Source organism: Bradyrhizobium sp. JYMT SZCCT0180 (assembly GCF_018130165.1).
Classification (GTDB): domain Bacteria; phylum Pseudomonadota; class Alphaproteobacteria; order Rhizobiales; family Xanthobacteraceae; genus Bradyrhizobium.
In genome coordinates this window covers 1-112,603 of the sequence record NZ_JAFCLZ010000011.1, presented here as the reverse complement: position 1 = coordinate 112,603, position 112,603 = coordinate 1, and the positions used below count along the sequence as shown (strand labels likewise).

Genomic DNA, 112,603 nt, shown 5'->3' with positions numbered 1-112,603 from the left:
TGTCCCGGAAATACGGCTCGACCGGGCCATGAACCTTGATCGTCAAGGGATTGCCGAAGCGGTCCTTGGCATTTCCCGCGGTGACGCGGATCCAGCCCTCGCTGATGCAGTATTCCTCGACGTTGGTCTTCTCGGCGCCCTTGAAGCGGATGCCGACGTCGCGCGACAGCAGTTCTTCGTTGTAGTAGGGGCTGCTCGGATTGGTCGACAGGCGGTCGGGGAACGCGTCGGTTTCGGTTTTCTCGTTCATAGCAGTGCCTCGATTTCTCTTCTCAGTGCTTCGGGTGTCACGGTCGGTGCATGGCGCCCCACCACCTTGCCCGAACGATCGATCACGAATTTGGTGAAATTCCATTTGATCGACGAGCCCAGCAGGCCCGATCGTTCGTTCTTCAGGTATTCATACAGCGGGTGCGCCTTGCTGCCGTTGACGTCGATCTTGGCGAACATCGGAAACGTCACGTGAAATCTGGTTTCGCAGAACGCCTCGATTTGTTTGGCGTCGCCCGGCTCCTGCGCGCCGAACTGGTTGCAGGGAAAACCGAGCACCGCAAAACCGCGCGGCGAAAGTTCGCGATGCATGGTTTCCAGGCCCTTGTATTGCGGCGTGAATCCGCAGGCGCTGGCGGTGTTGACGATCAGCAGCACCTGGCCCTCGAACCGCTTGAGCGGGACCTCTTCGCCGGCCAGCGACTGTGCCGTGAAATCATAAATAGCTGACATCGAATTCCTTCGGTCTCTTGTTTGACGCGTTTTCTTTACGCGAACCGGTGTCCACTTCGCTTGAAAACGCTCTGTTAGCTTGCCGGATCGATCGCCGCCGACGGCGTTCCACCCGCCTCGATCGCCTCGCCCGCGGCAAGGCAGAGATCCTCGCGGTAACGGCCGGAGACCAGCTGAACGCCGACCGGAATCCGCCCGACCAGTCCTGTCGAGACCGTTAGCCCGGGCAGCCCCATGAAGGGAATGGCAATCTGCGGCAATTGGGCGTGCCACACCCTCGCAAAAGACGCCTCGTCCTTGCGGTCGAGGTGGTCGGGGAACGGCAATTCGCCGGATACCGGCATCAGCAGCACCGGGTATCGTTCGAAGAATTCCAGCCATTCGCGGGTCAGCGTCGCGCGCCGGGTCAGCGCCTTCGAGAACGAAGCGGCATCGAACGGAAACACTTTTGTCCGGTTGCCGCGCAGGCAGGCCAGCGCGCCAGGATCGCCCTCGCGCTCGGCGGTCTCCAGCTGCGCCTCATAGCTGTCGCCGAGCCAGAGCTTGGTCTGCAGATTGGCGGGCTCGCGCAGCGGCGGCGTATTGGTGATCTCTTCGACGATCCAGCCCGCGCGCTCCAGCCGCTTGCCGGCATCGGCAACGGCGGCTTTCACCTCCGGTACGGGATCGAGGCCATCAGGATTGAGGCACATCGCGACGCGCTTTGGTGCCGGCGGGCCCTCCAGCGGCGCCGGCACCCACCAGGGATCGCGATAATCCCGGGCCGACATCGCCGCCAGGGCAATCCGGATATCGCCGATGGTCCGGGCCAAGGGTCCGGATACCGCGCTGATCTGGGGACCAATCGTGCGCTCGGGGAGCGCGGCGTTGAACGCCGGAATCCGGCCTATCGTCGGCCGCAGGCCATGGACGCCGCAGGCATAGGCCGGGTAGCGGATCGAGCCCGCGATATCGGTGCCGTGCGCGATATGCCCGATGCCGGCCGCGACCGCAGCACCCGCGCCGCCCGAGGAGCCGCCTGGCGTGATACCGGGATCGCGGGGATTTTTGGTATCGCCATGCACGAGATTGGTGGTGAACCAGCGATAGGAAAAGGCCGGGCAATTGGTCCGCCCCAAAATGACGGCGCCGGCCTTGTAGAGGTTATCGATCACGGGGCTGTTGTCCGCCGCAATGGCCTCGCGCTGCAGCTTCAGGCCGTTGGTGGTGGCAAAGCCCTTCTGGTCGATATTGACCTTCACGGTAATGGGTACGCCGCCGAGGGGGCCGACATCTTCGCCCCGCCCGATCGCGGCATCGATTGCCGCAGCCTGTGCCAGCACTTCGGCCGGCTTGTGGTCGACCACGGCATTGATCTGGGGATTGACCGCGTCCAGCCGCGCCAATGCTGATGTGGCCGCCTCCGTTGCCGAGACCTTTTTTGCCTTGATCAGCGAGGCCAGCTCCGCGGCCGACAGGCGCCAGATTTCTTGCATGGGAAACTCCGTTTGACCGCCTTGTAGCGCCGCGCGAACGGCAACGCCAGCCGGGGCCGTGAACGGGGGTTTAGCGCAAATGGGCAATGAAATGAGCGAGATCGGCGATCTGTTCTGGTGTGATCGGGCCCATCACGTCGGCCATGCTGCCGTCATAGCCGTGGCGGCTATTGTCCTTGTATTCGCCAAGCGTCTTGGCCAGATAATCCTCGCGCTGGTTGGCGATCCGCGGCACGTTTTCCTTGCCGGAATAATCCGGGTTGTGACAGCTGTTGCAGTGATGCTGCTGCCCCAGCGCCTGGCCGCGCTGCATCCGTGCGGGATCGCCGGCCTCAGCTGGTGGTGCGGGTTTGGGGATCGTCGCGATGAAATCGGAGAAGGTGCGCAGATCGTCGTCGGTCAGCGCCTTCGCCATCTCGTTCATCGGCTCGAAGCTGCGCAGCTTCTCGCGAAACATGAAGAGCTGGATCAGCGTGTAAGGCGCCTGCTGCGCGCCGAGCGAGGGCGTGTTTTCGGTCTCGGACTGTCCGCGCTCGCCGTGACAGGCCAGACACGGCGCGATGCGATCCTGAAAGGTTTCTGCATTTGCGGTTGAGGCGATCACGGTGAACGCCAGCGCTGTTACTATTTTACGCATCAGGCTTCCAGGAATTTTCGTCGTCATTCCGGGGCGATGCGCAGCATCGAACCCCGAATCTCGAGATTCCGGGTCTGGTGCTTACGCACCATCCCGGAATGACCAAGGAACGTGGTCGTCGCGTTTGCTACTCACGACGAACGCCAATCACTTAGCGCCAGCCACCTTCTGCTTGCCGTAGGTGATACGATAGACGGCGCCGTTGTAGTCGTCGGAGACCAGCAGCGAGCCGTCCTTCAGCTGCAGCACATCGACCGGGCGACCGATATACTTGTTGTCCTCGACGAACCCGGTGAGGAACGGCTCGACGGATTTGACAGTGCCGTCCTTGTTTAGCCGGGCGATGAGGACGTCACCGCCAACCTTCTTGGTCTTGTTCCACGAACCATGGCGGGCGATGAAGATCGCGTTCTTGTAGGACTTCGGGAACATGTTGCCGGTGTAGAACCGCATGCCCAGCGCTGCGGAATGCGGGCCCAGCAGGCCGACCGGCGCGGTGTAGTCGCTGCAGGATTTTCCCCAGCCGAATTCGGGATCGACCATGTTGCCCTGCAGGCAGTAGGGGGCGCCGAAATGCTCGCCGACCTTGGTGATGCGGTTGAGTTCATCCTCGGGCAGGTCCTCCGACATCCAGTCGCGGCCGTTGTCGGTGAAATAGAGCTGCTTGTTCTCCGGATTCCAGTCGAAGCCGACGGTGTTGCGCACGCCCCTGGCGATCACTTCGGCGCCGGAGCCGTCGAGATTGATGCGCTTGATCAGGCCGTGGGCGTCGCTATGCAGCACGTTGTTGCCGGGCTGCCCGACCGGAATGTACAGCTTGTTGTCGGGGCCGATGCCGATGAACTTCCAGCCGTGGGCTTCATCCTTGGGCAGATCGGAATAGATCACGGTCGGCTTCGGCGCGCTGTCCAGATTGTCCTCGATCTTGTCGATCCTGGAGATCTTCGACAGTTCGGCGATGTAGAGCGTGCCGTCCTTGAACGCGAGGCCGTTCGGACGATAGAGGCCGGAGGCGATCACCTTCACCGAACGCTTGCCGTCCTTGTTGACGACCGCGTAGACCTTGTCGATCAGGCGGGTGCCGGCAAACACCGTGCCCTTGTCGCCTTCGATCAGCGAGCGCGCATTGGCCATCCCGGCAGCGTAGACTTCGATGTTGAAGCCGGCCGGCACCTTCAGCTTGGCGGTCGGCAATTTGTCGGGCGCGGCGGGGATCGGCGGCGGTGCGATCGGGGCGAGCTTGGCGGCGGCTTCGTTATCGGCAGGCCGGCCGATCAAGGGCGAGCCCGGTGGAAGTGGGGCTGCGGCTGCCGGCGCCGCACCTGCCGCAGGCGGCGTGGCGGGCTGCTGCGCTGCAGCGGTCAACGTCAATGCACCGAAAAAAGCACCGGCCAGCAACAGGCTGCGCGGCGCCGACGAATAGCTCATCATGGCATTCTCCCTGGCGGAAGCCTTATCCTCGCGCGGCAAACATCATCCGCCGGTGGCCCCCCGGGCGGCACTCTCTTATATTTGTCCGTACATTTGCAATCGGAAAACTTGGGTGGCGATCAGTCACTCACCGTCATTCCGGGGCGATGCGCAGCATCGAACCTCAGATGTGCACTTGCACATCGGGGAATCTCGAGATTCCCCGGTGCGCAATTGCGCACCTGAGGTTCGCGCTATCGCGCGCCCCGGAATGACGGAGGCTGAATCAATGCCGGGTAATGGAGCGATCCGGCGCGTCGAGAATGGCCTCCGTGAACGGAAACTCGAGCACGATCTCGCCCTCGTCGTCGGTGACCTCGATGGTCGCGTTCAGCAGCGCGCCGTCTGTGCCTTCGGTCTTGAGCAGTTCCCGGATCATGGCGCGCGCCATTTCCCAAGCGCGGTCGGGATCCCGCAGCACTTCGCCATCGGGATCGGAAATCAGCTCATCGCCGATACGGGTGTTGAAAAAATAGCGTGGCATCAGCGGTAACCTACTCCATGGATGCCCCGCAGCCGGAGGCCAGCCCATTTTTCACAAGTTCTTTATCTGAAGCCGGCAGCGCTCCGTTAAACGGAAAATCAGCATTCGCGGCGTTGCGATCAACCCGGAAACGCTTGATCCCACGCCGTTTTGACCGCGGGCCTCCGCACAAAAACGTGAATTATCTCGCGATGCAACATGAAAACAGGGAGGACATACGGCAAAAAGATTTCACTGGCGAACTTTCTGATCCGCAGTACCTTGTCTCCGAGGGCGGAGTTCGTCCGGTATCAAAAGGAGCGCCTAATGGCCTGGAAAGCACCAAAAATCGTCGAAGTGCCGGTCGGCATGGAAATCAACATGTATGCGTGCGCCGCCCGGAAGTAACCGGCAGCGATCGCCAAGGCTTAACGAGGTGGATCTTTGGGCCTGACACGTTCCCGAACGCGGAACTGTGTCTTTGGCCCGGATCCACCTCGTGGCGTTTCGACCCCACCGTTTGTGCTCAAGTTTTGAATTTGCCGGGAGACGGATCATGCTTCGCGTCGTCGTCCTGGGCGCCGCGGCGGGCGGCGGCGTTCCGCAGTGGAACTGCGGATGTCCGGTGTGCCGGACGGCTCGCAACGAACATCCCGAACTCCAGAGCACGCAGGCCTCGATCGCGGTCAGCGCCGACGGCGAGCACTGGTTCCTGATCAACGCCTCGCCCGATCTGCGCCAGCAATTGACCGCGACGCCGCAGCTTCATCCCAAGGCAGGCCAGCTCCGTCACAGTCCGATTGCGGGCGTCATCCTGACCAATGGCGAGATCGACGCGGTCGCAGGCCTGTTGTCGATGCGCGAGGGATCGCCCTTCACCCTCTATGCGCATGAGCGGGTGCTCTCGATCCTCAAATCCAACAGCATCTTTAATGTGCTGAGCGAAAAGAACGTGAAACGCCAGCCGATCGCGGTCGACCAGGCGTTCGAACCTGACTTGCCCGACGGTTCGCCCTCCGGCATCGAAATCCTCCCCTTCGAGGTTCCCGGCAAGGGCGCCTGGTATCTCGAAGGTAAGGCGCATCCAGCCGGCGGCAGTGGCGTGGGCGATACGCTCGGGCTTCGCATCCTGGACAAGACAAGCGGCAAATATCTCTATTTCCTTGCCGCCTGCGCGCGAGTGACCGACGATCTGAAATCGCGGCTGAAAGGCGCCGCACTGGTGTTCTTTGACGGCACGGTGTGGCGCGACGACGAACTGGTTGCCGCGGGCCTCGGCAACAAGACCGGGCAAAGCATGGGACACATCTCGATGTCAGGCGAGAACGGCGCGATCACAAGCCTTGAAGGACTCGACATCGGGCGCAAGATGTTTTTGCATATCAACAACTCCAACCCCGCCTTGCTGCACGGCTCGGACGAGCGCAAAACCGCCGAGCAGGCCGGCTGGCACATCCCCGCCGATGGAATGGAGATCACGCTGTGAGCGTCGTGCCCGTCACCAGAATGACCGCGCTATCGATCGGCAAAGGCATTTCGCTCAATAACGCCGAGGAACTGGAGGCGACGCTGCGCCACATCGGCGCGACCCGCTATCACAACCTGCATCCGTTCCACCGGCTGCTGCATGGCGGCAAGCTCAACAAGGGCCAGGTGCAGGCCTGGGCGCTGAACCGTTATTTTTACCAGAGCACGATCCCGCTCAAGGACGCGATGGTGATCTCGCGGTTCCGCGACCGCGCGACCCGCGTCGAATGGCGGCACCGGATCGAGGACCACGACGGCGATTTGGGCAGCGAAGGCGGCATCGAGCGCTGGCTCAAGCTGACCGAGGGCCTCGGGCTCGACAGCGCCTATGTGGAATCGACCGAAGGCATCCTTCCCGCCACGCGCTTTGCGGTGGAGGCCTACGTGCATTTCTGCCGCGACAAGACGCCGCTCGAGGCGATCGCCTCCTCGCTGACGGAACTGTTCGCGCCGAACCTGCATGAAGAGCGCATCTCGGGCATGCTGCAGCACTATGATTTCGTCAATCCCGACATCATGAGCTATTTCAGCCGCCGCCTGCAGCAGGCGCCGCGCGATGCCGGATTCGCGCTCGACTACGTCAAGGCGCACGCCAGGACGCCGGCGGAACGCGAGGCGGTCTGCAACGCCCTGATCTTCAAGACCAATGTGCTATGGGTTCAGCTCGATGCGCTGTATCATGCCTATATCGAGGGCCACATACCGCCCGGCGCGTTCGTGCCCCAAGAGGGCTGAAGCCGAAACCAATAACCAGGAACTAATGATCGATGGCTTTGAGCCGCAACATCAGTGTCAGCGAGGCGAGCCGGCCGAAATTGCCGCGGCACGCCAAACTGAAATTCGATGAGACGCGGCAGGTCTGGGTGATCCTGGCGCCCGAGCGCGTGCTGGCGCCGGACGAGATCGCGGTCGAAGTGCTGCAGCTTTGCGACGGTGTTCGCAGCGTCTCTGACATGATCGATCAGCTGACCGCGAAATACGCGGCGCCCCGCGAGGCAATTGCAACCGATGTCATCGCGATGCTGCAGGACCTCGCCGACAAAGGCTTTCTGACCGAAGCGCGCGAGAAGACGTCATGAGCGACATTCTCACCGACGGCAAAGCGCTCACCGACGGCAAAGCGGCAACCGCGCCCCATGACGGACTCGCGGTGCTGGAGCAGCGGCGCTCGACGGCGGAGACGTTCGGCATTCCGCTCGCGGTGCTGGCCGAGCTGACGCACCGCTGCCCGCTGCAATGCCCCTATTGCTCCAATCCGCTCGAACTCGACCGCGGCGGCACTGAGCTGACCACCGAGGAATGGAAGAAGGTTTTGACCGAGCTCGCCGAAATCGGCGTGCTGCAGATCCATTTCTCCGGCGGCGAGCCGACGGCGCGCAAGGACCTGGTCGAACTGGTCCAGCACGCCAGCGACGTCGGGCTCTACAGCAATCTCATCACCTCGGCGGTGCTGCTGACGCGTGAGAAACTGTCCGCCCTGGCCGATGCCGGGCTGTGCCATGTGCAGATCAGTTTTCAGGGCAACGAGCCCATGGTGGCCGACCGGGTCGCGGGCCTGAAGAAGGCGCATGAGAAGAAGCTCGATGTCGCGAAGTGGACGCGCGAACTCGACCTGCCTCTGACGGTCAACGCCGTCATGCACCGCCAGAACCTGCATCAGTTGTCCGACATCATCCAGATGGCGGTCGATCTCGACGCCGACCGGCTCGAGGTCGCCAATGTGCAGTATTACGGCTGGGCGCTGAAGAACCGCGCCGCCTTGATGCCGACCGTGGCGCAGATCGAGGAGACCAGCCGCATCGTCGAGGAAGCCGAAGTGCGGCTGAAGGGCATTCTCGCGATCGACTACGTCGTGCCGGATTATTACGCGCTGCGGCCGAAGAAATGCATGGGCGGCTGGGGCCGGCAATTCTTCAACATCTCGCCTGCCGGCAAGATCCTGCCGTGTCATGCCGCCGAGAGCATCACCGGGCTCGAATTCCTTTCGGTGCGATCCAATCACTCGATCGCCTGGATCTGGCAGAATTCCGAAGCCTTCAACCGCTATCGCGGCACCGGCTGGATGCCTGAACCGTGCCAGAGCTGCGAGTTCAAGGAGATCGATTTCGGCGGTTGCCGCTGCCAGGCCTTTGCGCTGACCGGCGATGCCGGCAATACCGATCCGGCCTGCACGCTGTCGCCAATGCATGAGCAGATCTTCAAGCAGGCCGAGCAGGAAGCTGCTGCGCACCAGGACCGTTTCCTGTATCGCAATTTCGCCGGCGGCACGCTGGAGACGGAAGGCGAGCATGGCGCCTGACGCCGACGCCGGAAAATCCGTCAAACGCGCCGATCCGTTTGCACCGCTGACCTCGGAGCAGCTCGATGTCGGCGATGGCCACGATATCTATGTCGAGAGCGTTGGCCGCATCGGCGGCATTGCGGCGGTCTATCTGCATGGCGGGCCCGGCAGCGGTTGCCAGCCCGATCACCGCCGGCTGTTCGACCCTGAAAGATTCCATGCCGTGCTGTTCGACCAGCGCGGTGCCGGCCGCAGCCGCCCCAAGGGCCGGCGTGAAGACAATACCCTGCCGCATCTGATTGCGGACATGGAGAAGATCCGCGAGAAATTCGGCTTCGAGCGCTGGATGATCGTCGGCGGCTCCTGGGGCGCGACGCTGGCGCTGGCGTACGCGCAAGCGCATCCCGACCGTGTCACCGGCATCGTGCTGCGCGCCACTTTCCTCGGTACCCGCAAGGAGATCGAGGATGGATTCCTCGACGTGCTGCCGCGCTTCTATCCGGCGCTGCATGCGGATTTCCTCGACGTGTTGCCGCCAGCGGAACGCACGCAACCGATCGACGCATATTTCCGACGCATCCTTAATCCCGATACCGCCGTGCATGGCCCGGCCGCACGGGCATGGGGCGAGACCGAACGCATCCTCTCCGAGCACACACCTAGCCGCGCCCGGCTCGATCCGGTCAACTCGTCGCGCGCCCTGCCCGCCACGCCGTTCATGGAAGCGCATTATTTCGCCAATGACTGCTTCATGCGGCCGAACCAGCTCATCGAAGAGGCCGGCAGGCTTGCTGACATTCCCGGTATCATCGTGCAGGGCCGTTATGATTTGCTGTGCCCGCCGGCGACCTCGCATGCGCTTGCCGCGGTGTGGCGCGAAGCCGAAATTCGCCTGGTCGAAGGCGCCGGCCACACGCTGTACGATCCCGGCGTCCGCGACGCCGTGATGAAAGCGGTCGCTGACATGGCTTCCAGGATTACCAAATGAGGAGCCATCCCCTCATCCTGAAGAGCCCGTCTTCGCCCGGTGGGCTTCGCCGGGCACGCTTTGCTCTTTTGGTGAGTGGCTGCGCCACGCGTAGCCCGCAGGGCAAAGCGTGGTTCGAGACGCCGCTTCGCGGCTCCTCACCATGAGGGTCTGATAGTGGAGGAGTAAGAAAAATGCCGATAGCCGGAAAAGGCATGCTGCTGACGTCGATGAACATCGACCCCGCCGACGAGGCCGAATTCAACCGCTGGTATGACCGCGAACATCTCGAAGAGCGCGTCGCGATGCCGGGTTTCCTCGAAGCGCGGCGCTATGTCGCGCACGACGGCGACCCGAAATATCTCAGCCTCTATTCCACCGAAACCATCGAGGTGCTGGACAGCCCGTTCTACCGCACCGCGCTCGCCAACCAGACCGCCTGGTCGAAGGCCAATATTGCCCGCTTCAAGAACATGATCCGCGGCGTTTCGCGTATCACCATCAGCCGCGGCACCGGTCGTGGCGCCGTGCTCGGCATCATCCGGCTGCGGCCGCCCGCCAGCGGCGAGGATAAATTGCGTGCCGCACTGCGGGATCAACTCGATCCCGCCGAACTCGACGGTATCATCTCCATGCACCTGCTGGAGAACAATCCGACGCTGTCGAAACCGATCACTGATGACCCCGCAGCGCCCAATCCCGGCGCGGGCGACTGGTTCGTGCTGATCGACGCCACCGATGTCGGCGCAGTCCCGGCGGCCGCGGCGCGCTTCAAGGACAACGCCGCGATCAAGCCGCTGGTGGTGACGAGCGGCGTTTACCGGCTGACGTGGGATCTCGCGAAGAGCGATCTGCCCAACACGTAACATTGGCGACAAAGCGGTGTACTCATGCTGCACCGCCACATAATGCAGCGAACATTAACGTTTACGCGTGCCTGCATTGAAAGCTGGCAATCGCGCAAATTTGCCTTTGTGACTCGTCTGGAATGGCTCTAAGCTCCGATAAGATAAGCCTATGATCCAATTCAAAAACCACAAGAACGCCTACTGAGCGTTCAGGCAACAAGGCCGCGTTTGGATTACTGACGCGGAAAGGTAGGAATGAAACCGACTGACATCTCGGCGCCGGACTACTTTCACAAAGTGGTTGATTGCCAATGGGCCTGTCCCGCTCACACGCCAGTTCCCGAATACATCCGTTTGATTGCCGAGGGGCGTTATAGCGACGCCTACATGATCAACTGGAAATCGAACGTGTTTCCCGGAATTCTGGGACGCACCTGCGATCGCCCATGCGAGCCGGCCTGCCGTCGCGGCCGCGTCGAGGAAACACCGGTTGCGATCTGCCGGCTGAAGCGCGTCGCCGCCGACTTCAAGGACGACGTCAAGCACCGCATGCCGAAGGTATCGGCAAAGAACGGCAAGCGCATCGCGCTGGTCGGCGGCGGTCCCGCTTCGCTTGCGGTGGCGCGCGATCTTGCGCCGCTCGGCTATCACTGCACGGTGTTCGATGCCGATCCCAAGGCAGGCGGCATGATGCGCAGCCAGATTCCAAAGTTCCGGCTGCCGGATTCGGTGATCGACGAAGAAACCGATTACATCCTAAACCTCGGCATCGAGTTCAAGGGCGGTCATCGCATCGACAGCCTGAAGCAGCTGATGGCTGAAAATTATGATGCGATTTTCGTCGGTTCCGGCGCGCCGCGCGGCCGCGAACTCGACATCCCCGGCCGCAAGGAGGCCGCCGCCAACATCCATATCGGCATCGAATGGCTGGCTTCGGTTTCGTTCGGCCATGTCGAGAAGATCGGTCGCCGCGTGATCGTGCTCGGCGGCGGCAACACCGCGATGGATTGCTGTCGCACCGCGCGGCGCCTCGGCGGCGAAGACGTCAAGGTGATCGTGCGTTCCGGCTTCGAGGAAATGAAGGCGAGCCCCTGGGAAAAGGAAGATGCCATTCACGAGGACATTCCGATCCTCAATTTCATGGTGCCGGTGGGATTCAAGCATGTAGCCGGCAAGCTCATCGGCGTCACCTTCCAGAAGGTGAAGGCTGAATATGACGCCAAGGGCCGGCGCAATCTGGTGCCCGCGGGCGAGCCGGACCAGACCATTCCCTGCGACGACGTGCTGGTGGCGGTCGGACAGGAAAACGCCTTCCCCTGGATCGAGCGCGACTGCGGGATCGAGTTTGACAAGTGGAACATGCCGCAGGTCGATGCCAAGACTTTCGCTTCGACCAACCCGAAGGTGTTCTTCGGCGGCGACGCGGCGTTCGGCCCCAAGAACATCATCTGGGCGGTGGCGCACGGCCATGACGCCGCGCTGTCGATCCACAAGATGCTCTCCGGCGAGGATATCACCGAGCGCCCGCTTCCCGAGGTGCACGTCTCCTCGCAGAAGATGGGCATCCACGAGTGGAGCTACGACAACGACATCTCCGGCGACAAGCGCTACAAGGTGCCGCACCGCGACAAGGTGATCGCGCTGAAAGACATCCGCGCCGAGGTCGAACTCGGCTACGACGTCAAGCTCGCGCTCGGCGAGGCGCAGCGTTGCCTGAACTGCGACGTGCAAACGATTTTCAGCGCGCCCGCCTGCATCGAATGCGACGCCTGCGTCGACATCTGCCCGATGGATTGCATCACCTTCACTGACAACGGTGAGGAAGAGGACCTGCGGACCCGGCTGAAAGCACCCTCACCGCGTCATGACCAGGCGCTCTATCTCGCCGACGGGCTCAAGACCGGGCGCGTCATGGTGAAGGACGAAGACGTCTGCCTGCATTGCGGACTCTGCGCCGAGCGTTGTCCCACCGGAGCCTGGGACATGCAGAAGTACCTCATCGATATGACTCACGCGGGATCAACATGTCAGTCCAAAGCCCGATCAGCAGCGTAAACGACTTCGTCGTCCGTTTCGCCAACGTCAATGGCTCGGGTTCGGCCAGCGCCAACGAGATGTTCGCGCGCTCGATCCTGCGCCACGGCGTGCCGGTGAGTCCGCGCAACATCTTTCCCTCCAACATCCAGGGGCTCCCGACCTGGTACGAGGTGCGGGTGACCGAAGAAGGTCATCTCGGCGCCCGCGGCGGCGTCGACATGATGGTGGCGATGAACCCGCAGACCTGGGACAAGGACGTCGCCTCGATCGAGCCCGGCGGCTATCTGTTCTACGATTCCACCAAGCCGATGCCGACGTCGAAATTCCGCGCCGACATCAATGTCATCGGCGTGCCGCTGACCGCGATCACCAACTCGACCTATACCGATCCGCGCCAGCGCCAGCTGTTCAAGAACATCATCTATCTCGGCGCGATGTGCGCCTTGCTCGACATGGACCCGAAGATCGTCGAGCAATTGATATCAGAACAGTACAAGGGCAAGGAGAAGCTTCTCTCCTCGAACGTCCACGCGCTGCATCTCGGCCGCGACTGGGCGCTGCAAAACCTGAAATGCCCGATCGGCTTGCAGGTGAAGAAGGCCGACAAGGTCGGCGACCGCATCTTCATGGAAGGCAACAGCGCGGCTGCGCTTGGCGCCGTCTATGGCGGCGCCACCGTCTGCGCATGGTATCCCATCACGCCGTCGTCGTCGGTGGCCGAGGCCTTCACCAGCCACTGCAAGAAGCTGCGGCACGACCCCGAGACCGGCAAGGCCAAATACGCCATCGTGCAGGGCGAGGACGAGCTTGCATCGATCGGCATGGTGATCGGCGCCTCCTGGAACGGCGCGCGCGCCTTCACCGCGACTTCCGGACCCGGCGTCTCGCTGATGACGGAGTTCATCGGGCTTTCCTATTTTGCCGAAATTCCCGGCGTGATCATGAACATCCAGCGCGCCGGCCCCTCGACCGGCATGCCGACGCGCACCCAGCAATGCGACATCATCGCCTGCGCCTATGCTTCGCACGGCGACACCAAGCATATCCTGCTGTTCCCGGAAGACCCGGCGGAAGCGTTCGAATTCGCGGCGCAATCGTTCGATCTCGCCGAGCGGCTGCAGACCATGATCTTCCTGATGCTCGACCTCGACATCGGCATGAACCATCGGCTCTGCCGTCCCCTGAAGTGGGACGACGCCAGGCAATATGACCGCGGCAAGGTGATGACCGCAGAGATGCTCGACGAGCCCGGCCGCGATTTCGGCCGCTATCTCGACGTCGACGGCGACGGCATTCCGTACCGCACCTATCCCGGCACGCATCCGACCAAAGGCTCGTTCTTCACCCGCGGCACCTCGCGCGACCGCTATGCGCGCTATTCGGAAGAAGGCGCCGTCTACGCCGACAACATGCAGCGGCTGGTGCGCAAGTTCGAGACCGCGCAGGACATGGTGCCGCGGCCGCTGCAGGCCAACGCCACCAAGCCGACCAAATACGGCGTGATCTATTTCGGCTCGACCGCGCCGGCGATGGACGAGGCGATCGGCCTGCTCGAGGCGCGCGGGCACCAGCTCGACCGCATGCGGATCCGCGCCTTCCCGTTCCACTCCAGCGTCGCCAGCTTCATTGCCGACCACGACTTCGTGTACGTGGTCGAGCAGAACCGCGACGCCCAGCTGCGCCAGTTGATCGTCAACGAGAACGGCATCGATCCGGTGCGACTGGTGCCGATCCTGCATTATGACGGCACCCCGATCACAGCGCGCTTCATCGCCAGCGCCATCGGCGACCATCAGGACCATCTGAAAGTGACTCCTCTCCGCAAGGCCGTGTCATGATCCGTCTTCTGACCTCTTCGTCATGCCCGGCCTTGTGCCGGGCATCCACGTCTTCCTTCTTCTCGGCCAAGACGTGGATGGCCGGGACAAGCCCGGCCATGACGAGCCGGGAGCCGCAGGTGTTGTCATGACCTACATTGCAAAACCGAAATTCCACCATCCCGGCCTGCCGAAGAACGATCTCGGCTACACCCACCGGGACTACGAGGGCAAGATTTCGACGCTGTGCGCCGGCTGCGGTCACGACTCGATCACCGCCTCGATCATCGAGGCCTGCTTTGAGCTGTCGATCGAGCCGCATCGCGTCGCCAAGATCTCCGGCATCGGCTGCTCGTCGAAGACGCCGGATTACTTCCTCGGCAATTCGCACGGCTTCAACTCGGTGCACGGCCGCATGCCGTCGGTCCTGACCGGCGCCAACCTAGCCAACCGCGACCTGATCTATCTCGGCGTCTCCGGCGACGGCGACAGCGCCTCGATCGGCTTCGGCCAGTTCGCCCATTCGATCCGGCGCGGCGTCAACATGACCTATATCGTCGAGAACAACGGCGTTTACGGCCTGACCAAGGGCCAGTTCTCTGCCACCGCCGACCGCGGCTCGAAATCCAAGAAGGGTGTGATGAACACCGACAACGCCATCGATCTGGTGGCGATCGCGCTACAGCTCGGCGCCAGTTTCGTGGCGCGCAGCTTCTCCGGCGACAAGACCCAGCTGGTGCCGCTGATCGCGGCCGCCATCCGCCACAAGGGCGCGTCATTCATCGACGTCATCAGCCCCTGCATCGCCTTCAACAACCACGCCGGCTCGACCAAGAGTTTTGACTACGTCCGCGAACATAATGACGCGGTCAACCGCCTCGACGTGATCACCAGCCGCGACCCCATCACCGTCGATTATGCCCCGGGCTCGGTGCAGGTGGTGGAGCAGCACGACGGCACCAGGCTGGCGCTGCGCAAGATCGACGCCGATTACGACGCCAATGACCGGCTGGCGGCGATGACCTTCCTGCAGAAGCACGCCGCCAAGGGCCAGGTGGTGACCGGCTTGCTCTACGTCGATCCCGACGCCGAAGACATGCACACCCATCTCGACACCGTCGAGACGCCACTCAATACGCTGGAAGCCAAGGAGTTGTGCCCGGGCTCGTCAGCGCTGGACAAGATCAACGCCAGCCTGCGGTAGGCATGCCGCCGTCGGGCCGCAGCGTCGATGCATCCTGCGATATGAGCTTTAGCCTCGAACGCAGGCATCGGTTCGCGTGCCTGCTCGCGTCCAAGCGACCATCACGACCGCGCTTCTGACAACAAGCCCGACAGCGTTCGCTATCCACGGAATCCGACGGGCGTGCTATGGTTGCTCGACCACGCGTCGATACACATGCCGCCGTAAATTTTTATCATTCATAGTTGAGAAATATGATGTGGCATAAGCCTGCTGCGATCGTCGCAATTCTGGCGGCAACGATCTTTTGGACCTCCGGCAACGCAAACGCAGCCTCCAAGAGCAAGTCCAACCAAATCAAGTACGAGTACGTGCCGCCAAAGGATCCGGCGCACCAGCCGATCCTCGATCAAATGAAGCAGGGTCGTGCACTCGAGCATCTGCAGGAATTGCTTGGTCCGATCCGCCTTCCCTACCCGCTGACGCTCAAGGTCGCGGGTTGCGACGGCGTCCCAAACGCCTGGTACAACGATGAAGTCATCACCGTGTGTTACGAAATGCTGGCGGAAATTTTGAAGAGCGCGCCGAAGCAAGATCTTCCTATCGGGGTTTCCCGGGCGGATACGGTCCTTGGCTCAAGTCTGGCGGTGTTTTTGCACGAGACCGCGCATGCGGTTTTCAACATGCTGCAAATACCGGTGCTCGGCCGGGAGGAAGACGCCGCCGATCAGTTCGCCGCCTACGTGATGCTCAGACTGGGCAAGGATGAGGCCCGCAGAATGATCCTGGGCTCCGCCTATCATCATGCGATCCAGATGCCAGGACCGCAGGTCACCGTTCCGATCCGGGTACTTTCAGATGAGCATTCGACGCCGGCGCAGCGGACGTTCAACATCCTGTGTGTCGCCTATGGTGCGGACAAGAAACTGTTCGCCGACATCGTCGAACAGGAATTCCTCCCCAAGGACCGGGCCGAAGTCTGCGCGCGGGAGTATGATGATCTCAACTTTGCCATGACGAAGCTGATCGGTCCGCACATTGACAAGCGTCTGGCCGGGAGATTTCACGAAGTCTGGGCGCGAACCGTCAGTACCCGTCGCGCATTCCTTGCGCGCCAGTAGGATTTTCGACGTCTGAGCACCGCGGCCGGCAGGGAGTTGTGCCCCGGCTCGTCAGCGCTGGAAAAGATCAACGCCGGCTTGCGGCAGAGCGGGACGTATCAAGAATGGGTCTGCGGGGTGCAGCCGACCTTATTGTGCGCGTCTCAATGCGGTTGCACTGGTAGCAACAGAAAACCTTGATGAGTGGCTTGGCTCCGATAGCGGGCAGCTTGCCCAACAGCCGCATTTCGGCGTGGCACTTTTCGCATACTCGGATTTCCAGTGCTGGCTGGCCCATCCCGATATGATGTGTACGAAACCAGTCGGAACAATGGAGTTTTGCTCCGTAAGACTACGGCAAAAGAAAGCCGCCCTTTCCGAGAGGGCGGCGATTAAGGGAGTCTTAGGCTAGTCGTGCGGATGATCGGCCGCTTGTGAACGCTCAAGGAAGAGGTTCCGCTGTGCTCAAGGACGGCACTTATTCGGCCTGGTTCAAGACCCCGGTAAGCCAAGGCACCGGCATCGTCCATGTTGCAGACGGCAGGATCTGGGGGCGCGACGGCGTCATGACCTACGAAGGCTCATGCGAAGTCGACGGAGACCGATTCACCGCGGTCGTCATCACAAAAAAACACACCGGCGGGCTGCCAACCGTATTCGGCGATGATCAGGAGCTCGAGCTCAAGCTGCAGGGAACGTGCACCGGCAAGATAGCGACCTACACCGGAACGGCGGAACAGTTCCCAGGCCTGCTCCTGGAGGGAACGCTGATTTACAACGAGCAGGCGCGCCCCCCGGAGGCGAGCGAGCCCATACCAACGTTCGATCCGCACAAACTGCCGAAACTGCCGACGCGCGGGCGCTGATCGCTCGGGAGCGCAAGGAACGCCGGGAGTGTAGCTACGCCACCGCGGCCAGCCCGCGCGGGTTGGCGACGTATTCCTTCAGCACCTTGCCGGTCGAGTCGACCTCGACCAGCGAGACGTTGTAGGTCCAGAGGTCGGCGAGGTGCTGCAGCACGCGCTTGGCATCGGTGTCATTGAGCTGCGCGCCGTTCAGCACGGTGTGGCGCAACATCAAATGACGATCGCCGGCGAGATCGACATCGACGACTTCGATGTTGGCATCGATGAAGCCGACGTCGTATGACCGTGACAGGGCGCGGCGCACGCGCCGATAACCGCGCTCGTCGTGGATCGCATCGACCCTGATGCCGGCGGTCTCGGCCGGATCGTCATGCAAGTGGAACATGCGGAAGTGCCGCATCAGCCGCGGTGAGAGGAACTGGCTGATGAAGCTCTCGTCGCGGTAATTGGCCCAGACATCGCGGAGCACGCCCATCGTATCGCCCTTGCCGGCGATATCCGGAAACCATTCGCGATCCTCGTCCTCGGGATTGGTGACGATGCGCTCGATGTCCTGCATCATCGCAAAGCCGAGCGCGTAGGGGTTGAAGCCCGAGAAATATTTGCTGTCGAAGTCGGGCTGGAACACGACGTTGGTGTGCGACGACAGGAATTCGAGGAAATTGCCGTCGGAGAGCTGCCCCTGCAGGTGCAGCCGGTTCATGATGCGGTAATGAACGTAGGTCGCGGTGCCCTCGTTCATGACCTTGGTCTGGCTCTGCGGGTAAAAATACTGGGCGATGTGCCGCACGATGCGCAGCAGCTCGCGCTGCCAGGGCGCCAGGCGCGGCGCGGTCTTTTCCAGGAAGTACAGGATGTTTTCCTGCGGCAGGCCGAGCAGCGCGCGGCGGCGATCGGCGCTCAGCGTTGCCACGCTCTTGACCGGTCCGGTCGGAATGGTCCGCCACAAATCATTGAACGCGCTTTCTTCGTGCTGCCGGCGGTACTGGGCCCGTTTCTCCTCGACGCGCAGATCGGGTAGCTTCTTGCCGGGATAGCGGTTGATGCCATGTGACATCAGCGCGTGCGCCGCATCGAGCGTCTGCTCGACCGCCAACCGGCCGTGACGCTCCTCGCACTGCGCAACGTAGGTCTTGGCGAATTCGAGATAATCGAGAATGCCGTCGGCATCCGTCCATTGCTTGAACAGATAATTGTTCTTGAAGAAATGATTGTGGCCGAAGGCGGCGTGCGCGATCACCAGCGTTTGCATGGTCGCGGTGTTCTCCTCCATCAAATAGGAGATGCACGGCGACGAGTTGATGACGATCTCATAGGCCAGGCCCATCAGGCCCTTGCGGTAGGAAGCCTGCTGATAGGCGAAGTGCTTGCCGAACGACCAATGCTTGTAGAACAAGGGCATGCCGACCGAGCAATAGGCGTCCAGCATCTGCTCGGCCGTGATCACCTCGATCTGGTTCGGATAGACATTGAGCCCGAGTTCGGACTCCGCGATCTCCTCGCAGGCGTCGTGGATCCGCTGCAGCGTGGGGAAATCCCAATCAGCACCCTGAAACAGCCGTTCGCCTGTCATGGTGCCCTCTCTTGTCTTACGCGACGCTGGAAGAGATCGTGAAACACCGGGAAGATTTCGCTGCGCTCGCAGACCTTGCGCATCGACAATGGCGCACCGGCGAGGCGCAGGCGCTCATACAGCGTCCATAGCGACGAATCCGGCATCTCGAAGGTCAGACCGGCATCCTGGCCGACCTCGAGATAGGCAAAGAACTGGCTGACGGGGAGAATCTTCTCGGTCAGCAGCCGGCCCGCCACCTCGCCGTCGGACGTGGAATTGTCGCCATCGGAAGCCTGCGCGGCGTAGATATTCCAGTCCGCCGGGCGGAACCGCGAACGCACGATCTCGTGCATTTCCTGCAGCGCACTCGACACCAGCGTGCCGCCCGATGCCGGGCCATGGAAGAATGTGTCCTCGTCGACCTCTTCGGCGCGGTCGGTATGGCGGATGAAGACGATCTCGACATGGCGGTAGCGCCGCTTCAGGAAGACATAGAGCAGCGTGTAGAAGCGCTTGGCGAGGTCCTTCATGTGCTCGGTCATCGAGCCCGAGACGTCCATCAGGCAGAACATCACGGCCTGGGCAATCGGCTTCGGCGTGGTCTCGAACCGCCGGTATCGGATGTCGATCGGATCGATGAACGGGATCCGCTTGGCCTTGGCTTTCAGGGCTTCAATCTCGGCCAACAGTTCGGCGCGGCGCGCCTCGTGGCCGCAAATCAGCAGCTCGGCTTCGAGGGCCGCAATCTCTTCCGGCTTCGGCCGCCGCAATGCCACCCGCCGCGCCATCGCGCGGCTCACGGTACGGGGAATGGAAATATTCGCCGGCGAGCCTGATGTCGCATAACCCGCGCGGCGGATGCCTTCGCTCTCCACCTCGGCAAGCTTGCGCTTGGCGAGATCAGGTAGTTCGAGATCGTCCAGGAACAGGTCGACGAATTCCTCGCGGCTGAGAACGAAGCGGAACGCGTCTTCGCTGTCGCCCTCCCCCGCGCCACCGGCCCTGCCGCCCGAGCCGCCCGAGCGCGGCAGGATGTCGCCTTCGATGAACTTCTTGTTTCCAGGAAGTATCATGTCGCGGGTGCCGCCTTCACGGCGGAACCGCGGCTCGTCCATGCCATCGAGGGGGATGCTGACCTCGCCGCCTTCCAGGACATCCTTGATGTCCCGGTCGTGCGAGGTCTTCTTCACCGCCTGCTGAACCAGCGCCTTCGCCCGGCGCAGGAACCGCTGACGGTTCTCGAGACTCTTGCTGCCCGGATTCAGCCGCCTATCAACGATGTGAATAGCAACCACTTCGCATCCGCCTCAGCCGGCTTGCTTCACGCGCATGTACCATTCGACGAGCCGGCGGACCTGGCGTTCGGTGTAACCGCGGTCCACCATCCGCGCGACGAAATCGTCGTGCTTCTTCTCGGTTTCGCCGTCCTTTTTCGAGCCGAACGAAATGACGGGCAGCAGATCTTCCACTTGCGAGAATATCCGCTTTTCGATCACCTCGCGAACCTTTTCATAGCTGGTCCAGCCCGGATTCTTGCCGCCGTGCTGGGCTCGCGACCGCAGCGAGAACTTCACGACCTCGTTACGGAAGTCCTTCGGGTTGGCGATGCCCGCAGGCTTCTCGATCTTGGTCAGCTCCTGATTGAGCAATTCACGATCGAGCAATTGTCCGGTGTCGGGATCCTTGAAGTCCTGATCTTCGATCCAGGCGTCGGCGTAATCCACGTAGCGGTCGAACAGGTTCTGGCCATAATCCGAATAGGATTCGAGATAGGCCTTCTGAATCTCGTTTCCGATGAATTCGGCATATCGCGGCACAAGTTCGGCCTTGATGAATTCGAGGTAACGCTTCTCGGTCTCATCAGGGAGCTGCTCGCGACGGATCGACTGTTCCAGCGCATACATCAGGTGAACGGCGTCCGCGCCGACCTCCGACGTATCGTGATTGTAGGTTGCGGCGAGCACCTTGAACGCGAAGCGGGTCGAGACGCCATCCATACCTTCGTCGACGCCAGCGGCATCCTTGTATTCCTGGACGCTGCGGGCCTTGGGATCGGACTCTTTCAGGCTTTCGCCGTCATAAACCCGCATCTTTGCAAACACGGTGGAGTTTTCATGACGGCGCAGCCGCGACATCACCGAGAAGCGCGCCAGCGTCTCCAGCGTCGACGGCGCGCAGGGCGCGGCGGCGAGCTCGGAGCCCTGAATCAGCTTCTCGTAGATCTTCTGTTCTTCGGTGACGCGCAGGCAATACGGCACCTTGATGACGCAGATGCGGTCGATGAAGGCTTCGTTGTTCTTGTTGGTCTTGAAGCTCTGCCATTCGGATTCGTTGGAGTGCGCGAGAATGACGCCGGTAAAGGGGATCGCACCGATATTCTCGGTTCCGATATAGTTGCCCTCCTGCGTCGCCGTCAGCAGCGGATGCAGCATCTTGATCGGCGCCTTGAACATCTCGACGAATTCGAGGATGCCCTGGTTGGCGCGGTTCAAGCCGCCGGAATAGCTGTAGGCGTCGGGGTCGTTCTGGGCGAAGGTTTCCAGCTTGCGGATGTCGACCTTGCCGACCAGCGAGGAGATGTCCTGGTTGTTTTCATCACCCGGCTCGGTCTTGGCGACCGCGATCTGCCGCAGCCGCGACGGCTGGATCTTGGCGACACGGAATTGCGAGATGTCGCCGCCGAACGATTCGAGCCGCTTGTAGCACCACGGGCTCATCAGCCCGGTGAGCCGGCGGCGCGGAATGCCGTATTTTTCCTCGAGCATCGGCCCGAGTGTTTCCGGATCGAACAGGCTGAGCGGGCTTTCGAAGACGGGACTGAGTTCGTCGCCGGCCTTCAAGACATAAATGGGGTGAACTTCCATCAACGCCTTGAGGCGTTCGGCGAGCGATGACTTGCCGCCGCCGACCGGCCCGAGCAGATAGAGGATCTGCTTGCGCTCTTCGAGGCCTTGAGCGGCGTGCCGGAAGAACCCGACGATGCGCTCGATGGTTTCTTCCATGCCATAGAAGCCGGCAAAGGCCGGATAGGTGCGCATGGTGCGGTTCAAAAAAATACGGCCAAGGCGTTGATCCCTGGCCGTGTCGATCATCTGAGGTTCGCCGATTGCCGCTAGCAACCGTTCGGCCGCATTCGCATATTTAAGCGGATCGCTTCGACACGATTCCAGATAATCCGCCATCGACATGTCGCTCTGACTTCGAGCTTCGAAGGAGCGGGCGAAGGCGTTGAACAGAGAATCGTTGTACATAGATTCATCTCCTCATGGTTCAGCTATAACGTAGGATGCGCTGGCCAAGTTCCAAGCCCCGGCAAGCCTCCTGCGTATCCAATCGCGAATCACCAACAGCAGATGTGATATCTGACACGCGAGTGACTCCATCACGCAATGCAATAGTCATGCTAAACGACTCGGCAGCTCAAGAATGTGCTGGAATCCACCGAATCTGTAACCGGAGTGCAACATGCGGCATCCGGAGAAGTACTGGTTTTTCAGGTAGATGAACGAACCTGCAGAATTCGCGCGGTTGAAAACGCGCCGCCGCAATGCTTGTCGATTCATTAATGCGCGCCGCGCGCGGCGTCCGTTCAGCGCGTTGGACCATAACGGACGATCTGAGATCCAGATCACTCCAGGCTGCGTCATCCTCGGTAGATCATCTCTCTGTTCGATGTCGTTCGACGAATCCGAACGCGCGAATTCCGTTTCCAGGGCTTATGCCGCTCACCACGACGCGTGACGTTTGCGCTCGCGTCGGCATGAATGCCGTCAAGGCGGCGTGCATTGCGACTGTAATCGAGTCCCGAGCGCGGCGAACCGATACAAGAGGCTCGCGCGCTAGTACTTTTGGATTAGTCCGGCGCAACCAATTCGCCGGTCCTCCTGAGTGCGGCGCAAAACGAAACCCGCGCTGCCGCCAATCGGCACAGGTGTGCTCCAGGTCACGGTCCGAATTGGACACCGGCCGGGATTTATTGTGCAAGGCACAATGCGGGCAAATCATGGGGCGCGAATGGGCGCATCGCCCAATATTTAGGCAAGCGGCTGCCGGCAGCACGGTTTTCCTGGCAACGGCCTGAAATTGAACGCAGCCGCGGCCGCCTGCGACCAACAGATCGAAGCCGCACCATGGCGGCTCCTGGCGCCGCACCACCTCCGTGCGGACGGTCGGTGTGTCACGCATTTAGGGACGATCATGAAGCGCATCTTCCTGTGTACCCTCGCGCTGGCCGCGATGACCTCGCTTGCCAGCCCCGGCCTCGCCCAGGATGGCGTCGACAAGACCAGGGCTGCCGCCTTCGACAACAGGATATTCGCCGGCCCCCTCGGTCAAAAGACCTATGCCTGCTTCGTCCGCCGCTATGACGCCAACCACCTGGCGCAGCATCCCAAGCAGAAAGTCAGCGCGATGAAGCTGCTGGTCACGGCCGAAAATCCGCCGGAAGAGAAGATCACCAATTACTCCTTCCGCATCGGCGTCAAATATCGGCATCGGCCAGGCAATTTCGACTCCAGTGGTTATTGCAACCATGTCGTCACTGAAGACAAAGGCAACGAAATCCACTTCGGCTGCGGCGTCGATTGCGACGGCGGCGGCATCGATATCGCGATGAAGGACGACAAATCAGCCATCATCCAGCTGGAGCGGATCAGGATCCGGGACCGCAACAAGCCCGACGACGATTCCAGCAACGATCTGGTAGCCGGCGCCGACGACAAGATTTTCCGGGTCGATCGCGCCGATCTGCGCGAATGTGCCGAGCTGGTGACCGACCGCAAGGAACTCGCGGCGCTCAGGCATAAGTGACAGCTCAGAGGCAATCGAGTTGGAGGACGCCATGCATCGACGCAGCATCTTGTGGGCCGCGGCGTCCGCTTTCGGCGCGGCCTTTGCTGCCTCGCGCGCCGGCGCGGCGACCGAGGCGCCGCCGACGAAAAAACTGAAAGTGGTCTACCACCTCAACGACCTCGACAAGGTCAGCTTTGTCGTCGGCAACATCCAGAACCATCTCAACGGCGTCGGCGGACCCGACAACGTCACCATCGCTCTGGTCGTTCACGGCCAGGCGCTGCGTGCGTTCCACGCATCCGCGGCCAATCCCGATCTGACACGGCATATCGGCCAGTTCGCCAAGGCCGGAATTGAACTCGCCGTCTGCGGCAAAACCATGAAATCCCAGAAAGTCGGCCTCGCCGATCTCTTGCCGGGCTTCATTTCCGCCGACCAGGGCGGCGTGGTGCGCATCGCCGAGTTGCAATCGCAGGGCTATCTCTATCTGCGACCCTGATCGCAATTTGCGATCGTGATCGCGATTTGCGATCGTGGCGTCCGCTTTCCCGTCACAAAATTGTGCTGGATTTCGCCAATCCCCGGGTGCTCATCCCGGGGATCGAACGGATGCAGGCGGCGTTACCCCACCGGATACACCCATTCCGTCCGGCAGCCATTCCATCGACTTGCCATGCACTTGCCATCCACGTGTTGACATTCCCGCCTCGCACCCGAAAGCTGCCGGGGAACCCGAAAACCGACGACCGGACAGAACAGGCATCATGAATCCCGTCAAAGCACTCGAAAACCACGGTCAGGCCGTCTGGCTGGATTTCCTCGCCCGCGGCTTCGTCGCCAAAGGCGATCTGAAGAATTTGATCGACACCGACGGCGTCAAAGGCGTGACCTCGAACCCCGCGATCTTCGAGAAAGCCATCGGCAGTTCGGACGAATATGACGGCGCGATCGGCCAGGCGCTGAAGAAGGGCGACCGCCCGGTCGCCGACCTGTTCGAACATGTCGCCATTGAAGACATCCAGAACGCCGCTGACGTGTTGCGGCCGGTCTACGACCGGCTGAAGGGCGAAGACGGCTTCGTCAGCCTCGAGGTCTCGCCCTATCTGGCGATGGACACCAAAGGCACCATCGCCGAGGCCGAGCGGCTGTGGAAGGACGTCAAGCGCAAGAATTTGATGGTGAAGGTGCCGGCGACGCCGGAAGGCCTGCCTGCGATCGAACATCTGATCGGCGAAGGCATCAGCATCAACATCACGCTATTGTTCTCGCAAAAGGTCTATCGCCAGGTGGCGGAAGCCTATCTCGACGGGCTGGAGAAACTCGTCGCCGGCGGTGGCGATCCCTCGCGCGTCGCCAGTGTCGCCAGCTTCTTCGTCAGCCGGATCGATAGCGCCGTCGACAAGCAGCTCGACGACAAGATCGCAAGGGCTAATGACCCCAGCGAAAAGGAACGCTTGAGCGCGCTCAAGGGCAAGGTCGCGATCGCGAACGCCAAGATGGCCTATCAGGACTACAAGGGCCTGTTTTCGGGCGCACGCTGGGACAAGCTCAAGGCCAAAGGCGCAAAGCCGCAGCGGCTGCTGTGGGCTTCGACCGGCACCAAGAACAAGGACTACAGCGACGTTCTCTATGTCGAGGAACTGATTGGCCCCAACACCGTCAACACGGTGCCGCCGGCGACGCTGGACGCGTTCCGCGATCACGGCAAGGTGCGTGACAGCCTTGAAGAAAATGTCGAGGACGCCCGACGGGTACTGGAGGAATTGGAAAAGTCCGGCATCTCGCTCGACGCGATCACGGCCGAGCTGGTCACGGACGGTGTCAAGCTATTCGCCGACGCCGCCGACAAGCTCTACGGCGCCGTCGCGCACAAGCGCGCGGCTTCGCTTGGCGGCGGAATCGACAAGCAGCACCTCGTGCTCGGCGATGGCATCAAGAAGGCCGTGGAGAAGAGCACCGAGGACTGGCGGGCGTCAGCAAAAATCCGCCGGCTCTGGCACAAGGACAAATCGGTCTGGAGCAATGACGACGAGAATAAGTGGCTGGGCTGGTTGAACAGCCCGGCTGCCGCAGATGTCGCCGACTACGAGGATTTTGCCAGGCGCGTGAAGGGGCAGAACTTTTCGGACGCTGTCGTGCTCGGCATGGGCGGATCGAGCCTTGGTCCGGAAGTGCTGGCGGAAACCTTCCCGAAGAAATCCGGCTTCCCGAAACTGCACGTGCTCGACTCCACCGACCCCGCGCAGGTGCGCGCGATGGAGAAGAAGGTCGACCTGGCAAAAACCCTGTTCATCGTCTCCAGCAAATCCGGCGGCACCACCGAGCCGAACGTGATGAAGGATTATTTCTTCGATCGCGTTTCCAAGACCATCGGCGCTGACAAGGCGGGCCATCGCTTCATCGCGGTGACCGACCCCGGCTCGTCGCTGGAGAAGGTCGCGACCAAGCAGGGCTTTGCGCGCATCTTCTATGGCGATCCATCGATCGGCGGACGTTACTCGGTGCTGTCGCCGTTCGGACTGGTGCCGGCGGCGGCCGCCGGGATCGACGTCAAGAGCCTGATCAAGCACACGCTGGCGATGGTGCGCTCCTGCGGCGCCGACGTGCCGCCGCACGAAAACCCCGGCGTGCAGCTTGGGCTTGCGCTCGGGTTAGCCGGGCTCGAAGGCCGCGACAAGGTGACGATATCCTCGTCGAAGAAGATCGCCGATTTCGGCGCCTGGGCCGAACAATTGATCGCGGAGTCCACCGGCAAGGACGGCAAGGGCCTGATTCCGATCGACGGCGAACCGCTCGCCGATCCCGCCGTCTACGGTAGCGACCGCTTCTTCATCGATATCCGGACCGAGGGCGAAGACGATTCGGCGCATAACGACAAGCTTGCCGCCCTTGAAGCCGCCGGGCATCCGGTGGTGCGCATCGTCATGAAATCGATCGACCATATCGGCCAGGAGTTCTTCCGCTTCGAGATGGCGACCGCAGTGGCCGGCGCCATCCTCGGTATCAACCCGTTCAACCAGCCCGATGTCGAGGCGGCCAAGATCAAGACGCGCGAACTGACCGCGGCGTTCGAGAAAACCGGCGCACTGCCGGCCGAGCAGCCGGTGGTCGCCACCGCCGAAGCCGACATCTACACCGATGAAGCCAATGCGGACGCGCTGCGCAAGGCCGGCGCCAATGGCACGTTGGAATCCTGGATCAAGGCGCATCTGACGCGTCCCGGCAGCGGCGACTATTTTGCGCTGCTGGCCTATATCGCGCGCGACGGCGCATCGATCGACACGCTGCAGAAGATGCGGCTGGCGGTGCGTGACGTCAGGCATGTGGCGACCTGCGCCGAATTCGGACCGCGCTTCCTGCATTCGACCGGCCAGGCCTACAAGGGTGGGCCCGACAGCGGCGTGTTCCTGCAGATCACCGCCGACGATGCCAAGGACCTGGCCGTGCCCGGCCAGAAGGCCAGCTTCGGCGTCGTCAAGGCAGCGCAGGCGCGCGGCGATTTCGACGTGCTGACCGAACGCGGCCGGCGCGCATTGCGGGTTCATCTCAAGGGCGACCTCAAGCCGGCGCTTGCCGCGCTAGATGCCGCGATATCAGAAGCGCTCAATTAGAGAGGGCGCGCAATAAGGGAAGTATTGGCATGCAGCTTGGCATGATCGGCCTCGGCCGGATGGGCGGCAACATCGTGCGGCGGCTGATGAGGAACGGCCACACGTCGGTGGTCTACGACAAGGACGCCAAGGCCGTTGCCGCGCTGGCGGCCGAAGGCGCTGCCGGCGCCGACACGCTGGAAGCGTTCGTCGCGAAACTGGAGAAGCCGCGCACCGCCTGGGTGATGCTGCCGGCCGGCAAGATCACCGAGGTCACCATCGAGGCGCTCGCCAAACTGATGGAGCCCGGTGACGTCATCATCGACGGCGGCAACACGTTTTGGCAGGACGACGTCCGCCGCGGCAAGACGCTGAAAGAGCGAGGGCTGCATTATGTCGACGTCGGCACCAGCGGCGGCGTCTGGGGTATCGAGCGCGGCTATTGCATGATGATCGGCGGCGACAAGGCCGTGGTCGACCGGCTCGATCCGATCTTCAAGACGCTGGCGCCGGGGATCGGCGACATTCCGCGCACCGGCGGCCGCGACGGCCGCGATCCGCGCATCGAGCAAGGCTATATCCATGCCGGCCCCAGCGGCGCCGGGCATTTCGTCAAGATGATCCATAACGGCATCGAGTATGGGCTGATGCAGGCCTATGCCGAGGGTTTTGATATCCTGAAGAACGCCAACATCGAGGCGCTGCCGGCGGAGCATCGGTTTGATCTCGACATCGCCGATATCGCCGAGGTGTGGCGGCGCGGCAGCGTGATCCCTTCCTGGCTGCTCGATCTCACTTCGTCGGCGCTCGCCGAGAACCAGACGCTGGATAACTACTCCGGCCATGTCGAGGATTCCGGCGAAGGCCGCTGGACCGTCAATGCCGCGATCGACGAGGCGGTGCCGGCCGAGGTGCTGACGGCGGCGCTCTATGCACGCTTCCGTTCGCGCAAGGATCACACATTCGCGGAGAAGATCCTTTCCGCGATGCGCGCAGGCTTCGGCGGCCACAAGGAGCCACCGAAGAAGCCGGGCTCGAAGGCTTAACGCCCATGGCGGTCGGCAAACTGGCACAGACGAAACCCGATCCCTGCTCTTTCGTCATCTTCGGCGTCACCGGCGATCTCGCGCATCGGCTGGTGATCCCGGCCCTCTACAATCTGGCGGCAGCCGATCTGCTGCCGGAAAAATTCTGCGTCGTCGGCATTGCCCGCAAGGGCATGACGAGCGACGGCTTGCGCGACAGCCTGATGAAAGGGTTGCATCAATACGCCACCCGCCAGGTGGACGAGGCGATCGCGATGCGCCTGCTCGCATGCGTCACCTGCATCGAGGCTGATCCGCGGGATCCCGCCTCATTCGACGCCATGAGCGAGCAGCTCGACAAATTGGAAGCCGCGCGAAACACCCAAGGCAATCGCTTGTTCTATCTCGCGACGCCGCCGAGCGCTTTCCTGCCGATTAGCCGCGAACTCGGCCGCACCGGCCTGCTGGTCGAGAACGGCACATGGCGTCGCCTGGTGGTCGAAAAGCCGTTCGGCACCGATCTGGCATCGGCAAGAGAGCTCAACAGCGAACTCCTGAAGCTGGTCGAAGAGCATCAGATCTACCGGATCGATCATTATCTCGGCAAGGAAACCGTCCAGAACATCCTGGTGCTGCGTTTCGCCAACGGCATGTTCGAGCCGATCTGGAACCGCAATCATATCGACCACATCCAGATCACGGTCGATGAAAAGCTCGGCGTCGGCCATCGCGGCAGTTTTTACGACGCGACCGGCGCGTTGCGCGACATGGTGCCGAACCATCTGTTTCAACTGCTGTCGCTGGTCGCGATGGAGCCGCCATCGAAATTCGACGCGCATTCGGTGCGCTCGGAAAAGGCCGACGTGCTGGCCGCGATCCAGACCCAGAGCGAGCAGGAGGCGCTGCACAATTCGGTGCGCGGGCAATATCGCGCCGGCATGGTCGGCGACACCGAGATCGAGGACTATCGGCGGACCGCCGACGTCAAGCCTGCCAGCACCACGGAAACCTATGCCGCACTGAAACTGACCATCGACAATTGGCGCTGGGCCGGCGTTCCTTTTTACCTGCGCACCGGCAAGGCGCTCGGCATCAAGCGCACCGAGATCGCCATCAAGTTCAAGCAGGCGCCATTCGCGATGTTCCGCGACACGCCGGTGGACCGGCTCTCGCAGAATTACCTGATCATCTCGACCGAACCAACCGAAGGCATCGCGCTGCAGTTCAACACCAAGGTGCCGGGCCCCACCATCAATATCGACGGCGTCGAGATGAAGTTTCGCTACAAGGATTATTTCAAGGCCGAGCCATCGACCGGCTATGAGACCCTGATCTACGACTGTATGATCGGCGACAACATCCTGTTTCAGCGCGCCGACAGCGTCGAGGCCGGCTGGCGGGCGGTGCAGCCATTTCTCGACGCCTGGAAGAACGCCGGCGGCAAGGGGCTCAAGGTCTATGAGCCCGGCAGCGAGGGTCCGGAGGAAGCCAACGATCTGCTGGAGCGAGACGGCCGCAGCTGGCGCAAGCTCAGTTAGAGATGATGTCGAACGACAATCGCCATGTGACGTCAGTTGCCGATCCAGCCGCGATGGCCGAGGCCGCCGCCGGGCGCGTCATCGCGCGGATATCGGAAAACCCCGGCCGCGTCGCGATCTGCCTGACCGGCGGATCGAGCCCGAAACAGCTCTATCAATTGCTCGGCACTGACCCCTGGCGAAGCCGGATTCCGTGGCAACGCGTGCACTGGTTCATCGGCGACGAGCGCTTCGTGCCCGCGGATGATCCCCTCAACAACATGAACGTGGCACGGAAAACCTTTCTGGATCGATGCGCGCCGGCATCCAACATCCATCCAATCCCGACGAGTACGGCCGATCCCACCGATCCCGATCGCGGTGCGGCGCTTTACGAGGGCGAACTGAAAGCGTTCTATGGCGCAGATGATCTCGACCCTGGCCGGCCGCTGTTCGATCTCGTGCTGATGGGCGTCGGGCCCGACGGCCATACCGCGTCGCTGTTTCCCGGCGATCCCTTGCTCGACGAGGTCAGGCGCTGGGTGGTCGGCGTACACAAAGCCAATGTCGAACCGTTCGTCCCGCGCATCACGCTCACGCTGCCGACACTCGCTTGCTGCCGCGAAATGCTGTTCGAGGTCGCAGGATCAGACAAGCGCGCGATCTTGACGCGCGTGTTCGCAGGCGAGAACCTGCCGGCGACCCGCGCGCGATCCAGCGGCGAGACGGTCTGGCTGGTGGATCAGGCGGCATTGCCGGAGAATTTTCGTGCGTGATGCGACAAGCCCCTGCGCGCTGGTGGTGATGGGCGTCTCCGGCTCGGGCAAGAGCACCATCGCTGAAAGGCTGGCCGCGCGGCTGGGCTGGCGCTACGAGGATGCGGACAAATTTCACCCGCCGGCCAATGTCGCGAAGATGAGCGCCGGCCAGCCGCTGACGGATGAAGACCGCTGGCCCTGGCTGCAGGCGATTGCCGACGAGATCGACCGCCTCTCGGCGGCCGGACAACGCGCTGTCATCGCCTGTTCGGCGCTCAAGCGCAGCTATCGCGACATTCTCGTGCATGGACGCGATGATATCCGCATCGTCTTCCTGAACGGGACGCAGGACCTGATCGCCGACCGGTTAGCTGCCCGCAAGGGCCATTTCATGCCGCCGGGGCTGCTCGCCAGCCAGTTCAGGACGCTGGAGCCGCCGCAGCCAGGCGAACGTCCCATTACGGTGTCGATTGCCGCGCCGATCGAGACCATCGTCGACGACATTGTCCGTCAATTGAAAGTACCCTCATGAGCCGCATTGCGCTTGTCGTATCCGATGTCGATGGCACGCTGTTGACCAAGGACAAGATCCTCACCGACGATGCAAGAAGCGCCGTGCGGGCGCTGCACGCCGCCGGCATCGGTTTCACCATCGTCTCCAGCCGCCCGACCATCGGCATGGGCTTTCTGATCGAACCACTTGCGATCACGCTGCCGGTCGGCGCCTTCAACGGCAGTTCGATCGTCAATGCGAAGCTGCAGCCGATTGAACAGCATCTGATCGCGCCCGCGGTCGCACAGCGCAGTCTCGATGTGCTCAATGAGTTCGGCGTCGATATCTGGCTGTTCAGCAACGAGCGCTGGTACACCCGCAACCCCGACGGCGAATACGTTCCGCACGAGAAGCGGGCGATCAAGGCCGATCCGACGATCATTGAGGATTTCACGCCGCATCTATCCGAGGCCTGCAAGATCGTGGGCGCCAGCTCCGACGCGGCGCTGCTGGCGCGCTGCGAAGCGGCCATGCAGCAGGCGGTAGGCGCAGAGGCCACCGCGGTTCGCTCGCAAACCTATTACCTCGACGTCACCCCCGCGGGCTACGACAAGGGCACGTTCGTCGAGAACATCGCCAAGCGGCTCGGCATTGCGACCGACGCCGTCGCCACCATCGGCGACATGCAGAACGACCTGCCAATGTTTGCCAGAAGCGGCATGTCGTTCGCGATGGGCAACGCGGCCGATGACATCAAGCAGCGCGCGACCCATGTCACCGATACCAACCAACGGGACGGTTTTGCCCGCGCGATGGAGGCGATTCTAAAGATCGACTAGCCAACCGTTTCGTATCGTCGCTGTGAGAGTGCGAAATCAAGCACGTCTCAAGAATAAATCCATAAGTCGCCAAAGCTTTCGCTCGGCATATCCGCTTTATTGCATTGGTCGCCCCGGTTTTCGGGGTTGCCGATACCCCACACCATTTCCGCCAACGGGTGTGCATCGGCAGGCGCGAGCCGGTATCCATCCAGAGGTATGCAGGCACCCAGCCCCGCCCGCAGCCGTGCGATTGGGTGCCGGCTCGCGCGACGTCAATTCGGCGCGATAGCCTACTTCGACCGCTGCATCGCCGGCTTCTCGGTGGTCTGCTTCGCCGCGCTGAGGTTATGGGCGGTATTGATCAGCGCGATATGCGTCAACGCTTGCGGGAAATTGCCGGTCTGGCGGCCAGCGCCGGTGTCGAACTCTTCGGCCAGCAGGCCGACATCATTGGCAATCGCGACCACGCGCTCGAACAACGCCCGCGCCTTGTCGAGTTCTCCCGTCAGCACATAGGCATCGGCGAGCCAGAGGCTGCAGGCCAGGAATGCACCTTCCGCCGGCTGCTGCTCGACTTCACGGGGGTCATGCCGCAACACGAAGCCGTCCCGCATCAGGTATTTCTCGATGGCGGCCAGCGTTCCCCGCACGCGGGGATCCGTCGGTTCCAGGAACCCCACCGAGGGCAGCAACAGGATGCTGGCATCCAGCATTTTCGAACCGTAGGATTCGACGAACGCGTTCAGCTCGCGATCAAAACCCTTTTCGCAGACGTCGCGATGGATGGTGTCGCGCAGCGTCCGCCACTTTTCCAGCGGCGCCTTGAAGCCGAATTTTTCGACGCTTTTGATGCCACGGTCGAAGGCGACCCAGCACATCACCTTGGAGGAGACATAGTGCTTGCCGTCGCCGCGGCGCTCCCAGATGCCGTGATCCGGCTGATCCCATTGTTCGGCCAGATGCTCCAGCACCGTGCATTCGAGCGCCCAGCTTCCTTCATAGAGTTCGAGTTTGGCTATTCGCCATTGATGGAAGGCGTCGATCAGTTCGCCATAGACATCGAGTTGCAGCTGCGCATGCGCGGCATTGCCGACCCGGACCGGCTGTGCGCCCTCATAGCCCGGGAGCCAGCCGGCTTCCCATTCCAGGAGCCGCCGCTCCCCCATGATGCCGTACATGATTTGCATGTTGGCCGGCGAACCCGCCACCGCGCGCAACAGCCAATTGTGCCAGGCGAGGGCTTCCTCGGTATAGCCCGAGTTCATCAGCGCCAGCAGCGTAAAGGTGGCATCGCGCAGCCAGCAGAAGCGATAGTCCCAATTGCGTGCGCCGCCGAGTTTTTCCGGCAGCGAGGTGGTGGGCGCCGCGACGATGCCGCCGGTCGGCGCATAGGTCAGCGCTTTGAGCGTGATCAGCGAGCGCATCACGAGGTCGCGATGTTCGCCTTCGTAAGCACAGCGAGCGCTCCATTCGCTCCAGAACGCCTCGGTTTCCTGCAAAGCGACCGCGGGATCGATCGGCGCGGGCACCGCCAGATGCGAGGGCCCGTAGGTAAGGACAAAGGGCACGGTATCGCCCTCGCCTACCCAGAACTCCGCCACCGTGGTCAGGTCCTCGCCGCGGGTCGCGACCGGCGTTCGCAGCACGGTCATGTCAGGCCCGCAAATCGCGAGCAGTCCCGAGCCGTCTTCGCTTTTCCTGACCCAGGGAATGTCGGCGCCAAAACCAAAGCGGATCACCAATTGCATCCGCAATTTTACCCGGCCACTGACCCCGCGCACCAGCCGCACTACATCTGAGGCATTGCCGCGCGGCGGCATGAAATCGATCAGCTCGACCACGCCATTGGCGGTCTCAAACCGCGTTTCCAGGATCAGCGTATCGCCCCGATAGCGGCGTGACGTCTTGGTGATCTCTTCTGCGGGCGCAATCAGCCAGCGGCCATGCTTGTGGGTGCCGAGCAGCGCGGCAAAGCAGGCGTCGGAATCGAACGCTGGCCAGCACAGCCAGTCGATCGAGCCGTCACGACCGACCAGCGCCGCCGTCTCGCAATCGCCGATCAATCCGTAGTCTTCTATCCTGCACGACAAGGCTTGCCACCACCTGGATCGGGCCTATCCGCGCGACCGCTCGCGTGTCGCGGCCTTCAGCGCGGCAACGTCGATCGTGGACGCGATCTGCTCAAGCGGCACCGGCAGCCGGCGACGCCAGTTCGGGTGTTCGTCGACCGTGCCGGGAATATTGGGCTGGTCCACCAGACCCAAAAAATCCTCCAGCGCGATCGCGAGCAGCCGTGATGGCGTGCGCGCGAGGAAATTTGCCACGGAATAGAGGTCGTTATTGTCGATGCCGTTACCGCGCAGCAAATTGTCCAGCATCGCCAGCGCGTGCCAGCGCGCATCGTCGCTTTCGCCGGGGTCGATGCCGAGCGCGCGCTTGGTCTTGAGGTCGCCAAAAGAGCGCCAGCCGGCATAGGTCGAGAGATCGTGGGTGTTGAAGGTGACCAGCGCATTGGCGAGATAGTGATCGAGGCTCTTGAACGGACCGTGGTCCTCGCGCTCGAACATCATCACCAGATAGGACCAGATGCCCCATCCGGCAATCTGGTCGCGAAAACCTTCCGGCACGGTGCCCAGGTCTTCGCCGATCACGACGCAGCGCTGCGCGATGCTTTCCTGCGCGGTTGCGGCCAATAACGCCTCGAACGGCATCGGCACATAGACGCCGTCGGCGGCGCTGAAGCCCTGCGGCACCAGATAAAGCCGCTTCAAACCCAATACGTGGTCGAGCCGGATCGCGCCGGCGTGCCGCATCGAGGCGCGCAGCATTTCGCGATAGGGCGCGAAGGATTTCAGCTCCAGCCCGGTCGCGTTGAAGCCGGCAAGGCCCCAGCTCTGGCCCGCGGTGTTGAGCGGATCGGGCGGCGCGCCGACACCGAGATGCCGCGAGATCGCCACCTGTTCGTTCCACGCATCGAAACCGTCGGCTTGCACGCCGACGGCGACGTCGAGATAGAGCCCGACCCTCATGCCGAGCTCGAGCGCGCGGTCTTTTGCAGCCGCCAATTGCCGATCGGCCGTCCATTGCACGAATTCGACAAACGCGATTTCGGCGGCGTCCGGACCCTTGCGCAGTTCAGCGCATTTGGCGTCGTCCGGTTGCCGCCATTCGTCCGGCCATTCCCACCAGGGCTTTTTGAATTTGTGCCGGAGCGTCTCGAAGCAGGCGAAGTGCGACAGTAACGGCGCGCGCTCGGCACGAAATTTTTCAAACTCCTGCCTGCGCCCTTGTGTCGCATCGGCTTCGAACGCGGCGAATGCCGATCGCAGTGCGCGCCATTTCAATCCGGCGACAGCGACATAGTCGATCATCTCGCCTTCTCTGACCCGCGCCAGCCCATCCCTTGTCGCGGCGTCGATGCGGAATTCCGGGATGGTCTCGACATCGACATAGAGCGCGTTGAGAAACAGCCGGCTGTTCGGCGAATACGGACTGCAATCACCGGGACGATCGTCGAACAGGGCATGCAGCGGATTGAGGCCGACGCCATCGGCGCCCAGATGGTTCGCGAGCTCGATCAGGCCTTTGAGGTCGGTGAAGTCGCCGATCCCCCAGTTGCGCGCCGAGCGGACGCTATAGAGCTGGACCGCGAGCAACCAGCAGCGGTCGAAATCGCCGCCAAAAGCCCTTGGCGACGCCGACAGCAGCGGCACGTCTTCGGTGGTGGATTCGGCATCGGTCAGCTGCAGCCGATGGACGCCCAGCGGCAGATCCAGCGGCCAGGCAATGACGCGATCGACGGCCTCGCCTTCTGCGATAACCTTGTGATCGGCCACGATTTTCCATCGAACCGGGAGCCTTGCGGCAGCCGAAAGCTCGGTCCGCGCAGGCAGCCCGGACCGCACCACGACCGGGCCGCCGATGAACGGGCCCGGGGTCTGCGGCGGCAAGGCATCGAGGATAATTTTGAGGGCGGCCGTATCAGTCACACGGCGGTGACCCTGACCGTCCACGAATTCGGTCTGGATTCCCTGGCTAGCAGCTTGAGCGAAAAGGTCCATTCGGCACGCAGTTTGCACGCAAACGTCTCAGAGGCGTCGCGAAATTGTCCAAATACAGGAAGGGGATAGACGGTGTCTAACGCTCAGCCCCTCAATCGGTTCCAAGGGAACCAAAGTCGGCCGAGCGGCATTCTACATATCTCCGGAACGTCTCCTTTCTCGCAAGTGAAATGGGGGCGTCGTTTCCATGGCTATGGCATCACCGTGAACAAAAAAGTCCAAACCGGCGAAAGCTCCAAGGCCGGCGTCTCCTTCCGATTCGATGCTGCCGATCCGCTGCATGACGGCGGCAGCTTTGCGATCGATGCAAGCGAGGTGCCAGCCGTCGAGTCCAGCGACGATGAGCTCTGGTACAAGGATGCCATCATCTATCAGCTCCACGTCAAGGCCTTTGCCGACAGCAACAATGACGGCATCGGCGATTTCGCAGGACTGACGGAGAAGCTGGGTTACCTGCAGGACCTCGGCGTCACCACGCTATGGCTGTTGCCGTTCTACCCCTCACCCGGGCGTGACGACGGCTACGACATCGCCGACTATGGCGACATCAATCCCGATTTCGGGACGATGAAGGATTTCCGGCGCTTCATCCAGGAAGCCAAGCGGCGCGGCCTGCGCGTCATCACCGAGCTCGTCGTCAATCACACCTCCGACCAGCACGACTGGTTCAAGCGCGCCCGGCGCAGCGGCCCGGATTCGAGCGCGCGCAACTGGTATGTCTGGAGCGATACCGACCAGAAATACCAGGGCACGCGGATCATCTTCACCGATACCGAGAAGTCGAACTGGACCTGGGACCCGGAAGCCGGCCAGTTCTACTGGCATCGCTTCTTCGCGCACCAGCCGGATCTCAATTTCGACAATCCGCGCGTGGTCAGTGCGCTGGTAAAGGTGATGAAGCGCTGGCTCGATACCGGCGTCGATGGTTTCCGCCTCGATGCCATTCCCTATCTGTGCGAGCGCGACGGCACCAACAACGAGAACCTGCCCGAGACCCACGCGATCATCAAGCGGCTGCGCATCGAGCTCGACGCCTATGCCAAAGGCAAGGTGTTGCTGGCGGAGGCCAACCAATGGCCCGAGGACGTGCAGGAATATTTCGGCCGCAGCGATGAATGCCACATGGCCTATCATTTTCCGCTGATGCCGCGCATCTACATGGCGATCGCGCAGGAAGACCGCTTTCCGATCACCGACATCCTGCGGCAGACGCCTGACATTCCGAGCAATTGCCAGTGGGCGCTGTTCCTGCGCAACCATGACGAGCTGACGCTGGAAATGGTCACCGACGTCGAGCGCGATTATTTGTGGTCGACCTACGCCAACGACCCCCGCGCCCGCATCAATGTCGGTATCCGCCGGCGCCTGGCGCCGCTGATGGACAATGACCGGCGCAAGATCGAGCTGATGAACTCGCTGCTGCTGTCGTTCCCGGGCACGCCGATCATCTATTACGGCGACGAAATCGGCATGGGCGACAACATCTATCTCGGCGATCGCAACGGCGTGCGCACGCCGATGCAATGGACGCCGGACCGCAATGGTGGGTTCTCGCGCGCCGATCCGGCGCGGCTTTATGCGCCCACCATCATGGATCCCGTCTACGGCTATGAATCCGTCAATGTCGAGGCGCAGTCGCGCAGCCTGTCGTCGCTGCTGTCAGCCACCAAACGGCTGATCGCGGTCCGCAAATCGACGCTGGCTTTCGGCCGCGGCACCATGACGTTCATCCGCCCGGAAAACCGCTCGGTGCTGTGCTATGTGCGCCAGTACGAGGACGAGGCCATTCTCTGCGTCGCCAATCTGTCGCGCTCCGCACAGGCCACCGAACTAGATCTGTCGGCATGGAAGGACCGGATTCCCCTGGAGATGCTCGGCCGCACGCGCTTCCCCGCGATCGGCGAACTGCCCTACATGATCACGCTGGCACCCTACGGCTTTTACTGGTTCGAGCTGCAGGAGCGCGACAAGTCGGAGCCGGTGGTGCACCGGGCCGTCCCCGAATTCGAAACGCTGGTGGTGCCGCTGGGCGCGACCTGGGTCTCGCTGGCGCGCACCCGCGGCGTGTTCGAGCGCGACGTGCTGCCCGGGCATCTGGCGCGGACGCGCTGGTATCCGGAGCGATCGGCCAAGGCGATCCAGCCGACATTGATTTCGGCAATCCCGTTCTGCGACATCGGCGACAACCGGCCATGGCTCGCCTTCTTCAAGTCGACACAGCGCGGCGTTACCACGCGCTACGTGCTTCCGCTGCAGATCGAATGGGTGCGGTTCGATCGCGAGCGCTACAACCCGCGCGCCCTGGCGGCCGTGCGTCAGGGCGCCCGCGAAGGAACGCTGCTCGACGTCGCCAACGACCAGATCTTCATCGCGATCCTGCTGCGAAACCTCAAGGAGTCGCTGATCGTCGACGAAAGCGAGCAGGGATTGAAGCTGGAATTCCGGCCGACCAACCGTTTCTCCGACAAGGCGATCAAGCAGCCCGAACATATCCGCATCATCGAGACCGAACGGCTCGACAGCACCGCGCAGGTGGATGAGGAATATGTCGTGAAGATCTATCGCACGCTGCAGGCCGGCATCACTCCCGAGATCGAGATGGGACGCTTCCTGACCGACGTCGCGAACTTCGCCAACACGCCGGCACTGCTCGGCAGCGCCGAACTGATTGACGGTGACGAACGAAACGCTATCGGCGTCCTGCATGCTTTCGTCGCCAACCAGGGCGACGCCTGGGCCGTGACCGCGGCCTATCTCGACCGCTTCGTCGACGAGCAGCGCCTGCTGGCGGCAAGCGAGCGTGTCAGGGAAAGCGAGGATCAGGTCTCGTTTCTGCGCTACATGTCGCAGGCTGGCCGGCGCGTCGCCGAGATGCATGTCGCACTGGCCAGCAATAATGAGCGTCCCGACTTCGTGCCGGAGCCCATCAAGCACGAGGATGTCCAGCGTTGGTTCGGCGACACCCTGGCCCGCGTCGAGCGAGTCTTCGACACGCTGAAGCAGCGACGCGATACGCTGAAAGAGGCGGATCGTCCGTTGGTCGATCAGCTGTTGGCCCAGCAATCCGGCCTGCCCGATCGGCTGAAGGCGCTGTTGCCGCAAGAAAACGCCGGGCTCAATATCCGCCATCACGGCGACTTCCATCTTGGCCGGCTGCTGATCGTCAAGGACGACATCTTCATCGTCGATTTCGACGGCGACCCGCGGCGCTCCATCGCCGAGCGTCGGCGCAAGGCACCCGCGGCGCGCGACGTCGCCAGCATGGTCCGTTCGATCGATTATTCGACGACTGCAGCGCTTGAGCGGGCGCTCAAGGTAGCCCACGATGAAAACGGCAAGCTCGGGGCTGCGCTCGCCGAGTGGCGCAATCGGGCGACCGCCGCGTTCCTGGTCGCCTATCGCGAAGCCATGGTTAACAAGCGCCTTTGGCCAGCCGACCCTGAAGCCGCCGAGCAGATGCTCAACTTCTTCCTGCTGGAGAAGGCATGCTACGAGATCGAATATGAACTATCCTACCGGCCGGATTGGCTACGAACGGCCTTGACCGGAATGCTCCGTATTTTGCCGCAACAGTCGCTTGAGGCCTTATGACCAAGCTACCCGCCGAGGCCTATGCGATCATCCAGGGCAATCACACCGACCCATTCCATTATCTCGGCCTCCATACCGAGGGCGACCGCAAGATCGTGCGTGCGTTCCTGCCGGAAGCCTCCAATGTCGAGGCAATCGGTGAACATGGTGAACGGGCGCCGCTGGCGCGGATCCACGATGCCGGGCTATTTGCCGGTGCGCTGCCGAACGGCTCTACGCGCTATCAATTGCGCGCCCGGTTCGGCGACAAACTGGTCGAACTCGACGACCCCTACCGCTTTCCGCCCGTCCTGAGCGACTTCGACCTTTACCTGCTCGGCGAGGGCACCCATCAGCGCATCTACGACAAGCTCGGCGCCCATCCGATGACGCTCGAAGGCGTCGAGGGCGTGGCCTTTGTCGTGCTGGCGCCGAACGCCCGCGGCGTCAGCGTGGTCGGCGATTTCAATTACTGGAATCCGCGCCGGCACCCGATGCGGGTGCGCGGCGTCGGCTATTGGGAGCTGTTCATTCCTCGCGCCAACGTCGGCGACCACTACAAGTTCGACATCATCGAACCCAACGGACAGCATTTGCCGCTGAAGTCCGATCCGGTCGCCTTTGCCGCCGAAGTGCGTCCCAAGACTGCCTCGATCGTTTTCGACCAGGCGAACCTGCCGCGTCCGCGCCCGGCACCGACGGGAATGAATGCGTTGAACGCGCCGATGTCGATTTACGAGGTTCATCTCGGCTCATGGCGGCGCAAGGGCAGCAACGAGTGGCTGACTTACCGCGAGCTCGCCGAGCAGCTTCCGGCCTATGTCAGGGATCTCGGATTTACCCATGTCGAACTTCTTCCCATCAGCGAACATCCGTTCGACGGCTCGTGGGGCTATCAGCCGACCGGCCTGTTCGCACCCACCAGCCGGTTCGGCACGCCGGAGGATTTTGCCGCACTGGTCGATGCCTTCCATCGCGAGGGCATCGCCGTGCTGCTCGACTGGGTACCCGGGCACTTCCCCGACGATCCCCATGGCCTCGGCCATTTCGACGGCACCGCATTGTACGAACACGCCAACCCCTTGCAGGGCCGCCATCTCGACTGGGGCACGCTGATCTACAATTACGGCCGTACCGAAGTGGTGAATTTCCTGGTGTCGAACGCGCTGTTCTGGCTGGAGCGCTACGCCATCGACGGACTGCGCGTCGATGCGGTGGCCTCGATGCTCTATCTCGACTACTCGAGGCCCGCCGGCGAATGGATTCCAAACCAGCATGGCGGGCGGGAAAATCTCGAAGCCATCGGCTTCCTGCGCCGCTTCAACACCGAAGTGTTCGGACGCTTCCCGGACGCCACCACCGCGGCGGAAGAATCCACCGCCTGGCCGCAAGTCTCCCGCCCGGTCGAATATGGCGGGCTCGGCTTCGGCTACAAGTGGAACATGGGCTGGATGCACGACACGCTGAAATACATCGGCAAGGATCCGATCCACCGCAAATTCCATCACGGCGACATCCTGTTCGGCCTGCAATATGCGTTCTCGGAGAACTTCATCCTGCCGCTGTCGCATGACGAAGTCGTGCACGGCAAACGCTCGATCCTCGGACGGATGCCCGGCGACGACTGGCAGCGTTTTGCGAATTTGCGCGCCTATTACAGCTTCATGTTCGGGCATCCCGGCAAGAAGCTGATGTTCATGGGCTGCGAGTTCGGCCAGGAGCGCGAGTGGAATCACGATCACTCGCTGGATTGGCACCTGCTGCAACAACCAAGGCATGCCGGCATCCACAGCCTGGTCCGCGACCTCAACCACCTCTATCGCACGGTGCCGGCGCTGCACGAGCTGGATTGCAGCCAGCCGGGCTTCGAATGGGTGATCACCCATGATTCCGGCGGCAACGTCTTTGCCTGGGTCCGCAAGGGCCTTGATGCGCGAGCGCGCTGCCTCGTGGTCGTGAACTTCTCGCCCAACGTCTACTACGATTACCGGGTACGTGTGCCGTTTGCCGGCAAATGGAAAGAAGTGTTCAATTCGGACTCCGCGCATTATGGCGGCAGCAATGTCGGCAATATCGGCGAGGTCCGGACGCTGGAGGGAAACATCCCCGAACTCAAGCTGACGATTCCGCCGCTGGCCGCGATCTTTCTCGTACCGGAAAGCTGACGCATGCGCCTGACCGCGGGAACGCCCTCACGCCTTGGCGCAAGCTGGGACGGAAGAGGCACCAATTTTGCGCTGTTCTCGGCCAACGCAGAGAAGGTCGAACTCTGCCTGTTCGACGGTCAGGGCCGCCGCGAACTCGAGCGCATCGAACTGCCCGAGCGCACCGAGGATGTCTGGCACGGCTATCTCAACGACGTCTCGCCCGGACAGCTCTACGGCTATCGGGTCCACGGGCCCTACCATCCCGAGCACGGACACCGCTTCAACGCCAACAAGCTGCTGCTCGATCCCTATGCAAGGCGGCTGGCCGGCCGGCTGGTCTGGAGCGACGCGCATTTCGGTTATCGGGCCGGCAGCTCGCGCGAGGATCTCTCCTTTGACCGGCGCGACAACGCCCGCGGCATGCCCAAGGCGGTCGTCGTCGACGAGACCTTCAATTGGGGCCGCCGCGAGATGCGCCCCAATATTTCCTGGGAAGACACCATCATCTATGAGGCCCACGTCAAGGGCCTGACGCAGAAGCGCGACGACGTGCCGCCGGGCCTGCGCGGCACCTATGGCGGACTCGCCTCGCCTGCGATGATCGATCATCTCAAGCGCCTTGGCGTCACCACCATCGAATTGCTGCCGGTCCACGGGCTGATCGACGACCGCGTGCTGGTCGAAAAGAAGCTGGCGAACTACTGGGGCTACAACACACTGGCGTTCTTCGCGCCCGAAGGGCGCTACGCGCAGGACAATCCGCTCGATGCGTTCCGCACCACGGTGGCGCGGCTGCACGATGCCGGCATCGAGGTGATGCTCGACGTCGTCTACAATCACACTGCCGAAGGCAATCATCTCGGCCCGACGCTGTCGTTTCGCGGCATCGACAATGCGTCCTATTACTGGCTCAAGCCGGACAATCGGCGCTTCTATGACGACTTCACCGGCTGCGGCAGTTCGGTCAATCTAACCCATCCGCGCGTGCTGCAAATGGTGATGGATTCGCTGCGCTATTGGGTCGAGGTCTGCCACGTCGACGGCTTCCGTTTCGATCTCGCCACCACGCTGGCGCGCGGGCCGAACGGATTCGACCGCAACGCTGCGTTCCTCACCGCCGTGCGGCAGGATCCGGTGCTGGCAACCGTCAAACTGGTCGCCGAACCCTGGGATCTCGGTCTGGGCGGCTATCAGGTTGGCGCATTCCCGTCGCAATGGTCGGAATGGAACGACAGATATCGCAGCGCGATGCGGCGCTACTGGAGCGGCGAAGGCAGCCTGATCGGCGAAATATCGAGCCGCATGACCGCCTCCTCCGACCTGTTTCACCATGACAATCGCGCCCCGCGCGCTGGCATCAATCACATCACCGTTCATGACGGCTTCACGCTGGCGGATCTGTTCAGCTACAACGAGAAGCACAACGAGGCCAACGGCGAAGACAATCGCGACGGCTCCAGCCACAACGACAGCAACAATTGCGGGCATGAAGGCCCGACCGACGACGTTGCGATCATCGCGTTGCGCCGCCAGCTCCGCAAGAACCAGCTGGCGTGCCTGATGCTCGCGCAGGGCACGCCGCTGATGTTGGCCGGCGATGAAGTCGGCAACTCGCAAAGCGGCAACAATAACGCCTATTGCCAGGACAACGAGATCGGCTGGGTTGGCTGGGAAAACCTCGGCAAGGAAGGCGAGGACCTCACCGATTTCATCGGCCATTTGACCGGCTTGCGCCGGCGGTTCGGCCAGATCCGCTGCCAGCGCTGGCTCGACGGCCGTCGCGCCGACGGCTCCTACGGCGTGCTGTGGCTGACGCCGGCCGCCGAGGACATGAAGGAATCCGACTGGAAGTTTCCGGAAGGACGATTCCTCGCCTATGTGCTCGGACCGATGGAACAAGGACAAGCGCCGATCTTTATCGTTCTGAACGCCGCCCCCGAAGAGATCGCATTCAAATTGCCCAAGATGAGCAAATACAAGAGCTGGCAGCGGGTGCTGAATACCACCGAAATCGCACAAGCGACGGCGGACTTCGCCGCGGGCGCCGACCTGAAAGCACCGCCGCGCTCGGTGCTCGCCTTTGCGGGCTCAGCATGAATGACCGACAATTTGGCCCCAAGCTGACGAAAGACGGCGCGCGCTTTCGCCTGTGGGCGCCGGCGGCCAAGCGTGTCGATCTGCTGCTGCAACAACCCCATGCGATGCAGCGCGGCGACGATGGATGGTTTTCCACCAATATTCCGGGCGCGAAATCGGGCGCCCGCTACAAATTCCGCATCGACGACGAGATCGATGTCCCCGACCCTGCCGCCGATTTCCAGCCCGAAGACGTCTTCGGTCCGAGCGAGGTGATCGACCACGCCGCCTTTCCGTGGCGCGCCACGGAGTGGCGCGGGCGGCCCTGGCAGGAAGCCGTCATCATCGAGGCTCATGTCGGGACCTTCACGCAGGACGGCAGCTACCGCGCCATGATCGGGCGGCTCGATCATCTCGTGCAGACCGGCATCACCGCGCTGGAGTTGCTGCCGCTGGCGGATTTCGCCGGCAGCCGCAACTGGGGCTATGACGGCGTGCTGTGGTATGCGCCCGACAGCGCCTATGGCCGGCCTGAGGATCTCAAGGCGCTGATCGACGAGGCGCATCTGCGTGGCCTGATGGTGTTTCTCGACGTGGTCTATAACCATTTCGGCCCCGAGGGAAATTATCTCGGCCGTTACGCGCCGGGGTTCTTTACGGAGGCCCACACCCCGTGGGGCAGCGCGATCGATTACCGCGTGCCGCAAGTACGCGCCTTCGCGATCGAGAATGCACTGCATTGGCTGCGCGACTATCGCTTCGACGGATTGCGGCTGGATGCGGTGAACAGCATCGTCGAGCCGGGTGGGCTCTCGCTGCTGCACGATCTCAGCATGGCTGTAGGCCAGTTCGCCGCGGCAACCGGTCGGCACATTCACCTGGTGCTGGAAAACGGCGACAACCGCGCCAGCATCCTTGACGCCGCGCAGGACCCGCCGCGCGGCAAATATCGCGCGCAGTGGAACGACGATTATCATCACGCCTGGCGCGTGCTGATGACCCGCGAGAAGCAGGGGTATTATTGCGACTATCAGCGTTCGCCGCTGGGCGACATCGCCAGATCGCTATCCTCCGGGTTTGTCTACCAGGGTGAAATCTCGGAATTTCGCGGCGGCAGGCGCGGCGAACCGAGCGGCAAGCTCGCACCGACGGCTTTCATCAATTTCCTGCAGAACCACGACCAGGTCGGCAACCGCGCCTTTGGCGACCGGCTCGAAGCGGTGGCGGATCCCAGAGCGATCGAAGCGGCCCTCGCCGTCATGCTGTTGGCCCCTGCAATCCCTATGCTGTTCATGGGGGAGGAATGGGGCTCGAGAACACCCTTCCCCTTCTTCTGTGATTTCAAGGGCGGACTGGCGGACGCGGTCCGCAAGGGCCGCCGCAGCGAATACGCCTGGGCCTACGCCGAATATGGCGACGAGGTCCCCGACGCTTTGGCGCTATCCACCTTCCAATCGGCTGCCCTCGACTGGAATGAACGCGCCGAGCCGGCGGCACAACGGCGGCAGTCAACCGTGCAGCAGATGCTGGCGATCCGCCGGCGGGAGATCGTGCCCCGCCTCGCAGGCGCGGCGTTCGGCGATGCAACGGCTGGCAGCAATGGCCTCATGACCGCCAGCTGGCGCATGGGCGATGGCGCCACGCTTCGTCTGCTCGCCAATCTGTCGGACCTCGAGATCGCCAATACTTCGGGTGAATTCAAGGGAACCCTGATCTGGGGCAGCGAGTTGGGAGAGCGCGTCCCGCCATGGTCGGTGCACTGGCGCATCGGATAGGAAAATGCCCCCGGCGATCCCGATCGCGACCTACCGCCTGCAGCTTTCGGCGGGTTTCGATTTCGATGCGGCCGCTTCCGTCGTCCCGTATCTCGGGGCGCTCGGGATCACGCATCTCTACGCTTCGCCCTTCATGACGGCGCGCAAGGGCAGCACGCATGGTTACGACATCACCGATCACACAAGGTTCAATCCCGAGCTCGGCGGCGAAGCCGGCTTCGAGCGGTTGAGCGCGGCGCTGCGGAAATACGATCTCGGACTGATCCTCGACTTCGTGCCCAACCATGTCGGGGTGCACTTTGCGGACAATCCGTGGTGGCTCGACGTGCTGGAATGGGGCCAGGCCTCGCCGCACGCGGCATCCTTCGACATCGACTGGGAACTGCTGCCGTATCGCGCGCGCGGCGGCGTGCTGCTGCCGATCATCGGTTCATCCTACGGCCAGGCGCTGGAAGGCGGCGAGATCGAACTGCGCTATGATGCGAGCGAAGGCAGCTTCTCGGCATGGTATTTCGAGCATCGGCTGCCGATCGCGCCCGAGCGCTACAGCGAGATCCTGCGAACCGTGGTCAGGGAAGCAGGTGCCGAAGCTAGTCCAGCCGGCAAGGACATCCTCGCCCTCGCCGCGCGCTACCACGGGCTGCGCCGCCCCAACCGGAAGGAAGCCCCGGCGTTCAAGGCGGGGCTACGGGCGATCGCAGGAAGCACTGAGGCCATCGCGCACGGGATCGACGCCTATCGCGCCGGACCGGATCGTCCCGCCCAGACGCTGGCGCTGCATCACCTTCTCGAACGCCAGCATTACAAGCTCGGACATTGGCGGCTTGCCTCCAGCGACATCAACTACCGCCGCTTCTTCGACGTTAATTCGCTTGCGGGATTGCGCGTCGAGGACGCCGGCACCTTCGAGGCCATCCATCAACTCGTCAGACGTCTGATCGCGGAAGGAAAGCTGCAGGGCCTGCGGCTCGACCACATCGACGGCCTGCGCGATCCCGTCCAATATTTTCAACGCCTGCGCCGGCTGATCCGTGGGGCGCAGGGCGCCAAGCCATTCTATATGCTGATCGAGAAGATTCTCGGCGAAGACGAGAAGCTGCCTTCCTTCACCGGGGTTCACGGCACCACCGGCTACGAGTGGATGAACACGATCACGCAAGCGCTGGTCGACGGCAATGGGCTCGAACCGCTCAGCGAAATCTTCCGCCAGATCAGCAGCCAGTCGCCGAAACTCGAGCCGATCCTGAAGGAGGCCAAGCGCCGGGTGCTGGAAACCCTGTTGACCAGCGAATTCACGGTGCTGACGCGCCTCCTGGCGCGCATCGCCAGTGGGCACTACTCGACACGGGACTATTCCGCCGACAGCCTGCGGCAGGCGCTGGAACTCTATGTGCTGCATTTCCCGGTCTACCGGACCTATCTGACGTCGTCGGGTCCGAACGCCCATGACCGGGCGCTGATCTCGCAAACCATCGCGAGGGCGCGCGCGGATTGGTTCGCGGCCGACGACGGCATTTTCGAATTCCTGCGCGACACCCTGACCATGGACCTGCTCAAGCCCGGCCGGCCGCCGCACAGCGCGCCGCGCGTGCGGCGGTTTGCGCTGAAGGTGCAGCAATTCACCGGGCCGATGATGGCGAAATCGCTCGAGGACACCACGTTCTATCGCTACCACCGCCTGCTCGCACTCAACGAGGTCGGCGGCGACCCATCTGCCAGGGCGCTCTCTGTCGAAGATTTTCATCAGATCATGCAGACGCGGACCCGGGAATGGCCGCATGGCATGACCGCAACCGCAACACATGACACCAAGAGGGGCGAGGACGCCCGCGCCCGGATCATGGCGCTGTCCGAGATCCATGGCGAGTGGACCAGCGCCGTGGCGCGGTGGAAGGTTCTCAACGCGCCTCATCTGGTCATCGACGGCGAGATGCGCGCGCCGTCGGCGACGTTCGAATACATGCTCTATCAGGCCTTGCTCGGCGCCTGGCAGCCGGACGACGCGGCGTTCCTGGAACGGATGCAGGCCTATGCCCTGAAGGCGGCGCGCGAGGGCAAGGAGGAGACCAGCTGGCTCAATCCGCACGAGGCTTATGAAGCAGGACTGAAGACCTTCATCGCGCGCATTCTGGACCGCTCGATCTCCGCCGAGTTTCTGGACGCGCTTGATGCACTGGCGCGGCGCGTATCGCTATTGGGCGCCCTGAACTCACTGAGCCAGATCACGCTGAAGGCAACGATGCCGGGCGTACCCGATTTCTATCAGGGTACCGAGCTTTGGGATTTCTCGCTGGTCGATCCCGACAACCGGCGACCCGTCGATTTTGCCACGCGTGCCCACCTGCTCGCTTCACTGCAGGCACCGGACTGGGACCAGCTGGTGCAGTATTGGCCGAGCGGCAAGTTGAAACTGGCCTGGACGCGGCATCTCCTCAAGTTGCGCACCGAGCTCGCCGATGTCTTCACCAACGGCGATTATCAGCCATTGGATATCAGCGGACCTGATCGCGACCACTTCATCGCCTTTGCCCGCCGTCGTGGCCGCGAGGCCGCAATCGTCGTCGTCACGAAATCGTCCGCCGCGTTCTCCGAAAGTGGCCGGGCGTGGCCCCGTGCGGAAACCTACGATGCCACCCTCGATGTCAGCGGCTATTCGGCGGAAGGCTTTGCCGACGCCGATGCCTCACAATTGCGGTTGTCCGACCTGTTGGCGCACCTCCCCGTGGCGGTGCTGAAGGCGAGATATCACGGCGCGGCGCAGCGTGCGCCAAAGCGCAGGCGCTTGATGCCAACGCCCTAGTTCTTCTTGGTCAGCAACAGATTGCCGCGGCTGCGGATCGCGGCCTGCGCCACTTCGGCGAAGCGCTGCAGCAGCCACGGCAGCACGACCTCTACCTTCACATGATCGTCGGCGACATCGACATGGCCTGAGGCCGCCTGCCCGAGCGCGCGGACGCGAAAGATCATGCGGTTGTCTTCCCATCGCTCCTCATCGACGCTCAGCACCGGCACGCTGGACGTCGCGCGCGATAAACCTGTCTTGAGGCGACGCATCGCTTCTTCGCGGCCGAGGCTGTGCGGAATGGAAACGACGAGCGGTGCGGACATCGGAAAATCCTCAGGTCAGATATTCTAGATGTAATTCCGTTCCACACGAAAGGAAGAGGCAAGCTCGATATGTGCGCTGCAAAACACGGAACTTTCACGATTGCCATTTGTTTTTTCGGTTGAGGGCAAGGCAAACAGGCGCCCAATGCCGGGCTGAGGAGAGCTACATGTCACTCGGAACAATCATCCTGATCATTCTTATCATCGCCCTGCTCGGCGGCTTTAGCGGCATCGGCGGCGGACCGTTCTACGGCACCGGCTATTACGGTGGCGGCGGCCTCGGCCTGGTGATCGTGATCCTGCTGATATTGTTGTTGCTCGGGAAGCTGTAGAAAATTTGGAGATCGCAGGGTGGGCAAAGGCGCGTTTGCGCCGTGCCCACCTCTTTCTGATGCAAACTACACGCCGTCATCACCCGCCTGAGTGCGCAATTGCGCACGGGGGCGGGTGATCCAGTATTCCAGAGGCGCCGGCGATTGAGCCGAGAGGCCGCGGCGTACTGGATACTCCGCTTTCGCGGAGTATGACGACTGAGGTTGACGAGAACCATCACTGCCCCGCCAGCTTCTTCATCGCCGCCTTGATCGACGCCGCCGCCTCATCGTAGCCCTGCCAGGCCTTGGTTTTGGCCAGCAACGCCGGCACCGTGCGCACAGTGTATTTCTTTGGATCGAGATCGCCGCGCACCTGCGCCCAGGTCAGCGGCATTGAAACCGTGGCGCCTTCGCGCGCGCGCGGCGACAGCACGGCGACCGCCGTCGACATCCGGTCGTTGCGCAGATAGTCGAGGAAGATCTTTCCCTGGCGCTGCTTCTTCGACATGTTGAGCAGATAGCGCTCGGGATCGTCGTTCGCCATCCACTGGCAAACGCCCTGCGCGAACGCCTTCGCTTCCTTCCAGGTCACCTTGTCCTTAGGCCCGTGAAGCAGCGGCGTCACCACGTGCAGCCCCTTGCCGCCGGTGGTCTTGCAGAAGCTCTCGAGGCCCACGGCGGTGAGCCGCTGCCGCATCTCCTTGGCGGCCTCGATCACGTCGGCAAATTCGACCTCCGGCGCTGGATCGAGATCGAACACCAGCCGGCCGGGCACATCGGGTTTGTCCGGCGCGCAATTCCAGGGATGCAGTTCGAGCCCGCCGCTTTGGGCTACGGCAGCAAGGCCCTCGATGCGATCGATCTGCAAATATGGCTTGCGATCTCCCGAAACCTTGACGAGTTCGAGTAGCTCCGACTTGCCCGGCATGCCGTGACGCTGAAAGAACGTCTCTCCCTTGATGCCATCGGGCGCACGAACCACCGAGCACGGCCGCCCCTTGAGATGGCCGATCATCCATTCGCCAACCGCCTCGAAATACCGCGCAAGATCGAGCTTGGTCACGCCCTTGCCGTCCCCGCCGTCGGGCCACAGCGCCTTGTCGGGTTTTGAGATGACGACGCCCATCACCTCAGCGGATTTGCTGGCCGACGACTTGCCGGACCTGATCAAAGGTTTTGTCGCCTTGGTCATGACAGGCCTCTCCGCTTCAACCTCATTCGCCGGCTTGTCCTGCCGCAGCTCCTTGAACGCCGCCTGCCTGATATTGCCGCCGTCGGTCCACCCCGCGAACTCGATCTCGGCGACGAGTTCAGGCTTCAGCCAATGCACGTCGCGGGTCTTCTTCGGCGCGTCCTTGCCGCCAAACGGGCTCTTGTCTGAACTCGCCGCCTTTAGCGCCGGCATGATGCGCCGGACCGTGTCCTGCCCGAAGCCGGTGCCCACGAGGCCGACAAAGGCCAGATGACCGTCGCGATAGACGCCGGCCATCAGCGAGCGGAATTTGCCGTTGGTGGTCTTCCAGCCGCCCAGCACGACCTCGTGTCCGGCCCGGGTCTTGGATTTGGTCCAGCTTTCGGACCGCCCGGATCGATACGGCGCATCCAGCTTCTTGGAGATGATGCCTTCCAGCGCCAATTTGTTGGCGGCTTCCAGGACAGAATCGCCGCTTTCCTCGAAATGCGCGACGTACTGAATCAGGCGGCCCTTACGCTTCCTGGCTTCCAGAAGCTGCTTCAGGCGCGCCTTGCGCTCGCCCAGCGGCAGGCCGCGCAGATCCTCACCGCCGGCGAAAAGCAGGTCGAACGCGAAGAAGATCAGCGCGCCGGTTTTGCCGTCGGAGATCGCGGCCTGCAGCGTCGAGAAATGCGGCACGCCATGGTGATCGAGCGCAGCGATTTCGCCGTCGATCAGTACATCCGGCAGCGATGCCGCCTCCTTGGCGATGGCGCCGAACTTTTCCGTCCAGTCCAGTGCTTTACGGGTTTTCAGGACGGCGTCGCCATCCTCGACCCGCAACTGCATGCGGTAGCCGTCGAACTTGATCTCGTGGCACCAGCCGTCCGAATTTGGTGGGCTTTCGGCCGAGGCGCAAAGCTGCGGCGCGACGAAATCCGGCATCGCATCGACTTTCTTGGCCTTGGCCGTCTTAGCGTTGGCCGCCTTGGCCTTGGCCGCGGCGCGCGCCTTCGTTGGAGGCGTGGACCGCGCGATCGATGTCCTGATCGATGTTTTTCCCTGCGCCCGCGCTTCCGCCGCCTCGCCGCGGTTGGAATTCCACACCGCATCGGCTTTGGTCTTGCCGCCCTTCGCCAGCATGAACGGCTTTGGCGCCCTTCCCTTGCCGTTCGCGATCTGATCCATCGAGCGGCCCGACGCGACCGATTTGTCCTCGTCGAGGATGTCGTTGGCGTCGCCTTCCCTCACGAATTCGTCGCGATGCTTGATCAGCAGCCAGTTGGTGCGCTTGCCGCCATAGCGGTCGCCCTTCATCCGCACCAGCACCCAGCTGCCATGCAGCTTCTCGCCGTGCAGGTTGAATTTCAGGTCGCCCTTCTTGAATCCTCGCTCGGGGTCGTCGGAGTTCCAGTAGCCGCGATCCCAGAGCTGCACGGTGCCACCGCCGTACTGGTCATCGGGAATGGTGCCTTCGAAATCGCCGTAATCCAGCGGATGATCCTCGACCTCGACCGCGAGCCGCTTGTCGTGCGGATCGAGCGAAGGACCGCGCGTCACCGCCCACGATTTAAAAACGCCGTCGAACTCCAGCCGGAGATCGTAATGCAGCCGGGTTGCGTCATGCTTCTGGATCACAAACCGCCGCTGCTTCGACGGCGCCACCTTGACGTCGCCGGAGGGTTCGCTGGTCTTTTCGAAATCGCGTTTTTTCCGGTAGGTGGTCAGGTTTCGTAGCGACAAGGTCAAGCCTCACATCCGTCCGGCGCCCCGCGCGGCGGCAACGTTATCCAGAACCCATGGTAACCGTTGGAGTTCCGAAACCAAACCCCTGTCATTGCGAGCGAAGCGAAGCAATCCATAGCGGCCACAGCGGAAGGATGGATTGCTTCGTCGCTTTGCTCCTCGCAATGACGGATAAGACGCGGCTCCACAAACGGTGTCGTCCCCCGCGAAAGCGGGGGATCCAGTACGCCGCGGCTTCTCGATTCTATCATCGGCGTCTCTGGAATACTGGATCACCCGCATGCGCGGGTGATGACAGCGGAATATGACTTCGCATTCTCGCGACGCATTACGCCCGAGCTTTGCTGGAAACTTCCCGCCCTCTCATAGAGAGGGCGCAGGGAAGACCGGGTGCGCGCTGCACCCGCGGTCCCGTGTGCGATTTGCACTAAAAAAGCTGCACACGAGCATACAGGGCAGCGGAGAACACCCGGCCTTCCCTGCGCAATGGCTTTACGGCTTATGCCGTGATCTCCCCGGAGACGAGTTCTTGGTTGACTCCGTCGCTGCCGTTCCCGCTTGCGCTTCTCCGACAACTTGACACCTGCAACGGGTGCCAGGACCACACGGTTTTGCCGTACGCCTATCCACGCCATCGTCGAGGCGTAAACCAGCGTCCACCGCAACCCGTCCAACGTCCGTGACGACGGCCGACGCCCTCTGAGTGGGACGGGATGGGCAAAGTTATGCACCTGATTTTCGTTCTGGTAAACAGAAATATTTTTCATTTCGGGGCTTGACATGATTTCCGAATATCAGAAACGACTTGCCCCGGCTCTGCCAAGGCTACGCCGGGCGCGGCCGACGGGCCAATAAGCCGCATGTATTTGACTTGACGGAGCGCTGTTCGGCCCTTTCACGCCGGAGAACGACGCACTACGCTGTCGCCAGCGCAGCAAGCCTTGCCCGACCAATCAAGCAGGCACCTGCGCCAGGGAGGGAAAATGATGCCGCAGCTCACGCCTGTGAACCGCCGCAAATTGCTGGCCATGCTCGGCGGCTCGATTGCCGCGCCGTATCTCGTCCGGCGTGAAGCGTTCGCGCAGGAGGCCTGGCCGACACGGCAGGTGAAATACGTCAACGGTTTTCCGGCCGGCGGCGCCACCGATACGCTGTCGCGGATCATCTGCCAGAAGATGAGCGACCTGTCCGGACAGTCCTTCGTCGTCGAGAACAAGGCTGGCGCGGGCGGCGTGCTGGGGGCGGATGCGGTGGCGAAGTCGCCGCCGGACGGATACACGCTCGGCCTCGGCGGCATCGCCAGCAACGTGCTGGCGATCGGAAGCTACGCAAAGCTTCCCTATGATCCGCGCGCCGATTTCACCTTCGTCGGCGGCATGTGGCAGTTGCCCAATATCCTGGTGGCGAGGAAGGATCTGTTCTCCTCCGACATCAGGGAGTTGCTGGCCGCGTTCAAGAAGGAGCCGAAGAAGTACACTTACGCCTCGGCGGGGTTCGGCACCACGCTGCATCTGTCGGGCGAGATGATGAACAGCATGGCCGGCGTGGAGGTCAATCACATTCCCTATCGCGGCGCCGCGCCGGCGTTGACCGACCTGCTCGGCGGCCGCGTCGATCTGTTGTTCGACAATCTGCCCGGCTCGTTGCCGAGTGTGCGCGCGGGCCAGGTCAAGCCGGTCGCCGTCACTTCGCTCAAACGCATTCCCGAACTTCCTGACGTGCCTACCATGGCCGAAGTGCTGCCGGGATATGCGATGACGTCGTGGACCGCGCTGATCGGGCCAGCGAACATGAAGGCCGATCTGGTCGCGCAGGTAAGTGCGCTCACCGTAAAGGCGCTTGCCGATCGCGCCTTGCAGGAGCGCTACGCCGAGCTTGGCGCCACGCCCTGGCCGGCGTCGTCAGCCGAGATCAGCAAGTTCCGCGACGACGAGGAAAAGCGGCTGCTGCCGATCATGCAGGCGGCGGGGATCAAGCCGGGGTGAGGGGGCTAGTGGTCGGGGAGACCGCGTTGCCGCGCGGCTCGTCCGCGAACGGCACGCCGCGAGGACTGGGCGGTTGTTGCCAACAGCATCCTATGACACCATCCAGATACCGGGTTTTCATGATTTCTGGATGCCTATGCCGCCTCGGAAGTATACTTGGGAGAATCTGCCGGATGAGCAGTTGCTCAAGCAGCGTCTCAGCAGCCTGAGGGTCAAGGTCAAGGGCACCTGGCTCGAGGATTGTGTCGGCGCTCTGAACGAAGAACTGCAGGCGCGGGGCATCCGGCTGCGGCCGCACACATGGATATCGAGCGAATGGTTCAGTCCGGCAGATGTGCCCGGCATTGCCATCCCGTTCTATCTTGCCCATCCCCGGCTGATGAAACTCGAGAAAAAAATGATGCTCGAGGTCGAGGGAAGTACCTGGTCGGAGTGCATGGCCATCCTCCGTCACGAGGCAGGCCATGCCATGCAGCACGCTTACCAGTTGCAACGCCGCCGACGCTGGCAACAGTTGTTCGGCCCGTCCTCGAAACACTATCCGCTCTACTACCGGCCCAATCCCGCCAGCCGGCGTTACGTCCAGCATCTTCGGCGCTGGTACGCGCAGAGCCATCCGGACGAGGATTTCGCCGAAACCTTTGCGGTGTGGCTGCGACCGCGGTCGAAATGGCGGGCGCGCTATGCCGGTTGGCCGGCGCTGAAGAAGCTCGAATATGTCGACGAGCTGATGGGCGAGATTGCAGGCGAGCGGCCGCCGATTGCATCACGGGAGCGTATCGATCCGCTGTCCGGGCTCAGCCAAACGCTTGGCGAGCATTACCAGAAGAAGCAGGCGTTCTACGCTTTCGAGCCGCCGAAGACGTATGATCGCGACCTGTCCCGTCTGTTCTCCACCGATCAACGACATCGACGGGCGCAGCCGGCAGCGTCCTTCATCAGGCGGCACCGCGCGCAAGTCAGGCAGCTGGTCGCGCGATGGACGGGCGAGAACCAGCTTACGCTCGATGCCGTTCTCGACGACATGATCTCCCGCTGCCGCGAACTCGATCTCCGGGCGCCGGGCTCGGAGCGGAAGCTTGTGATCAACTTCACCATTCTGTTGACCGCCAAGACCATGCACGCGCTGTTCGGCCCGTCACGCCGCAAATGGATTGCGCTATGAGGCGCCTGCGCGTCCTGGTCCTGATGCATCCGGACTTCTTGCCGCCGGACTCGACTGATGGATACACCGCGCAGGAAATCAACCGATGGAAAACCGAATTCGACGTCGTGAGCACCTTGCGTGCGGCAGGCCACGATGTGCGCCCGCTCGGCGTGCAGGAGGAAATCAAGCCGGTCCGGGACGCGATCGAAAGCTTCAAGCCGCATGTGGTGTACACATTGCTGGAGGAGTTCCACTATACGTCAGGGTATGACCAGCACATCGCGAGCTTTCTCGAACTGATGAAAGTGCCGTATACCGGCTGCAACCCGCGCGGCCTGATCCTGGCGCGCGGCAAGGACCTGTCCAAGACACTGGTGCACCATCGCCGGATCGCGGTGCCGGCCTTCGCCGTGTTTCCGATGCGCCGCAAAGTCAAACGGCCAACGCGTCTTGCGCTGCCGCTGATCGTCAAGAGCCTGAACGAGGATGGTTCGTTCGGCATTTCGCAGGCATCCATCGTCGATACGGACGAGAAGCTCGCAGAGAGAGTCGCTTTCGTCCACGAGCGGCTCGGAACTGCCGCCATCGCCGAGCAGTACATCGAGGGACGTGAGCTCTATGTCGCCGTGCTCGGCAACAACCGGCTGCGAGTTCTGCCGGTCTGGGAATTGAAGTTCGGCAGCATGGGTGGCCAGGGGGCACGGCAGATTGCCACCGAAAAGGTCAAACACGATCCCAGTTACCAGGAACGCGTCGGAATTGTAGACGGGCCGGCCAAGGACCTTGCACCGGAAGTATCCGCCCGCATCCAGCGAACTGCGAAACGCATCTACCGTACACTGAAGCTCGACGGATACGCGCGCATCGACTTTCGGCTCGCTGCCGACGGCACTCCGTATTTCATCGAAGCGAATCCCAATCCCGAAATAGCGAAGAGCCAGGAGTTCGCTACAGCTGCCCGGCATGACGGGCTTGACTACCCCGACCTGCTGAATCGCATTCTGGCCCTCGGAATCAGCCGGGCAAAGGCGGGCGCATCCGTAGGCTGAAAGGCACTGCGAAGCGGTCGCAGTGCGCACTCGGAAGTTGATTTCTTGCGGGCTTCAACCGAAGACGGGAGATACAACGTCCCTGTGCAGGCAAGTTGGTCGTTGGGCGCCATCGAACAGCAGGCTCTGCCAGTGCCCGGTCAGCCAGCTCCGGGCACCGAGCGACTCCAGGTTTACTCATCCTGAAACCGGTGCCGACAAAAATTCTGCCCGGTTTTCTGCTCGATCGTTATGGCTATTCGATAAGTCGAAAAAAATCGGCTCGAATAAAGCGAAGCGTCAAATCGCAGGGATCCCACTAGATCGGATCAATCCTGTAAACAATCTCCGGAACAATACCGACTCCGCAAACGCAAGTAAGCTGGGTATCGCAGCGCAACATTGATCGTTACTCACGAGCACGCGGCCAGGCGCGGGAAGCCAAGTAAAGCCAGCCATACGACGACACAGCTTTCGGCAACCGGCGGTCAACTCGCTGCAATTTGCCGCTCGGCTGAAACGCCACGTAGGCGATGCAGAAGGGCAACGCCCCGGCGGAATGTCATCGGGCCGTCAAAATCTCCTTAGTATTTCCCGGACCAAACGTGTATTTCGGGAACCTTGTCGTAACGGAGCGGGCCATGGAATTATTTCGGGCTGAGATGGTGGCCGTTTTGGAGAGTGAGACGGACAAAAACTGCCCGTCTTGTGGTGACAGGTTGAAGCTGGTTCGAACCATGGTGAGCCCGCACACCGGCTGCATCGTCCACATGTTCGAGTGCCCGTGCGGAGAGCGCACGTGGGACGATTAGACGATTAAGAGTAGAGCCTGGATCGATTGGACTACGACGTTGTGGTGCGGCAGGCTTGAAGACGAAGATGGTGGGTCGCTTCCGCCTTTCGCTCGTTGAGCTACGGCGGACAGGCCGCTAACCCACCCTGTGAGGCTGCATCATCTGTCGGCCCTGACGTTCAGCCGACCAATTCGACCTTGCCGCTGTCCAGCCGATAAATACCACCGACAACCCTGATCTTGCCCTCGGCTGCGGCAGCGCTGAGGATTGGCGTCGCCGATTTGAGCCGGGCGACAACGTCGATGACATTCTGGCGGATGGCGTTCGCGAGCTTGTCGCCGGGCTTGTCCGCGCTGGCCTTGACGGCAGGCGCAAGCGCGTTGACCAGCGACGGCAAGTGGCCGGGCAGGGTGGTGTTGTCCTTGAGCGACTTGATCGTGGCATCGACGGCGCCGCAGCTGTCGTGGCCGAGCACCAGGATCAGCGGCGAGTTGAGCACGGCCACGCCATATTCCAGGCTCGCGACCGTGTCGTCATTGGCAAAATTGCCGGCAACGCGGCAGACGAACAGATCGCCCCGGCTGCTGTCGAAGGCATATTCCGGCGCGATGCGGGAATCCGCGCAGCTCAGGATGCTGGCAAACGGATTTTGGCCGCCGACCAAGGCTTCCCGCTCGCTCTTGAAGTCATGCCGGCGCGAGACGCCTTCGACATAACGCGCATTGCCTTTCATCAACCGATCGAGGGCCGCGGCCGGCGACATCTGGTTTTGCGGCTTCGGCGGCGGTTTTGCATCCTTGGCTTTTGCATCCCTGGCAAAGGCATGCGGTGCCAGCGCAAGACTTGCGGCGATCCCGCCCGTGACTTGAAGGAAGCGGCGGCGTGAGGTTTCCCGAACTTCAACGGCGTGGCTGGCATCGCAGATGCGGCACATGGCGGCTCTCCTTGGGGAGACAATAGCGTGCCGAAGTTTATGTCATTGCGCGCGCAGCGAAGCAATCCGCCTTCCGCCTTCGCTCTTCGAGCTTCGGCGTGACAGGTCCAGCGGACTGGTAAGCTCGCGCTGCCTACGCGCGCGACGAGGCCTGCCGCGATACGCTGTAGGCGTCCCAGCTGCCCCAGCTCACCTGCGCGAGGCTTCGCAGATCAGTCGCCAGCGGCCGCTTGGTTTGTCTTTCGTGCGCGGCGATGCATCGCTGGGATTCAGCGATCTTGCGTTTGAGCTGGGCCAGGGCTTTTTGTTGCGCATGGCCGGCCGCTCCGGTCATTTCGCCAACCCGGAAGCGAGCGATTTCCAGTGCCTTGACGGCCTCGCGGTTCTTCTTGAGCTGAACCCGGTGCCAGGCGATGTTGCTATTGCTTTCAGCGATCATGTTTGCAGCCGTGATCAATACGAGTGGGCAGGAGAGGGAGCGCCTGCGCGCGCCGGCCAGGTGACCGACCTGGTCAATCCCTTGGATCCTCTCCTGGACTTTCGAGGATGAGACGGCTTGGTTAACGAAGGGTTAACGGCGAAGTAACGATCCACCGGATCAGCGCCACCGCCAGTCTTACTGCTGCTCCGCCGTTGCCGGCTTCTGGTCGTCATCGGCCAGGCACCGGATGACAAAAGCGGTCCAGTCGCGCGGCAGCACCTTGGCGAGATGGGCCTTGCGCCGGCATTCCAGTTGCTCGGCTTTCTTGGCGTTCGCCTTCTCCTCGGTGAGGGAGGATTGCCTGATCCGGCGCAGCGTCACCGGCTCGCCGTCGGACTCGAATTGCAGCTCGTACTTCCGGCCGTCCCTGGCGGTCGCCGCACAGGAGATGCTGGAGACCTGCCTCGTCGCGATGATCCCCACCTGACGGCATGTGCCGGTCGATGATTCAACCAGCGGCACCGGCAGGCCGTCGACCTTCGGCCTGTCCTTGGAATTCAGCAGCATCCGGTCGACCTGCAGTTCATAGACGTTGTCCTGCTCGCGGCGGCCGGTTTCACCTGAAAATGAAACGATGTGGCTGTCGTCGCGGGGATCGTCGAGCACGATCGTGAAATGCGCGCGGCCTTGCTGGCCATGGAAATAGGCCACGGCCTTGCAGCCGAAATCGCTGCCGGCGATTTTTAGCTTCGTGCACTTGCCCGAGATGTGCGCGTACATGTCGATGTCGGGCTCCACGCGTTCCACCGCGCCCGCGGTGAGCGACGGCGTTGCCGCACAGAGAACGCCAACAAGGAACGGCCAGCAGAAGCGCATCGTCATGTCCGGTTCAGGAAAGTTGGCCCGGTCAGGCACAGAAGGAATATCAGTTCGAATCGCACTCTGGTGGGACTCTTTGTCGTTTCGATGGAACTTTTTGCCGGAAAAACACGGCAATCTGCCGCACTGCACCGGGAAATCATGGCCCTTTTAACCCGGCACTAACTGGGATTCCTAACCGGGCTTCCATTCATCGCTGGCCTAATACCCATAGCCTCCAGCGTTGTCGATCCGAGGGTTGAGGACTTGAAGACCGGAGCCAAAGCAAGTGCAGACGTCGCACAGGGCTATGCCGTGCGGCTGATGCAGCATTTGGTGGTCCCGACCTTCGTGCTCAATCCAAAACGGCGCGTCGTGATCTGGAACCGGGCCTGTGAGCGTTTGACCGGCGTCGTCGCGGCCGACGTCATCGGCACATCAGGCCATTGGCGCGCGTTCTATCAGCAGCAGCGTTATTGCCTGGCCGATCTGGTCGCGCTCGGACGGCCCGACAAATTGAGCCAGCTCTATCCCGAACACACGATCCCCGATGACGGCGTCGGCTTCTCCGCCGAAAACTGGTGCGTGATGCCGAAGCTCGGCAATCAATTGTATCTCGCCATCGACGCCGGCCCGATCCACGACGAGGACGGCAAGTTGATCGCCGTCGTCGAGACCCTGCGCGACATGACCGATCAGAAGCGTGCGGAGCTGGCGTTGCAGACGCTGGCGGCGAGCGACGGCCTGACCGGTCTTGCCAACCGCCGTTCGTTCGACCAGACGCTGGCGATGGAATGGGCGCGCGCGCAACGAACCAAGAAGCCGCTGTCGCTGCTGCTCTGCGACGTCGACCATTTCAAGCTCTACAATGATATGCACGGCCATCAAAAAGGCGACGAGTGTCTGCGCGCGGTGGCGGACGCGATCGGCAAGAACGCGTTTCGTCCGGCCGATCTTTCGGCGCGCTATGGCGGAGAGGAGTTCGCCATCATCATGCCCGAAACCGATTCCGCCGGCGCGCGAAAACTCGCCGAGCGTCTGCGCGACGCGCTGGCGCGGGTCCGGCTGCCGCACGGCGCGCCCGGCGTGCCGCCGTTCGTGACGCTGAGCATCGGCATCGCGACGCTGGTGCCGAGCGAGGATACGCGGGCGGATTGGCTGCTGGGGCAGGCCGACCAGGCGCTCTACGCCGCAAAATATTCCGGCCGCAACCGCGTGGTGTCGGCCGATAGAGTGCTGGCCGCATTCGCCGACGCGCAGGACCTGCGCGAGAGCGAGACGCCGCAGCCGGTCCGCAAGCGACGTGTGCGCAAGTCGGCCTGATACGCTTCCAGTTCGGTGGCTCTATCCTTCGAGACGCATCGCTGCGCGATGCTCCTCAGGATGAGGTCTTCCTTAGAGCAAGGTCTTAGACCCTCATGGTGAGGAGCGCGGCAACGCCGCGCGTCTCGAACCATGCGGCCCGCCATGTCGCCAAAACGACCGCGGCCCTCGTCAGGGGAGCTGACAAGGGCCGCGTTAGAACACATCGTCGCGCCTAGGTTCGCAACGAGGTGTGGGAGCTCGGGATTACGAATTAGAACGGCAGCAGCACGTCCATTACCTGCTGGCCATAGCGGGGTTGCTGCACGTCGGTGATCTGGCCGCGGCCGCCATAGGCGATGCGGGCCTGCGCGATCTTCGAGGAATCGATGGTGTTGTCGCTCTGGATGTCTTCCGGCCGCACGATGCCGGCGACGATCAACTCGCGGATTTCGAAGTTGACGCGGATCTCCTGCTTGCCCTCGACCACGAGGTTGCCGTTCGGCAGCACCTGCGTCACCACGGCGGCGACGTTGGTCTGCAACGCTTCCTGGCGGTTGACCGAACCTCTGCCGTCGGTGGAGGCGGTCGAGTCCGCGGTCAGGATCTTGCCCGGCAGGATCTTGTTGGCTTGGGTGATCGTCTGCGATCCGAGGAAGTCGGTAACGCCGGAGTCTTCCTTGCTGGAGCGGCTGCGCTGGGTCTGGTTGGCGATGTTGGCCTTGTCGGTGATGTTGACGGTCACCGTCATGATGTCGCCGACGCGCGCGGCGCGCTGGTCGCGGAAGAAGGCGCGGGAGCCGTTCCGCCACAGCGAGTTGGCGTTGTAGGAGGCCTGCTCGGGCTTGGGCATCGGCATCTGCACCGGCTTGTAGCCGGGCTGCGTCGTCGGATTCTCGATCTCGGTCAGCTTCGGCTTTTCACCGATCTGGGAGAGACGGTCGATCGAGGAACAACCGCTTGCGAACGCTGCCACGGCCAGTAGGGCGCCGGTGAGAATGAAGCGGTTGATACGGGTGACTGACATTTACATTACTCGGCTTTTGGAGCGACTGACGAACTGAGTTTGGCGACGGCGACGGGAGCGGCTTGTCCGGTGCTGCCGAGCGAAGAGGTGGTATCGGCGGCGGCAGGCGCGGGACGGGACGCGGCGACCGTGATCGAGACCTGGCCGCGGCCGGTCACGGTGCCGGACACCGTGCGCTTGGATTGCAAGTTCATGACGTTAACGACGTCGCCTTCGGTGCCGTTCTCGAGCGCCTTGCCGCGCACGGTGAGGTAAAGGCCGGGGGAATCGTAGATCAGCGTGACGTTCTGGTCGCGCTGCACGAGGTCCGGCTTGGCGAGATCGGCAACCCGGACGGCCTGGCCGGCGCGCAGCTGGCGGCGCGCCTGCATTCCGACCGCGCGGTCGCGCGTCGCGGCATCGGCGCCGACTTCGGCCTTGGGGCGGCGCTCGACCACGACGTCGGAGGCTTTCAAAACTTCGTTGCGCTCGATTGCGCGCGCCAGCACCGCGGCCTCGACGGTCTCGATCGCCGTGCCGGTGAAGCGCAGCTTGATCGGCGCCGTGCCGCTGTCGTTGGATATTTCGAAGGTGACGTCGAAGCGGCCGTTGCGCGGGTCGAAGCGCACGATGGCGGCCTGCAGGCCGCCGCTGTTGGAAGCATCCAGCCTGACATCGCCGGGATCGCGGTCGAAGGTCAAAGAGAGATTGGCTGCCTCGCCGAGGCCGTTCTTGCGCTCCAGCGCGCGCGCGATCTGCTGCTCGATGTCCTTGCCCTCGAGCGTGCGGGCCAGCCGCGTCACCGAAATTTCCTTCAGGTCCCGGGTGTCGACGCCGATCACGTGATGCGACCGCAGCGTATTGAGCACTTGCGCGACAGGAAGCGAACCGGTGGTGCCCAAATCCGGCGCGCGGTAGATCGCGATCTGCGCAGCGCTGCCGGCGTTGTCGATGAGGTCGCCGATCCGCACCAGGTCGCCCGTGACCGTCACGCTGGCGCGCAGCGCGGGTGCGGCGATGATGTCGCCGCGGGTCTGCGCGGCCGCCGTCGCCGCGGAGGCGGCGATGAACGCAGTGGCAAGGAGGAGCGCGCGGGCGATCATGACAATTCCTCAGCGGAACATGTTGGAGGTGGACTGCAGCATCTGGTCGGCGGCGCTGATCACCTTGGCGTTCATCTCGTAGGCGCGCTGGGCGGCGATCAGGTCGGAGATTTCGGTGACGACCTCGACGTTGGCCTGTTCGAGGTTGGACTGCTGCATGTCGCCGAAACCGTCGGTGTTGGCGATGCCGTCCTGCGGCGGGCCTGAGGCCGGCGTGTCCGTGAACAGATTGTCGCCGATCGGGTTGAGGCCGGCCTTGTTGATGAAGCGGGTCAGGCCGATCTGGCCGACGGTCGACGGCGTGGTCGAACCCGGCAGCAATACCGACACCTGGCCCTGCGCGTTGATGGTGAGGCCGGACGCGCTCTGCGGAATCGTGATGGTCGGCTGCACCGGATTGCCCTGCGAGGTCACGACGCGGCCCTGCGCGTCCATCTGGAACGAGCCGTCGCGGGTATAGGTGTAGGTGCCGTCAGGCATCTGGATCTTGAAGAAGCCTTCGCCGCGGACCGCGATGTCGAGCTCGTTGCCGGTCGGCAGCAGCGTGCCCTGGCTCATCAGGCGCGGCGTGCCGACGGTCTTGACGCCACCGCCGATGTCGACGCCGACGGGGAGGATGGTGCCCTGATCGGAGGCCTGCGCGCCGACCCGGCGCACGTGATCGTAGATCAGGTCCTGGAACGCGGCGCGCTGCTTCTTGTAGCCGGTGGTGCGCATGTTCGCGATGTTGTTGGAGATCACCTGAACGTTGAGTTCCTGTGCCGCCATGCCGGTCGAGGCTGTGTAGAGTGCGCGCATCGATCAAAACTTTCAGGTTATGCCGGAACTTCGGCGAGTTTCTCGATTGCGGATTTGTGCAGATCGCTCTGCTGCTGCAGCAGGGCCGAAATCTGTGTGTAGGCGCGCGTGATCTCGATCATGCGGCTCATCTCGGTCACCGAATTGACGTTCGATTTCTCGACGTAACCCTGGTTGACCCGCGAGGTGGTGTCTGGCTGGGGAGCGACGCCCTGGCCGGCGGAGTACAAATTGCCGCCATCCTTGACGAGCTTCTGCGCGTCCGCGAAGGAAACGATGCGCAGCTTGCCGCGTACTGAATCGATGCGGTTGGAGCCCTCAAGGACGGTAACATTGCCGTCGGGCGCGATGGTGATCTGCTTGTCGGTCTGCTGGAACACGATCGGGCCGGAGCCTCCCATCACGGGATAGCCGCTCTGGGTGACGAGTTGGCCCTGATTGTTGATCTGCAGATTGCCGTCGCGGGTGTAGCGCTCGCCGGCAGGGGTCTGCACGACCAGGAAACCCTTGCCGTCGATCGCGACGTCGAGCGGGTTCTTGGTCATTTCGCTGGCACCGGTCGCGAAATCCTTGAAGGTGCCGCGGTCCTGCACGAACGCGACCTGGCGGTCGGGGCGCTGGAAATTGTCTTCATGCGCGGGCGAGCGCAGAAATTGCTCGAACAACGACCGGTCGGCCTTGAAGCCGTTGGTGTTGACGTTGGCGACGTTGTTGGCGACGACATCCATCTGCCGTTCCAGCACCATCTGCCGCGATAGTCCGACGAGAAGCGTATTCTCCATCGGTGGTTCTCCCCTTCATCGACCCGCGTGCTGCTCTCCCAAGCTGCCCGCCGATCTCTCGAACCGCCCAGGCTCTCCCAAGCCCGTGGTCCGCCGATTACTCAGCGAAAGCCGTGCCAGTTTGGAAAACGACGGTTTTTAAAGGGGTTAGGCGTTTTGCCGGGGTGATTACGGACGGCAGAAAGGTCTTGTTGACCATGTTTGCCCGGCAACTTTTTCCTAGTTGAGGGTCAGTGGAAAGGTTCCGTTAACCATTATTACCCTACCGTTGCATTCAAGAGAGCGCGTGTGCGCTGGCGGCTTTTGTATCGCGTCTGGGGCCTCGTTGCGGCCCGGCTGGTGGCAACCGTGTTCGTTCCCAATTGGATCGGGCGGGGCAATGGCGGACAACGAGGCAGAGGGCGGCGCAGCCGAAGGCGCGGAAGCGGCCCCGGCAAAAAAGGGCAAGCTCAAGCTGATCATTGCAGCAGTCGGGTTCGTCGCCATCCTTGGCGCCGGCGCGGGCTGGTTCTTCCTGATGCGCGGCCACGGCGAGGAGAAGCACGCCGAGGCGCCGCCGCCGAAGCCGCCGTCCTTTGTCGAAGTGCCGGACATGATGGTCAATCTGGTCGGCGCCCCCGGCGAGCGCGTGCAATATCTCAAGGTCAAGGTCGTGCTCGAGGTCAAGGAAGAGAAGCAGCTCGAGGCGATCAAGCCGACGCTGCCGCGCGTCACCGATCTGTTCCAGACCTATCTGCGCGAACTGCGCCCCAGCGACATCAACGGCTCGGCCGGATTGTTTCGCCTCAAGGAGGAGCTGACCAAGCGCGTCAATATCGCGCTGGCGCCGCAGCAGGTGAGCGCGGTGCTGTTCAAGGAAATCCTGGTCCAGTGACAGAGCAGATCTCATAATCATGGCCAACGGTAAAGACCTCGACCAGGACGCAATTGCCGCCCAATGGGAGGCCTCGCTCGATTCCGAGGATCCGGCGGCGGCGGCGGAAGAAGCTGCGGCCAATGAACTCTCGGAGAGTATGGCCCTGCAATGGGCCGCGATGGTCGAGGACGGCAGCCGCGATTTCGGCAACAAGGCCGGCGGCGAGCGGGTCCTGTCGCAGGAAGAAATCGACAATCTGCTCGGCTTCACCGTCGGCGACGTCAATCTCGACGACAATTCCGGCATCCGCGCCATCATCGATTCCGCGATGGTGTCCTACGAGCGTCTGCCGATGCTCGAAATCGTGTTCGACCGCCTCGTGCGGCTGATGACCACGAGCCTGCGCAACTTCACCTCCGACAACGTCGAAGTCTCGCTCGACCGCATCACCTCGGTGCGGTTCGGCGACTACATGAATTCGATTCCGCTGCCCGCCGTGCTCAGCGTGTTCAAGGCCGAGGAGTGGGAAAACTTCGGCCTCGCGACTGTCGATTCAAGCCTGATCTATTCGATCATCGACGTGCTGCTCGGCGGCCGCCGCGGCCAGACTTCATTGCGCATCGAAGGCCGCCCCTACACGACGATCGAAACCAATCTGGTCAAGCGGCTGGTCGAGGTCGTGCTGGCCGACGCCGAGCAGGCGTTCCGGCCGCTGTCGCCGGTGACCTTCTCGATCGACCGGCTGGAAACCAATCCGCGCTTCGCCGCGATCTCGCGGCCTGCCAACGCCGCGATCCTGGTGCGGCTACGCATCGACATGGAAGACCGCGGCGGCAATATCGAACTGCTGCTGCCCTATGCGACCATCGAGCCGATCCGGCCGGTGCTGTTGCAGATGTTCATGGGCGAAAAGTTCGGCCGCGACCCGATCTGGGAAGGCCACTTCGCGACTGAAGTGGCGCAAGCCGAGATCGCCGTCGACGCCGTGCTGTATGAAGCCAACGTGCCGCTCAAGCAGCTGATGAAGCTGAAGGTCGGCGACACGCTGCCGCTGGAAATGAAAAAGGACGCGCTGGTGTCGGTCCGCTGCGGCAACGTCGTGCTGACCGAAGGCCGCATGGGCCGGGTCGGCGACCGCGTCGCCATCCGCGTCACCAAGCAGTTGCGCAAACCCAATACCACCTTCGCGATGTTCGAGAAGGCCGACGAGCAAACCAAGTTGATGGAGGCACAATGAGTCATTCCCTCGGAATCGTAATCGAGAGTCTGGTGGCGGTGCTGCTGCTGGTGACGATCGGCTACTGCGTCCTGCTCAACTCTCGCCTGAAGCGGCTGAAGGCGGACGAGCATTCGCTCAAGGCCACGATCGGCGAACTGATCACGGCCACCGAAATCGCCGAGCGCGCGATCGGCGGCCTCAAGCACACCGTTCGCGACGTCAACGAGCACCTCGGCAGCCAGCTGAACGCGGCCTCCCAGATGTCGACGCAGCTGAAGGGCATGCTGGCCGAGGGCGACGGCATCATCCGCCGCCTCTCCAAGATCGCCATTGCAGCACGGCCGCTGACGTCGGAGCCCGAAGCCCCCGCCGCTCCCAAGGTTTCGACCGCGAGAGCCGTCGCCGCCGCTGCGGAAGCATTCTCGGAACGCCGAAGGGCTAGTGGCCTCGCTGCATGAAATCGTTTCGCGACATACGTGTCATTCCGGTGGTGCTGGTCGCCGTCTTCGGCCTTGCGGTGCTGAAGGTGGCCGGCCTCGTCATCGACGGGGGATACGTATTCGACTATCAGCCGCAGCCGACCAAAAAGTCGTGGGCGCAGGATACGTTCAACTTTCCGGGCGGCGGCTCCAAGGTCGCCTCCAAAATCGCCTCCAAGGCTGAACCCGACGACATCACGGGGTCGGTGCCCAAGCCCAAGGAGGAGGCGCCGAAGCCGGCAGCTCCCGCTGCCGCTGATCCACCGCCGCAACAAAGCGGCACGGTGATCTTTCCCGAACCCAACCAGCAGTCGGTATCGCCGTCGGAACGCGCCATTCTCGAGCGGCTGCAGGCGCGGCGGCAGGAACTGGAGCAGCGCGCGCGCGAGATCGAGATCCGCGAGAGCCTGCTGAAATCGGCCGAGAAGCGCATCGAGGGGCGGGTCGAGGAGGCGAAGGCCACCGAGGCGCGGATCACGACCGCGACGGGGCAAAAGGCCGAAACCGATGCCGCGCGCTTCAAGGGCATCATCACGATGTATGAGGGCATGAAGCCAAAGGACGCCGCCAAGGTGTTCGACCGGCTCGAAATGTCCGTTCTCTACGAGATCGCCTCCCAGATCGCGCCGCGCAAGATGTCCGACATTCTCGGCCTGATGCAGCCGGAGGCGGCCGAGCGGCTGACCGTGGAACTGGCGCGTCGCGCCGGCTCCGACAAATCCGCCTCGACGGCCGAATTGCCGAAAATTGAAGGCAAGATGCTGTCGCAAAAGCCCAATTGACGGGGATATTTAACAATACCTTAAGCCGGCCAATTCAAGATTCAGCCGCGAAGGCGAGGGCGCCTCGTTGCTGCAATCGTTGAGGCCAAGAGACATCCTGGATGGGGCAAAGGGCTGCCGCTGGAATTGGGTCGCAAGGCCGCGCATTGGCGCGGATGGCCCGGCGCTGCCTTGATGTCACCCTTAACCGATCTCTTGGTCTCCGCTCGCCACTTGCTATCCTGCTGTTGCTGTCCGGCCTGACGGCGGCCTCGCCTTGCCGGGCGCAGGACCTCGTCAAGGGCGACGCGACGTTCACGGCGTCCGGCGGCTACGCGCGGCTTGTGCTGAAGCTTGCTGAGGACGTCGAGTCCGACGTCATCACCGCCGGCTCCATCATCGTGATCCGCTTCAAGCGTCCGGTGGACATTCCCGTCGACAAGCTGAGCGACGCCGTGCCCGATTATGTCGGCTCGGCGCGGCGCGACCCTGATGGTTCGGCGATCCGGTTGTCGCTGGCGCGGCGGGCGACGATCAACACCATGACGGCCGGCGAGCGGATCTTCGTCGACTTCCTCCCCGACAGCTGGACCGGCCCGCCGCCCACGCTGCCGGCCGACGTCATTCGCGAACTGGCTGCGCGGGCCCGCGCCGCCGAACGCGCGCTGCGCGCCCAGCTTGCGGTTGCCGCGACCAAGAAGAAGCCGCCGGTGCGCGTCCGCGCCTCGGTGCAGCCGACCTTTGTGCGCTTCGTCTTTGAAATGCCCAACGGGGTCAACGTTTCTTCGGTGCTGAACGAGCAGAAGCTGACGCTGCAGTTCAACGGCGTGCTGGCGTTCGATCTGGCCGATGCCAAGGTGGCGGCGCCGCCGAATATCGCCTCGATCACGCAGCGGACCGATGGCGATTCCTCCGCGGTCGATATCGTGTTGATCGGCGAAGTCGACGTGCATTCCTTCCGCGAAGAGAAGAACTACGTCATCGACGTCGCCTTCCAGCAGGTCGACAAGCCGGCGGCGGAGCAGGCGCAAGCCCCGGTCGCCGCGCCCCCGGCTGTCGTGCATGGCCCGACGGCGAGGTCGGGAATAGTGGCGCAGATCGCCGCTGCCCAAGCGGGCGCTCAGAGCAAGCCGCTCAGCGACTCGATCCCGCCGCAGCACCCCCCGCAGCTGCCGCCGGTGACGTCGGAGGCGATCGCCGAGCAGGCCAAAATCGAGATCAAGCCCGGCGAACCGCAGCAGGCGCCGCCCGCAATTGAAAAAGCGACGCCAGCTCCAGAGACAGCGCAGCGCGCGTCTGAGACAGCGCCGCGCGCTTCCGAGAAGATTGTGCCGGTCGTCGAGCAGCCCGCGCTCGTCGCGGAGAAGCCGGCGCCGCAGGCTGCCGTGCCCGCACCGGTGGTGGAAAAGTTGCCTTCTGTGCCGCAGAAGCCGGAGCTTGCGGCTGAGAAGATGACGCCGGTGGAGACGCCGAAAGCAGTAGCGCCTTCGGAAGCAAAGCCCGCCGCCGCGATCGAGACGCCAAAACCTGCAGCGCCGAAGAAGGCCGCTGCAGCCGTTGAGGCGCCGAAGAAAGCCGAACCAGCGGTGGCTTCCGTCGAGGCGAGGCGCGACAGCGACGGCCTGCGCGTGATGTTTTCTTTTGCCGCGCCGACGCCGGCGGCCATGTTCCGCCGCGCCGACACGGTGTGGCTGGTGTTCGACCAGACCGGGCCGATCGATGTCGAGCAGATCCGCGCCAAGGGCGGCGCAATCATCGGCGACGTCAGCCGGCTGCCGCTGGAAAAAGGCCAGGCCATCCGCATTCGTCTCAACCGGCCGCAGATGCCGTCGCTTGAAAGCGACGGCCGCGCCAACGGCATGGTCTGGACGCTGACATTTGCCGATCGTGTGCAGGCGCCACCATTGCCGCTGCAGGTGTTGCGCAACATCACCGATCCGGCGCTGGCCAACGTCACCGTGCCGCTGGCGAACCCCGGTCTCATGCATCGGCTGGTCGACCCCGACGCCGGCGACACGCTGCTGGTGGTCACCGCGCCGCCGCCGACCCGCGGCTTCATCAAGCGGCAGGACTTCGTCGAGCTGTCGCTGCTGGAATCCGTCCACGGCGTCGTCGTTCATCCAAATTCAGACGACATCACCGCCGAGGTCGGATCCGACAAGGTGATGCTCGGCCGACCGGGCGGGCTGACGCTTTCGTCGGCCGACGTCTCTGCCGAACGCGCCACCGCGGCGGTGCGGCCGTTGTTTGACGCCAAGGAATGGCGCAAGAACCGCGAGGAGAATTTTCTGGGTCGGCTCGATGCGCTGATCAAGGCGGTCGCCGCGGCCGGCGATGACGGGCTGGCGCAAGCCCGGCTCGACCTTGCCAATTTCTACATGGCGCGGGGGATGTTTCAGGAAGCGAGGGGAGTGACCAACCTCATTCTCTCCGAATCCAAGGCTGGAAGCGAAGACGCTGCCGTCGTCATGGTCAATGCGGTCGCCAGCATCCTGATCGGCCATCCCGAGCGGGGACTGAAGGGCCTGGCCAGTTCGGTGATCGGCAATGGCTATGATTCCCAATTGTGGAAGGCGCTCGCCTTTTCACGCCAGGGCAAGTGGGCTGACGCGCGCGAGAAGTTCAAGAACGCGGAGTTCTCGATCGCGGCCCTGCCGCTGGAAATGCAGCGCATCGTGACCGCGGATGCGATGCGGGCGTCGCTCGAGGTGAAGGACTATGCCGGAGCCTCGCGCCGCCGCAGCGAACTCGAGGTTGTCGGCGTGCCCAAGGAAATGAAGCCGGAGATCGCGGTGTTGCGCGGACGGCTGGCCGAGGCGCTCGGCCACGACAAGGACGCGCTCGACGCCTACCGGTTCGCCGCCAATTCGCCCGATCGGCCTGCGGCTGCCGAAGCCAAGCTGCTGGAGGTCTTGCTCCGCCAGCGGCGCGGCCAGCTCGGGCAAGCCGAGGTGCTGCGTGAACTGGAAACGCTGTCGGCGATCTGGCGTGGCGACGCGATCGAGTTGAAGACCCTTGCGGTATTGTCGCAGCTTTATGCCGATGCGGGCCGCTACGAGGAATCGCTCGCGGCGGCCAAGACCGCGACCCGGCTGCAGCCGAATTCCGAACTGGCGCGGCAGGGCCAGGACGCCGCGTCCGCGCTGTTCGCGCAGCTCTTTCTCAGCCCCAAGGGCGAGGACATGAAGCCGATCGATGCGCTCGGCATGTTCTACGAATATCGCGAACTGACGCCGATCGGCCGCCGCGGCGACGAGATGATCCGTCGTCTGGCGGACCGCCTGGTCGCGGTCGACCTGCTCGATCAGGCCGCCGAGCTGCTGCAGTATCAGATCGATAAGCGGCTGGAAGGCGCCGCGCGCGCGCAGGTGGCTGCGCGCCTTGCCATGGTCTATCTGACCAACCGCAAGCCGGACCGCGCGATCGCCGCGCTGCGCACCACGCGCATCGCCGATCTCTCGGGTGAGTTGCGCCAGCAGCGCCTGTTGCTGGAGGGGCGCGCGCAAAGCGACGTCGGACGCCATGATCTCGCGCTCGACATCATCTCCAACATCACCGGACGCGAGGCGATCCGCCTGCGTTCCGATATCTACTGGGCGTCGCGGCAGTGGCGCGAGGCTTCCGAGCAGATCGAACTGTATTATGCCGATCGCTGGCGCGACTTCAAACCGCTGAACGCGGTGGAGAAGGGCGACGTGATCCGCGCCGTCGTCGGCTATGCGCTCGCCGAGGACGTCATCGGACTGTCGCGCTTCCGCGAGAAATATGCGCCGCTGATGCTGGGCGATACCGACCGGATGGCGTTTGATCTCGCCAGCAAGCCGGCCGCTGCCTCAAGCACCGAATTTGCCGCGATTGCCAAGATGGCGGCAGGCGTCGACACGCTCGATGGCTTTATCCGGGAAATGAAGGTCCGCTTCCCCGACGCCACCGCGCGCGCGCCGATTTCGCCCGAAATGGCCAGGGGCGAGCCGGTCCACACCGGGTCCTTGCCCGCGATATCAGGACACAAAACCGCCGGAGCGGCAAAATAGTAGTTCGGGCAACCCCCGGCGGGGTTTGCGCGCCGGCGTTTCGTCGGTTAAGCGAAATCCACACATCAAGCCGTATGGAAGTTTGTCGTTCGATGCCGCTGACCCGGGGCCGAATTGTAGGACACGACAACGAACGATTGGCGTTCAAGTTCACCATGCAAAATGGGGACGAGCCGATCGAATGCCAGATCAGTGACGCCGCCATGGACGAGCTCGCAGGCGTCAAGGGAACCGATAGCCTGGCAAGACAGGCGCAGTTTCTGGCGCTGCGAGATGCCGTCGAGCGCATCGCCTCCGATATGTTCGACGCAGCGCCGGCCGTGAAGGGCTATGTCGTCAGGATATTCACCAAGCACATCCCGAAATAGCGCCCCGGCGCGGCAAGGTATCGCGCCTCCTGCTCGTCCCCTCGACAGACCGCTTCCGAACCGGCAACCTGCGCGCACAAAATCAAGGTCGCCACCGGGGGAACTATCGCCATGAGCAAGCCAGCCAAGACCGAAGCCGAACTCATCGCGATGGCAGTAGCCGAGTTGAAGGTCCATTCCGATTGTCCCGATGGAATGGTGATCTCGGTGCTCCGCGACGGCGACTCCTGGGAGTTTCGCGTAAGTGCCGAACAGGCGACGATCGACAAGCCGGGCTATCCCGAATGCGTCGCGATGGTGGTGCAGATCGGCGACCATCTCTGCAAGCAGTATGATTTCAAGGAGTGAGTAGACCGCGAGGCGTTGCGCGCCTTTGCTATTTCGCAGGATTGCGCGCGGCGTAGGCGGTACGAAGTCCCGGCACGAAGCCGCAGACCTCGTAGAACCGGTGCACGCGCGGATCGGCGCGGCCGCTTTGCATCAATACCTGATAGCAATCCTGCTTCCACGCCTCGGCCAGCGCTGCCGCGACCACCGCGCGGCCGTGGCCGCGTCCCTGGAAGTCGGGATGGGTGGCGACGTTCTCGAGAATGCCGTGCTGACGGCCGCCGCGCAGCAGGTTGGGCGTGGTGATGAGCATGCAGGTTGAAACGATTCTACTGCTTTCGTCCGAAACAAAGATCATTACTCCTTCGCGGGCGAGGATCTGCGCCCATATTATTCTAGCTCGTTCTGGTTCGGCACTCCGGCTGACATCGGACTCGGCAAACAGCGCAAGCAGCGCGTCGAGATCGCCGGCATTTACCAGTCGCGCACTTGTCATCCGTGAGCTCCTTGTTTGAAACCGTTTCCATCCCAAATCGTAGCTTTCCAAGCAGCCAAATAGCGCGAGAGACGGACTAATTTTTATGCATCCCAGGAATACACACCGAGCGCTGGTTCCGGTCGCGATCGCTGTCGTGGTCGCGGTCATCGGCACCGCGCTTTTCGCGGTGGAATTGCGGACCAAAGACGTGGTCGCGGACAATGGCATCAGCATGATCACGACGGCTGTCGTCGAGAAGGCCGGCGCGACGGCTTATCCGACCGCCCGTGACATCGGCTCGGATCAGATCAGCTACGTCCCGTAACTCTGCACCAGGCTTCCCGCCACCAGCGACCAGCCGTCGACCAGCACGAAGAAGATCAGTTTGAACGGGAGTGACACCACGACCGGCGGCAGCATCATCATGCCCATCGACATCAGAACCGACGCCACCACGAGATCGATGATCAGGAAGGGCAGGAACAACAAGAAGCCGATCTCGAAGGCGCGCTTCAGCTCGGAGATCATGAAGGCCGGCACCAGAATCCGCAGCGACATCTCTTCCGGCGTCGCCGGCGGCGGCTCGCGCGACATGTCCAGGAACAGCTTGAGGTCCTTCTCGCGAACGTTCTTCAGCATGAAGCCGCGCAGCGGCACGGACGCCCTTTGCAGCGCGTCCTCGACGCCGATCTGGTTGGCGACCAAGGGCTTGATGCCGTCGTCATAGGATTTTTGCAGCACCGGCCCCATCACGAACGCGGTCAGGAACATCGCGAGCGCGATGATCACGGAGTTCGGCGGTGCGGTCGCGGTGCCCAAAGCGGTGCGCAGCAGCGACAGCACCACCACGATCCGGGTGAACGACGTCATCATGATCAGGATCGACGGCGCGATCGAGAGGATCGTCAGCAGCGCGATCAGCTGGATCGCGCGTTCGGTGACGCCGCCACCGCCCTGGCCGAGATTGATGCTGATGTCCTGCGCCAGCACCGGATCGGCGAGCGATCCGGCGGCTATCAGTGCGACAAAAAATAAAACTCTACGCGGGGCTTTCGCCGATCTCACGAAGGAGACTTCGGGCGGCCCAGCAATGAGGCCATCTCGTCTTCGAGGTTCTCAAACCCGGTCTTCTGCGGCGCGGGCGCGGGGGGCGGGGCGGGCGTCTCGCTGCGCGCGGGGCGGGCAGGCGGCGGCTCGGGCGCGACCGGCGGCGCGATCGGGGCATCGGCGGGACGGCGCAAGGCAGCTTCGAGCCGCTGCGCCATCTCGGCGAGATTCTGGTCGGCGGATTGCGGCGGAGGCGCAGGCGGCGGGGGTGGCGGTGGCGGTGCTGCGGCACGCTCTGGCGCGCGGACCGGCGGCGGCGCCTTCGGCGGCTCCATCTGGCGCTGCGGCCGCGGCATCATGGGTTCGGTGCGGGCCGGGCGCTGCGGGACCGGCTCTGGACGCGGTTCCGGCCGGCCGCCCATCGGCTCCGGCGAAAAGCTTGCCAGCGGATCGGTGCGGCGCTCGGCCATCGGCGGCGGCGCCGGGCGGCGGAGCTCGTCGGCGAAGGCGGGGCGTGCCGGGCGCGGCGGCGGCTCGGGCATTTGCGGTTCGCCGTGATCGAACGGGTCGCGGGCGCTCTCGTCGTTCCAGCCGGCATCCGGCAGCGGGGCGATCCGCGGTGGCTGCTCGCCGGTGACCGCAGGCCGCGGCGCCATCTGGTCACGGCCCGGCATGGCACGGACGATATTGGGTTCCACCACGATGTCGCTGGGGCCGCCGATCATCAGGAGATGTTCGACATTGTCGCGCCGGACCAGCACCAGGCGCCGGCGGCCGTCCACGGCGGCGGCGTCGATCACGGCCAGCCGCGGCATCCTGCCGCGATTGGTGTTGGCACCGAGGCGGTTGGTGGCGAAGCGGCGCACGAGCCATGCGGCAACGCCGATCAGCGCCAGCACGGCGATGAATGCGAAGATGAAATATGCTGTCTGCATTCTCTAGTCCCCGGCCTCAGGCCGTTCTCACATGCTTGCTTCGACGTGCGCGGATCTGATCTTCCAACTTGAACATGATTCTTCCGGATTCATGTTCCGAAACGATATTCATGTTCCGAAGCGATCCGTCGACCGGCGAATCACGCCCGAGATCAGCCCTAATTCCTTAATTCCCCACGGCAAACGCTGCCGCCCATTAATTAATAGACCAAGAATCGCTTGATCCAAAACGACTTCTGAGCGTCCCCGGCCGCGTCGGCCGCTGCTGGTTAACGCAGGTTTCGTGGCGAAAATGCGCTCTTTTGGGCGCCGGCGCCGGCGCAAACGCGTTGTCCACGGCCTGTTTCTGCGGATTTTAACCAGCCGTTAACCATACACCGGGCAAATTCTGCCTACCTCGCGGCGACTGCCAGAGGTTAACGAGGACCCGCTCGCGATGGCCATCAACGACCTTCCGATCCTGTCGGCGCTGCGCACCAAGATGCAGTGGCATCAGGAACGCCAGCGGGTGCTCGCCGAAAACATTTCCAACGCCAATACCCCGAACTTCAAGCCGCGCGACCTAGTGGAACCGAAATTCGACAAAAAAGGCTCCGCCGCCACCGTCGGCGGAACTTTCGGATCGATGGCGATGATGCGCACCAGCGCGAGCCATATCGCCGTGTCCGGCGGTGGGCAGACCTTCGACGGCGATGGCGGCAAGAGCGGGTTCCTGACCCGGCCCGCCGGCAACGCCGTCAATCTGGAAGATCAGATGATGCGGGTCTCCGCCAACCAGATGGACTATGCGGCGGCCACCTCGCTCTACACCCGCAGCCTCGGACTTCTCAAGACCGCGATCGGAAAGCGCTGACGCGCCGCATTTAGGGGAACCGGATCATGGCAGATGATGGTGGCAGCGACTTCGCCCGCTCGATGAGCATCGCGACCTCGGGCCTGCGCGCGCAGGCCGGGCGGATGCGGGTAATCTCGGAAAACATCGCGAACGTGGACTCCACCGCGCCGACTTCCGCCGGCGATCCCTATCGCCGCAAGGTGCCGACCTTCTCCTCGGCGCTGGACCGCACCATCGATGCCAAAGTGGTGACGCTCGGCAAGGTGCGCGCCGACCAGTCGGCGTTCCGCGTCAAGTACGAGCCGAGCAACCCGGCGGCGGACGCCGCCGGCAACGTCAAATATCCCAACGTCAACCCGCTGGTCGAAATGACCGACATGCGCGAAGCCCAGCGGTCCTATGAGGCCAACCTCAACATCATCAGCGCCACGCGCCGGATGATTCAACGCACGCTCGACATCCTCAAGGCCTGAAACAGGAATCATAGACCATGGCTTCACCGACAGTTGCAGCAAACGCCTACGCCGCGCTCTCGCGCATCATGGAGACCGGCGGCGCCGAGAAGGGCGGGAAGACTTCGGGCGGTCCGTCCTTCGGCGCGCTGCTCAAGGATGCCGTCGGCAGCGTGATGGAGGCCGGCAAGAAGTCCGACTCCCAGACCATCGCGATGGCCTCGGGCAAGGCCAACGTCATGGACGTGGTGACCGCGGTGGCCGAGACCGACGTCGCGGTCTCGACGCTGGTGTCGGTACGCGACCGGGTGATCCAGTCCTACGAAGACATCATGAAGATGCCGATTTGACGTCCTCTTGGACGTCATCCCGGGGCGATGCGCAGCATCGAACCCGGGATCTCGAGATTCCGGGTTCGCTTCGCGCCCCGGAATGACGCTGCGGAAAGAGCGAGAATCAAAATGACCGGTGCTGAAACCCTCGACGTGGCGCGCGATGCGATCTGGACCATCGTGGTGGTGTCGTCGCCCCTGATGGTGGTCGGCCTCGTGGTCGGCGTCGTGGTGTCGCTGTTCCAGGCGCTGACGCAGATCCAGGAGCAGACGCTGATCTTCGTGCCGAAGATCCTGGCGATCTTCGTGACGTTATTGCTGGCGTTGCCGTTCATGGCGGATTCGCTGCAAGGCTACATGATGCGGATATCGTCGCGAATCATAGGCGGATGATGCACTGTGCGTAGACCATGCGCATCGATGTCTCCATGCTGCCGGCCCTGGCCGCCACTTTCATGCTGGTGTTCGCCCGCGTGGGGGCGATGGTGATGCTGTTGCCGGGATTCGGCGAGAGCAACATCCCGGTCCGGATCAAGCTCGCGATCGCGCTGTTGCTGACGCTGATCATCCTGCCGCTGCACCGCGCCGCCTATCAGGTCGATCTGACCTCGATGAGCGCGATGGGCGTTCTGATGGTGCACGAGATCGTCATCGGCGTGGTGCTCGGCGCCACCGCGCGGGTGACGCTGTCGGCGCTGGCGGTCGCAGGCTCGGTGATCGCCCAGCAACTCGGCCTCGGATTCGTCACCGCCGTCGATCCGACCCAGGGCCAGCAGGGCCTTCTGATCGGCAACTTCCTCACCATCCTCGGCATGACTCTGTTGTTCGCCACCGACACCCATCACCTGGTGATCGCGGCGCTCAACGAGAGCTACCGGATCTTCTCGCCGGGCGAGACGATGCCGACCGGCGATGTCGCGGCGCTTGCGACCCGCGCTTTCACCGCGGCCTTCAAGATCGGCCTGCAATTGTCGGCGCCGTTTCTGGTGTTCGGCATCGTCTTCAACATGGGGCTCGGCATTCTGGCGCGGCTGATGCCGGCGATGCAGGTCTATTTCGTCGGCGTGCCGCTCTCGATCCTGATCGGCTTCCTGATCTTCGCCGCCGTCCTCACGGCGATGATGGGCACCTATCTGAACTACTTCACCGGCGTCATGCACGAGCTCACACCTCTCAAATAAAATACCCAAGGCGCCGCGATGGCCGACGATAGCGACGATAAAACAGAAGACCCTACGCAAAAGCGTCTCGACGACGCGCATGCCAAGGGCGACGTTGCCAAGAGCCAGGAAGTCAACACCTGGTTCGTGATCGCGGGCGCGACGCTTGTTTTGTCGACCTTCTCGGGCTCGATCGGCGGCGGCATCCTGATGCCGATGCGCAATTTGATCGCCAATGCCGGCACGCTGCGCGCCGACGGCTCGGCGCTGCTGCAACTCGGCAATACGCTCGGCATTGCCGTGCTGGCGGCGATCGGCGTGCCGCTGCTGATGCTGATGCTGGCGGCCATCGCCGGCAACATGATCCAGCACCGGCTGGTGTGGTCGTCGGAATCGCTCACGCCCAAATTCAGCAAGGTGTCGCCGGGCGCCGGCTTCAAGCGCATCTTCGGCAAGCAGGCGCTGGCGAATTTCCTCAAGGGCGTGTTCAAACTGGTCGCGCTCGGCGCCGTCATGATGGCGGTGCTGTGGCCGGAGCGCCACCGGCTGGAGTCGTTTCTGGCCTTCGACCCGACGGCGATCATGGGCGTCACCACCAGTCTGACGCTGCATCTGATGGGCGCGGTGGTGGCGATGCTGGCCGCCGTGGCGATCGCGGATTACTTCTTCCAGTACCGGCAGTGGTTCGAGCGGCAGAAGATGTCGCTGCAGGAAATCAAGGACGAGTTCAAGCAGTCCGAAGGCGACCCCCACATCAAGGCCAAGATCCGGCAGTTGCGCCAGGCCAACATGAAGAAGCGGATGATGACCGATGTGCCCAAGGCCAGCGTGATCATCACCAACCCGACCCACTATTCGGTGGCGCTGTCCTACGACCGCGGCATGTCGGCGCCGGTCTGCGTTGCCAAGGGCGTCGACAATATCGCGTTCAAGATCAGGGAGATCGCCAAGAAACACGACATTCCGATCGTCGAGAACGTGCCGCTGGCGCGCGCGCTCTATGCGACCGTCGATGTCGACGAGGAAATCCCGGTCGAGCACTATCATGCGGTTGCCGAAATCATCGGCTTCGTCATGGGGTTGAAGCGCGACGCTGCCGGCCGGCGCAACTGACGGATGGGTCGGAAATTGCCTTGAAATGCGTTGGATAAGGCCTTGGACGATAGTTTTTTACGTGTTTTCTTCACTCGAACCGGTGCCCATTTCGCTTGAAACCGCTATTGATGCCAATTAGCCGCCTGATGGACTTGCGCTTGCCGGTCCGATTCAGGCACTCAAGGGCGCGCAGATCAGCGCGCCATCCCATGCCGACGGGCTTGCGTCCCCTGATATGACCGCCGAAACCGACAGCCATCCGTCCCCCGAGCCCTTCGCGGCCCATGAGCCGGCGCGGCGTGGCGGCAGCATCGTGCTGGTGCTGCTGGTGGCCGCCGGCATCGTCGCGATCGCGGTGGTGCTGATGACCATCGGCCGCGCCCAGGCCCAGCCCTATATCCTCGGCGTGCTGGCGCTGCTGGCCATGGTCGGCCTGTTCAACCTGTTCGCCTTTGCCGCTGGAATCATCCGCTTCACCGACCGCTCTACGGACGATCCGGTGATGGGGCGGATCGCCGACCATGCCCATGACGGGCTCGCAGTCACCGATTCGCGTGGCCATGTCGTCTATTCCAACGCCGCCTATCTGGCGCTGACGGGGGCCGCGACCGCCCAGGAGGTGCGCCCGATCGAGCGCGTCTTCATCGGCAATCCCGATGTGTCGGAGGCGGTGTTCCGCCTGCTCAAGGCGGCGCGCGAGGGCAAGCGGCAGCAGGAGGAAGTCCGGATCGCAGGAACCGACGGCGCCCATGGCCGCTGGCTGCGGATGCGGGTGCGTCCGCTCGGCGCCAGCAAGCGCGAGGCGAAATATTCGGTGTGGTCGATCGCCGACATCACGCGGGATCGCGAACGCCAGGAGGACGTCTTCAAGGAATTGCAGCACGCGATCGAGTATCTCGATCACGCGCCTTGCGGCTTCTTCTCGGTCAGTCCTTCAGGCGAGGTCGTCTATGTCAACGCGACGCTGGCGGGCTGGCTCGATCACGACCTTGCCGAGATCGGATCGGGCGGCTTGAAGCTGACCGATATCGTATCGGGCGACGGCGCGTCGCTGCTGACCTCGATCGTGGCGGTGCCGGGCGAAGTCAAAACCGAAGTGCTCGACATCGACCTGCGCATGCGCAGCGGCAGGACCATGCCGGTGCGGCTCTATCACAAGCTGGCGTTCGGCGCCGACGGCGTGCCCGGCGCGTCGCGGACGCTGGTGATCAGCCGCGCGCGCGACGAGCATTCCGACCCGGAACGCGCCGCGGAAGTGCGCTTCATGCGGTTCTTCGACCATACCCCGATGGCGATCGCGACCGTGGACCGCGCCGGCGCGGTGGTGCGCGCCAATGCCCGCTTCGCCAAGCTGGCGCAAAGCCTGAGTGCGGATGGTGCCGCCAACAAGTCGATCTTCCGCAGCGTGAACGCCCGCGACCGCAGCCTGCTGATCGCGGCGATCAACCAGGCCGCCGAAGGGCAGGGCGACATCGCGCCGGTCGAAGCCATGCTCGACGGCGCCAAGGAGCGCTGGGCGCAATATTTCGTCACCGCGGTCGAGGAGGACGAGCGCGAAACCGAAGCCGCCATCGTCTACATGCTGGAAACCACCGAGCGGCGCACGCTCGAGAACCAGATCAACCAGTCGCAGAAGATGGACATGGTCGGCCAGCTCGCCGGCGGCATCGCGCACGATTTCAACAACGTGCTCTCGGCCATCATGATGGCCAACGATTTCCTGCTGAACGCGCACAAGCCGACCGACCCGTCGTTCCAGGACATCATGCAGATCAAGCAGAACGCCACCCGCGCCGCGACGCTGGTGCGGCAGCTGCTAGCGTTCTCGCGCCGCCAGACCCTGCGGCCGCAGGTGCTCGACCTCGGCGACGCATTGAGCGATCTCACCATGCTGCTGCGCCGCCTGATCGGCGAGAAGGTCAAGCTCGACCTGGTGCACGGCCGCGATCTCTGGCCGGTGAAGGTCGACGTCTCGCAATTCGAACAGGTGATCGTGAATCTCGCCGTAAATGCCCGCGACGCGATGGCCGATGGCGGCAAGCTGACGGTCAAGACCAGCAACGTCACGACGGATGAAGCCGCGCTGTTGTCCTACAAGGGCATGCCGGCTGCGGATTACGTCCGGATCGACGTCGCCGATACCGGCACCGGCATCCCCGCCGAGATCGTCGACAAGATTTTCGAGCCGTTCTTCTCCACCAAAGAGGTCGGCAAGGGCACCGGCCTCGGGCTGTCGACCGTCTATGGCATCGTCAAGCAGACCGGCGGTTTTGTTTATGTGGATTCGACGGCGGGAGAGGGCACCACATTCCGCATCTTCCTGCCGCGGCACCGTCCCGAACTGGAAGCCGCCCCCGAACCTCAGGTCACCAACGGCGCCGCAAAGGAAGCCGTGGCGGAGCCGCCGAAGCCACAGGCCGATCTCACCGGGCAGGGCACCATCCTGCTGGTGGAAGACGAGGACGGCCTGCGCTCGCTCAACGCGCGCGGTCTTCGTTCGCGCGGCTACAGCGTGATCGAGGCCGCCAACGGCATCGAGGCGATGGAAGCGCTGGAAGAGAAGAACGGCGCCGTCGACCTCGTCGTCTCCGACGTGGTGATGCCGGAAATGGACGGCCCAACTCTGCTCAAGGAAATGCGGCAGCGCAATCCCAACCTCAAGATCATCTTCGTCTCCGGCTATGCCGAAGAGGCGTTCGACAAGAGCCTGCCGGAAAACGAGCAGTTCGCCTTCCTCGCCAAACCCTTCGCGCTCAGTGCACTGGTCGCCAAGGTGAAGGAAACCATGACGGCGTCGTAACCGCTTGCGGTCTTCGGTCCGGTTTTCAGGGTTTGCGAGGCGGGAGCGGCCCTTGTTGTCACCTTTGGGCCGGAAAACCCACGCCACCATACAGCCACCATACATTTGCCGTTCTGAACGGGGTTAAGGTGTCCGCTTACGGCACCGACGCTGCTCACGAAGGCAAGTTGCATGACCGATCCTGCCACGGTTCCTGAGGCGGCTGACGCCGCGGAAACAGCGTATTTTCTGCGCCGTTTCGCCGACATGATGTCCAACGGGCAGAACGCCGAAAATCTGCTGCGGGCGGCCGATCTGATCGACGGCCTGATGGCGCGCGTTTCCGGCGCCTTCGATGAGGAACAGCTGTGGCGCTACAAGTACGAAACCGTGAGCCACCAGAATGAGGAGCTGGAAACCGAATGCGAAAGCCTTCGGCATGACATCGAGCGGCACGTAAAGCTTTCCAGTTTCATCATCACCGAGCGCGATACGCTCAAGACGACGCTGCAGGGGCGGGAGGCGGAGTTGCTCGAACTCGGCGACACGCTGAAGCTGGCGCAGGAAACCTTGAAGGGGGCACAGGAGGAGGCCGCGACGAAATCGCAGGCGCATGAATCGGCCCTGGCCGAGCTTGGTACAGGCTTCGATCAGGAGCGTGTCGCGCTGAAGGCAAGCCTGCAGGCGAGCATCAAGCAAATCGAGCAGCAGCGCAGCGACTTTCTGGGCGAGCGCGACGAACTCTCGGCAAAGCTGTCGCAGAGCGAGGCCGTGATGGCCGAGTTCAGGCTTGCCTTTGATCGTGAGCGTGACGATTGGCAATCCAGACTGCGGGCACGCGAGGATGAACTTGCGACGATCCGCGTCGCGACCGCGAACGAACACGAGGAGCTGCAACAGAGGATCGAGGCGCTTGAGGCCAAGCGGGAGGAGCTTCGGTCGGCCTTTGACCGGATCAGCCAGCTCGGCGTTGCCGCCACCGACCCGCGCGCGGAAGCCCAAGGCGGCTCGCCTCCGGTTCAACCGCAAGAGCGGGATTCAGCGCCCCGGGATTCAGCGCCCGGCGAAAACAGCGCGGTCGTGTCGAAAGAGACCCTGCGCCAGGCGCGGGCGCAATTCGAATTTCTGGCCAAGGAATGCGTTCGCCGCGGCGATGTCGCGACCCAGGCCATGTGCGAGCTTGGGGCCCACACCATGGATCAGGCCCTCGTGGCCGAGGAAACATCGCATCCATCGCCGGTCGGTGAGGTGGCGTTAAGCATCCTCGGGCCGATCCGTGCACCGGTTCCTGGCCCCGTCGCCGCCGATCCCCATCCGACTCGCCAGGTCAGCGCGGAAAACTTCTGAATTCCAACGGGTTCAATCCCACAACCGGCCTAATCGTCACATCCCCGCGACTGAGGGCCGCAGCGCTTGTTCCCGTTTACGGCTTCACTTTTAAGCAGCTCTGCCCATCTTAGGGGCTGCTTCCCCATGCCGGGGAATTGAGGAAACAGATATGAATTTCTCGCAACGAACGCGCGGAATTGTTCGGGCCTTCGCCATCGTCCTGTCGCTGGCGGTTCCCGCCGCGATGGCCATCACGGCGGCTGACGCCCGGGTGGGCGGCGGCAACAGCTCCGGTTCGCGGGGATCGAAGACCTATTCGGCGCCGCCCAGCACCACCACGGCGCCCAATGCGGCGCAGCCCATGAACCGTACCTTCAGCCAGCCGGGCGCACCGGCGGCCGCTGGAGCCGCCGCAGGCGCGGCCAAGGGCGGCTTCTTCAGCCGGCCCGGTATGGGCATGATGATGGGCGGTCTCGCCGCAGGCTTCCTCGGCGCCGGCTTGTTCGGCATGCTGTCCGGTGGCGGGCTGCTCGGCGGTCTTGGCGGGATTGCGTCGATCATCGGCCTGGTCCTGCAGATCGGCCTGATCCTGATCGTGGTCAAGCTGGCGATGTCGTGGTGGCAGCGCCGCCACACGCCGGCAAACGCTTATGCCAATTCCGGTGCCGGACCTGCCGCGGGTTCAGCCCCGCCGCAAACCGGCTTCGGCTCCGGAATGGGCTTTGGTCTGGGATCGAGCGCCCCCGCGCCGCTCGAGATCGGACCTTCTGACTACGAGGCGTTCGAACGGCTGCTTGGCGAAGTCCAGGCCGCGTGGTCGAACGAGGACGTCGCGAAACTGCATACGCTCGCGACGCCCGAGATGGTGTCGTACTTCACCAAGGACCTCGAGCAGAACAAGGCCAACAACGACGTCAACAAGACCTCGGACGTCAAACTGCTGCAGGGCGACCTTGCAGAAGCCTGGCGCGAAGGCCAAACCGATTATGCGAGCGTCGCGATGCGCTTCTCGCTGGTCGACAAGACCCTGGAGCGCGGCACCAACCGCCTGGTCTCGGGCAGCGAAACCCCGATCGAAGCGACGGAAGTCTGGACCTTTGCCCGGCAGTCCGGCGGACACTGGGAACTCTCGGCGATCCAGCAGACCAACTGATCCTCTGCTGAACGCTCAAGATGCAAGGCGCCGCGGTTCATTCCGCGGCGCCTTTTGCTTTGCTGATATGACCCCGGAATAATGATTGCCGCGGCGTGTTGATGACGGCGTACCAACAAGAAAAAATGGGAGGCTTCGATGAACCTTGGTTCCAGGATGATCTCACCGGCTGGTTTCGCCCTCGCGGCGATCTCGGTTCTGGCCGCAGCGCCGGCACAGGCGCAATCGGCCGACACCAGCTTCTTCGTGACCAGCAACGGCATCGGCAATGGCGGCAATCTCGGCGGCCTCGCCGGGGCCGATAATCAATGCCAGACGCTGGCGCAGGCGGCCGGCGCGGGCGGTAAAACCTGGCGCGCCTATCTCTCGACCCAGGCCGCCGACGGCAAGCCCGCCGTCAATGCGCGCGACCGCATCGGCAACGGACCCTGGAAGAATTCCAAGGGCACGGTGGTCGCCAAGGATGTCGCCGAGCTGCACGGCAGCAACGGTCTCACCAAACAAACCGCGCTCAGCGAGAAGGGCGATGTCATCAACGGCCGCGGCGATACGCCGAACCGCCATGACGTGCTGACGGGCTCACAGTCGGACGGAACGGCCTTTGCAGCCGGCGAGGACCGCACCTGCAAGAACTGGACGAGCAGCACGCAGGGGGCGGCGATGGTCGGGCACATCGACCGTGTCGGCCTGCGCGACGACGACGCCTCGAAGTCTTGGAATTCGTCGCATCCGTCGCGCGGACCGGACGGCGGCTGTTCGCAGAACGATCTGAAGAGCACCGGCGGCGACGGCCTGATGTATTGCTTCGCGGCGAACTGACGAAGTCATTCCGAGGTGATGCGAAGCATCGAATCTCAGATGTGCAATTGCACAGCGGGGAATCCTGAGATTCCCCGGTGCGCAATTGCGCACCTGAGATAGGGTGCTGACGCACCCTTCCGGAATGACGGAATGAGAAATCATGAAGATCATCGACGCGCAGGTTCACATCTGGTCGCAAACCGTGACGCCGACGTCGGGGCTGCATCGCAAGGTCGCGAAGTTCACGGCCGAGGAAGTTTTGCGGGAGATGGATGAGGCAGGGGTGGATGCCGCGCTGATCCATCCGCCAACCGGCTGGGATCCCGATTCCAACGCGCTGGCGATCGAGGCGGCCCGGAAATATCCGGACCGCTTTGCCATCATGGGCAATTTTCCGCTCGAAAACCCTGACAACCGCAAGCTGATCCACGGCTGGCGCAAGCAGCCCGGCATGATGGGGCTGCGCTGGCCGCTGCTGCTGGAAGCGCACCAGAAATGGCTCTACGACGGCTCGCTCGACTGGCTGTGGCCCGCGGCCGAGCAGGAGGGGCTGCCGCTGGCGATGATGGGCGGACTGTTCCTGCCGAAATTTCGCGAGATCGCCGAACGCCATCCCGGCCTGAGGATGGTCCTTGATCATTGCGGCCTGAACCGGCACGGACGGGACGCCGAGGCGTTCGTCCATCTCGATGAGCTGCTCGCGCTGGCGCAGCTGCCGAACGTCGCGGTCAAGGCGACCGGCGCGCCGCATTATTCGACAAAACCCTATCCGTTCCGCAACATCCATGACGGGCTGCACCGTATCTTCGATGCCTACGGGCCGAAGCGGATGTTCTGGGGCACCGACATCACGCGGATGCCGTGCAGCTACCGGCAATGCGTCACGTTGTTCACCGAGGAGCTGCCGTGGCTGAAGGGCGCCGATCTGGAGGACGTGATGGGCCGCGCGCTCTGCGACTGGATCGGCTGGGACTATGCGAGCGTGCGGGGCTGAACGACGCTTACACCGGATGAAAATGGCCCTCTCGTTTGGGTGCTTCAATCACGTCCGAACCGATGCCTTCAACTTGCCTGTCAGTCCCCTTGCGTTAATGCCGGCGCTTCCCTTGACATGTTCGCGATCCATTGTCCGAATGGCGGATAGCGCATAAGCGCGCGCCGCGGTGTCTCACCCGGCGCATCAAAAACAAAGCGGGAGGGTTTGCGAATGCTTCGGCATGTGAGAAATTTCGCGCTTGCGGCGCTTGCGGCCGTCAGCCTGCTCGGCGCCGGAAACGCCCAAGCGACCTTCCCGGAGCGGCCGATCACGCTGATCGTGCCGTGGGCCGCCGGCGGCGGCACCGACGCGGTTGCGCGCCAGATTGCGCACATGCTGGAACGTGATCTCAAGCAACCGGTGAACGTCGTGAACCGCACGGGCGGGTCGGGCGTGGTCGGCCACCAGGCAATCGCCACCGCCGCGCCGGACGGCTACACGTTCGGTCTCATCACGCTCGAGATCAACTTGATGCATTGGGTGGGACTCACGGATCTCACCTGGGAGAAGTATACGCCGCTTGCGCTGGTCAATCAGGATCCCGCCGCGATCCACGTGAAGGCGGACTCGCCCTTCAAGAGCGTCAAGGAACTGTTCGCGCATATCAAGGCGAACCCGAACAAGGTCGTGGCCTCGGGTACGGGGCAGGGAGGAAGTTGGCATGTCGCGCTCGCCGGCCTGATGCAGGCGGACGGCGTTTCGCCCGGTTCGATCCGTTGGGTGCCATCCACGGGCGCCGCGACCGCATTGACCGATCTCGCGGCCGGCGGTGTCGATTTCGTCGCGTGCTCGATGCCCGAAGCCGAGGCGCTGCTCAAGGCGGGGCGTATCCGCAGCCTCGTGTTCTTCTCGCCGAAGCGCGCGCCGAATTTCCCTGATGTGCCGACCACCGAGGAGGCGACGGGTCACAAGTGGCACAAGGGTGTGTGGCGCGGCTTTGCAGCGCCCAAGGGCCTGCCGACGGAAATTGCCGCGCAATACGAAACCGCGATCAAGAAGATCTGGGACAGCGCGGAGTTCAAGGAATTCATGAACAGGCGCGGCTTCGACATGATCTATCTGGATTCGGCGAAGTTCGCCGCGTTTATGAATGCGGACAACGAGGACAACGGCAAGGCGCTGAAGTCGCTCGGGCTGGCAAAGTGAGTCAATGAAAACTCACAGTGCGCGGTGAATAGCGAATAGTCAGGTGGCCCCGAGGGGCTGCTTGCTGGATGAAGTTCGGCCGGTGCCTGCGAAGGGCGCGCCGTTCAGCAATTGTTAGCGATGTTCGTCAAGGTAAATATTCTTTTCAAGTTGACGCATGGTGTTGCTCGGCTAGATCATTCAAACGGACGAAGTTGCGTGCAACTTCACGAATTTTCTTCAAGCCAGCAGGTATAATCATGTCTCGCGTTATTGCCGCCGCCTTCGCCACCGCGCTCGCCGTCGCCGCCATCCCGACCGCCGCTTCCGCCGGCTGTTATTCCTGCTACCAGCCGCAGCCCTGCTGCGGTCAGCAATACGTGCAGCAGGTGGTCCCGGCGGAGTACCGCACCGTGCGGGAAACCGTGATGGTTTCGCCCGGCCGCGTCACCGCCTATCGCACCCCGGCGCGCTATCGCACTGTGATGGTGCCGCGGACCGTGATGGTCTCGCCCGGCCGCGTCCACTATGAACGGACAGCCCCGCGATACGCCGTCCAGCAGCGCGTTGAAATGGTTGCGCCGGCCCGTGCCTATTACGCGCCGGTCGCGCCGCGCTGCGCCACCTGCGGATATTGAGCCTCACGCAAGCCGCCATCGCCTGACACCGTCGCCCTGGTCGGCGACGGGCCCACGATCGCGGCGCTGTTGCTCGAAGAAGCCATGCCCGGCTTTGAGGCCGCCTTTCAGGCGGCCTTTTTCTTTGACGCCTTCTTTAACGTCCTCTTGGCGGTCTTTTTTTTGGCGGTCTTCTTTTTCGCTGCCTTTTTGACGGCCTTCTTGGTCGTCTTCTTCTTGGCCAGATAGGCACCGACGTTTTTCGACGAATGCCCGACGGCGGCCACCGCAGTCTTCAGCTTTGCCGGGGTGACCTTGAACTTCTTCGACCAGTAGCGGACTTCGTGGGGCTGGGTGATGGCGATCAGGGCGCGGTCGGCGGCCTTGTGTTTCTGCTCCCCGATATAGGCTTCCACTTTCCTGGCGGAGTGGCCGACTGTCTTGACGGCGGCTTTCAGCTGGGCGGGCGTGATCTTCAATTTCTTCGACCAGTAGGCGACTTCGTAAGCTTCGCTCATTGCGATCAGCGCGGCATCGGCACCGCCGCGCTTCTTCTTGTTATCCGCCATCCCATGCTCCTGTCGTGGTGAGGAATCCGGCACCCGCAACCTAACACGGCCTCCCGCCGCCGGACAGATTCGCGCCTGTGGAGAATCCACGAAACGCGATTGTGCTGCGATGGGCACAAGCCCGATCCCATTGTGACGAACGAAATGCGGACTGATGTGTTATGGCTGCGAGCAGGGCTCTTTGGAGATGCCGTCGATGCGCTATCAACTGTATTACTGGCCACATATTCAGGGCCGCGGCGAATACGTCCGGCTTGCGCTGGAAGAAGCCGGCGCGGCCTATACCGACGTGGCGCGAACCGGCAACGGCACCAGCGCGATGATGAAGATGATGGAGACTGCAAAGGGCACGCCGCCTTTTGCTCCGCCGTTCCTGAAAGCGGGAAACCTCGTGATCGGCCAGACCGCCAACATCCTGCTCTATCTCGGCGCGCGCCATGGGCTGGCGCCGAAGGCGGAAGCGGCAAGGCTGTGGGTGCACCAGCTGCAGCTCACCATTACGGATTTCGTGCTGGAAGTTCATGACACCCATCATCCGCTCGGCCCGTCGCTGTATTACGAGGAGCAGAAGGCGCCGGCCAAAAAGCGCACGGAAGAATTCTGGAAATCACGGGTGCCGAAATATCTGGATTATTTCGAGGCGTTGCTGGCCGCGGGTGGCGGCGGCTACGTTACCGGCCGGCGCCTGACCTATGTCGACCTGTCGCTGTTCCAGATCGTGGAGGGGCTGCGCTACGCTTTTCCCAAGCGCATGAAAGCGTTTGAAAAGAACATTCCGGCCCTGGTCGAACTGCATGACCGCGTCGCCGCGCGGCCGAACATCAAGGCCTATCTCGCCAGCGAGCGGCGGATCGAGTTCAACGAAGACGGAATATTCCGGCGCTACAAGGCGCTGGATGTGTGAGAGGCGGGTCGCTGCGGGCTCCTCAACCTCGCCCCGCTTGCGGGGAGAGGTCGGCGCGTAGCGCCGGGTGAGGGGGTACCGGACTATCAACTTGCACCGCTTTCGCGGATGGAGTCCCTCACCCCAACCCTCTAAGAGCGAGCTTCGCTCGTCTCGACCCCGTGAAGAACGGGGCGAGGGAGCTCACCGTCGACGCAGCGACAGCAGCGCTTTCATTTCACCTGCTCCGCCCATCGAACGGCGTCATCGTGAGCTTCGATAGCTCGACGCCGTCGATGCAACTCACATTGAGCGCCACCACTTCGCTGCCGTCAGGTTTGGCGCCGCGCGCAAAAACCTCGACGCCGCAATCGATGCAGAGCTGGTGGCGGATCGCGTGCTTGTTGAAGAGATATTCGCGCAAATTGTCCTCGCCGGCGCGGAGCTGAAAGCTCTTCGGCTCCAGGAACGTGATATGCAGGCCCTTCTTGGTGCAGATCGAACAATTGCAGGCGGTCACCATTGCGAGGTCGGTGGTGCATTCGAATCGAACTTGGCCGCAATGGCAGCCGCCCGTGTAGGTCTTGCTTTCAGGCATGTGTCCCTCACCAGATTCCCGGAATCAGACGATAGCGCACGCGCGCGGCGTAGTCAGCATAGCCCGGCAGGCCCGCGATCAGCGTGCGCTCCTCAATACGGGTGCGTACCGCGAACAGGATGGCGAACAGCGGCGCCAGCGCCACGCCCCACCAGGATCCCAGCAGCAGCGGCACGCCGATGAAAAACAGCATGATGCCGCTGTACATGGGATGACGGACGAAGGCGTATGGACCCGTCGAGATCACATGATGGTCGCGCGCGGTCTGTACCTTGATCACGGGGGCCGCGAACGAGTTTTCGCGAAACACCCACATGATGAAGCCGGTCGAGAGCAGGTACATGGCAAGGCCCAGCATCTGCAGAACCAGGGGGACATCGGAGGCCTGCATGCGCCGGTCCAGTCCCATCGCGACGAACCAGATCAACCCCGTGGCGGCGAACACCAGCATGAACTTCTTGTCGGCGGCCGGCTGTTCCTCGCGCGCCGTCAGCCGCATCCGCTCGGCGAGCAGCGCAGGATCGGTCTTCGCAAGCCACAGGCCGCAGGCCGGGCCGAGCACCGCCGAGGTCGCAAGGCATGCCCACGCGCCGGGCCAATGCAGCGTGCCGGCGGAGGCAAACAGCAGCGTACCCATCCCGACGACGAAGAAAGTATTCTGCAGCAACAGCTTCGCGATCATGCGGTATCCCCATTGCCTGGGGCATCATGATCGCGCGATTTTTCGGCAAACTTGCGGCGTTTGGCCCCGACAAGGCCAAGGGCGAGCAGCCTCTATGCGAGCTGGTCGACCCGCGTTCCCTGTCCGGGCGGCAGGGCGGCAAGCAGCGTCGGCTTCGGCAGGCGCGTGCCGTCGGCGGCGGCGCCGTTTTGTACGTCGGCGGGCTTCACTTCCGTGAGCTTTAGATCAGTTTTGGGCGCGCTGGCTTCAGGCGGCTTGATCAGCACCGGCGCGGACACAGCAGAGATATCCATCGGCATCATCCTTTTCGTTGCCTCCGACACTGGAGGCATTGAAGCGAACGATGTGTGAATCCCGGCCGGCGATCCCGCCCGATGGTGAACGGGGCGCCCGAAAATTCATTAGAATGCAGCAGATTCCGGAAGGGCCGCGGCTACTCGTCCTTGCCGCGTGTGACCGCAATCGAGGCCTCGGTCTTGGTCCGCGTGCATTCCATGTTGAGTCGGCGGAAGCGCATCGAAACCTTGTCGCCGCGCAGGATGCCCATCCGCTTCATGCAGCGCGTCGAGCCGGTCACGACGTCGGGCTTCGGAATGGTGAAGACGAGCGCGCCGGCGTTGGCGACCAGTGCAAGGAATTCCGGTTTGAATTTTCGGTCGGTCTTGGCAAAGAGCTCGAGCGAGTAGTTCTGGCCGCGGCAGCCGATCGAAAATTCCTTGGTGGCGGGATGCGTCAGATAGACGATGTTGCGCGCCTTGAAGTTGACCTTGACCCCGTCGATCTGGCCGGCGAGCTGCTTGGCGACGTCGTCGCAGCGGTCGGCGCGGGCCGGCGAGGCGGAGAAGGCCGCCAGCGCCAGCGCGGCCGTGACCAGGACCGATCGGCGAAACTGTCGTCGTGATATCATTTGTAAATGCCCCTCTGGGCCCCATTGAAGCTTGCGCGGCAGCTTCCTGCAAGAGGCCTATTCGAATGTCAATCAGAAGCCGCGCATCGTCATTGCGATAAAGAACGCCATCGTGGTGAACAGGTTGAGCAGGGTCGGCGTGCTGACCAGCGCCGTGGCGGCCCCGAGCCGCTGGTCGCGTGCCGCACAGGCGATGGCAAAGGCGGCCATCAGCGGGAACAGGATGATTTGCACGGATGTTTCCAGCGCCGCGTAAGGGCCGTTGAACGCGAGCCCGTGCCTGATCACCGAGGGCATGTAGCTCAGCCAGGTCATGAGCATGACCGCGCCGAGCGCCATGACCGCGTGGCGCACGTAACCGATCGCCGCGAACAGCAGCGCCGACAGCGCCAGCACCGGATGGACGGCCAGGTGCAGCTTGACGATGGCCGCGCCGATGCCGTGACCCGGGATTTTCGACATATCGTCCAGCAGCGTCGGCGCGCTCGACATGCCCCAGTAGAGCTCCATCAGCGCGATCACAGACAGCGCGATGCGCAGGCCGATCCGGCGCGGCGCTGATGTGGCAGCGTCGATCCCGGCCGCCGGGGCAGCGGCGCGCATCTCGACCGTGGTCATCGGTGTCCCCATTGGCTTGCCGGCGTTGTGCATCAGGTCCCGCGTATGGCGAGGCCGATGGCAATCGCGATGATGGCGGCGATGTTGAACAGGGTGGGAAAGCTGACCAGCGCGGTGGCAACGAGCAGCCGCCGGTCGCGCGCGGCAAGGAAGATCGCGCACACAGCCACGAGCGGAAACGCGATGATCTGCGCAGGCGACCAGATCGCGCCAAAGCCGACCGCGTCTATTCCTGACGACAGCACGGTTGGCATGTATTTCAGCCAGGTCACGATAATGACAGCGCCGAGCATGACAATCGCAGGCCGCACGCGCCCAAAGGCGGCGAATACCAGGGCCGCCAGCGCCAGCAGCGGGTGCATGAGGCTGGCAGCGCCACTGATGGCTGGCACCTCGATCTCAGGATCACCAAAGATCCCCCATGCCACCGAAATGCCGTCGAGGAGTTCGAGCACCGCGATGATGATCAGGGCGATGCTGAGGCCGGACAGGCTGGCTGCGGTCGGGACCGGGGGAGGGGCGGCCACTGTTTCGGTCGACACTGCGGTGGGAATAGTCGTCATTCTCGATTTCGATTGCTGCTAGCCATTCGGGAACCTTCCTTTTGTGTCAAAAGTGCTTAGAACGGTTCAAATGCCGGGGTGTCCCATGGACGCTTCCGCCCCCAAAACCCTGCGAGCCCAGCCCATGAACGCCCCGACCGCCTTTCCCGACCAGAAGCCCGTTCCGCCCTACAAGCACACGCCGCTGTTTCCGCTGGGCGCGGACACCACGCCCTACAAGAAGATCACGGCGGACGGCGTGCGGGTCGAGAAGGTGCTCGGTAAGGACATGCTGGTGGTGTCGCGCGAGGCGCTGCGGGCGCTGTCCGAGGCCGCCTTCGGTGACATCAATCACTATCTGCGGCCCGGCCATCTGAAGCAGCTGGCGAGCATCCTCGAGGACAAGGAAGCCAGCGACAACGACAAGTTCGTGGCGTTCGATTTCCTCAAGAACGCCAACATCGCCGCCGGCGGCGTGCTGCCGATGTGCCAGGACACCGGCACCGCGATCATCATGGGCAAGAAGGGCGCCCGCGTGATCACCGACGGCGACGACGAGGCCGCGCTCTCGGAAGGCGCGCGCGACGCCTATTTGCGCCGTAACCTGCGCTACTCGCAGGTGGCGCCGATCTCGATGTATGAGGAAAAGAACACCGCCAACAACATGCCGGCGCAGTGCGAGATCTACGCCGAGGGCGATGACGCCTACAAGTTCATGTTCATGGCCAAGGGCGGCGGTTCCGCCAACAAGAGTTTCCTGTTCCAGGCGACGCCGTCGGTGCTGACCAAGGACCGCCTGCTGGCGTTCCTGAAGGAGAAGGTGCTGACGCTGGGCACCGCGGCGTGCCCGCCCTATCACCTCGCGATCGTGATCGGCGGCACCTCGGCCGAGCTTTGCATGAAGACGGTGAAGCTGGCGTCCGCGCGATATCTCGATGCGCTGCCCACGCACGGTTCGGCCGACGGCAACGCCTTCCGCGACCTGGAGATGGAGCAGGAGATCCTGAAGATGACGCAGTCGCTCGGCGTCGGCGCGCAGTTCGGCGGCAAATACTTCTGCCACGACGTGCGCGTGATCCGGATGCCGCGCCACGGCGCGTCGCTGCCCATCGGTCTCGGCGTGTCCTGTTCGGCCGACCGGCAAGTGCTCGGCAAGATCACGAAAGACGGCGTCTATCTCGAGGAGCTTGAGCACAACCCCGCGCAGTATTTGCCGGCGGTCGAGCAGGCGCTCGGCGGCGAGGTGGTAAAAATCGATCTCAACCGGCCGATGAAGGATATTCTGGCGACGCTTTCAAAGCACCCGATCAAGACGCGGGTGTCGATGACCGGCACCATGATCGTCGCGCGCGATTCCGCCCACGCCAAATTGCGCGAGCGGCTGGAGAAGGGCGAGCCGCTGCCGGATTATTTCAAGAACCATCCGGTCTATTACGCCGGCCCCGCCAAGACGCCGGACGGCTACGCCTCCGGCGCGTTCGGCCCGACCACCGCGGGACGCATGGATTCGTTTGTCGATCAGTTCCAGGCGGCGGGTGGATCGATGGTGATGGTCGCCAAGGGCAACCGCGCGGTCGCGGTGCGTGAGGCCTGCAAGAAGCACGGCGGCTTCTATCTCGGCTCGATCGGCGGCGCCGCGGCAAACCTCGCCGAGCACTGCATCAAGAAGGTCGAGGTGGTGGAATATCCCGAACTCGGCATGGAAGCGATCTGGCGCATCGAGGTGGTGGATTTCCCGGCCTTCATCATCATCGACGACAAGGGCAATGACTTCTTCAAGGAACTGAATCTGGGGTGAGGCGGCGTCCGGATTGTGAGCGAGGGTGCGATGGTCGAATGGTTCGAGGACCTGAAGCTCGGGATGCGCTTCAAGAGCGACGGAGTGACGGTGTCGAAGGACGACATCATTCGCTTCGCGACCGAGTATGACCCGCAGCCATTTCACCTCGACGAGGAGGCGGCGAAGAATACCATACTTGGCGGCCTCGCCGCTTCCGGGTGGCACACGGCGGCCATTGCGATGCGGCTCGCCTCGAGTTGTCGTCCATTCGGACCGCATCCGCTGTTTGGCGCTGGCGTCGACGATCTGCGCTGGCTGAAGCCGGTGCGGCCCGGCGACACCATTCATCTTGAAGGGGAATTGGTCGAACTGGTGCCTTCACGCTCGAAGCCGCATGGCGTCGCTCGCATCAAATGGACGGCCTATAATCAACGCGGCGAGGCGGTCTACGCATTCAATCCGATTGCGATCGTGCCAAGCCGGCCGAAGTGAGCGGGGGCGGGAGCTGCCGAGCTGTCGGCCTCGATGGATTCAGCAACGGCTGGGTCGCAGTGCGTCTTGAAGGCGGCACACACGAAGTTTCCTTCCATCGCGACGTCTCGGAAGCGTTGTCGCGCCCGTTCGACCGGGCAGGGATCGATATCCCCATCGGCATGGTCGATGACGGCGAGCGCGCCTGTGATCTGCTCGCCCGCGACAAATTGCGTCCGCACACCTCACGTGTTTTCACGGGCGCGCGGCGCTGGATTTGGCAAGACTTCAACAATCCCGACGAAGCGAACAGGGAATGCCTGCGGCGCGGCCAGAAGCGAATATCGCGCCAGCTCTGGCATCTCGGACCGAAGATCATGGAGGTAGATGCGTTCCGGCGTGCGCATCGCGCGCTTGATGTCCGCGAGGTCCATCCCGAACTGGTGTTTCTCCGCTTGAACGCAAACAGACCCTTGCCGTCGAAGAAATCCGAGGAAGGAGATTCGCTTCGTCGGATGTTGCTCAAGCGGAGCGGGCTTGGCGATATCGAGCAATGGCTGGGCAAGGCGCGGATCGGCACCGGCGCGAAGCGTGACGATGTGCTGGACGCCTGCGCCGTGGCGATTGCCGCGCGCGAACCCGCAGGCAGCGTCGGATCGCCGTCACCGGACGCCCACGGCCTGCCGATGCAAATCTGGTTCTAGCGGCGCTGGCGTCTCACTTGTCGTCCCGGCGAAGGCCGGGACCCATACGCCGCGGCAGTCGTTGTTTTGCTCGATGGTCGACGACTTTCTTTCAACAACAGCCGACCGGGGTTATGGGTCCCGGCTCAAGGCCGGGACGACAGCGGTGGGTGTTGCATCCATCGCGGTTAGTTCGCTCGCACCCCTTCAACTGCAATTCGTGACTTGGCTGGAGCACAGGCTGCGCCACCAGCCGCGCACGCCGTCCTGGCTTTCGACGAGGCCCCAATAGCCGCTGCAGGCGAGGAGCCGCTTCGGGCCGCCGTCGGTGTCGAGCGTGCCGCCAAGCTTGCGCTGGGCTTGTGTCCACTTTGCATCGGCGAATGGGGCCTGAAACAGCCCGCCCATGCGCGTGCCGCCATTGGCGTAATTCGCGCCAACCTTGCTTGCGGCGACCCAGCCGCGGCCGGCATAGGGCTTTGGCGCGTTGCGCGGATATTTCTTCTCGTCCTCATATTCCTTGCCGGGCGGCGTCGCGCCCTCGATCAGGAACCAGCCGTCCTTGAAGCCGATGATGCGGAATTCGGTCAGCCAACCGTCTTCGGGTGTGTTCTCACTACCACCCATCTTCAGGCGATAGGGCGGCGGCAGCGTGCCGAGCACGCGCGATTTCACCGAAGGTTCGGCGCGGACGTTGAGGCCTTTTGGATCGCGATCCTCCGACCATGCGCCGAGACTGCAGGGCTCGGTACCGTCAGGCAGCGTCGCGCGCTTGGCCGCGAGTTCGGCGTGCGATTTTGCGAACTCGCTTTCCTGACCGTCAGGATCGGTCATCGTGGTGTCGCGGTTGCCGCGCGTGGCGTCGCTGCGCGGCTTCAATTCCGCCGACAATGCGCGGCCATCCTTGTCGAGCTTGACGACGAGCACCTGGCGGGCTGCGAACACGCTGGCAGGGGATTTGGGGTCGTTCGCGCCTGCTGGATAGACCGCGAGATATCCGGTCATCTCTGTGGTGCGGTAGGCTTCGCCCGCGACATAGCCGGCCGGCACCAGCGCCAGCGCGCTGGCGCGCCATGCCGGCTCGGGCTCGGATTGTGCGATCGCCGCCGTCACCAGGAAGGCGACGACGGCGATTGAAAGCAGTGCAGTCTTTTGCATGGATCGAATGGTGAGGGAGCCAACGCACTCCCTCATTTCGCGATCAGGCCCGAGTGCCCGTGAACGGGAAGCTGCCCATCGGGCCGATGCCCATTTCGCCGGACATGCTGTCGCCGGACACCTTTCCAATAAACTCGAGGGTCAACGGCATCGGGTTGGTGATCGAGACCTTCCAGTTGACGGCGTCGCCGCTGATGGTGCCGTCGAAGATTTCGGCGGAATTCCCATCGGCGCCCTGCGTGCCGGTCAGCGTACCGCCAGAGGCCAACAACGTCAGCGTCGCCTTGCGCTCGCCCATCGGCGTGGTCATGACGATATCCCAGTTTCCGTCAACGGCCATCTTGGTCTCCCCAATACATTTCCCAGCAACCGGAATGGTTCTGAGTTCTCCCGGCGGCGGTATAACCCATCTTGCCGCGCAAGCCCAACCCTGTAGCCTTTTTTTGACGCGTTTTCTTGACGCGAACCGGTACCCACTTCGCTTGAAAACGCTTTGTCTACGGGTTACGCGCGGGCGGCCGCGCGGATGCGGCTGCCGACCAGGACGCGGAACGCGACATATTGCACGGCGAACAGAGCAATCTTGGCACCGATCAGCACGACGGTCACATAGAACGTCCACAGCTTCATGTCGCCGGTCATGGCGACGCCGATGGTGCCGGCGGCGAGCAGGAAGCACAGCCCGGCCCAGACGTAGCCTGCGGCAGTGACATATTCCGGAATGGTCTGGGTCACGATCGGCGGCATATAGCGCAGCATCCAGCCGCGCTTGAGCATGATGAGGCCGATCGCAAAATGCCCGATCGCGGGTTTCGCCAGCACGAAGCGGGGATCGTGCGTCAGCAGCGTAGCGCCGCCGAGCACGATCACGAGCCCGAGGCTGGCCCAAGTCATGTAGCCGAGCTCCTTGCCCTTGATGCGGGAGTAGATCACCTGGCCGATGGCGCCTGCGATCGCAACCCCGGTCGCCAGCAACACGTTGTCGGTCGCGAGATAGATCGCGATGAACACGATGGTGGAGAAAAAGTCGGCGCCTAATCTTGCGAATACGTCTTTCATCGCGCTGCTTTCTGTTGAATGCGGTGGCTCGGTGAGATCGATATCTTAGTGCGTGCCGGGCAAGGCGTTGGCGGGCGGGGTGCCATACTTCGCCTTGCGGTATTCCGGGTACCATTTGGTGAAAAAGGCCGCGCTGTTGCGTGCGGCAAATGCGACCAGCAATCCCGACCACAGCGGCAGGCCCGGCACATAGATCAGCGCGGCATTGCCTGCCATCATCAACAGCATCGCGCCGGTCCACGCCCAGGTGATGATGTAGTTTGCCTTGATGAAGCCCGACAGCTTCGTGGTTTCGGCATCGACCACCTCAAGCGCATATTGCAGCGTGAAGGGTTTGCCGGCCACGATCGAGCCAAGCGTGACGAGGAACATTCCGGCATCGACGGCCAACTTGACGCCGGAGACGCTCAACTGTGGATCGATCAGGGTGACGTAGCTGCCGACCGCGGCGAACACCACCACGGAGCCCGCGCCGAGGATCTTCAGCGAACGGCCGCGCAGCATGTCGTAGGCGATCACCGCGAGACAGATCGCGGCGCCGGCAAACAGGCTGACCGCGGCCGAAGTCACCAGCATCAGCAGGGCGAAGGCGCCGTAGGGGGCGAGGATCAGGAGGATCGTCATGGCAGCCTCTCAGGCTTTATCTTTACATCGTAAAGATACCCTAGGGGCAAGGGCAGGAGTCGTCAAGAAAAATCTTTACAGTGTCAAAATAACGCAAGTTGATAGAAATAATCAAGTGGTGCAATGGGTTATGTGGCGTTGAATGAATGGGCTAGAACGGCCAGAAGCGCGCCAGCGCAAGAAGCGCGGCTGCAAGCAGCACCAGCAGGGTAAGCAGAATGCCGCCGACCCGGCAGATCTGAAACTGCATGGTGCGTGGCCCGACATACATGCCGAGCGGGTGCAGCAGCCGCGCCACCAGCAGCATTCCCATCAGCAGGTGCACCCGCGCGGTCGGCATGCCGGACATTTCCAGTATCGCGACCAGCAGCACGATAACTGGGACATATTCGGCAAAGTTGCCGTGCGCGCGAATGGCGCTGCGCAGCTTGATGTTGTCACCGTCGCCGAACACGACGCGATGACCCCGCCGCAGGCGCGAGACCTGCAGGCCGAGCACCAGATACAGTAGCGCGAGAAGGGCGAGATAGAAGCCGGTGATCGTGGGTATGTGCATGTGTGGGTCCCAGCTTCAAATGCCAAGCCGTCATTCCGGGGCTCGCGAAGCGAGAGCCCGGAATCCATACTCACGATGGTGGTTATGGATTCCGGGCCTGCGCCCAAGAGGGCGCATCCCGGAATGACGAGGTAGTAACCTAAAGCAGTCTATTCCGCGCTCACCCAATTGCCATGGAAACCATCGGGCACGCGATGCCCGAGATGCACCAGCGCCACCGGTCCGGCTTCGACATCCCTGGCGTTGAATACCGCCAGGTCGCTGCGGTTTTCCCGCGCGCGCCAGACGGCGGCGAGCAGCCAGCCATCGCCCTCGGCGGCGTCTTCGCCGCGCTCGACGAACACGGCTTCAGAAATGGTGTCGCCGGCAGGCAGGTGATACTTGCCGAGCCGCTTGCCCTTGCCGTCGACATGCACGATGCCGGACAGCGCGCCGAACATCGGCAGATCGGGATTGGCGCAGGCGTACCAGCCGTGGTTGCTGGCAAGGCCCGCGCGGCGATCGTCGATGCGCGGGAATTCGCCGGTCAAATCGTCGAGATACTCTTGCGTGAAGCGGTCGGTATTCCCCGAGAGGTCGAAGGTCCAGCGGCAATAGCGTGCGCGCGATTTTTCGGGGTCCGTCGGCGAGCCGTCGGGGTGGGTGAACAGCGGCGCTTCCTCGAACTGCATCACGTCGGCGATGATGCGGCCGCCTTCTTCCCACGCGTTCATGACGTGGAACACGTAGCAGCTCTCGGCGCGGAACCAGACGATGTCTTTCGCCGAACCAGTGCGCTTCATGACGCCGACATAGGCGCCTTTCTCCGGCTCCCAGGCGTAAGGCGGCTTGCCGCGCATCGCCCGCTCCATGCTGCCGGTGATGGGCAGGATCGGAAACAGCATGTGATTTTCGGTGACGATGAAGTCGTGCACCATGCTGGCGTAGGGCGACTCAAAACGATCGAACCGCGTCACCACGCCTGACGCGTTGACCGATCCGAACGAGAGGGCAGGGGTCAGCGGGCCCGCGGCGTTGTAGCCGAAGAAGACCATTTCGCCGGTGACCGGATCGACTTTGGGATGCGCTGTAAAGGGGCCTGCGATCGCGCCCTTGTAGTCGCAATAGCCCAGACGCTCCAGGGTACCCGGTTCGATCTCGGTCGGCATATGGCCTTCTTCCAGCGCGAGCAGGCGGCCGCCGTGAAAGATGATGTTGGTGTTGGCGACGCCGCCGTCGTTGGTGACATCGGCGGGTGAGCCCGGCAGCTTGCGGCCGAAGCCGCCGAACAACGCGCGGCCGGCGTCATGCTCGGCCTGCCATTTCGGGGTACGGACCCAGCGGTTGCGATAGCTGGCGCGGCCGTTCTCGAGATGGAAGGCGTGGAGCATGCCGTCGCCGACGAACCAGTGCGCGCCGGGAGCATCGAATTGCGGGTTGGGGCCGTTGCGATAGAGCGTGCCGTTGAGCTCGCGCGGCAATTCGCCGGTCACCTTCAGGAACGGTGCGTCGCATTCCATCGGAATCGGCGCCAGATTGGTCCGCGCCGCGTTGGTCGCCACTTGATCGAGCATCGTCGCTTCCTCCCGATTTTATCTTTACAACGTAAAGATAGGACTACAGGGCATGCCAGCCATCGTCAAGCAAAATCTTTACAGTGTAAAAATTGCGGCTATAAGGATTCGCGAGGGGTTCAAATGGCGAAAACATCAAGAGAAAACAAAGTCGTTCGCACCGTCGCGCGGACGCGCAAGCCGGCAAGGGCGGCTGCCGAACGGCCCGCCGAGCGGCGGCGCAAATCGTCAGGCGATACCCCCTATCATCATGGCGACCTGCGCGAGGCCCTGCTGCAGGCCGCCGAGCGGGTGCTGGAGCGCGACGGGCTGGCGGGGCTGACGCTGCGCGCGGTGGCGCGCGAGGCCGGCGTGTCACATGCCGCACCGACCCATCATTTCGGCGATCTCACCGGCCTCGTCAGCGAACTCGCGGCAATCGGCTTTCGGATGTTCAACGAGGCCATGGTCGCCGCCGGCAACAGCGAAACGCTGCCGATCATGAAGGGGCTGGCAAGCGCCAAAGCCTACGTCGCCTATGCCCAGGCGCATCCCGGCATGTACGGCGTGATGTTCCGCAGCGCACGGCTGGATTATTCGCGTCCCTCGCTGCATGAGGCTTCCGATGCCGCGTTCGCAGGGCTGACCCGCGGTGTCGGCGCCAGCCGGCACGAGCAGATTCCAGAGGATGGGTTGTCGCTGGATCAGGCCGCCGCCATCGCGCGCGCCTGGTCGCTGGTGCACGGTTTTACCACGCTGCTGCTCGACGGCCGGCTCACCGGCATTCTGGAGCGGTTGCCCGAGGGCACGTCGGCCGACAAGCTGCTGGACGCGATGCTGCGCGGGTCCGTGCCCCGCCCGCCGGGGGCCTAGGTGGCAGCATACCAGCTATCGGGCATGTGACTTCCGCGTGACTTCCCGCAGGTCGGCGCTCTATAAGGTGCGCCTTAAAGCGTTTCTAATATCGACCAAACGACCCCTGCCGGGAAGGAACTAGCCGTGACAGACTCCAAAGCCGTCCTCATCGACCGCCATCCCGGCCGCACGGCCCAGACCATCGGGATCGCGCGCGTACTCGGGGCCGATCAGGACCTGATCCACGAGCCCTCGGTCGGCGTGGTCGGCACCAAGGGCGACAGCCAGTGCTACATGGGGGTGATGGCGAAGGTCGATGCGATCCACGCCAGCCTCAAGAGCCACGTCGGCAAGGGTGCTGGCCAGATGAAGCTGCGTTTGGTCCAGCCGGAATACACCATCGCCACCTCGGACGGCATCCGCAACGGCACGCGCGAAATGCGCTACTCGCTGATCGGGCGCGAAGTGACGCACGATGCGCTCTGCGAACATCTGGAGGCCACCGGGCTGCTCGGCACCATCGCCGTGGTCGCCTGCGACAAGCCGCCGGTCGGCACGCTGGCCGCGCTGCTCGAGCACAATCAGCCCGCGATCATCATGTCTGATGGAGCGATCCATCCCGGCACCGATCCGAACACCGGCGAGAAGCTCGACATCGTCAGCGCCTACCAGGTCGCCGGCAACCCCGATGCGGAATACCGCCACCACATTGCCTGCCATGCCTGTCCCGGCTACGGCAGCTGCGGCGGCATGTTCACCTACAACACCATGCAGACCTTCATCGGCGTCGTCGGGATGCAGCCGCTGCACATGGTGGCGCCGCCGTCCGACGATCCCCGCCGCCTCAAGGAGTTTCCGGACCAGCTGGTCGGCTACCTCGCGCAGATGATCGCGAAGGGGCTCAAGCCGCGCGACATCGTGGTGCGCGACTCGATCCGCAACGCCGTCATCGTCGCGATGGCGATCGGCGGCTCGACCAACGTCACGCTGCATGCGCCGGAGATCGCGCGGGCCGCAGGCTTTGCCGACTTCTGGAAAGAAGTCATGACGCCGGCCGAGTTCAATCATCTGTCGCAATACGTCGTGCCTGTCCTCACCGATGCCCGGCCGTACGGCAAATATTCGATGGTCGATATCGACGCCGTCGGCGGCGTGCAGGTGATCGTCCGCGAGCTCCTGGAAGCCGGACTGCTCAACGGCGACGTGATGACCTGCACCGGCGAAACGCTGGCCGAACAGGTCAAGCGCCTCGAAACCAAACCCGCCGACGGCACTGTCATCTACACCGTGGCAAAACCCTACAAGCCGACCGGGGGCCTGCGCGTTCTCGGCGGCAATCTGTCGCCGGAATTTTCCGCCATTCTGAAACTGGCGGGCGTCGAAGGTGGGCTGGAAAACAACCTGTTCCGCGGCAGAGCGCGCGTGTTCGAAGGCGAGCGGGGACTGCTCGAGGCGCTCGACAAGACGCCCGACCTTTTCCAGAACAACGACATGATCATCGTGCGCTACGAGGGTCCGAGCGGCGCGCCCGGCATGCCGGAAATGCTCGATCCCACCTCGCGCATCACCACGCTGTGCCGCGAGCGCGGCATCGTGGTCGCGCTGATGACCGATGCGCGGTTCTCCGGCGGATCGGTCGGCCTCGTCATCGGCCATGTCGGCCCGGAAGCCGGCCTCGGCGGGCCCATCGCCTTCGTCGAGGACGGCGACGAGATCATCGCGGATCTCAACAAGAACGAACTCAACTGCACGGCGCTGGCGGATCCTGCGGTCCTGAAGGCGCGCAAGGCGGCCTGGGACAAGGTGGTGGCGGCCAATGGCGGCCTGCACCCGAACTGCGGCGTCGCGGACACCCGCCTGTTGCACCGCGCGCGGCTCTCTGCCGTGCCGGCCACCCGTGGCGGCGGCCTGCACCCCAACCGCGAGGTCTGGGTGCGCGAGCAGCGCGAGGCCACACGCTCGGGCTTCGTGCCGAAGAACAAGCACCGGCCGGACGCCGCAAAGGCGTTTTAGCAAGCGGCGATTGGATGTGCTGGAAGCCGCGCCCTCCGGGGCGCGGAAGGCGCTCAACCTATTCGGTTGAGGGTGCCTCTGATGCTCGTGAACATCTCGCCGATGTTCTTGCGCATTGAATCGAGCTTCTGAAAATCTTCAAAAATCCTGGAAATTCTCGCGTCGAGCTCGGTCTTGTTGGTGGCGATCGCCTCCACGCGCGAGGCAAGTCCTTCATCACCCTTCAGCTCGATCTCGCTGAGCGTCTTGCTCAGTATCGCGTGACCGATATTCACTTCGGCGATCAATGCCTCGATGCCGTAGACCGGGCCTTGCAACGGTGCCAGTCCGGCCTGCGACGTCGCCAGTTCCTCCTTGAACTGGCCCAGCGTCGCCGAAAAATCCTGCAAGTTCCTGAGGCGCAATCGGCAATCGACGATGAATTCGTTCAGCGCGTTCTGGCGGTCGAGCAGGCTGGCGCCGCTGGAATCCGTCTCGATCGCCGCAAGTGAGCGCTCCAGATGCGTCCGACGTTCCCTGAGCTCTTCCAGGTCCAGGCGAATAGCGTCCAGAATATGGAAGCAATCATCAATGTGCGCGACCCGCTGCTCGATCTCGACTTTGTTCTTCGAGAGGCTCTCGACCCGCAGACTGAGCTTTTCATGCCCGCTGGATTCGAGTTCATCCAGCATCCTGGTCAACTGGTCGCCGGAAGAGCGCAGCTCGGTGATGAGGGCGTTGATCCCGGTTTCCGGCGTGCGGACAGGTACAAGCTCTGCGTGGGTCTTGGCCAGCTCTTCCTTGAAGCGGTTGAGCGTTGCCAGCGACTGCTGCAGCACGCCATGACGGTTGTGAATCGCGGATACGCTTTGGTCCAGTTCGCCCACGCGATCGCCGAGATTTTTCTTGTTGTCGTCGGTCTCGAGCTCGGTGAGCCACCGGTCGAGCTGACGCAGCCGGTCCTTCAATTCGCTGAATACCGGCTCGGCAACGCGCCGCTTCTCCGACACGACGCCGACCGTCTCGCGAAGGGCCTGCTGGCGGCGCCGGATCTCTTCAAGCCGCTCATGGAGATCGACGGAATCGTACCGGCTCTGCTGTTCGGCTACCCGCTTTTCAGTGTCCGCGAGCGTCGTCTGAAGCGATACGATGGCTTCCTCGGGGTCGCTCTTGGCGAGAGACTGGACCGACGAGTCGAATCCGGCTTGCGCGCCATGCGCGGCCAGAACGCCTTGTCGCAGGCCCCTGAGGCGGTCCCGCAATAACTTGTTCTGGCGCGCCAGAACGTAAGCCTGCCAGACGGATGAGCCGATCAGCGCTAGCGTAGTCAGCATGATGGCGCCGAGCGCGAACCGCTGGGGACCTGGCAACGCCGATAGCTGAACCGATATTTGGGCTGGATCGAGTCCCAATGTCGCGCCTGCAAAAAACGCGCAAGCGCTGAACAGCACTATCCAGGCGATGATCGGAAACCACATACCGCGATCTAATCAGACTGTGTCGTAATCGATTGAAGGGGTGTTTTTTGAGGGCAAGCCGGGTTGGATGCCCGTTTCCGCAAATCCACGTCCCCCTTTTGGTCGGGAACCATAACGGCTTTTGAGGCCCTGCGGTAGTCTTACAGCGCCGGCACACGCGACTTGGCGCCGCAACCCGGGCGCGTGCATGGAGAGAAGGCCGGTGGGGTCGCGTGTCAGAACGGCGCCGGGCGCCGTCATCCGCTAGCGCTTCGCCATGCTGACGGCGCGGCCGGTCACGCCGATCACCTTCACTTCGTCCTTGCCGCACGTAAAACTGCGCGCGAGCTCGTCGGCGGCCTTGCGGGCGAGTTCGTTGGGATTTGGGTTGGCCTGCGCGTCGATATAGGCGACGTGGCAGACGGCGCCGGGCGGCAGCCTGGTCACCGCCAGCATCGGCTTGGCGGTGGGGCGGCCTTCCTTGTCCGGATCGCTGTTGTCGGCGATGTGCCAGCGCTGGATGATCGCGAACGCCTTGCCGTCCACCGCCCGCCATTCGACGGTGTTGGTGGTCGAGTTGAACGGGCCGAACCAGCCTTGCGCGGCCGGCTCCTTGGCCGCCGCGGCCCGGTTGCGGCCGACCGAGACGGTTTCGCGTAAGTCGCCTTCGCTGATCAGCACCACCAGGCCCGCCGTGCCGGGGCAGACCCGCGTCGTGCTGCCGTCAAGCTCGCTGGGCTTGCCGATCATGCGGCAATCCTTCGGCGCCGTGGACGTATAGAGGCTGCTGAATGTCTGGGCATATGCCGGTGAAAACTGGCCGAGTACGGTGGCTGCTGCGCCGGCCAATGCCGTCAAATGCAGAATGCGGAGGCGTTTCATCGCTTGGCGTCCCCTGACGTCCCCTTGAGGTCCCCTGGGCCCGGGCCTTTGGGGAACCATGACATTGTGACGTGCGCAATCTGGGGAAGGTTCAAGGAAGCCAACCGAAATACCTGACATCGGCGCGGAATCGTCCTAGAAGGGCAGCTTCGCCGTTCCTTTCACTCACCAGCGTGTCAGTAATTCAATCGTCATGGCTACCGTATCTGCGAACAAACCATATCGCGTCGGCCGCTCCCGCACCGGGCTTGGCCTCTTCGCCACCAAACCGATCAAGAAGGGCGCCAAGATCGTCCGCTATTTTGGGCCGCTGCTGGATTCGAAGAAGAAAAAAGACGACGCGATCGAGAACAAATATCTGTTCGAGCTGACCAACCGCTGGACCATCGACGGTTCGGTGCGCGCCAACGTCGCCCGCTATATCAACCATGCGTGCAAGCCGAACGCGGAATCCGACGTCAAGCCGCGCAAGCGCAAAGTTATCATCCGCGCCATCAAGAACATCGAGCCGGGCGACGAGATCAACTACGACTACGGCACCGACTATTTCAAAGCCTATCTGAAGCCGATCGGCTGCAAATGCGCGGCGTGCGAAAAGAAGCGCAAGAAGAAGCGCGCCGAGGCGAGGGCGGAGAAGCTTCGCCTCAAGGCCAAGGCGGAGCGGAAGGCCTTGAAGGAAGCCGAGAAGCAAAAGGCGAAAGCCGCCCGGGCGCGCAAGGCCAAAGCAAAGGCCAAGGAAAAAGACAAGCTGAAGCTGGTCGCCAAGAACGGCACCAAGGCGAATGGGGCCAAGACGAACGGCGCCAGGCTCAACGGCAAGTCCTTGAACGGCAAGGCGCTGAACGGACACGGCCGCAAGGCCCCGACCGCAAAGTCCGGCATTCTGGCAAAGCCGCAGCAGGCTGCGGAAAGCCGCGCGACGGCGTAAACCTGTCCGTCATTCCGGGGCGCGAAGCGAACCCGGAATCTCGAGATTCCGGGTCTGGTCCTTCGGACCATCCCGGAATGACATTATCCGCCCGGCTTCCGCGCCGACTGCGGCAACGACGAATCTCCAAAATCCACCGCCGAGCGCTGAACGATCGCGCCTGACGCATCGACCACGACGCGAAAGCGCCGGTGCTCGGAGAAAAACGTCAGCCGATGCCGGCCCTGATCCGCATCGACGCCGCGCTCGGAAACGCTGGTGATGGTGCCCGCGCGCATGCCTTCCTTGAGCCGCGGCAGCGCGATGCCGAGGCCTTCGGCGACGATCGACGCGTCGATCTCCACTGCGCCATCGGAAAACTCGATCGGCTTCATGCGGCACCTCGCGCCGGGCTCGCTTTGGATCGCGCGGGGTAGGCGCATTCCGCCAGCGTCGTGCCGTCGAGTTCGCGCATGAAGGCTTCGCGCGCGGCGGCGAGCTTTCCCTTCAGGCGGCAGCGCGGCAGCAGGGAGCAACAACCGCCATCCTCGCGAAAACACTCGACCAAGGCTTCGCCTTCCAGCGCGCGCACGACTTCGCCGAGCGTAATCGATTGCGGCGGCCGCGCCAGGGTGAACCCGCCGCCGACGCCGCGTTGGGTCGAAATGAAGCCGCCATCGGCGAGATCCCGCACCACCTTGGCGAGGTGATTGCGCGAGATGCCGAACTCGGCCGCGATCTCGCTGGTGGCGAACGAGCGCGCCGGCTCGCCCGCCAGCCGCATCAGGGCGCGCAGGGCAAAATCGGTGAACGATGTCAGGCGCATGGGAGGCCCTCAAAAATGTGACTTGGCAGATCATCTATAGCAATCTAAATAGGTATTTGAAATACCTATTTAAGGAAAACCGCGAATGACAGGGGCAGAACGGCGTCAGGCGATCACCGCCGAAATCATGGAAAGAACCGGCATCACCGAAGCCATGATCGAACGGCTGGTGCACGGCTTCTACGCAAAAGTCCGCAGCGATCCGATGCTGGCGCCGGTATTCGAGGCGCGCATCACGGATTGGGAGCCGCATCTGCAGCAGATGTGCGCGTTCTGGTCATCGGTGGCGCTGATGTCGGGCCGCTATCACGGCACGCCCATGGTCAAGCATATGCCGCTGCCGGTCGACGCCGGTCATTTCGACCGCTGGCTCGAACTGTTCGAGGCCGCGGCCAGCGAACTCTGTCCACCCGTGGCCGCTGACCATTTTGTCGAACGGGCGCGGCGGATCGCGGCAAGCCTCGAACTTGGAATCGCCAGCGGGCAGGGCGTCATGCTCGCACCCGGCGAGAGATTTCGGCGTAGAGAAACAGGAGCGGTTCAATGACCAACCAGACGCGTGCGATACCTGCCAAGGACCAGGCCGATCCCTATTCCGGCAGCAGCCTCGTCCCGATGCTCGTCATCGGGCTTGTGCTGACATTGGCCGGAATGTTCGCGGCGCTGGTGTTGAGTTAGCCGCGAACGCGTGTAGCCGGACCAGGCTAGCGGGCCTTTTTCTTCGAGCTGTTCAGCGCCGCTGCGGCGCGGATCAGCGTCTTGAAGGCATCCGCATTGATTTCGACGCCCTCATGGATATCGATCGCGCGCCTGGTGTTGCCTTCGAGGCTGGAGTTGAACAGCTTTGACGGGTCCTTGAGCGAAGCGCCCTTGGCGAACGTCAGCTTGACGGCGCTCTTGTAGGTCTCGCCGGTGCAGATGATGCCGTCGTGCGACCAGACCGGAACGCCGCGCCACTTCAACTCCTCGACCACATCAGGCACGGCCTGTTTGATCAGCGCGCGGACACCGGCGAGCGTCTTGCCCCTCCAGTCGCCCAATTCCTTGATCTTGATGTCGATCAGCCGGGAAGGGGACGCGCCTTCGTTTCCTTCCTTCGATGCGCTCTTGCTGATCTTCCTGGTCGCTGTCGCTTTCTTCGCGGTCATTTTCCCTCGTTCCGTTTCGTTAGTTACCACGCGCGGGCTGCTCAATTGGCGTCCGCTCATGGTTGTCCCCCGCTCACATTCGTTCGCCGGGCAATTTGCTCGCCTGCTTCACCCAGGCCGTAAGCTGAGCTTCGTCGAGTTCGTCGTCCTCGTGAATGTCGAGATAACGCACTTCCTTCTGCCTGGATGCGCCGGGAGGCACGGGGCGCAGCGACGTGCCGCGGAAGAACGCCACCTTGACGTATCTCGTGAAGACGTGGATGCCGAGGAACCAGCCTTCTCCCTCGATACCGTATAGCGGCGAGTTCCATTTGACGGCCTTGTACACGCCGGGGAAGGTGCGCGTGATAAGCGCGTCGAGGCGGCGCCCGAGATCGCTTTTCCAGCCCGGCATGGCCGCGATGTAGGCTTGCACCGGCGCGTCGCCGTAGGCCTTGGCGATCTGCGGATTGCCCCCCGACAGCAGCTTCGGCTTCGCGGGGCTCCCTTTTGCGGCGGTTTTCTTTGCGACCTTCTTCGCCGGCTTCCGCGACGTCTTGCTCGCCTTCATGCATACTCCTTATCCCGGTGCGTCACCGCTACGCCACTTGGCGGCATAGGGCAGCGTGAACAAGTACAAACCGCTGAACAGCAGCAGGAAGAGCGGCGGCAGCGCCAGGAAGCCGATCCAGTCGGCATGCGTCCCCATTGCCACGGCGATGAAGTTGATGATGACGGTCACCGTGAAGGCAATGGACAGCCAGCGGTGGACCTGTCGAATCCAGATGTTCCAGTTCAATGGAATCTCCTCTTTGTTATGTGCCTGAATGTTCACGCAAGCCTTAGCCTGGGCTCACTCGCCCCGTTCCAGCATCTGCTCCAGCTTTGCGAAGAACTCCTGCCAGCCCGCCTTGGCGCCGCCATAGGCCTGCGGCTGATCCGGCCGGAAGCCCGACTGCTCCATGCGCAGCAGGGTTCCGGTGCGTGTCGGCGTGAGCGTCCAGGCGACGACGCTCGACAGGTTGTAGGCCGCTTGTTCGTGCTTGAAATTCCAGGTGTAGGTCAGCTTTTTATTCGGCTCGACGGCGAGAACCTCGCAGTCCAGCACGCCGCCCCACTCGCCGCGCAGATTGAAGTTGTGACCCACAACAGGCTTGAAGTCGTTCTTCATCAGCCACTCCTCGATCAAATGCGGTTGCGTCAGCGCGCGCCAGATTTTTTCCGGCGGATGAGGGATTTCGCGTTCGACGACGACGGAGCGTGTTTCGGTCGCAGTGTTCATTGGTCCATCCTTTTGAGGAGATCTTCGAGGTCGTCGAACCGGTTCTGCCAGAAGCCGGCCATCTGGCTGGTCCAGTCGATCAGCGGCGAAAGCGCGCCGAGCTGCGCGCTATAGTGCGTCTGCCGTCCTTCATGGCGGTCGCGCACCAGCCCGGCCTGCTTCAGGACACCGAGATGCTTTGAGACCGCCGGCTGCGAGACGCCGGCGCGCGCCGTCAGGGCCCCGACCGTCTGCTCGCCGTCGCGGCACAGCCGCTCGAAGATCGCCCGCCGCGTTGGATCGGCGAGGGTTCTGAACAGTACGTCATGAACGTTTGGCATCTGGTATCGATAACCCGTTGGCTATGGGTAGACGTATAACCATCGGGATATATGTTAGTCAAGCGGGGAATGGGGAGGGGCCGAACGATTGCGTCAGGAGCAAAGTTCCGCGGCCAATCTGAGCCGCCGAAGGCGGTTGGCGTACCTCGGACAGGATTTGGGTCGGCCCAGAATTACCATACCCCGCTGGTTATGCATCCAGCGCGAGCGCGCCAGCGGCCCACGCGAATTCGCGCCCGATGACAAGAGCCTGTCATCGGGCGCGCCTTCAATTCACATCAAGCTCAGGCGGTCACCGCGCCGCCGCTCTTGCGCAGTCCGATATATTGCAACTCGGCAAACACGCCGGTTGCAATCGCCTGCGCGACGACGAAGAGGATGCCGAGCAGGTTCGGGCTGACCGCGCCCGAGAACAGCAAGGCGATACTGCCCAGCGTCCACGCGGCGTTGCCCACGATCACCAGCAGCACCAGCGCCTTCAACACCGATTGTCGCGTGCCGAGCCAGCCGACCAGCGCGGTGTAGGCGATCAGAAACAGTCCGCTCTCGCGCAGCAGGGCTTCCGGCAGATTGAGGAACGGCGCGAGCACGCCGGCGCCAAGCGTAAGGGCCACCGCCGCTACGCCGCTGAAGACGGCGTCGGCAAGCAGAGCGCGGCTCAGGAATGAAGACGGGTTGATCATAGTTCTCTCCTTTGGTTTGACGGGGTGGGGTGGTTGGGGGTTAGCGGAACCAGGACTGGAACTGACGCCAGCGCCGCATCGGGGACAGCGCCTCGCCGATCCGGTTCTCGATCGTCTGCACCTGCGCAACGACGAAAACGCCGGTGTCGTGCACCAGGGGTTCCGGCATGTTGAGGGAACGGGCCAGCGCCCAGATCGCCAGTCTGTGCAGGGCGCGAACGATGGGCAGAAACAGAGGAAGCATCAGCATGGGTCATCTCCTGTGGCCCTGAAGATGACCCCGTCCGCGACCCAATTCGATTACGTGGGAGGTAATGGAAGCTGAGAAATTCGCATGGTAGGTTTTCCACCATGAACGCACATGCTTCCACGGCGCGAGCCGAACGTCCCCAGCCCGTCCATATCGGCGATCACCTGCGAGAATGGCGGCAGCGCCGCCATCTCAGCCAGCTTGATCTCGCCGGTGATGCCGAGATTTCGGCGCGTCATTTGAGCTTCGTCGAAACCGGCCGCGCCGCGCCGTCACGCGAGATGGTGCTCAAGCTGGCCGAACGCCTGGAGGTGCCCTTGCGCGAACGCAACGTGTTGCTGGTGGCGGCCGGCTTTGCACCCGCCTTTCCGCAGCGCTCGCTCGACGACCCCGCGCTGAAATCGGCGCGGGCCGCGATCGACCTCGTGCTGAAGGCGCACGAACCCAATCCGGCGCTGGCCTATGACCGGCACTGGAATCTGGTGACGGCAAACCGCATGGTGGCGCCGCTGCTCGAGGGCATTCCGGCGCGGCTGCTGGGCCAGCCTTTCAATATCCTGCGGCTGGCCTTCCATCCCGAAGGGTTGGCGCCGCGCACGGTCAATCTCGCCGAATGGAGCAGTCATCTGCTGGAACGGCTGCACCGCCAGTGCGAGGCGACCGCCGATCCCGAGTTGCTAAAGCTCTACGCGGAGCTGAAGGCCTTTCCGATGCCGGCGCGATCCGGCCCGCTCTCGCCGGACAATGTCGCGATTCCCTTCAAGTTTCGGCTCAATGGCGAGGTGCTGAGTTTCATCTCGACCACGATGATCTTTGGAACGCCGGTCGACGTCACGCTCTCCGAACTGGCGCTGGAGACGTTTTTCCCCGCCGACGACCTGACCACGCAGCGGATGCGGGAGATCGCGGCGAGCTTGACGTAGCGTAGGATGGGTGGAGCGAAGCGATACCCATCAGCAAGTGCAGCCTAGGCTACCAAAGTCGATGGGTATCGCTGCGCTCCACCCATCCTACAAAGTTGCGATTTACAGCGCCGTCCGTCCTTCGCATAATCGCCGCATGGACTCTCGCCAGCATGCACCGCTGCCTGCCAATCCCGTCGGCGATCTCCTGCGCGGCTGGCGCACTCGTCGCGCCATGAGCCAGGCCGATCTGGCGTTCGAGGCCGGCATCTCGATCAAGCATTTGAGTTACGTCGAAACCGGCAAGGCGGTGGCGAGCCGCGAGATCCTGCTGCAACTGGCATCCGCGCTTGGCCTGTCGCTGCGCGACCGCAATGCGCTGCTGGAGTCCGGCGGCTTTGCGCGGCAATATGGCGAGCGCGATCTTGCAGCGCCCGAAGTCGCCGACGCCAAACGCGCCATCGATCTGCTGCTGCGCCGGCACGAACCGTTTCCCGCCATCGTCACCGACCGGCGCTGGAACGTGCTGCAGGCCAACGGCGCGGCGACGCGGCTGATGACGATGCTGCTCGGGCCGGAGCGCATGACGCGTCCGCTCAATCACATGCGGATGTTTCTCTCGCCCGACGAGTTGCGGCCCTACGTCGAAAACTGGCCGAAGGTCGCGTCCGCACTGCTGGTCCGCGCCCGCCACGAGGCGATGGCCGCACCGCTCGATCTGGCGCTGCAATCGACCTGGCGCGAATTGTTGAAATTACCCGACCTGCCGCTCGCGCAGTTCGACGAGCACGAAACCCCGGGTCCGCTATGCGAGGTGCGCTTGCGCAAGGGCGATGTCTCGATCGGCCTGATCGGCGCGGTGCTCACGCTCGGCACACCGCAGGACGTCACGCTGCAGGAACTGCGCGTGGAAATGTTCATGCCGGCGGATGAAGCGTCGGAAGCGGCTCTCACCGCGTTGGCGGCGTAGCGCGTGATGAGTTTGGTTGAAGCGGCCCACTCGCACTCTATCGCGTCATCCTGAGGTGCGCGCCCTTGCGCGCCTCGAAGGATGAGAAGCGCCCGTGGCCCATCCTTCGAGGCTCGCTGCGCTCGCACCTCAGAGGCTGTGAATCTATGTGATCTGGCGTGTTTTTTTGTTTGCGGAACCGTGAGTCGAATGATTCG

The 112,603-nt window shown here is 63.0% G+C and carries 111 protein-coding genes (1 of these 111 cut by a window edge); 64 read left to right on the top strand and 47 right to left on the bottom strand.

Features of this window, described 5'->3' with window-relative positions; genetic code table 11:
• From JQ641_RS17640 to JQ641_RS17615, 6 genes are all read right to left on the bottom strand, one after another.
• Positions 1-250: the 5' portion of a DUF3297 family protein gene (locus JQ641_RS17640; protein ID WP_192740083.1), read on the bottom strand. It extends 8 nt beyond the left edge of the window; 250 of the gene's 258 nt are visible here — the first part of the coding sequence; the start codon lies at positions 248-250; its stop codon lies beyond the left edge, outside the window.
• Positions 247-723, bottom strand: a complete 477-nt coding sequence (locus tag JQ641_RS17635) for a glutathione peroxidase (RefSeq protein ID WP_211997253.1) — start codon at positions 721-723, stop codon at positions 247-249. Before JQ641_RS17635 ends, JQ641_RS17640 begins: the two co-directional genes overlap by 4 nt.
• Before the next feature lie 74 nt (positions 724-797).
• Positions 798-2,198, bottom strand: coding sequence for an amidase family protein (locus tag JQ641_RS17630; RefSeq protein ID WP_211997252.1), 1,401 nt, complete (start codon positions 2,196-2,198; stop codon positions 798-800).
• Positions 2,199-2,268: 70 nt separating this feature from the next.
• Positions 2,269-2,835, bottom strand: a complete 567-nt coding sequence (locus JQ641_RS17625; RefSeq protein WP_211997251.1) for a c-type cytochrome — start codon at positions 2,833-2,835, stop codon at positions 2,269-2,271.
• A 147-nt stretch (positions 2,836-2,982) separates the two neighbouring features.
• On the bottom strand, positions 2,983-4,266 hold the full coding sequence (locus JQ641_RS17620; RefSeq protein WP_211997250.1) for a PQQ-dependent sugar dehydrogenase: 1,284 nt from the start codon (positions 4,264-4,266) through the stop codon (positions 2,983-2,985).
• 265 nt (positions 4,267-4,531) lie between these two features.
• Complete coding sequence (locus JQ641_RS17615; protein ID WP_211997249.1) at positions 4,532-4,789, bottom strand: DUF6894 family protein; 258 nt, start codon at positions 4,787-4,789, stop codon at positions 4,532-4,534.
• A gap of 306 nt (positions 4,790-5,095) precedes the next feature.
• Here JQ641_RS17615 and pqqA point away from each other — a divergent pair, with 306 nt between their 5' ends.
• The 12 genes from pqqA to JQ641_RS17555 all read left to right on the top strand — a co-directional run bounded on the left by pqqA (position 5,096) and on the right by JQ641_RS17555 (position 17,394).
• Positions 5,096-5,176: a pyrroloquinoline quinone precursor peptide PqqA gene (gene pqqA, locus JQ641_RS17610; RefSeq protein ID WP_012029362.1), complete on the top strand. Its 81-nt coding sequence runs from the start codon at positions 5,096-5,098 to the stop codon at positions 5,174-5,176.
• A gap of 148 nt (positions 5,177-5,324) precedes the next feature.
• A complete protein-coding gene (gene pqqB / locus JQ641_RS17605) occupies positions 5,325-6,254 on the top strand; it encodes a pyrroloquinoline quinone biosynthesis protein PqqB (RefSeq protein ID WP_211997248.1) in 930 nt (309 codons plus the stop codon).
• Between the two features lie 20 nt (positions 6,255-6,274).
• A complete protein-coding gene (pqqC, locus tag JQ641_RS17600; protein ID WP_249127556.1) occupies positions 6,275-7,030 on the top strand; it encodes a pyrroloquinoline-quinone synthase PqqC in 756 nt (251 codons plus the stop codon).
• 32 nt (positions 7,031-7,062) lie between these two features.
• Positions 7,063-7,374: a pyrroloquinoline quinone biosynthesis peptide chaperone PqqD gene (pqqD, locus tag JQ641_RS17595; RefSeq protein WP_211997246.1), complete on the top strand. Its 312-nt coding sequence runs from the start codon at positions 7,063-7,065 to the stop codon at positions 7,372-7,374.
• Complete coding sequence (gene pqqE / locus JQ641_RS17590) at positions 7,371-8,594, top strand: pyrroloquinoline quinone biosynthesis protein PqqE (RefSeq protein WP_211997245.1); 1,224 nt, start codon at positions 7,371-7,373, stop codon at positions 8,592-8,594. Before pqqD ends, pqqE begins: the two co-directional genes overlap by 4 nt.
• Complete coding sequence (pip, locus tag JQ641_RS17585) at positions 8,584-9,564, top strand: prolyl aminopeptidase (protein WP_211997244.1); 981 nt, start codon at positions 8,584-8,586, stop codon at positions 9,562-9,564. Before pqqE ends, pip begins: the two co-directional genes overlap by 11 nt.
• A 173-nt stretch (positions 9,565-9,737) precedes the next feature.
• On the top strand, positions 9,738-10,409 hold the full coding sequence (locus tag JQ641_RS17580; RefSeq protein ID WP_211997243.1) for a DUF4286 family protein: 672 nt from the start codon (positions 9,738-9,740) through the stop codon (positions 10,407-10,409).
• Between the two features lie 237 nt (positions 10,410-10,646).
• Positions 10,647-12,446: an FAD-dependent oxidoreductase gene (locus JQ641_RS17575; protein ID WP_211997242.1), complete on the top strand. Its 1,800-nt coding sequence runs from the start codon at positions 10,647-10,649 to the stop codon at positions 12,444-12,446.
• Positions 12,416-14,266, top strand: a complete 1,851-nt coding sequence (locus tag JQ641_RS17570; RefSeq protein ID WP_211997241.1) for a 2-oxoacid:acceptor oxidoreductase subunit alpha — start codon at positions 12,416-12,418, stop codon at positions 14,264-14,266. The genes JQ641_RS17575 and JQ641_RS17570 overlap by 31 nt, the downstream gene beginning before the upstream one ends.
• Before the next feature lie 127 nt (positions 14,267-14,393).
• A complete protein-coding gene (locus JQ641_RS17565) occupies positions 14,394-15,449 on the top strand; it encodes a 2-oxoacid:ferredoxin oxidoreductase subunit beta (protein ID WP_211997397.1) in 1,056 nt (351 codons plus the stop codon).
• 233 nt (positions 15,450-15,682) lie between these two features.
• Positions 15,683-16,549: a DUF4344 domain-containing metallopeptidase gene (locus JQ641_RS17560; RefSeq protein WP_211997240.1), complete on the top strand. Its 867-nt coding sequence runs from the start codon at positions 15,683-15,685 to the stop codon at positions 16,547-16,549.
• Between the two features lie 440 nt (positions 16,550-16,989).
• Positions 16,990-17,394: a hypothetical protein gene (locus JQ641_RS17555; RefSeq protein ID WP_211997239.1), complete on the top strand. Its 405-nt coding sequence runs from the start codon at positions 16,990-16,992 to the stop codon at positions 17,392-17,394.
• Between the two features lie 34 nt (positions 17,395-17,428).
• On the opposite strand, the gene JQ641_RS17550 is transcribed toward JQ641_RS17555, so the two are convergent.
• Genes JQ641_RS17550 through JQ641_RS17540 form a run of 3 tightly spaced genes read right to left on the bottom strand, consistent with a single transcriptional unit; the run spans position 17,429 to position 22,200 of the window.
• Positions 17,429-18,967 carry a SpoVR family protein gene (locus tag JQ641_RS17550; protein WP_211997238.1) on the bottom strand — a complete coding sequence of 513 codons (1,539 nt, stop codon included), beginning with the start codon at positions 18,965-18,967 and terminating at the stop codon, positions 17,429-17,431.
• Positions 18,964-20,235, bottom strand: a complete 1,272-nt coding sequence (locus JQ641_RS17545; protein WP_211997396.1) for a YeaH/YhbH family protein — start codon at positions 20,233-20,235, stop codon at positions 18,964-18,966. The genes JQ641_RS17550 and JQ641_RS17545 overlap by 4 nt, the downstream gene beginning before the upstream one ends.
• A gap of 21 nt (positions 20,236-20,256) precedes the next feature.
• Positions 20,257-22,200, bottom strand: a complete 1,944-nt coding sequence (locus JQ641_RS17540) for a PrkA family serine protein kinase (protein WP_211997237.1) — start codon at positions 22,198-22,200, stop codon at positions 20,257-20,259.
• A gap of 946 nt (positions 22,201-23,146) precedes the next feature.
• On the opposite strand from JQ641_RS17540, the gene JQ641_RS17535 reads away from it, so the two are divergent.
• The 8 genes from JQ641_RS17535 to JQ641_RS17500 all read left to right on the top strand — a co-directional run bounded on the left by JQ641_RS17535 (position 23,147) and on the right by JQ641_RS17500 (position 31,962).
• The gene (locus JQ641_RS17535) at positions 23,147-23,758 is read left to right on the top strand and encodes a hypothetical protein (protein WP_211997236.1); all 612 of its coding nucleotides are present in this window, start codon (positions 23,147-23,149) and stop codon (positions 23,756-23,758) included.
• A 31-nt stretch (positions 23,759-23,789) separates the two neighbouring features.
• Complete coding sequence (locus JQ641_RS17530; protein ID WP_211997235.1) at positions 23,790-24,239, top strand: DsrE family protein; 450 nt, start codon at positions 23,790-23,792, stop codon at positions 24,237-24,239.
• 265 nt (positions 24,240-24,504) lie between these two features.
• Complete coding sequence (locus JQ641_RS17525; protein ID WP_211997234.1) at positions 24,505-27,351, top strand: bifunctional transaldolase/phosoglucose isomerase; 2,847 nt, start codon at positions 24,505-24,507, stop codon at positions 27,349-27,351.
• 29 nt (positions 27,352-27,380) lie between these two features.
• Entirely contained in the window at positions 27,381-28,376 is a 996-nt protein-coding gene (gnd, locus tag JQ641_RS17520; protein ID WP_211997233.1) for a phosphogluconate dehydrogenase (NAD(+)-dependent, decarboxylating), read from the top strand.
• 5 nt (positions 28,377-28,381) lie between these two features.
• Positions 28,382-29,893 (top strand): glucose-6-phosphate dehydrogenase, encoded by a 1,512-nt coding sequence (zwf, locus tag JQ641_RS17515; protein WP_211997232.1) that lies wholly within the window; start codon positions 28,382-28,384, stop codon positions 29,891-29,893.
• A gap of 2 nt (positions 29,894-29,895) precedes the next feature.
• Positions 29,896-30,648, top strand: coding sequence for a 6-phosphogluconolactonase (pgl, locus tag JQ641_RS17510; RefSeq protein WP_211997231.1), 753 nt, complete (start codon positions 29,896-29,898; stop codon positions 30,646-30,648).
• A gap of 28 nt (positions 30,649-30,676) precedes the next feature.
• On the top strand, positions 30,677-31,162 hold the full coding sequence (locus tag JQ641_RS17505) for a gluconokinase (protein ID WP_211997395.1): 486 nt from the start codon (positions 30,677-30,679) through the stop codon (positions 31,160-31,162).
• Positions 31,159-31,962, top strand: coding sequence for a Cof-type HAD-IIB family hydrolase (locus JQ641_RS17500; RefSeq protein WP_211997230.1), 804 nt, complete (start codon positions 31,159-31,161; stop codon positions 31,960-31,962). Before JQ641_RS17505 ends, JQ641_RS17500 begins: the two co-directional genes overlap by 4 nt.
• A gap of 272 nt (positions 31,963-32,234) precedes the next feature.
• Here JQ641_RS17500 and JQ641_RS17495 read toward each other — a convergent pair whose 3' ends face one another.
• The gene (locus tag JQ641_RS17495; RefSeq protein WP_211997229.1) at positions 32,235-34,034 is read right to left on the bottom strand and encodes a glycoside hydrolase family 15 protein; all 1,800 of its coding nucleotides are present in this window, start codon (positions 34,032-34,034) and stop codon (positions 32,235-32,237) included.
• A 24-nt stretch (positions 34,035-34,058) separates the two neighbouring features.
• Entirely contained in the window at positions 34,059-36,005 is a 1,947-nt protein-coding gene (gene malQ / locus JQ641_RS17490) for a 4-alpha-glucanotransferase (RefSeq protein WP_211997228.1), read from the bottom strand.
• Between the two features lie 300 nt (positions 36,006-36,305).
• Between malQ and treS the strand changes: the two genes are divergently transcribed.
• Genes treS through treY form a run of 5 tightly spaced genes read left to right on the top strand, consistent with a single transcriptional unit; the run spans position 36,306 to position 48,373 of the window.
• On the top strand, positions 36,306-39,596 hold the full coding sequence (gene treS / locus JQ641_RS17485) for a maltose alpha-D-glucosyltransferase (protein ID WP_211997394.1): 3,291 nt from the start codon (positions 36,306-36,308) through the stop codon (positions 39,594-39,596).
• Positions 39,593-41,740 (top strand): 1,4-alpha-glucan branching protein GlgB, encoded by a 2,148-nt coding sequence (glgB, locus tag JQ641_RS17480; protein ID WP_211997227.1) that lies wholly within the window; start codon positions 39,593-39,595, stop codon positions 41,738-41,740. Before treS ends, glgB begins: the two co-directional genes overlap by 4 nt.
• Before the next feature lie 3 nt (positions 41,741-41,743).
• Positions 41,744-43,819, top strand: a complete 2,076-nt coding sequence (gene glgX / locus JQ641_RS17475; RefSeq protein WP_211997226.1) for a glycogen debranching protein GlgX — start codon at positions 41,744-41,746, stop codon at positions 43,817-43,819.
• Entirely contained in the window at positions 43,816-45,573 is a 1,758-nt protein-coding gene (gene treZ / locus JQ641_RS17470; protein ID WP_211997225.1) for a malto-oligosyltrehalose trehalohydrolase, read from the top strand. Before glgX ends, treZ begins: the two co-directional genes overlap by 4 nt.
• A gap of 4 nt (positions 45,574-45,577) precedes the next feature.
• Complete coding sequence (gene treY, locus JQ641_RS17465) at positions 45,578-48,373, top strand: malto-oligosyltrehalose synthase (protein ID WP_211997224.1); 2,796 nt, start codon at positions 45,578-45,580, stop codon at positions 48,371-48,373.
• Here treY and JQ641_RS17460 read toward each other — a convergent pair.
• Positions 48,370-48,681, bottom strand: coding sequence for a polyhydroxyalkanoic acid system family protein (locus tag JQ641_RS17460; RefSeq protein ID WP_211997223.1), 312 nt, complete (start codon positions 48,679-48,681; stop codon positions 48,370-48,372). The two genes, treY and JQ641_RS17460, sit on opposite strands and share 4 nt — an antisense overlap.
• Positions 48,682-48,848: 167 nt before the next feature.
• Here JQ641_RS17460 and JQ641_RS17455 point away from each other — a divergent pair, with 167 nt between their 5' ends.
• Positions 48,849-49,013, top strand: coding sequence for a DUF3309 family protein (locus JQ641_RS17455; protein WP_192740124.1), 165 nt, complete (start codon positions 48,849-48,851; stop codon positions 49,011-49,013).
• A gap of 217 nt (positions 49,014-49,230) precedes the next feature.
• Here the strand turns inward: JQ641_RS17455 and ligD are convergent, their stop codons facing one another.
• Positions 49,231-51,912 carry a DNA ligase D gene (gene ligD, locus JQ641_RS17450; protein ID WP_211997222.1) on the bottom strand — a complete coding sequence of 894 codons (2,682 nt, stop codon included), beginning with the start codon at positions 51,910-51,912 and terminating at the stop codon, positions 49,231-49,233.
• A gap of 986 nt (positions 51,913-52,898) precedes the next feature.
• Between ligD and JQ641_RS17445 the strand changes: the two genes are divergently transcribed.
• The 3 genes from JQ641_RS17445 to JQ641_RS17435 all read left to right on the top strand — a co-directional run bounded on the left by JQ641_RS17445 (position 52,899) and on the right by JQ641_RS17435 (position 56,096).
• Complete coding sequence (locus JQ641_RS17445; RefSeq protein ID WP_211997221.1) at positions 52,899-53,900, top strand: Bug family tripartite tricarboxylate transporter substrate binding protein; 1,002 nt, start codon at positions 52,899-52,901, stop codon at positions 53,898-53,900.
• A 130-nt stretch (positions 53,901-54,030) separates the two neighbouring features.
• Positions 54,031-55,065: a putative zinc-binding metallopeptidase gene (locus JQ641_RS17440; protein ID WP_249150519.1), complete on the top strand. Its 1,035-nt coding sequence runs from the start codon at positions 54,031-54,033 to the stop codon at positions 55,063-55,065.
• Positions 55,062-56,096, top strand: coding sequence for a D-alanine--D-alanine ligase family protein (locus JQ641_RS17435; protein ID WP_192740241.1), 1,035 nt, complete (start codon positions 55,062-55,064; stop codon positions 56,094-56,096). The genes JQ641_RS17440 and JQ641_RS17435 overlap by 4 nt, the downstream gene beginning before the upstream one ends.
• Positions 56,097-57,047: 951 nt before the next feature.
• Here the strand turns inward: JQ641_RS17435 and JQ641_RS17430 are convergent.
• The 3 genes from JQ641_RS17430 to JQ641_RS38715 all read right to left on the bottom strand — a co-directional run bounded on the left by JQ641_RS17430 (position 57,048) and on the right by JQ641_RS38715 (position 59,235).
• Positions 57,048-57,803, bottom strand: a complete 756-nt coding sequence (locus JQ641_RS17430) for a carbonic anhydrase (protein ID WP_211997220.1) — start codon at positions 57,801-57,803, stop codon at positions 57,048-57,050.
• A 133-nt stretch (positions 57,804-57,936) separates the two neighbouring features.
• A complete protein-coding gene (locus tag JQ641_RS17425) occupies positions 57,937-58,242 on the bottom strand; it encodes a hypothetical protein (protein ID WP_192740243.1) in 306 nt (101 codons plus the stop codon).
• A 177-nt stretch (positions 58,243-58,419) separates the two neighbouring features.
• The gene (locus JQ641_RS38715) at positions 58,420-59,235 is read right to left on the bottom strand and encodes a hypothetical protein (protein WP_349628581.1); all 816 of its coding nucleotides are present in this window, start codon (positions 59,233-59,235) and stop codon (positions 58,420-58,422) included.
• A 114-nt stretch (positions 59,236-59,349) separates the two neighbouring features.
• On the opposite strand from JQ641_RS38715, the gene JQ641_RS17415 reads away from it, so the two are divergent.
• Complete coding sequence (locus tag JQ641_RS17415) at positions 59,350-60,405, top strand: sensor domain-containing diguanylate cyclase (RefSeq protein WP_249150518.1); 1,056 nt, start codon at positions 59,350-59,352, stop codon at positions 60,403-60,405.
• A 253-nt stretch (positions 60,406-60,658) separates the two neighbouring features.
• Here the strand turns inward: JQ641_RS17415 and flgH are convergent, their stop codons facing one another.
• Genes flgH through flgF form a run of 4 tightly spaced genes read right to left on the bottom strand, consistent with a single transcriptional unit; the run spans position 60,659 to position 64,073 of the window.
• Entirely contained in the window at positions 60,659-61,411 is a 753-nt protein-coding gene (flgH, locus tag JQ641_RS17410) for a flagellar basal body L-ring protein FlgH (protein ID WP_211997219.1), read from the bottom strand.
• Positions 61,412-61,416: 5 nt separating this feature from the next.
• Entirely contained in the window at positions 61,417-62,493 is a 1,077-nt protein-coding gene (flgA, locus tag JQ641_RS17405; RefSeq protein WP_211997218.1) for a flagellar basal body P-ring formation chaperone FlgA, read from the bottom strand.
• A gap of 9 nt (positions 62,494-62,502) precedes the next feature.
• Positions 62,503-63,291: a flagellar basal-body rod protein FlgG gene (gene flgG / locus JQ641_RS17400; protein WP_192740248.1), complete on the bottom strand. Its 789-nt coding sequence runs from the start codon at positions 63,289-63,291 to the stop codon at positions 62,503-62,505.
• Positions 63,292-63,308: 17 nt separating this feature from the next.
• Complete coding sequence (gene flgF, locus JQ641_RS17395) at positions 63,309-64,073, bottom strand: flagellar basal-body rod protein FlgF (RefSeq protein WP_211997217.1); 765 nt, start codon at positions 64,071-64,073, stop codon at positions 63,309-63,311.
• A 379-nt stretch (positions 64,074-64,452) separates the two neighbouring features.
• On the opposite strand from flgF, the gene fliL reads away from it, so the two are divergent.
• The 7 genes from fliL to JQ641_RS17360 all read left to right on the top strand — a co-directional run bounded on the left by fliL (position 64,453) and on the right by JQ641_RS17360 (position 72,138).
• The gene (gene fliL / locus JQ641_RS17390) at positions 64,453-64,947 is read left to right on the top strand and encodes a flagellar basal body-associated protein FliL (RefSeq protein WP_211997216.1); all 495 of its coding nucleotides are present in this window, start codon (positions 64,453-64,455) and stop codon (positions 64,945-64,947) included.
• Positions 64,948-64,966: 19 nt separating this feature from the next.
• The gene (fliM, locus tag JQ641_RS17385) at positions 64,967-66,166 is read left to right on the top strand and encodes a flagellar motor switch protein FliM (RefSeq protein WP_192740251.1); all 1,200 of its coding nucleotides are present in this window, start codon (positions 64,967-64,969) and stop codon (positions 66,164-66,166) included.
• Positions 66,163-66,606, top strand: coding sequence for a DUF6468 domain-containing protein (locus tag JQ641_RS17380; protein ID WP_211997215.1), 444 nt, complete (start codon positions 66,163-66,165; stop codon positions 66,604-66,606). The genes fliM and JQ641_RS17380 overlap by 4 nt, the downstream gene beginning before the upstream one ends.
• Positions 66,603-67,409, top strand: coding sequence for a MotE family protein (locus JQ641_RS17375; RefSeq protein ID WP_211997214.1), 807 nt, complete (start codon positions 66,603-66,605; stop codon positions 67,407-67,409). The genes JQ641_RS17380 and JQ641_RS17375 overlap by 4 nt, the downstream gene beginning before the upstream one ends.
• 101 nt (positions 67,410-67,510) lie before the next feature.
• Positions 67,511-71,422: a tetratricopeptide repeat protein gene (locus JQ641_RS17370; RefSeq protein ID WP_211997213.1), complete on the top strand. Its 3,912-nt coding sequence runs from the start codon at positions 67,511-67,513 to the stop codon at positions 71,420-71,422.
• 74 nt (positions 71,423-71,496) lie between these two features.
• Complete coding sequence (locus JQ641_RS17365) at positions 71,497-71,790, top strand: DUF1488 family protein (RefSeq protein ID WP_349628580.1); 294 nt, start codon at positions 71,497-71,499, stop codon at positions 71,788-71,790.
• A 111-nt stretch (positions 71,791-71,901) separates the two neighbouring features.
• A complete protein-coding gene (locus JQ641_RS17360) occupies positions 71,902-72,138 on the top strand; it encodes a hypothetical protein (protein ID WP_211997211.1) in 237 nt (78 codons plus the stop codon).
• Positions 72,139-72,166: 28 nt separating this feature from the next.
• Here JQ641_RS17360 and JQ641_RS17355 read toward each other — a convergent pair whose 3' ends face one another.
• Positions 72,167-72,613 carry a GNAT family N-acetyltransferase gene (locus JQ641_RS17355; RefSeq protein ID WP_211997210.1) on the bottom strand — a complete coding sequence of 149 codons (447 nt, stop codon included), beginning with the start codon at positions 72,611-72,613 and terminating at the stop codon, positions 72,167-72,169.
• 85 nt (positions 72,614-72,698) lie between these two features.
• Between JQ641_RS17355 and JQ641_RS17350 the strand changes: the two genes are divergently transcribed.
• A complete protein-coding gene (locus JQ641_RS17350; protein WP_211997209.1) occupies positions 72,699-72,920 on the top strand; it encodes a hypothetical protein in 222 nt (73 codons plus the stop codon).
• Here the strand turns inward: JQ641_RS17350 and fliP are convergent.
• Entirely contained in the window at positions 72,908-73,660 is a 753-nt protein-coding gene (gene fliP, locus JQ641_RS17345; protein WP_211997208.1) for a flagellar type III secretion system pore protein FliP, read from the bottom strand. The two genes, JQ641_RS17350 and fliP, sit on opposite strands and share 13 nt — an antisense overlap.
• Positions 73,657-74,577, bottom strand: a complete 921-nt coding sequence (locus JQ641_RS17340; RefSeq protein WP_211997207.1) for a flagellar biosynthetic protein FliO — start codon at positions 74,575-74,577, stop codon at positions 73,657-73,659. Before JQ641_RS17340 ends, fliP begins: the two co-directional genes overlap by 4 nt.
• Positions 74,578-75,013: 436 nt before the next feature.
• Here JQ641_RS17340 and flgB point away from each other — a divergent pair, with 436 nt between their 5' ends.
• The 13 genes from flgB to JQ641_RS17275 all read left to right on the top strand — a co-directional run bounded on the left by flgB (position 75,014) and on the right by JQ641_RS17275 (position 87,312).
• Complete coding sequence (flgB, locus tag JQ641_RS17335; protein ID WP_192740261.1) at positions 75,014-75,430, top strand: flagellar basal body rod protein FlgB; 417 nt, start codon at positions 75,014-75,016, stop codon at positions 75,428-75,430.
• 26 nt (positions 75,431-75,456) lie between these two features.
• Positions 75,457-75,885 carry a flagellar basal body rod protein FlgC gene (flgC, locus tag JQ641_RS17330; RefSeq protein ID WP_211997206.1) on the top strand — a complete coding sequence of 143 codons (429 nt, stop codon included), beginning with the start codon at positions 75,457-75,459 and terminating at the stop codon, positions 75,883-75,885.
• A 17-nt stretch (positions 75,886-75,902) separates the two neighbouring features.
• Positions 75,903-76,214 carry a flagellar hook-basal body complex protein FliE gene (fliE, locus tag JQ641_RS17325; protein ID WP_211997205.1) on the top strand — a complete coding sequence of 104 codons (312 nt, stop codon included), beginning with the start codon at positions 75,903-75,905 and terminating at the stop codon, positions 76,212-76,214.
• 111 nt (positions 76,215-76,325) lie between these two features.
• Positions 76,326-76,589, top strand: coding sequence for a flagellar biosynthesis protein FliQ (fliQ, locus tag JQ641_RS17320; RefSeq protein ID WP_192740264.1), 264 nt, complete (start codon positions 76,326-76,328; stop codon positions 76,587-76,589).
• A 17-nt stretch (positions 76,590-76,606) separates the two neighbouring features.
• On the top strand, positions 76,607-77,377 hold the full coding sequence (gene fliR / locus JQ641_RS17315) for a flagellar biosynthetic protein FliR (protein WP_211997204.1): 771 nt from the start codon (positions 76,607-76,609) through the stop codon (positions 77,375-77,377).
• Positions 77,378-77,395: 18 nt separating this feature from the next.
• The gene (gene flhB, locus JQ641_RS17310; protein WP_211997203.1) at positions 77,396-78,469 is read left to right on the top strand and encodes a flagellar biosynthesis protein FlhB; all 1,074 of its coding nucleotides are present in this window, start codon (positions 77,396-77,398) and stop codon (positions 78,467-78,469) included.
• A 217-nt stretch (positions 78,470-78,686) separates the two neighbouring features.
• The gene (cckA, locus tag JQ641_RS17305) at positions 78,687-81,251 is read left to right on the top strand and encodes a cell cycle histidine kinase CckA (RefSeq protein ID WP_211997202.1); all 2,565 of its coding nucleotides are present in this window, start codon (positions 78,687-78,689) and stop codon (positions 81,249-81,251) included.
• Positions 81,252-81,560: 309 nt separating this feature from the next.
• The gene (locus JQ641_RS17300) at positions 81,561-82,577 is read left to right on the top strand and encodes a hypothetical protein (RefSeq protein WP_211997201.1); all 1,017 of its coding nucleotides are present in this window, start codon (positions 81,561-81,563) and stop codon (positions 82,575-82,577) included.
• A 151-nt stretch (positions 82,578-82,728) separates the two neighbouring features.
• On the top strand, positions 82,729-83,712 hold the full coding sequence (locus JQ641_RS17295) for a Tim44 domain-containing protein (protein ID WP_211997200.1): 984 nt from the start codon (positions 82,729-82,731) through the stop codon (positions 83,710-83,712).
• A gap of 138 nt (positions 83,713-83,850) precedes the next feature.
• Positions 83,851-84,531, top strand: coding sequence for a lectin (locus JQ641_RS17290; protein WP_211997199.1), 681 nt, complete (start codon positions 83,851-83,853; stop codon positions 84,529-84,531).
• Between the two features lie 142 nt (positions 84,532-84,673).
• Positions 84,674-85,507, top strand: coding sequence for an amidohydrolase family protein (locus tag JQ641_RS17285; RefSeq protein WP_211997198.1), 834 nt, complete (start codon positions 84,674-84,676; stop codon positions 85,505-85,507).
• Positions 85,508-85,720: 213 nt separating this feature from the next.
• Positions 85,721-86,695: a tripartite tricarboxylate transporter substrate binding protein gene (locus tag JQ641_RS17280; RefSeq protein WP_211997197.1), complete on the top strand. Its 975-nt coding sequence runs from the start codon at positions 85,721-85,723 to the stop codon at positions 86,693-86,695.
• A gap of 239 nt (positions 86,696-86,934) precedes the next feature.
• The gene (locus tag JQ641_RS17275; RefSeq protein ID WP_211997196.1) at positions 86,935-87,312 is read left to right on the top strand and encodes a hypothetical protein; all 378 of its coding nucleotides are present in this window, start codon (positions 86,935-86,937) and stop codon (positions 87,310-87,312) included.
• A gap of 107 nt (positions 87,313-87,419) precedes the next feature.
• On the opposite strand, the gene JQ641_RS17270 is transcribed toward JQ641_RS17275, so the two are convergent.
• Positions 87,420-87,977 carry a DUF3606 domain-containing protein gene (locus tag JQ641_RS17270; protein WP_349628579.1) on the bottom strand — a complete coding sequence of 186 codons (558 nt, stop codon included), beginning with the start codon at positions 87,975-87,977 and terminating at the stop codon, positions 87,420-87,422.
• 79 nt (positions 87,978-88,056) lie between these two features.
• On the opposite strand from JQ641_RS17270, the gene JQ641_RS17265 reads away from it, so the two are divergent.
• A complete protein-coding gene (locus JQ641_RS17265; RefSeq protein WP_211997195.1) occupies positions 88,057-88,764 on the top strand; it encodes a glutathione S-transferase in 708 nt (235 codons plus the stop codon).
• 217 nt (positions 88,765-88,981) lie between these two features.
• Here JQ641_RS17265 and JQ641_RS17260 read toward each other — a convergent pair whose 3' ends face one another.
• The 6 genes from JQ641_RS17260 to JQ641_RS17235 form a co-directional block, all read right to left on the bottom strand.
• The gene (locus JQ641_RS17260) at positions 88,982-89,341 is read right to left on the bottom strand and encodes a GFA family protein (protein WP_211997194.1); all 360 of its coding nucleotides are present in this window, start codon (positions 89,339-89,341) and stop codon (positions 88,982-88,984) included.
• Positions 89,342-89,348: 7 nt separating this feature from the next.
• Entirely contained in the window at positions 89,349-90,023 is a 675-nt protein-coding gene (locus JQ641_RS17255) for a methyltransferase family protein (RefSeq protein WP_211997193.1), read from the bottom strand.
• 92 nt (positions 90,024-90,115) lie between these two features.
• Positions 90,116-90,316, bottom strand: coding sequence for a hypothetical protein (locus JQ641_RS17250; protein ID WP_211997192.1), 201 nt, complete (start codon positions 90,314-90,316; stop codon positions 90,116-90,118).
• A 140-nt stretch (positions 90,317-90,456) separates the two neighbouring features.
• On the bottom strand, positions 90,457-90,930 hold the full coding sequence (locus JQ641_RS17245; protein ID WP_211997191.1) for a hypothetical protein: 474 nt from the start codon (positions 90,928-90,930) through the stop codon (positions 90,457-90,459).
• 72 nt (positions 90,931-91,002) lie between these two features.
• Positions 91,003-91,548 (bottom strand): hypothetical protein, encoded by a 546-nt coding sequence (locus tag JQ641_RS17240; protein ID WP_249150516.1) that lies wholly within the window; start codon positions 91,546-91,548, stop codon positions 91,003-91,005.
• A gap of 32 nt (positions 91,549-91,580) precedes the next feature.
• Positions 91,581-92,111 carry a hypothetical protein gene (locus JQ641_RS17235; protein WP_211997190.1) on the bottom strand — a complete coding sequence of 177 codons (531 nt, stop codon included), beginning with the start codon at positions 92,109-92,111 and terminating at the stop codon, positions 91,581-91,583.
• A gap of 124 nt (positions 92,112-92,235) precedes the next feature.
• Here JQ641_RS17235 and JQ641_RS17230 point away from each other — a divergent pair, with 124 nt between their 5' ends.
• Genes JQ641_RS17230 through JQ641_RS17220 form a run of 3 tightly spaced genes read left to right on the top strand, consistent with a single transcriptional unit; the run spans position 92,236 to position 95,045 of the window.
• Positions 92,236-93,888 (top strand): fumarate hydratase, encoded by a 1,653-nt coding sequence (locus tag JQ641_RS17230; protein WP_211997189.1) that lies wholly within the window; start codon positions 92,236-92,238, stop codon positions 93,886-93,888.
• A 30-nt stretch (positions 93,889-93,918) separates the two neighbouring features.
• Positions 93,919-94,362: a MaoC family dehydratase gene (locus tag JQ641_RS17225; RefSeq protein WP_211997188.1), complete on the top strand. Its 444-nt coding sequence runs from the start codon at positions 93,919-93,921 to the stop codon at positions 94,360-94,362.
• The gene (locus tag JQ641_RS17220; protein ID WP_211997187.1) at positions 94,359-95,045 is read left to right on the top strand and encodes a DUF429 domain-containing protein; all 687 of its coding nucleotides are present in this window, start codon (positions 94,359-94,361) and stop codon (positions 95,043-95,045) included. Before JQ641_RS17225 ends, JQ641_RS17220 begins: the two co-directional genes overlap by 4 nt.
• A gap of 186 nt (positions 95,046-95,231) precedes the next feature.
• Here JQ641_RS17220 and JQ641_RS17215 read toward each other — a convergent pair whose 3' ends face one another.
• The 4 genes from JQ641_RS17215 to JQ641_RS17200 all read right to left on the bottom strand — a co-directional run bounded on the left by JQ641_RS17215 (position 95,232) and on the right by JQ641_RS17200 (position 97,865).
• Positions 95,232-96,182: an SH3 domain-containing protein gene (locus JQ641_RS17215; protein ID WP_211997186.1), complete on the bottom strand. Its 951-nt coding sequence runs from the start codon at positions 96,180-96,182 to the stop codon at positions 95,232-95,234.
• 43 nt (positions 96,183-96,225) lie between these two features.
• Positions 96,226-96,522 (bottom strand): hypothetical protein, encoded by a 297-nt coding sequence (locus tag JQ641_RS17210; RefSeq protein ID WP_192740285.1) that lies wholly within the window; start codon positions 96,520-96,522, stop codon positions 96,226-96,228.
• Positions 96,523-96,686: 164 nt separating this feature from the next.
• A complete protein-coding gene (locus JQ641_RS17205) occupies positions 96,687-97,241 on the bottom strand; it encodes an inner membrane-spanning protein YciB (protein ID WP_211997185.1) in 555 nt (184 codons plus the stop codon).
• A gap of 45 nt (positions 97,242-97,286) precedes the next feature.
• Positions 97,287-97,865 carry a hypothetical protein gene (locus tag JQ641_RS17200; protein WP_211997184.1) on the bottom strand — a complete coding sequence of 193 codons (579 nt, stop codon included), beginning with the start codon at positions 97,863-97,865 and terminating at the stop codon, positions 97,287-97,289.
• Here JQ641_RS17200 and JQ641_RS17195 point away from each other — a divergent pair.
• A complete protein-coding gene (locus JQ641_RS17195) occupies positions 97,864-98,007 on the top strand; it encodes a hypothetical protein (RefSeq protein ID WP_211997183.1) in 144 nt (47 codons plus the stop codon). The two genes, JQ641_RS17200 and JQ641_RS17195, sit on opposite strands and share 2 nt — an antisense overlap.
• 9 nt (positions 98,008-98,016) lie before the next feature.
• On the opposite strand, the gene JQ641_RS17190 is transcribed toward JQ641_RS17195, so the two are convergent.
• Both JQ641_RS17190 and JQ641_RS17185 read right to left on the bottom strand, forming a co-directional pair.
• Positions 98,017-98,421, bottom strand: coding sequence for an MAPEG family protein (locus tag JQ641_RS17190; RefSeq protein ID WP_211997182.1), 405 nt, complete (start codon positions 98,419-98,421; stop codon positions 98,017-98,019).
• Positions 98,422-98,570: 149 nt separating this feature from the next.
• The gene (locus JQ641_RS17185; protein ID WP_211997181.1) at positions 98,571-99,974 is read right to left on the bottom strand and encodes a carotenoid oxygenase family protein; all 1,404 of its coding nucleotides are present in this window, start codon (positions 99,972-99,974) and stop codon (positions 98,571-98,573) included.
• 123 nt (positions 99,975-100,097) lie between these two features.
• Here JQ641_RS17185 and JQ641_RS17180 point away from each other — a divergent pair, with 123 nt between their 5' ends.
• Together JQ641_RS17180 and JQ641_RS17175 are read left to right on the top strand one after the other, a co-directional pair.
• Positions 100,098-100,826: a TetR/AcrR family transcriptional regulator gene (locus JQ641_RS17180; protein ID WP_211997180.1), complete on the top strand. Its 729-nt coding sequence runs from the start codon at positions 100,098-100,100 to the stop codon at positions 100,824-100,826.
• Between the two features lie 126 nt (positions 100,827-100,952).
• Positions 100,953-102,821, top strand: coding sequence for a dihydroxy-acid dehydratase domain-containing protein (locus JQ641_RS17175; RefSeq protein WP_211997179.1), 1,869 nt, complete (start codon positions 100,953-100,955; stop codon positions 102,819-102,821).
• A gap of 53 nt (positions 102,822-102,874) precedes the next feature.
• On the opposite strand, the gene JQ641_RS37985 is transcribed toward JQ641_RS17175, so the two are convergent.
• On the bottom strand, positions 102,875-103,687 hold the full coding sequence (locus JQ641_RS37985) for a hypothetical protein (RefSeq protein ID WP_249150515.1): 813 nt from the start codon (positions 103,685-103,687) through the stop codon (positions 102,875-102,877).
• On the opposite strand from JQ641_RS37985, the gene JQ641_RS37980 reads away from it, so the two are divergent.
• Positions 103,670-104,065 (top strand): hypothetical protein, encoded by a 396-nt coding sequence (locus JQ641_RS37980; protein WP_249150514.1) that lies wholly within the window; start codon positions 103,670-103,672, stop codon positions 104,063-104,065. The two genes, JQ641_RS37985 and JQ641_RS37980, sit on opposite strands and share 18 nt — an antisense overlap.
• A 456-nt stretch (positions 104,066-104,521) precedes the next feature.
• Here JQ641_RS37980 and JQ641_RS17165 read toward each other — a convergent pair whose 3' ends face one another.
• Positions 104,522-105,139, bottom strand: a complete 618-nt coding sequence (locus JQ641_RS17165; protein ID WP_249150513.1) for a hypothetical protein — start codon at positions 105,137-105,139, stop codon at positions 104,522-104,524.
• Between the two features lie 193 nt (positions 105,140-105,332).
• Here JQ641_RS17165 and JQ641_RS17160 point away from each other — a divergent pair, with 193 nt between their 5' ends.
• On the top strand, positions 105,333-106,067 hold the full coding sequence (locus JQ641_RS17160) for an SET domain-containing protein (protein ID WP_211997177.1): 735 nt from the start codon (positions 105,333-105,335) through the stop codon (positions 106,065-106,067).
• 83 nt (positions 106,068-106,150) lie between these two features.
• On the opposite strand, the gene JQ641_RS17155 is transcribed toward JQ641_RS17160, so the two are convergent.
• Both JQ641_RS17155 and JQ641_RS17150 read right to left on the bottom strand, forming a co-directional pair.
• Complete coding sequence (locus JQ641_RS17155; protein WP_211997176.1) at positions 106,151-106,441, bottom strand: DUF6522 family protein; 291 nt, start codon at positions 106,439-106,441, stop codon at positions 106,151-106,153.
• Complete coding sequence (locus JQ641_RS17150) at positions 106,438-106,872, bottom strand: RrF2 family transcriptional regulator (protein ID WP_211997175.1); 435 nt, start codon at positions 106,870-106,872, stop codon at positions 106,438-106,440. The genes JQ641_RS17155 and JQ641_RS17150 overlap by 4 nt, the downstream gene beginning before the upstream one ends.
• An 85-nt stretch (positions 106,873-106,957) precedes the next feature.
• Here JQ641_RS17150 and JQ641_RS17145 point away from each other — a divergent pair, with 85 nt between their 5' ends.
• Together JQ641_RS17145 and JQ641_RS38485 are read left to right on the top strand one after the other, a co-directional pair.
• Positions 106,958-107,419 carry a group III truncated hemoglobin gene (locus JQ641_RS17145; protein WP_211997174.1) on the top strand — a complete coding sequence of 154 codons (462 nt, stop codon included), beginning with the start codon at positions 106,958-106,960 and terminating at the stop codon, positions 107,417-107,419.
• Complete coding sequence (locus JQ641_RS38485; protein ID WP_283815204.1) at positions 107,416-107,550, top strand: hypothetical protein; 135 nt, start codon at positions 107,416-107,418, stop codon at positions 107,548-107,550. Before JQ641_RS17145 ends, JQ641_RS38485 begins: the two co-directional genes overlap by 4 nt.
• A 26-nt stretch (positions 107,551-107,576) precedes the next feature.
• On the opposite strand, the gene JQ641_RS17140 is transcribed toward JQ641_RS38485, so the two are convergent.
• The 7 genes from JQ641_RS17140 to JQ641_RS17110 all read right to left on the bottom strand — a co-directional run bounded on the left by JQ641_RS17140 (position 107,577) and on the right by JQ641_RS17110 (position 110,534).
• Positions 107,577-108,020, bottom strand: a complete 444-nt coding sequence (locus tag JQ641_RS17140; protein ID WP_211997173.1) for a DUF1801 domain-containing protein — start codon at positions 108,018-108,020, stop codon at positions 107,577-107,579.
• 73 nt (positions 108,021-108,093) lie between these two features.
• Positions 108,094-108,570, bottom strand: coding sequence for a DUF1801 domain-containing protein (locus JQ641_RS17135; RefSeq protein WP_211997172.1), 477 nt, complete (start codon positions 108,568-108,570; stop codon positions 108,094-108,096).
• A 9-nt stretch (positions 108,571-108,579) separates the two neighbouring features.
• On the bottom strand, positions 108,580-108,798 hold the full coding sequence (locus JQ641_RS17130) for a hypothetical protein (RefSeq protein WP_211997171.1): 219 nt from the start codon (positions 108,796-108,798) through the stop codon (positions 108,580-108,582).
• Between the two features lie 54 nt (positions 108,799-108,852).
• A complete protein-coding gene (locus JQ641_RS17125) occupies positions 108,853-109,281 on the bottom strand; it encodes an SRPBCC family protein (protein ID WP_211997170.1) in 429 nt (142 codons plus the stop codon).
• Complete coding sequence (locus JQ641_RS17120) at positions 109,278-109,601, bottom strand: ArsR/SmtB family transcription factor (RefSeq protein WP_192740300.1); 324 nt, start codon at positions 109,599-109,601, stop codon at positions 109,278-109,280. Before JQ641_RS17120 ends, JQ641_RS17125 begins: the two co-directional genes overlap by 4 nt.
• Before the next feature lie 284 nt (positions 109,602-109,885).
• Entirely contained in the window at positions 109,886-110,284 is a 399-nt protein-coding gene (locus tag JQ641_RS17115; protein ID WP_211997169.1) for a hypothetical protein, read from the bottom strand.
• Positions 110,285-110,324: 40 nt separating this feature from the next.
• A complete protein-coding gene (locus JQ641_RS17110; protein ID WP_249150512.1) occupies positions 110,325-110,534 on the bottom strand; it encodes a hypothetical protein in 210 nt (69 codons plus the stop codon).
• A 101-nt stretch (positions 110,535-110,635) separates the two neighbouring features.
• On the opposite strand from JQ641_RS17110, the gene JQ641_RS17105 reads away from it, so the two are divergent.
• Positions 110,636-111,457 carry a helix-turn-helix domain-containing protein gene (locus JQ641_RS17105; RefSeq protein WP_211997168.1) on the top strand — a complete coding sequence of 274 codons (822 nt, stop codon included), beginning with the start codon at positions 110,636-110,638 and terminating at the stop codon, positions 111,455-111,457.
• Between the two features lie 136 nt (positions 111,458-111,593).
• Positions 111,594-112,406, top strand: coding sequence for a helix-turn-helix domain-containing protein (locus JQ641_RS17100; RefSeq protein ID WP_211997167.1), 813 nt, complete (start codon positions 111,594-111,596; stop codon positions 112,404-112,406).
• Positions 112,407-112,603 lie beyond the last annotated feature (197 nt).

What these genes read in the sequence shown, in the direction of transcription:
- JQ641_RS17560 (WP_211997240.1), top strand. Translation starts at nt 15,683, where the DNA reads ATGATGTGGCATAAGCCTGCTGCGATCGTCGCAATTCTGGCGGCAACG.
- JQ641_RS17360 (WP_211997211.1), top strand. Translation starts at nt 71,902, where the DNA reads ATGAGCAAGCCAGCCAAGACCGAAGCCGAACTCATCGCGATGGCAGTA.
- JQ641_RS17200 (WP_211997184.1), bottom strand. Translation starts at nt 97,865, where the DNA reads ATGACGATCCTCCTGATCCTCGCCCCCTACGGCGCCTTCGCCCTGCTG.
- fliQ (WP_192740264.1), top strand. Translation starts at nt 76,326, where the DNA reads ATGACCGGTGCTGAAACCCTCGACGTGGCGCGCGATGCGATCTGGACC.
- fliL (WP_211997216.1), top strand. Translation starts at nt 64,453, where the DNA reads ATGGCGGACAACGAGGCAGAGGGCGGCGCAGCCGAAGGCGCGGAAGCG.
- JQ641_RS17500 (WP_211997230.1), top strand. Translation starts at nt 31,159, where the DNA reads ATGAGCCGCATTGCGCTTGTCGTATCCGATGTCGATGGCACGCTGTTG.
- JQ641_RS17250 (WP_211997192.1), bottom strand. Translation starts at nt 90,316, where the DNA reads ATGGATATCTCTGCTGTGTCCGCGCCGGTGCTGATCAAGCCGCCTGAA.
- JQ641_RS17255 (WP_211997193.1), bottom strand. Translation starts at nt 90,023, where the DNA reads ATGATCGCGAAGCTGTTGCTGCAGAATACTTTCTTCGTCGTCGGGATG.
- glgX (WP_211997226.1), top strand. Translation starts at nt 41,744, where the DNA reads ATGCGCCTGACCGCGGGAACGCCCTCACGCCTTGGCGCAAGCTGGGAC.
- pqqE (WP_211997245.1), top strand. Translation starts at nt 7,371, where the DNA reads ATGAGCGACATTCTCACCGACGGCAAAGCGCTCACCGACGGCAAAGCG.
- JQ641_RS17575 (WP_211997242.1), top strand. Translation starts at nt 10,647, where the DNA reads ATGAAACCGACTGACATCTCGGCGCCGGACTACTTTCACAAAGTGGTT.
- JQ641_RS17215 (WP_211997186.1), bottom strand. Translation starts at nt 96,182, where the DNA reads ATGCAAAAGACTGCACTGCTTTCAATCGCCGTCGTCGCCTTCCTGGTG.
- flgG (WP_192740248.1), bottom strand. Translation starts at nt 63,291, where the DNA reads ATGCGCGCACTCTACACAGCCTCGACCGGCATGGCGGCACAGGAACTC.
- JQ641_RS17230 (WP_211997189.1), top strand. Translation starts at nt 92,236, where the DNA reads ATGAACGCCCCGACCGCCTTTCCCGACCAGAAGCCCGTTCCGCCCTAC.
- pip (WP_211997244.1), top strand. Translation starts at nt 8,584, where the DNA reads ATGGCGCCTGACGCCGACGCCGGAAAATCCGTCAAACGCGCCGATCCG.
- cckA (WP_211997202.1), top strand. Translation starts at nt 78,687, where the DNA reads ATGACCGCCGAAACCGACAGCCATCCGTCCCCCGAGCCCTTCGCGGCC.
- malQ (WP_211997228.1), bottom strand. Translation starts at nt 36,005, where the DNA reads ATGGACCTTTTCGCTCAAGCTGCTAGCCAGGGAATCCAGACCGAATTC.
- fliE (WP_211997205.1), top strand. Translation starts at nt 75,903, where the DNA reads ATGGCTTCACCGACAGTTGCAGCAAACGCCTACGCCGCGCTCTCGCGC.
- JQ641_RS17180 (WP_211997180.1), top strand. Translation starts at nt 100,098, where the DNA reads ATGGCGAAAACATCAAGAGAAAACAAAGTCGTTCGCACCGTCGCGCGG.
- JQ641_RS17240 (WP_249150516.1), bottom strand. Translation starts at nt 91,548, where the DNA reads ATGACCACGGTCGAGATGCGCGCCGCTGCCCCGGCGGCCGGGATCGAC.
- fliM (WP_192740251.1), top strand. Translation starts at nt 64,967, where the DNA reads ATGGCCAACGGTAAAGACCTCGACCAGGACGCAATTGCCGCCCAATGG.
- treY (WP_211997224.1), top strand. Translation starts at nt 45,578, where the DNA reads ATGCCCCCGGCGATCCCGATCGCGACCTACCGCCTGCAGCTTTCGGCG.
- JQ641_RS17635 (WP_211997253.1), bottom strand. Translation starts at nt 723, where the DNA reads ATGTCAGCTATTTATGATTTCACGGCACAGTCGCTGGCCGGCGAAGAG.
- JQ641_RS17530 (WP_211997235.1), top strand. Translation starts at nt 23,790, where the DNA reads ATGCATCGACGCAGCATCTTGTGGGCCGCGGCGTCCGCTTTCGGCGCG.
- JQ641_RS17225 (WP_211997188.1), top strand. Translation starts at nt 93,919, where the DNA reads ATGGTCGAATGGTTCGAGGACCTGAAGCTCGGGATGCGCTTCAAGAGC.
- JQ641_RS17150 (WP_211997175.1), bottom strand. Translation starts at nt 106,872, where the DNA reads ATGCGCCTGACATCGTTCACCGATTTTGCCCTGCGCGCCCTGATGCGG.
- fliR (WP_211997204.1), top strand. Translation starts at nt 76,607, where the DNA reads ATGCGCATCGATGTCTCCATGCTGCCGGCCCTGGCCGCCACTTTCATG.
- JQ641_RS17140 (WP_211997173.1), bottom strand. Translation starts at nt 108,020, where the DNA reads ATGACCGCGAAGAAAGCGACAGCGACCAGGAAGATCAGCAAGAGCGCA.
- flgF (WP_211997217.1), bottom strand. Translation starts at nt 64,073, where the DNA reads ATGGAGAATACGCTTCTCGTCGGACTATCGCGGCAGATGGTGCTGGAA.
- JQ641_RS17265 (WP_211997195.1), top strand. Translation starts at nt 88,057, where the DNA reads ATGCGCTATCAACTGTATTACTGGCCACATATTCAGGGCCGCGGCGAA.
- JQ641_RS17145 (WP_211997174.1), top strand. Translation starts at nt 106,958, where the DNA reads ATGACAGGGGCAGAACGGCGTCAGGCGATCACCGCCGAAATCATGGAA.
- JQ641_RS17525 (WP_211997234.1), top strand. Translation starts at nt 24,505, where the DNA reads ATGAATCCCGTCAAAGCACTCGAAAACCACGGTCAGGCCGTCTGGCTG.
- JQ641_RS17195 (WP_211997183.1), top strand. Translation starts at nt 97,864, where the DNA reads ATGGCAGCCTCTCAGGCTTTATCTTTACATCGTAAAGATACCCTAGGG.
- JQ641_RS17440 (WP_249150519.1), top strand. Translation starts at nt 54,031, where the DNA reads ATGCCTATGCCGCCTCGGAAGTATACTTGGGAGAATCTGCCGGATGAG.
- JQ641_RS17460 (WP_211997223.1), bottom strand. Translation starts at nt 48,681, where the DNA reads ATGTCCGCACCGCTCGTCGTTTCCATTCCGCACAGCCTCGGCCGCGAA.
- JQ641_RS17300 (WP_211997201.1), top strand. Translation starts at nt 81,561, where the DNA reads ATGGCGCGCGTTTCCGGCGCCTTCGATGAGGAACAGCTGTGGCGCTAC.
- JQ641_RS17435 (WP_192740241.1), top strand. Translation starts at nt 55,062, where the DNA reads ATGAGGCGCCTGCGCGTCCTGGTCCTGATGCATCCGGACTTCTTGCCG.
- JQ641_RS17540 (WP_211997237.1), bottom strand. Translation starts at nt 22,200, where the DNA reads ATGTACAACGATTCTCTGTTCAACGCCTTCGCCCGCTCCTTCGAAGCT.
- JQ641_RS17455 (WP_192740124.1), top strand. Translation starts at nt 48,849, where the DNA reads ATGTCACTCGGAACAATCATCCTGATCATTCTTATCATCGCCCTGCTC.
- treZ (WP_211997225.1), top strand. Translation starts at nt 43,816, where the DNA reads ATGAATGACCGACAATTTGGCCCCAAGCTGACGAAAGACGGCGCGCGC.
- flgA (WP_211997218.1), bottom strand. Translation starts at nt 62,493, where the DNA reads ATGATCGCCCGCGCGCTCCTCCTTGCCACTGCGTTCATCGCCGCCTCC.
- JQ641_RS17135 (WP_211997172.1), bottom strand. Translation starts at nt 108,570, where the DNA reads ATGAAGGCGAGCAAGACGTCGCGGAAGCCGGCGAAGAAGGTCGCAAAG.
- JQ641_RS17445 (WP_211997221.1), top strand. Translation starts at nt 52,899, where the DNA reads ATGATGCCGCAGCTCACGCCTGTGAACCGCCGCAAATTGCTGGCCATG.
- JQ641_RS17425 (WP_192740243.1), bottom strand. Translation starts at nt 58,242, where the DNA reads ATGATCGCTGAAAGCAATAGCAACATCGCCTGGCACCGGGTTCAGCTC.
- JQ641_RS17350 (WP_211997209.1), top strand. Translation starts at nt 72,699, where the DNA reads ATGCATCCCAGGAATACACACCGAGCGCTGGTTCCGGTCGCGATCGCT.
- JQ641_RS17630 (WP_211997252.1), bottom strand. Translation starts at nt 2,198, where the DNA reads ATGCAAGAAATCTGGCGCCTGTCGGCCGCGGAGCTGGCCTCGCTGATC.
- JQ641_RS17535 (WP_211997236.1), top strand. Translation starts at nt 23,147, where the DNA reads ATGAAGCGCATCTTCCTGTGTACCCTCGCGCTGGCCGCGATGACCTCG.
- pqqD (WP_211997246.1), top strand. Translation starts at nt 7,063, where the DNA reads ATGGCTTTGAGCCGCAACATCAGTGTCAGCGAGGCGAGCCGGCCGAAA.
- JQ641_RS17185 (WP_211997181.1), bottom strand. Translation starts at nt 99,974, where the DNA reads ATGCTCGATCAAGTGGCGACCAACGCGGCGCGGACCAATCTGGCGCCG.
- JQ641_RS17615 (WP_211997249.1), bottom strand. Translation starts at nt 4,789, where the DNA reads ATGCCACGCTATTTTTTCAACACCCGTATCGGCGATGAGCTGATTTCC.
- JQ641_RS17570 (WP_211997241.1), top strand. Translation starts at nt 12,416, where the DNA reads ATGTCAGTCCAAAGCCCGATCAGCAGCGTAAACGACTTCGTCGTCCGT.
- JQ641_RS17340 (WP_211997207.1), bottom strand. Translation starts at nt 74,577, where the DNA reads ATGCAGACAGCATATTTCATCTTCGCATTCATCGCCGTGCTGGCGCTG.
- JQ641_RS17110 (WP_249150512.1), bottom strand. Translation starts at nt 110,534, where the DNA reads ATGCTGATGCTTCCTCTGTTTCTGCCCATCGTTCGCGCCCTGCACAGA.
- JQ641_RS17565 (WP_211997397.1), top strand. Translation starts at nt 14,394, where the DNA reads ATGACCTACATTGCAAAACCGAAATTCCACCATCCCGGCCTGCCGAAG.
- JQ641_RS17155 (WP_211997176.1), bottom strand. Translation starts at nt 106,441, where the DNA reads ATGAAGCCGATCGAGTTTTCCGATGGCGCAGTGGAGATCGACGCGTCG.
- flhB (WP_211997203.1), top strand. Translation starts at nt 77,396, where the DNA reads ATGGCCGACGATAGCGACGATAAAACAGAAGACCCTACGCAAAAGCGT.
- JQ641_RS17105 (WP_211997168.1), top strand. Translation starts at nt 110,636, where the DNA reads ATGAACGCACATGCTTCCACGGCGCGAGCCGAACGTCCCCAGCCCGTC.
- JQ641_RS17295 (WP_211997200.1), top strand. Translation starts at nt 82,729, where the DNA reads ATGAATTTCTCGCAACGAACGCGCGGAATTGTTCGGGCCTTCGCCATC.
- JQ641_RS17160 (WP_211997177.1), top strand. Translation starts at nt 105,333, where the DNA reads ATGGCTACCGTATCTGCGAACAAACCATATCGCGTCGGCCGCTCCCGC.
- JQ641_RS17285 (WP_211997198.1), top strand. Translation starts at nt 84,674, where the DNA reads ATGAAGATCATCGACGCGCAGGTTCACATCTGGTCGCAAACCGTGACG.
- JQ641_RS17380 (WP_211997215.1), top strand. Translation starts at nt 66,163, where the DNA reads ATGAGTCATTCCCTCGGAATCGTAATCGAGAGTCTGGTGGCGGTGCTG.
- pqqC (WP_249127556.1), top strand. Translation starts at nt 6,275, where the DNA reads ATGACCGCGCTATCGATCGGCAAAGGCATTTCGCTCAATAACGCCGAG.
- pqqA (WP_012029362.1), top strand. Translation starts at nt 5,096, where the DNA reads ATGGCCTGGAAAGCACCAAAAATCGTCGAAGTGCCGGTCGGCATGGAA.
- flgC (WP_211997206.1), top strand. Translation starts at nt 75,457, where the DNA reads ATGGCAGATGATGGTGGCAGCGACTTCGCCCGCTCGATGAGCATCGCG.
- JQ641_RS17205 (WP_211997185.1), bottom strand. Translation starts at nt 97,241, where the DNA reads ATGAAAGACGTATTCGCAAGATTAGGCGCCGACTTTTTCTCCACCATC.
- JQ641_RS17115 (WP_211997169.1), bottom strand. Translation starts at nt 110,284, where the DNA reads ATGATCAACCCGTCTTCATTCCTGAGCCGCGCTCTGCTTGCCGACGCC.
- JQ641_RS17370 (WP_211997213.1), top strand. Translation starts at nt 67,511, where the DNA reads ATGGGGCAAAGGGCTGCCGCTGGAATTGGGTCGCAAGGCCGCGCATTG.
- JQ641_RS17165 (WP_249150513.1), bottom strand. Translation starts at nt 105,139, where the DNA reads ATGAAACGCCTCCGCATTCTGCATTTGACGGCATTGGCCGGCGCAGCA.
- JQ641_RS17275 (WP_211997196.1), top strand. Translation starts at nt 86,935, where the DNA reads ATGTCTCGCGTTATTGCCGCCGCCTTCGCCACCGCGCTCGCCGTCGCC.
- JQ641_RS17625 (WP_211997251.1), bottom strand. Translation starts at nt 2,835, where the DNA reads ATGCGTAAAATAGTAACAGCGCTGGCGTTCACCGTGATCGCCTCAACC.
- JQ641_RS17260 (WP_211997194.1), bottom strand. Translation starts at nt 89,341, where the DNA reads ATGCCTGAAAGCAAGACCTACACGGGCGGCTGCCATTGCGGCCAAGTT.
- JQ641_RS17125 (WP_211997170.1), bottom strand. Translation starts at nt 109,281, where the DNA reads ATGAACACTGCGACCGAAACACGCTCCGTCGTCGTCGAACGCGAAATC.
- JQ641_RS17100 (WP_211997167.1), top strand. Translation starts at nt 111,594, where the DNA reads ATGGACTCTCGCCAGCATGCACCGCTGCCTGCCAATCCCGTCGGCGAT.
- pgl (WP_211997231.1), top strand. Translation starts at nt 29,896, where the DNA reads ATGATGTCGAACGACAATCGCCATGTGACGTCAGTTGCCGATCCAGCC.
- flgB (WP_192740261.1), top strand. Translation starts at nt 75,014, where the DNA reads ATGGCCATCAACGACCTTCCGATCCTGTCGGCGCTGCGCACCAAGATG.
- JQ641_RS17235 (WP_211997190.1), bottom strand. Translation starts at nt 92,111, where the DNA reads ATGACGACTATTCCCACCGCAGTGTCGACCGAAACAGTGGCCGCCCCT.
- flgH (WP_211997219.1), bottom strand. Translation starts at nt 61,411, where the DNA reads ATGTCAGTCACCCGTATCAACCGCTTCATTCTCACCGGCGCCCTACTG.
- pqqB (WP_211997248.1), top strand. Translation starts at nt 5,325, where the DNA reads ATGCTTCGCGTCGTCGTCCTGGGCGCCGCGGCGGGCGGCGGCGTTCCG.
- zwf (WP_211997232.1), top strand. Translation starts at nt 28,382, where the DNA reads ATGGCGGTCGGCAAACTGGCACAGACGAAACCCGATCCCTGCTCTTTC.
- JQ641_RS17190 (WP_211997182.1), bottom strand. Translation starts at nt 98,421, where the DNA reads ATGCACATACCCACGATCACCGGCTTCTATCTCGCCCTTCTCGCGCTA.
- glgB (WP_211997227.1), top strand. Translation starts at nt 39,593, where the DNA reads ATGACCAAGCTACCCGCCGAGGCCTATGCGATCATCCAGGGCAATCAC.
- JQ641_RS17120 (WP_192740300.1), bottom strand. Translation starts at nt 109,601, where the DNA reads ATGCCAAACGTTCATGACGTACTGTTCAGAACCCTCGCCGATCCAACG.
- JQ641_RS17505 (WP_211997395.1), top strand. Translation starts at nt 30,677, where the DNA reads ATGGGCGTCTCCGGCTCGGGCAAGAGCACCATCGCTGAAAGGCTGGCC.
- JQ641_RS17210 (WP_192740285.1), bottom strand. Translation starts at nt 96,522, where the DNA reads ATGGCCGTTGACGGAAACTGGGATATCGTCATGACCACGCCGATGGGC.
- JQ641_RS17620 (WP_211997250.1), bottom strand. Translation starts at nt 4,266, where the DNA reads ATGATGAGCTATTCGTCGGCGCCGCGCAGCCTGTTGCTGGCCGGTGCT.
- JQ641_RS17375 (WP_211997214.1), top strand. Translation starts at nt 66,603, where the DNA reads ATGAAATCGTTTCGCGACATACGTGTCATTCCGGTGGTGCTGGTCGCC.
- JQ641_RS17550 (WP_211997238.1), bottom strand. Translation starts at nt 18,967, where the DNA reads ATGACAGGCGAACGGCTGTTTCAGGGTGCTGATTGGGATTTCCCCACG.
- JQ641_RS17355 (WP_211997210.1), bottom strand. Translation starts at nt 72,613, where the DNA reads ATGACAAGTGCGCGACTGGTAAATGCCGGCGATCTCGACGCGCTGCTT.
- JQ641_RS17290 (WP_211997199.1), top strand. Translation starts at nt 83,851, where the DNA reads ATGAACCTTGGTTCCAGGATGATCTCACCGGCTGGTTTCGCCCTCGCG.
- JQ641_RS17280 (WP_211997197.1), top strand. Translation starts at nt 85,721, where the DNA reads ATGCTTCGGCATGTGAGAAATTTCGCGCTTGCGGCGCTTGCGGCCGTC.
- JQ641_RS17365 (WP_349628580.1), top strand. Translation starts at nt 71,497, where the DNA reads ATGGAAGTTTGTCGTTCGATGCCGCTGACCCGGGGCCGAATTGTAGGA.
- JQ641_RS17580 (WP_211997243.1), top strand. Translation starts at nt 9,738, where the DNA reads ATGCCGATAGCCGGAAAAGGCATGCTGCTGACGTCGATGAACATCGAC.
- gnd (WP_211997233.1), top strand. Translation starts at nt 27,381, where the DNA reads ATGCAGCTTGGCATGATCGGCCTCGGCCGGATGGGCGGCAACATCGTG.
- JQ641_RS17430 (WP_211997220.1), bottom strand. Translation starts at nt 57,803, where the DNA reads ATGTGCCGCATCTGCGATGCCAGCCACGCCGTTGAAGTTCGGGAAACC.
- JQ641_RS17245 (WP_211997191.1), bottom strand. Translation starts at nt 90,930, where the DNA reads ATGATATCACGACGACAGTTTCGCCGATCGGTCCTGGTCACGGCCGCG.
- JQ641_RS38485 (WP_283815204.1), top strand. Translation starts at nt 107,416, where the DNA reads ATGACCAACCAGACGCGTGCGATACCTGCCAAGGACCAGGCCGATCCC.